Annotated in this window: 109 protein-coding genes and 1 tRNA gene (1 of these 110 cut by a window edge); 48 read left to right on the forward strand and 62 right to left on the reverse strand. The window is 67.7% G+C overall.

Features of this window, described 5'->3' with window-relative positions; translation table 11 throughout:
- Positions 1–748, forward strand: partial view of a Bug family tripartite tricarboxylate transporter substrate binding protein gene (locus AC3RCC_RS21245; RefSeq protein ID WP_291645138.1) — the 3' portion only. The gene continues 227 nt to the left of window position 1, outside the view; only the last 748 of its 975 coding nucleotides appear in the window; the start codon falls outside the window, past its left edge; its stop codon occupies positions 746–748.
- A 45-nt stretch (positions 749–793) separates the two neighbouring features.
- Here the strand turns inward: AC3RCC_RS21245 and acuI are convergent, their stop codons facing one another.
- Together acuI and AC3RCC_RS21255 are read right to left on the reverse strand one after the other, a co-directional pair.
- Complete coding sequence (gene acuI / locus AC3RCC_RS21250) at positions 794–1,780, reverse strand: acrylyl-CoA reductase (NADPH) (protein WP_492256509.1); 987 nt, start codon at positions 1,778–1,780, stop codon at positions 794–796.
- 210 nt (positions 1,781–1,990) lie between these two features.
- Positions 1,991–3,226 carry an MFS transporter gene (locus AC3RCC_RS21255; RefSeq protein WP_291638918.1) on the reverse strand — a complete coding sequence of 412 codons (1,236 nt, stop codon included), beginning with the start codon at positions 3,224–3,226 and terminating at the stop codon, positions 1,991–1,993.
- A gap of 312 nt (positions 3,227–3,538) precedes the next feature.
- Between AC3RCC_RS21255 and AC3RCC_RS21260 the strand changes: the two genes are divergently transcribed.
- Both AC3RCC_RS21260 and AC3RCC_RS21265 read left to right on the forward strand, forming a co-directional pair.
- Complete coding sequence (locus AC3RCC_RS21260) at positions 3,539–4,840, forward strand: cell wall hydrolase (RefSeq protein WP_492256510.1); 1,302 nt, start codon at positions 3,539–3,541, stop codon at positions 4,838–4,840.
- A gap of 568 nt (positions 4,841–5,408) precedes the next feature.
- Entirely contained in the window at positions 5,409–6,002 is a 594-nt protein-coding gene (locus AC3RCC_RS21265) for a hypothetical protein (protein WP_452116559.1), read from the forward strand.
- Between the two features lie 252 nt (positions 6,003–6,254).
- Here the strand turns inward: AC3RCC_RS21265 and AC3RCC_RS21270 are convergent, their stop codons facing one another.
- The 7 genes from AC3RCC_RS21270 to AC3RCC_RS21300 all read right to left on the reverse strand — a co-directional run bounded on the left by AC3RCC_RS21270 (position 6,255) and on the right by AC3RCC_RS21300 (position 13,265).
- Complete coding sequence (locus AC3RCC_RS21270) at positions 6,255–6,524, reverse strand: hypothetical protein (protein WP_291639078.1); 270 nt, start codon at positions 6,522–6,524, stop codon at positions 6,255–6,257.
- A 7-nt stretch (positions 6,525–6,531) separates the two neighbouring features.
- Positions 6,532–6,801 carry a translation initiation factor IF-1 gene (gene infA / locus AC3RCC_RS21275; RefSeq protein WP_291639077.1) on the reverse strand — a complete coding sequence of 90 codons (270 nt, stop codon included), beginning with the start codon at positions 6,799–6,801 and terminating at the stop codon, positions 6,532–6,534.
- A gap of 81 nt (positions 6,802–6,882) precedes the next feature.
- Complete coding sequence (locus tag AC3RCC_RS21280; RefSeq protein ID WP_291645128.1) at positions 6,883–8,373, reverse strand: DEAD/DEAH box helicase; 1,491 nt, start codon at positions 8,371–8,373, stop codon at positions 6,883–6,885.
- Between the two features lie 200 nt (positions 8,374–8,573).
- The gene (locus AC3RCC_RS21285) at positions 8,574–8,783 is read right to left on the reverse strand and encodes a cold-shock protein (RefSeq protein ID WP_110488019.1); all 210 of its coding nucleotides are present in this window, start codon (positions 8,781–8,783) and stop codon (positions 8,574–8,576) included.
- 297 nt (positions 8,784–9,080) lie between these two features.
- Positions 9,081–9,782, reverse strand: coding sequence for an HAD family hydrolase (locus AC3RCC_RS21290; protein ID WP_492256511.1), 702 nt, complete (start codon positions 9,780–9,782; stop codon positions 9,081–9,083).
- A 101-nt stretch (positions 9,783–9,883) separates the two neighbouring features.
- Positions 9,884–12,568 (reverse strand): pyruvate, phosphate dikinase, encoded by a 2,685-nt coding sequence (gene ppdK / locus AC3RCC_RS21295; protein WP_492256512.1) that lies wholly within the window; start codon positions 12,566–12,568, stop codon positions 9,884–9,886.
- Between the two features lie 202 nt (positions 12,569–12,770).
- The gene (locus AC3RCC_RS21300; protein WP_291639269.1) at positions 12,771–13,265 is read right to left on the reverse strand and encodes a YcgN family cysteine cluster protein; all 495 of its coding nucleotides are present in this window, start codon (positions 13,263–13,265) and stop codon (positions 12,771–12,773) included.
- Positions 13,266–13,460: 195 nt separating this feature from the next.
- Here AC3RCC_RS21300 and AC3RCC_RS21305 point away from each other — a divergent pair, with 195 nt between their 5' ends.
- From AC3RCC_RS21305 to AC3RCC_RS21335, 7 genes are all read left to right on the forward strand, one after another.
- On the forward strand, positions 13,461–14,603 hold the full coding sequence (locus AC3RCC_RS21305; RefSeq protein WP_492256513.1) for an ABC transporter substrate-binding protein: 1,143 nt from the start codon (positions 13,461–13,463) through the stop codon (positions 14,601–14,603).
- A gap of 14 nt (positions 14,604–14,617) precedes the next feature.
- Positions 14,618–15,688 (forward strand): FecCD family ABC transporter permease, encoded by a 1,071-nt coding sequence (locus tag AC3RCC_RS21310; protein ID WP_452116945.1) that lies wholly within the window; start codon positions 14,618–14,620, stop codon positions 15,686–15,688.
- Complete coding sequence (locus AC3RCC_RS21315; protein ID WP_465247151.1) at positions 15,685–16,473, forward strand: ABC transporter ATP-binding protein; 789 nt, start codon at positions 15,685–15,687, stop codon at positions 16,471–16,473. The genes AC3RCC_RS21310 and AC3RCC_RS21315 overlap by 4 nt, the downstream gene beginning before the upstream one ends.
- Positions 16,474–16,519: 46 nt before the next feature.
- Complete coding sequence (locus AC3RCC_RS21320; protein WP_492256514.1) at positions 16,520–17,302, forward strand: class I SAM-dependent methyltransferase; 783 nt, start codon at positions 16,520–16,522, stop codon at positions 17,300–17,302.
- A 208-nt stretch (positions 17,303–17,510) separates the two neighbouring features.
- Positions 17,511–19,733: a transglycosylase domain-containing protein gene (locus tag AC3RCC_RS21325; RefSeq protein ID WP_492256515.1), complete on the forward strand. Its 2,223-nt coding sequence runs from the start codon at positions 17,511–17,513 to the stop codon at positions 19,731–19,733.
- 143 nt (positions 19,734–19,876) lie between these two features.
- Complete coding sequence (locus AC3RCC_RS21330; RefSeq protein ID WP_492256516.1) at positions 19,877–20,452, forward strand: DUF1214 domain-containing protein; 576 nt, start codon at positions 19,877–19,879, stop codon at positions 20,450–20,452.
- Complete coding sequence (locus AC3RCC_RS21335; protein WP_492256517.1) at positions 20,449–21,090, forward strand: DUF1254 domain-containing protein; 642 nt, start codon at positions 20,449–20,451, stop codon at positions 21,088–21,090. Before AC3RCC_RS21330 ends, AC3RCC_RS21335 begins: the two co-directional genes overlap by 4 nt.
- 100 nt (positions 21,091–21,190) lie before the next feature.
- Here the strand turns inward: AC3RCC_RS21335 and AC3RCC_RS21340 are convergent, their stop codons facing one another.
- Positions 21,191–21,952: a hypothetical protein gene (locus AC3RCC_RS21340; RefSeq protein ID WP_492256518.1), complete on the reverse strand. Its 762-nt coding sequence runs from the start codon at positions 21,950–21,952 to the stop codon at positions 21,191–21,193.
- The gene (locus tag AC3RCC_RS21345) at positions 21,949–22,149 is read right to left on the reverse strand and encodes a hypothetical protein (RefSeq protein ID WP_291639252.1); all 201 of its coding nucleotides are present in this window, start codon (positions 22,147–22,149) and stop codon (positions 21,949–21,951) included. The genes AC3RCC_RS21340 and AC3RCC_RS21345 overlap by 4 nt, the downstream gene beginning before the upstream one ends.
- A gap of 251 nt (positions 22,150–22,400) precedes the next feature.
- Between AC3RCC_RS21345 and AC3RCC_RS21350 the strand changes: the two genes are divergently transcribed.
- Positions 22,401–23,525 carry a DUF2336 domain-containing protein gene (locus AC3RCC_RS21350; protein ID WP_492256519.1) on the forward strand — a complete coding sequence of 375 codons (1,125 nt, stop codon included), beginning with the start codon at positions 22,401–22,403 and terminating at the stop codon, positions 23,523–23,525.
- A gap of 181 nt (positions 23,526–23,706) precedes the next feature.
- Here AC3RCC_RS21350 and AC3RCC_RS21355 read toward each other — a convergent pair whose 3' ends face one another.
- The 3 genes from AC3RCC_RS21355 to AC3RCC_RS21365 are packed head-to-tail and all read right to left on the reverse strand — an operon-like array spanning position 23,707 to position 26,454.
- Positions 23,707–24,039, reverse strand: coding sequence for a DUF1491 family protein (locus AC3RCC_RS21355; protein ID WP_492256520.1), 333 nt, complete (start codon positions 24,037–24,039; stop codon positions 23,707–23,709).
- A gap of 39 nt (positions 24,040–24,078) precedes the next feature.
- The gene (locus tag AC3RCC_RS21360) at positions 24,079–24,645 is read right to left on the reverse strand and encodes a hypothetical protein (RefSeq protein WP_492256521.1); all 567 of its coding nucleotides are present in this window, start codon (positions 24,643–24,645) and stop codon (positions 24,079–24,081) included.
- A gap of 15 nt (positions 24,646–24,660) precedes the next feature.
- Positions 24,661–26,454: a PAS domain-containing sensor histidine kinase gene (locus tag AC3RCC_RS21365; RefSeq protein WP_492256522.1), complete on the reverse strand. Its 1,794-nt coding sequence runs from the start codon at positions 26,452–26,454 to the stop codon at positions 24,661–24,663.
- 347 nt (positions 26,455–26,801) lie between these two features.
- On the opposite strand from AC3RCC_RS21365, the gene AC3RCC_RS21370 reads away from it, so the two are divergent.
- Together AC3RCC_RS21370 and AC3RCC_RS21375 are read left to right on the forward strand one after the other, a co-directional pair.
- Positions 26,802–27,086: a hypothetical protein gene (locus AC3RCC_RS21370; protein WP_291639241.1), complete on the forward strand. Its 285-nt coding sequence runs from the start codon at positions 26,802–26,804 to the stop codon at positions 27,084–27,086.
- Between the two features lie 84 nt (positions 27,087–27,170).
- Positions 27,171–27,596 carry a SufE family protein gene (locus AC3RCC_RS21375; RefSeq protein ID WP_291639238.1) on the forward strand — a complete coding sequence of 142 codons (426 nt, stop codon included), beginning with the start codon at positions 27,171–27,173 and terminating at the stop codon, positions 27,594–27,596.
- A gap of 6 nt (positions 27,597–27,602) precedes the next feature.
- On the opposite strand, the gene AC3RCC_RS21380 is transcribed toward AC3RCC_RS21375, so the two are convergent.
- The 3 genes from AC3RCC_RS21380 to AC3RCC_RS21390 all read right to left on the reverse strand — a co-directional run bounded on the left by AC3RCC_RS21380 (position 27,603) and on the right by AC3RCC_RS21390 (position 29,387).
- Positions 27,603–28,388 (reverse strand): DUF6456 domain-containing protein, encoded by a 786-nt coding sequence (locus tag AC3RCC_RS21380; RefSeq protein ID WP_492256523.1) that lies wholly within the window; start codon positions 28,386–28,388, stop codon positions 27,603–27,605.
- Positions 28,385–28,744, reverse strand: a complete 360-nt coding sequence (locus AC3RCC_RS21385; RefSeq protein WP_492256524.1) for a helix-turn-helix domain-containing protein — start codon at positions 28,742–28,744, stop codon at positions 28,385–28,387. Before AC3RCC_RS21385 ends, AC3RCC_RS21380 begins: the two co-directional genes overlap by 4 nt.
- A gap of 226 nt (positions 28,745–28,970) precedes the next feature.
- Positions 28,971–29,387: a Ros/MucR family transcriptional regulator gene (locus tag AC3RCC_RS21390; protein ID WP_291639233.1), complete on the reverse strand. Its 417-nt coding sequence runs from the start codon at positions 29,385–29,387 to the stop codon at positions 28,971–28,973.
- A 397-nt stretch (positions 29,388–29,784) separates the two neighbouring features.
- Between AC3RCC_RS21390 and AC3RCC_RS21395 the strand changes: the two genes are divergently transcribed.
- Positions 29,785–31,908 carry a S9 family peptidase gene (locus AC3RCC_RS21395; RefSeq protein WP_492256525.1) on the forward strand — a complete coding sequence of 708 codons (2,124 nt, stop codon included), beginning with the start codon at positions 29,785–29,787 and terminating at the stop codon, positions 31,906–31,908.
- A gap of 39 nt (positions 31,909–31,947) precedes the next feature.
- Here the strand turns inward: AC3RCC_RS21395 and AC3RCC_RS21400 are convergent, their stop codons facing one another.
- Entirely contained in the window at positions 31,948–33,456 is a 1,509-nt protein-coding gene (locus tag AC3RCC_RS21400; RefSeq protein ID WP_492256526.1) for a hypothetical protein, read from the reverse strand.
- Positions 33,457–33,746: 290 nt separating this feature from the next.
- On the opposite strand from AC3RCC_RS21400, the gene AC3RCC_RS21405 reads away from it, so the two are divergent.
- Positions 33,747–34,346: a superoxide dismutase gene (locus tag AC3RCC_RS21405; RefSeq protein ID WP_291639227.1), complete on the forward strand. Its 600-nt coding sequence runs from the start codon at positions 33,747–33,749 to the stop codon at positions 34,344–34,346.
- Between the two features lie 61 nt (positions 34,347–34,407).
- Here AC3RCC_RS21405 and AC3RCC_RS21410 read toward each other — a convergent pair whose 3' ends face one another.
- Together AC3RCC_RS21410 and AC3RCC_RS21415 are read right to left on the reverse strand one after the other, a co-directional pair.
- Entirely contained in the window at positions 34,408–36,120 is a 1,713-nt protein-coding gene (locus AC3RCC_RS21410) for a methyl-accepting chemotaxis protein (protein ID WP_291639225.1), read from the reverse strand.
- Between the two features lie 146 nt (positions 36,121–36,266).
- Positions 36,267–37,097 carry a ChbG/HpnK family deacetylase gene (locus tag AC3RCC_RS21415; protein WP_492256527.1) on the reverse strand — a complete coding sequence of 277 codons (831 nt, stop codon included), beginning with the start codon at positions 37,095–37,097 and terminating at the stop codon, positions 36,267–36,269.
- Positions 37,098–37,219: 122 nt separating this feature from the next.
- Between AC3RCC_RS21415 and AC3RCC_RS21420 the strand changes: the two genes are divergently transcribed.
- Together AC3RCC_RS21420 and murJ are read left to right on the forward strand one after the other, a co-directional pair.
- Complete coding sequence (locus AC3RCC_RS21420; protein ID WP_492256528.1) at positions 37,220–38,254, forward strand: glycosyltransferase family 2 protein; 1,035 nt, start codon at positions 37,220–37,222, stop codon at positions 38,252–38,254.
- Between the two features lie 241 nt (positions 38,255–38,495).
- Positions 38,496–40,022 carry a murein biosynthesis integral membrane protein MurJ gene (murJ, locus tag AC3RCC_RS21425; protein ID WP_492256529.1) on the forward strand — a complete coding sequence of 509 codons (1,527 nt, stop codon included), beginning with the start codon at positions 38,496–38,498 and terminating at the stop codon, positions 40,020–40,022.
- 6 nt (positions 40,023–40,028) lie between these two features.
- On the opposite strand, the gene AC3RCC_RS21430 is transcribed toward murJ, so the two are convergent.
- The 4 genes from AC3RCC_RS21430 to AC3RCC_RS21445 form a co-directional block, all read right to left on the reverse strand.
- Positions 40,029–41,012 (reverse strand): NAD(P)H-dependent flavin oxidoreductase, encoded by a 984-nt coding sequence (locus tag AC3RCC_RS21430; RefSeq protein WP_492256530.1) that lies wholly within the window; start codon positions 41,010–41,012, stop codon positions 40,029–40,031.
- A gap of 14 nt (positions 41,013–41,026) precedes the next feature.
- Entirely contained in the window at positions 41,027–41,887 is an 861-nt protein-coding gene (locus AC3RCC_RS21435; protein WP_291639216.1) for a branched-chain amino acid aminotransferase, read from the reverse strand.
- 184 nt (positions 41,888–42,071) lie between these two features.
- Positions 42,072–42,389 (reverse strand): AzlD family protein, encoded by a 318-nt coding sequence (locus tag AC3RCC_RS21440; protein WP_291639214.1) that lies wholly within the window; start codon positions 42,387–42,389, stop codon positions 42,072–42,074.
- Positions 42,376–43,107 (reverse strand): AzlC family ABC transporter permease, encoded by a 732-nt coding sequence (locus AC3RCC_RS21445; RefSeq protein ID WP_452116582.1) that lies wholly within the window; start codon positions 43,105–43,107, stop codon positions 42,376–42,378. The genes AC3RCC_RS21440 and AC3RCC_RS21445 overlap by 14 nt, the downstream gene beginning before the upstream one ends.
- A 131-nt stretch (positions 43,108–43,238) precedes the next feature.
- Between AC3RCC_RS21445 and AC3RCC_RS21450 the strand changes: the two genes are divergently transcribed.
- Entirely contained in the window at positions 43,239–43,847 is a 609-nt protein-coding gene (locus tag AC3RCC_RS21450; RefSeq protein ID WP_492256531.1) for a 4'-phosphopantetheinyl transferase family protein, read from the forward strand.
- Positions 43,848–43,854: 7 nt separating this feature from the next.
- On the opposite strand, the gene AC3RCC_RS21455 is transcribed toward AC3RCC_RS21450, so the two are convergent.
- The 7 genes from AC3RCC_RS21455 to pheS form a co-directional block, all read right to left on the reverse strand.
- Positions 43,855–44,598, reverse strand: coding sequence for a TerC family protein (locus AC3RCC_RS21455; RefSeq protein ID WP_492256532.1), 744 nt, complete (start codon positions 44,596–44,598; stop codon positions 43,855–43,857).
- A gap of 229 nt (positions 44,599–44,827) precedes the next feature.
- Positions 44,828–45,907, reverse strand: coding sequence for a tartrate dehydrogenase (locus AC3RCC_RS21460; protein ID WP_291639206.1), 1,080 nt, complete (start codon positions 45,905–45,907; stop codon positions 44,828–44,830).
- Positions 45,904–46,806: an alpha/beta fold hydrolase gene (locus AC3RCC_RS21465; RefSeq protein WP_492256533.1), complete on the reverse strand. Its 903-nt coding sequence runs from the start codon at positions 46,804–46,806 to the stop codon at positions 45,904–45,906. Before AC3RCC_RS21465 ends, AC3RCC_RS21460 begins: the two co-directional genes overlap by 4 nt.
- A 228-nt stretch (positions 46,807–47,034) precedes the next feature.
- On the reverse strand, positions 47,035–49,458 hold the full coding sequence (pheT, locus tag AC3RCC_RS21470; RefSeq protein WP_492256534.1) for a phenylalanine--tRNA ligase subunit beta: 2,424 nt from the start codon (positions 49,456–49,458) through the stop codon (positions 47,035–47,037).
- Entirely contained in the window at positions 49,455–49,865 is a 411-nt protein-coding gene (locus tag AC3RCC_RS21475; RefSeq protein WP_492256535.1) for an ASCH domain-containing protein, read from the reverse strand. The genes pheT and AC3RCC_RS21475 overlap by 4 nt, the downstream gene beginning before the upstream one ends.
- Before the next feature lie 8 nt (positions 49,866–49,873).
- Complete coding sequence (locus tag AC3RCC_RS21480) at positions 49,874–51,061, reverse strand: glycosyltransferase (protein ID WP_492256536.1); 1,188 nt, start codon at positions 51,059–51,061, stop codon at positions 49,874–49,876.
- 29 nt (positions 51,062–51,090) lie between these two features.
- Positions 51,091–52,173 (reverse strand): phenylalanine--tRNA ligase subunit alpha, encoded by a 1,083-nt coding sequence (gene pheS / locus AC3RCC_RS21485; protein ID WP_492256537.1) that lies wholly within the window; start codon positions 52,171–52,173, stop codon positions 51,091–51,093.
- A gap of 300 nt (positions 52,174–52,473) precedes the next feature.
- Between pheS and AC3RCC_RS21490 the strand changes: the two genes are divergently transcribed.
- Complete coding sequence (locus tag AC3RCC_RS21490) at positions 52,474–53,235, forward strand: LOG family protein (protein ID WP_291639197.1); 762 nt, start codon at positions 52,474–52,476, stop codon at positions 53,233–53,235.
- A 204-nt stretch (positions 53,236–53,439) separates the two neighbouring features.
- Here AC3RCC_RS21490 and rplT read toward each other — a convergent pair whose 3' ends face one another.
- The 3 genes from rplT to AC3RCC_RS21505 form a co-directional block, all read right to left on the reverse strand.
- A complete protein-coding gene (rplT, locus tag AC3RCC_RS21495; RefSeq protein ID WP_291645067.1) occupies positions 53,440–53,814 on the reverse strand; it encodes a 50S ribosomal protein L20 in 375 nt (124 codons plus the stop codon).
- Between the two features lie 28 nt (positions 53,815–53,842).
- Positions 53,843–54,043 (reverse strand): 50S ribosomal protein L35, encoded by a 201-nt coding sequence (gene rpmI, locus AC3RCC_RS21500; RefSeq protein WP_066468280.1) that lies wholly within the window; start codon positions 54,041–54,043, stop codon positions 53,843–53,845.
- Between the two features lie 160 nt (positions 54,044–54,203).
- Positions 54,204–55,412 carry an MFS transporter gene (locus tag AC3RCC_RS21505; RefSeq protein WP_492256538.1) on the reverse strand — a complete coding sequence of 403 codons (1,209 nt, stop codon included), beginning with the start codon at positions 55,410–55,412 and terminating at the stop codon, positions 54,204–54,206.
- 118 nt (positions 55,413–55,530) lie between these two features.
- Between AC3RCC_RS21505 and AC3RCC_RS21510 the strand changes: the two genes are divergently transcribed.
- The 5 genes from AC3RCC_RS21510 (at position 55,531) to AC3RCC_RS21530 (ending at position 60,262) form a co-directional block, all read left to right on the forward strand.
- Positions 55,531–56,124: a TetR/AcrR family transcriptional regulator gene (locus tag AC3RCC_RS21510; protein ID WP_492256539.1), complete on the forward strand. Its 594-nt coding sequence runs from the start codon at positions 55,531–55,533 to the stop codon at positions 56,122–56,124.
- Between the two features lie 87 nt (positions 56,125–56,211).
- Entirely contained in the window at positions 56,212–57,105 is an 894-nt protein-coding gene (locus AC3RCC_RS21515; RefSeq protein WP_492256540.1) for a MurR/RpiR family transcriptional regulator, read from the forward strand.
- Positions 57,102–58,439, forward strand: coding sequence for an aspartate aminotransferase family protein (locus AC3RCC_RS21520; RefSeq protein WP_492256541.1), 1,338 nt, complete (start codon positions 57,102–57,104; stop codon positions 58,437–58,439). Before AC3RCC_RS21515 ends, AC3RCC_RS21520 begins: the two co-directional genes overlap by 4 nt.
- Before the next feature lie 53 nt (positions 58,440–58,492).
- Positions 58,493–59,536: an amino acid ABC transporter substrate-binding protein gene (locus AC3RCC_RS21525; RefSeq protein WP_492256542.1), complete on the forward strand. Its 1,044-nt coding sequence runs from the start codon at positions 58,493–58,495 to the stop codon at positions 59,534–59,536.
- Between the two features lie 96 nt (positions 59,537–59,632).
- Positions 59,633–60,262, forward strand: a complete 630-nt coding sequence (locus AC3RCC_RS21530) for an aspartate/glutamate racemase family protein (RefSeq protein WP_492256543.1) — start codon at positions 59,633–59,635, stop codon at positions 60,260–60,262.
- Positions 60,263–60,269: 7 nt separating this feature from the next.
- Here the strand turns inward: AC3RCC_RS21530 and AC3RCC_RS21535 are convergent, their stop codons facing one another.
- The 3 genes from AC3RCC_RS21535 to AC3RCC_RS21545 form a co-directional block, all read right to left on the reverse strand.
- Positions 60,270–61,001 carry an aldolase gene (locus AC3RCC_RS21535; RefSeq protein WP_492256544.1) on the reverse strand — a complete coding sequence of 244 codons (732 nt, stop codon included), beginning with the start codon at positions 60,999–61,001 and terminating at the stop codon, positions 60,270–60,272.
- A 151-nt stretch (positions 61,002–61,152) separates the two neighbouring features.
- Positions 61,153–61,695 (reverse strand): translation initiation factor IF-3, encoded by a 543-nt coding sequence (gene infC / locus AC3RCC_RS21540; protein WP_291640733.1) that lies wholly within the window; start codon positions 61,693–61,695, stop codon positions 61,153–61,155.
- A 165-nt stretch (positions 61,696–61,860) separates the two neighbouring features.
- Positions 61,861–63,123 (reverse strand): glycosyltransferase family 4 protein, encoded by a 1,263-nt coding sequence (locus tag AC3RCC_RS21545; RefSeq protein WP_465247537.1) that lies wholly within the window; start codon positions 63,121–63,123, stop codon positions 61,861–61,863.
- Between the two features lie 87 nt (positions 63,124–63,210).
- Here AC3RCC_RS21545 and AC3RCC_RS21550 point away from each other — a divergent pair, with 87 nt between their 5' ends.
- Entirely contained in the window at positions 63,211–63,990 is a 780-nt protein-coding gene (locus tag AC3RCC_RS21550; RefSeq protein ID WP_492258813.1) for an alpha/beta hydrolase, read from the forward strand.
- A 166-nt stretch (positions 63,991–64,156) separates the two neighbouring features.
- Here the strand turns inward: AC3RCC_RS21550 and AC3RCC_RS21555 are convergent, their stop codons facing one another.
- The 6 genes from AC3RCC_RS21555 to AC3RCC_RS21580 all read right to left on the reverse strand — a co-directional run bounded on the left by AC3RCC_RS21555 (position 64,157) and on the right by AC3RCC_RS21580 (position 67,322).
- Positions 64,157–64,411, reverse strand: coding sequence for a BQ00720 family protein (locus tag AC3RCC_RS21555; protein ID WP_066468264.1), 255 nt, complete (start codon positions 64,409–64,411; stop codon positions 64,157–64,159).
- A 96-nt stretch (positions 64,412–64,507) separates the two neighbouring features.
- Positions 64,508–64,936 (reverse strand): Hsp20 family protein, encoded by a 429-nt coding sequence (locus AC3RCC_RS21560; RefSeq protein ID WP_452116598.1) that lies wholly within the window; start codon positions 64,934–64,936, stop codon positions 64,508–64,510.
- Between the two features lie 140 nt (positions 64,937–65,076).
- A complete protein-coding gene (locus tag AC3RCC_RS21565; protein WP_291640705.1) occupies positions 65,077–65,481 on the reverse strand; it encodes a RidA family protein in 405 nt (134 codons plus the stop codon).
- 117 nt (positions 65,482–65,598) lie between these two features.
- Positions 65,599–65,675, reverse strand: a tRNA-His gene (locus AC3RCC_RS21570).
- Positions 65,676–65,831: 156 nt separating this feature from the next.
- The gene (locus AC3RCC_RS21575) at positions 65,832–66,788 is read right to left on the reverse strand and encodes a hypothetical protein (RefSeq protein WP_492256545.1); all 957 of its coding nucleotides are present in this window, start codon (positions 66,786–66,788) and stop codon (positions 65,832–65,834) included.
- A gap of 138 nt (positions 66,789–66,926) precedes the next feature.
- Positions 66,927–67,322, reverse strand: coding sequence for a phasin (locus tag AC3RCC_RS21580; RefSeq protein WP_291640701.1), 396 nt, complete (start codon positions 67,320–67,322; stop codon positions 66,927–66,929).
- Positions 67,323–67,575: 253 nt separating this feature from the next.
- Here AC3RCC_RS21580 and AC3RCC_RS21585 point away from each other — a divergent pair, with 253 nt between their 5' ends.
- Complete coding sequence (locus AC3RCC_RS21585; protein ID WP_492256546.1) at positions 67,576–70,584, forward strand: PAS domain-containing sensor histidine kinase; 3,009 nt, start codon at positions 67,576–67,578, stop codon at positions 70,582–70,584.
- A 49-nt stretch (positions 70,585–70,633) separates the two neighbouring features.
- Here AC3RCC_RS21585 and mgtE read toward each other — a convergent pair whose 3' ends face one another.
- Entirely contained in the window at positions 70,634–72,016 is a 1,383-nt protein-coding gene (gene mgtE, locus AC3RCC_RS21590) for a magnesium transporter (protein WP_291640698.1), read from the reverse strand.
- A 338-nt stretch (positions 72,017–72,354) separates the two neighbouring features.
- On the opposite strand from mgtE, the gene AC3RCC_RS21595 reads away from it, so the two are divergent.
- The 9 genes from AC3RCC_RS21595 to AC3RCC_RS21635 all read left to right on the forward strand — a co-directional run bounded on the left by AC3RCC_RS21595 (position 72,355) and on the right by AC3RCC_RS21635 (position 80,928).
- Positions 72,355–73,512, forward strand: coding sequence for an acyl-CoA dehydrogenase family protein (locus tag AC3RCC_RS21595; protein ID WP_492256547.1), 1,158 nt, complete (start codon positions 72,355–72,357; stop codon positions 73,510–73,512).
- 83 nt (positions 73,513–73,595) lie between these two features.
- Positions 73,596–74,258, forward strand: coding sequence for a glutathione S-transferase family protein (locus AC3RCC_RS21600; protein ID WP_291640693.1), 663 nt, complete (start codon positions 73,596–73,598; stop codon positions 74,256–74,258).
- A 176-nt stretch (positions 74,259–74,434) separates the two neighbouring features.
- Complete coding sequence (locus tag AC3RCC_RS21605) at positions 74,435–75,376, forward strand: DMT family transporter (RefSeq protein WP_492256548.1); 942 nt, start codon at positions 74,435–74,437, stop codon at positions 75,374–75,376.
- 228 nt (positions 75,377–75,604) lie between these two features.
- Positions 75,605–76,594, forward strand: a complete 990-nt coding sequence (locus AC3RCC_RS21610; protein WP_291640688.1) for a LysR family transcriptional regulator — start codon at positions 75,605–75,607, stop codon at positions 76,592–76,594.
- Positions 76,594–77,112, forward strand: coding sequence for a tripartite tricarboxylate transporter TctB family protein (locus AC3RCC_RS21615; RefSeq protein WP_291640686.1), 519 nt, complete (start codon positions 76,594–76,596; stop codon positions 77,110–77,112). The genes AC3RCC_RS21610 and AC3RCC_RS21615 overlap by 1 nt, the downstream gene beginning before the upstream one ends.
- Before the next feature lie 4 nt (positions 77,113–77,116).
- The gene (locus AC3RCC_RS21620; RefSeq protein ID WP_452116606.1) at positions 77,117–78,619 is read left to right on the forward strand and encodes a tripartite tricarboxylate transporter permease; all 1,503 of its coding nucleotides are present in this window, start codon (positions 77,117–77,119) and stop codon (positions 78,617–78,619) included.
- A 64-nt stretch (positions 78,620–78,683) separates the two neighbouring features.
- Positions 78,684–79,652: a tripartite tricarboxylate transporter substrate-binding protein gene (locus tag AC3RCC_RS21625; protein WP_291640682.1), complete on the forward strand. Its 969-nt coding sequence runs from the start codon at positions 78,684–78,686 to the stop codon at positions 79,650–79,652.
- A gap of 205 nt (positions 79,653–79,857) precedes the next feature.
- Entirely contained in the window at positions 79,858–80,385 is a 528-nt protein-coding gene (locus tag AC3RCC_RS21630; protein WP_492256549.1) for an ureidoglycolate lyase, read from the forward strand.
- A 123-nt stretch (positions 80,386–80,508) separates the two neighbouring features.
- Positions 80,509–80,928 carry a DUF1236 domain-containing protein gene (locus tag AC3RCC_RS21635; protein ID WP_492256550.1) on the forward strand — a complete coding sequence of 140 codons (420 nt, stop codon included), beginning with the start codon at positions 80,509–80,511 and terminating at the stop codon, positions 80,926–80,928.
- Between the two features lie 113 nt (positions 80,929–81,041).
- Here AC3RCC_RS21635 and AC3RCC_RS21640 read toward each other — a convergent pair whose 3' ends face one another.
- The 8 genes from AC3RCC_RS21640 to AC3RCC_RS21675 all read right to left on the reverse strand — a co-directional run bounded on the left by AC3RCC_RS21640 (position 81,042) and on the right by AC3RCC_RS21675 (position 89,184).
- Positions 81,042–81,488 (reverse strand): RES family NAD+ phosphorylase, encoded by a 447-nt coding sequence (locus AC3RCC_RS21640; protein ID WP_492256551.1) that lies wholly within the window; start codon positions 81,486–81,488, stop codon positions 81,042–81,044.
- Positions 81,488–81,916 carry an Xre family toxin-antitoxin system antitoxin gene (locus AC3RCC_RS21645; protein WP_291640674.1) on the reverse strand — a complete coding sequence of 143 codons (429 nt, stop codon included), beginning with the start codon at positions 81,914–81,916 and terminating at the stop codon, positions 81,488–81,490. The genes AC3RCC_RS21640 and AC3RCC_RS21645 overlap by 1 nt, the downstream gene beginning before the upstream one ends.
- Positions 81,917–81,981: 65 nt before the next feature.
- Positions 81,982–82,623: a uracil phosphoribosyltransferase gene (upp, locus tag AC3RCC_RS21650; RefSeq protein WP_291640672.1), complete on the reverse strand. Its 642-nt coding sequence runs from the start codon at positions 82,621–82,623 to the stop codon at positions 81,982–81,984.
- Positions 82,624–82,803: 180 nt separating this feature from the next.
- On the reverse strand, positions 82,804–84,021 hold the full coding sequence (locus tag AC3RCC_RS21655; RefSeq protein ID WP_492256552.1) for a URC4/urg3 family protein: 1,218 nt from the start codon (positions 84,019–84,021) through the stop codon (positions 82,804–82,806).
- Between the two features lie 5 nt (positions 84,022–84,026).
- Positions 84,027–85,289, reverse strand: coding sequence for a GTP cyclohydrolase II (locus tag AC3RCC_RS21660; RefSeq protein WP_291638296.1), 1,263 nt, complete (start codon positions 85,287–85,289; stop codon positions 84,027–84,029).
- Between the two features lie 243 nt (positions 85,290–85,532).
- On the reverse strand, positions 85,533–85,694 hold the full coding sequence (locus AC3RCC_RS21665; protein WP_291638297.1) for a Thivi_2564 family membrane protein: 162 nt from the start codon (positions 85,692–85,694) through the stop codon (positions 85,533–85,535).
- Between the two features lie 257 nt (positions 85,695–85,951).
- A complete protein-coding gene (gene glyS, locus AC3RCC_RS21670; RefSeq protein ID WP_492256553.1) occupies positions 85,952–88,276 on the reverse strand; it encodes a glycine--tRNA ligase subunit beta in 2,325 nt (774 codons plus the stop codon).
- Entirely contained in the window at positions 88,276–89,184 is a 909-nt protein-coding gene (locus tag AC3RCC_RS21675; RefSeq protein ID WP_452116949.1) for a glycine--tRNA ligase subunit alpha, read from the reverse strand. Before AC3RCC_RS21675 ends, glyS begins: the two co-directional genes overlap by 1 nt.
- A gap of 232 nt (positions 89,185–89,416) precedes the next feature.
- Between AC3RCC_RS21675 and AC3RCC_RS21680 the strand changes: the two genes are divergently transcribed.
- Positions 89,417–89,710, forward strand: coding sequence for a hypothetical protein (locus AC3RCC_RS21680; RefSeq protein ID WP_291638299.1), 294 nt, complete (start codon positions 89,417–89,419; stop codon positions 89,708–89,710).
- 133 nt (positions 89,711–89,843) lie between these two features.
- Positions 89,844–90,122 carry a hypothetical protein gene (locus AC3RCC_RS21685; RefSeq protein ID WP_492256554.1) on the forward strand — a complete coding sequence of 93 codons (279 nt, stop codon included), beginning with the start codon at positions 89,844–89,846 and terminating at the stop codon, positions 90,120–90,122.
- On the opposite strand, the gene AC3RCC_RS21690 is transcribed toward AC3RCC_RS21685, so the two are convergent.
- Positions 90,123–90,923 (reverse strand): tRNA1(Val) (adenine(37)-N6)-methyltransferase, encoded by an 801-nt coding sequence (locus AC3RCC_RS21690; RefSeq protein ID WP_492256555.1) that lies wholly within the window; start codon positions 90,921–90,923, stop codon positions 90,123–90,125.
- 6 nt (positions 90,924–90,929) lie between these two features.
- On the reverse strand, positions 90,930–91,262 hold the full coding sequence (locus AC3RCC_RS21695) for a putative signal transducing protein (protein ID WP_465247146.1): 333 nt from the start codon (positions 91,260–91,262) through the stop codon (positions 90,930–90,932).
- A 78-nt stretch (positions 91,263–91,340) separates the two neighbouring features.
- On the opposite strand from AC3RCC_RS21695, the gene AC3RCC_RS21700 reads away from it, so the two are divergent.
- Positions 91,341–92,357 carry a polyprenyl synthetase family protein gene (locus AC3RCC_RS21700; protein ID WP_291645014.1) on the forward strand — a complete coding sequence of 339 codons (1,017 nt, stop codon included), beginning with the start codon at positions 91,341–91,343 and terminating at the stop codon, positions 92,355–92,357.
- Positions 92,354–92,965 carry an ADP-ribose pyrophosphatase gene (locus AC3RCC_RS21705; protein WP_492256556.1) on the forward strand — a complete coding sequence of 204 codons (612 nt, stop codon included), beginning with the start codon at positions 92,354–92,356 and terminating at the stop codon, positions 92,963–92,965. The genes AC3RCC_RS21700 and AC3RCC_RS21705 overlap by 4 nt, the downstream gene beginning before the upstream one ends.
- 17 nt (positions 92,966–92,982) lie before the next feature.
- Here AC3RCC_RS21705 and AC3RCC_RS21710 read toward each other — a convergent pair whose 3' ends face one another.
- From AC3RCC_RS21710 to AC3RCC_RS21725, 4 genes are all read right to left on the reverse strand, one after another.
- Positions 92,983–93,867 (reverse strand): 4-(cytidine 5'-diphospho)-2-C-methyl-D-erythritol kinase, encoded by an 885-nt coding sequence (locus AC3RCC_RS21710; RefSeq protein ID WP_492256557.1) that lies wholly within the window; start codon positions 93,865–93,867, stop codon positions 92,983–92,985.
- Positions 93,868–93,870: 3 nt separating this feature from the next.
- Complete coding sequence (locus tag AC3RCC_RS21715; RefSeq protein WP_492256558.1) at positions 93,871–95,643, reverse strand: tetratricopeptide repeat protein; 1,773 nt, start codon at positions 95,641–95,643, stop codon at positions 93,871–93,873.
- A gap of 142 nt (positions 95,644–95,785) precedes the next feature.
- Positions 95,786–96,124: a hypothetical protein gene (locus AC3RCC_RS21720; RefSeq protein WP_492256559.1), complete on the reverse strand. Its 339-nt coding sequence runs from the start codon at positions 96,122–96,124 to the stop codon at positions 95,786–95,788.
- A gap of 21 nt (positions 96,125–96,145) precedes the next feature.
- Positions 96,146–97,825, reverse strand: a complete 1,680-nt coding sequence (locus AC3RCC_RS21725; protein ID WP_492256560.1) for an electron transfer flavoprotein-ubiquinone oxidoreductase — start codon at positions 97,823–97,825, stop codon at positions 96,146–96,148.
- A 269-nt stretch (positions 97,826–98,094) separates the two neighbouring features.
- On the opposite strand from AC3RCC_RS21725, the gene AC3RCC_RS21730 reads away from it, so the two are divergent.
- The 4 genes from AC3RCC_RS21730 (at position 98,095) to ypfJ (ending at position 102,456) form a co-directional block, all read left to right on the forward strand.
- Positions 98,095–98,877, forward strand: a complete 783-nt coding sequence (locus AC3RCC_RS21730; protein ID WP_492256561.1) for a uracil-DNA glycosylase — start codon at positions 98,095–98,097, stop codon at positions 98,875–98,877.
- A gap of 141 nt (positions 98,878–99,018) precedes the next feature.
- On the forward strand, positions 99,019–100,449 hold the full coding sequence (locus AC3RCC_RS21735; protein ID WP_291638308.1) for a cytochrome ubiquinol oxidase subunit I: 1,431 nt from the start codon (positions 99,019–99,021) through the stop codon (positions 100,447–100,449).
- An 11-nt stretch (positions 100,450–100,460) separates the two neighbouring features.
- Positions 100,461–101,465: a cytochrome d ubiquinol oxidase subunit II gene (gene cydB / locus AC3RCC_RS21740; protein ID WP_492256562.1), complete on the forward strand. Its 1,005-nt coding sequence runs from the start codon at positions 100,461–100,463 to the stop codon at positions 101,463–101,465.
- Between the two features lie 100 nt (positions 101,466–101,565).
- Positions 101,566–102,456: a KPN_02809 family neutral zinc metallopeptidase gene (ypfJ, locus tag AC3RCC_RS21745; RefSeq protein WP_291638310.1), complete on the forward strand. Its 891-nt coding sequence runs from the start codon at positions 101,566–101,568 to the stop codon at positions 102,454–102,456.
- Positions 102,457–102,476: 20 nt separating this feature from the next.
- Here the strand turns inward: ypfJ and AC3RCC_RS21750 are convergent, their stop codons facing one another.
- Positions 102,477–102,962 (reverse strand): glycosyltransferase family A protein, encoded by a 486-nt coding sequence (locus AC3RCC_RS21750; RefSeq protein WP_291638311.1) that lies wholly within the window; start codon positions 102,960–102,962, stop codon positions 102,477–102,479.
- A 115-nt stretch (positions 102,963–103,077) separates the two neighbouring features.
- Between AC3RCC_RS21750 and AC3RCC_RS21755 the strand changes: the two genes are divergently transcribed.
- The 3 genes from AC3RCC_RS21755 (at position 103,078) to AC3RCC_RS21765 (ending at position 106,411) form a co-directional block, all read left to right on the forward strand.
- The gene (locus tag AC3RCC_RS21755; protein ID WP_291638312.1) at positions 103,078–104,268 is read left to right on the forward strand and encodes a PA0069 family radical SAM protein; all 1,191 of its coding nucleotides are present in this window, start codon (positions 103,078–103,080) and stop codon (positions 104,266–104,268) included.
- Between the two features lie 81 nt (positions 104,269–104,349).
- Positions 104,350–104,961, forward strand: a complete 612-nt coding sequence (gene rnhB, locus AC3RCC_RS21760; RefSeq protein ID WP_492256563.1) for a ribonuclease HII — start codon at positions 104,350–104,352, stop codon at positions 104,959–104,961.
- 247 nt (positions 104,962–105,208) lie between these two features.
- Complete coding sequence (locus AC3RCC_RS21765) at positions 105,209–106,411, forward strand: site-specific DNA-methyltransferase (protein ID WP_452116624.1); 1,203 nt, start codon at positions 105,209–105,211, stop codon at positions 106,409–106,411.
- Between the two features lie 12 nt (positions 106,412–106,423).
- Here the strand turns inward: AC3RCC_RS21765 and AC3RCC_RS21770 are convergent, their stop codons facing one another.
- Both AC3RCC_RS21770 and mutY read right to left on the reverse strand, forming a co-directional pair.
- Positions 106,424–106,678 (reverse strand): GDCCVxC domain-containing (seleno)protein, encoded by a 255-nt coding sequence (locus AC3RCC_RS21770; RefSeq protein WP_492256564.1) that lies wholly within the window; start codon positions 106,676–106,678, stop codon positions 106,424–106,426.
- A gap of 117 nt (positions 106,679–106,795) precedes the next feature.
- Positions 106,796–107,863 (reverse strand): A/G-specific adenine glycosylase, encoded by a 1,068-nt coding sequence (gene mutY / locus AC3RCC_RS21775; protein WP_492256565.1) that lies wholly within the window; start codon positions 107,861–107,863, stop codon positions 106,796–106,798.
- Between the two features lie 208 nt (positions 107,864–108,071).
- On the opposite strand from mutY, the gene AC3RCC_RS21780 reads away from it, so the two are divergent.
- Both AC3RCC_RS21780 and AC3RCC_RS21785 read left to right on the forward strand, forming a co-directional pair.
- A complete protein-coding gene (locus AC3RCC_RS21780; protein ID WP_492256566.1) occupies positions 108,072–108,872 on the forward strand; it encodes a class I SAM-dependent methyltransferase in 801 nt (266 codons plus the stop codon).
- A gap of 175 nt (positions 108,873–109,047) precedes the next feature.
- Positions 109,048–110,010, forward strand: a complete 963-nt coding sequence (locus AC3RCC_RS21785) for a SphA family protein (protein ID WP_492256567.1) — start codon at positions 109,048–109,050, stop codon at positions 110,008–110,010.
- A 104-nt stretch (positions 110,011–110,114) separates the two neighbouring features.
- Here the strand turns inward: AC3RCC_RS21785 and AC3RCC_RS21790 are convergent, their stop codons facing one another.
- Positions 110,115–111,215, reverse strand: coding sequence for a linear amide C-N hydrolase (locus AC3RCC_RS21790; RefSeq protein ID WP_492256568.1), 1,101 nt, complete (start codon positions 111,213–111,215; stop codon positions 110,115–110,117).
- Positions 111,216–111,241 lie beyond the last annotated feature (26 nt).

The raw sequence follows: 111,241 nt of genomic DNA on the forward strand, positions 1-111,241 counted from the left end.
CGCCGCACTCGCCCGCGCAACGCCGGACGGCTACACGATCGGCCTGATCAACGCGAGCAGCCACGGCCTCAACAAGGCGCTCTACAAGGAACGGCTGCCCTTCGATCCCGAGCGCGATTTCGCGCCGATCTCGCAGCTTGCGATCACGCCGAACGTGCTCGTCGTCAACCCGGAGAAGGTCCCGGCCAAGACGGTGCCGGAGTTCATCGCGCTGCTGAAGCAGAATCCGAACAAGTTCAATTTCGGCTCCTCGGGCATCGGCACCTCGCTGCATGTCGGCATGGAGCTGTTCCAGCAGGAGACCGGGACGAAGCTCGCCCATGTCCCCTATCGCGGCTCCGGCCCGATGATGGTCGATCTGCTCTCGGGTCAGATCGAGGTCGCGCTCGACGGCGCCGCGGTCGCCTGGCCCTATGTCGAGGCCGGCAAGCTCAGGGCGCTCGCCATCTCGATCCCGAAGCGCGCGGATTTCGCGCCCGACCTGCCGGCGCTGAGCGAGTTCCTGCCCGGTTTCGACGTGACGGCGTGGCACGGCCTTGCCGCCCCGGCCAAGACGCCGCCGGCGATCGTCGAGAAGATCTCGCGCGACGTCCGCGAGATCCTGGCGACGCCGGAGGTGCGTGAGAAGCTCGCCGCCGCGAAGATCATCGCGCTCGGCATGACGCCGCAGGACTTCAAGGCCTTCCTCGACGGCGAACTGAAGAAATGGGCGCCGGTGATCGAGAAGGCGAATATCAAGCTGGATTGAGAGCGCAGCTGGCGGCGGGACACTCCGCCGCCGCAAGCCCAGGACTCAGCCCACCTCGACCACGACGCGGCCGCGCACCTTGCCGTCGAGGATGGCGCGGCCGGTCTCGACGACATCCTCGAGCGGGATCGTCGTCGTCATCGCCGCGAGCCTGTCGCGGTCGAGATCGCTCGCGAGGCGGGCCCACGCCTCGAGCCGGCGCGGCTTCGGGCACATCACGGAATCGACGCCGAGCAGGGCGACGCCACGCAGGATGAAGGGCGCGACCGAGGCCGGCAGGTCCATGCCCTGGGCGAGGCCGCAGGCGGCGATCGCGCCGCCATATTTCGTCATCGAGAGCAAATTGGCGAGGGTGTGCGATCCGACGGCGTCGACGCCGGCGATCCAGCGTTCCTTGCCGAGCGGACGGCCCGGACCTGAGAGCTCGTTGCGATCGATGATCTCGGCGGCGCCGAGACCCTTGAGATAATCGACCTCCTCGGCCCGGCCGGTCGAGGCGATGACGTGCCAGCCGGCCTTGGCCAGGAGCGCGATCGCGACCGAGCCGACGCCGCCGGCGGCACCGGTGACGACGACCGGCCCGTTCTCCGGCTTCAGCCCGTGCTTCTCCAGCGCCAGCACGCAGAGCATGGCGGTGTAGCCGGCAGTGCCGATCGCCATGGCCTCGCCCGGATTCATGCCCTCCGGCAGCGGCACCAGCCAATCGGCCTTGACCCGGCTCTTCTGGGCATAGGCGCCGAGATGCGTCTCGCCCGTGCCCCAGCCGTTGAGGATGACGAGATCGCCGGGCTTGAAGGCGGGATTGTCGGAGGCCTCGACCCGGCCGGCGAAGTCGATGCCGGGGATCATCGGCCAGCGCCGCACCACCGGAGCACGGCCGGTGAGCGCGAGCCCGTCCTTGTAGTTGACGGTCGAATGGGTGACGCGGACGGTCACGTCGCCTTCCATCAGGTCGGCCTCGGCGAAATCGCCGAAGGAAAGACTGGTGCCGGCTTCGCCCTTGCTGGCGATCAGGGCCTTGAAGGTGGTCATGGAAACACTCCGGAAGCTTCTGGTTCAGCCCTCATCCTGAGGAGCCGCGTAGCGGCGTCTCGAAGGATGTTCCAGCACGCTCTGGAGCATCCTTCGAGACGCGGACTAACGTCCGCTCCTCAGGATGAGGGCTGAGCATGATGCAGATCAGCGGGATGAGTTGACCGCGCCGGGCCGCTGCCTGCAAGCGGCGCGCCCGTGCGTGTTTGATCAGGCCGGCTGCGCTTGCGGGCGCGCCACCGGCTTCTCGACGATCGGCAGGTTGATCAGGGCCGAGGCGACGCCGAGCGCCACCGAGAGCCACCAGACGATGTCGTAGGAACCGAAGCGCTCATAGAGGATGCCGCCGAGCAGCACGCCGAGGAAACCGCCGACCTGATGCGAGAAGAAGGCGAAGCCGTAGAGCATCGCCATGTATTTCGTGCCGAACATCAGCATCACCAGCGACGAGGTCGGCGGCACGGTCGAGAGCCAGAACAGCCCGATGGTGATGCCGAAGATGATCGCCGTCGCCGGGCTCGCCGGGATCAGGATGAAGGCGGCGATCGCCACCGCCCGGCCGAAATAGATCCAGGCCAGCAGATGGCGCTTGGGCATGCGCGAGGAGAGCCAGCCCGAGCCGAGCGAGCCTGCGGCATTGGCGAGGCCGATGGCGGCGAGCGTCCAGCCGCCGACCCAGGCCGGCAGGCCGGCATCCTTGAGATAGGCCGGCATGTGCACGGTGATGAAGGCGAGCTGGAAGCCGCAGGTGAAGAAGCCGAGGACCAGCAGCACATAGGAGCGATGCTTGAAGGCCTCGCCCAGCGCCTGGCGGATGGTCTGGTTCGGAAGATTGGCGGCAGCAGCCTGTCCGACGGCCGCCCCGGTCTTGCGCATGGCGAGCATGGTCGCCAGCGGAATGACCGGAAGCAGGGTGAAGGCGAAGACGACCAGCGCCTGCTGCCAGCCCAGCGTCTCGATCAGGATGTTGCCGATCGGCGGGAAGAGGAACTGGCCGAAGGAGCCGGCAGCGGTGCCTGCGCCGAAGGCGAGCGGGCGCCAGCTCTCCGGCAGGAGCTTGCCGAAGGCCGCGAGGATCAGGTTGAAGGAGCAGGCCGAGAGGCCGAAGCCGATCAGCACGCCAGCGCCAAAATGCAGCTCGAGTGGCGTCGAGGCATAGGCCATCATGACGAGGCCGGCGGCATAGAGCAGCGCGCCGACGCAGAGCACCCGGACGAGGCCGAAACGGTCGGCGATGGCGCCGGCGAAGGGTGCGCCCAGCCCCCAGAGCAGGTTCTGGATCGCCAGCGCCAGGCCGAAGGTGTCGCGGCCCCAGCCGAATTGCAGCGTCATCGGAATCTGGAAGAGGCCGGCGCTGGCGCGCGGCCCGAAGCTGATCAGCGCGATCAGGCAGCCGGCGACGACAATGATCTCCGGCGCATGGCTGCGCTTGGCGGCGGAATTCATGGAAGGCTCCGGGGAATGGGATCGTGTGTCTGCACGATAGCGGCGGCGCCAGGATGTTTCCAACGCGTTTCCGTTACATCGCACATCACGGCGATGCATAGAAAATCGACGCGTTCGCCGCGACGGGCCGATCTCCGACGGTATTCGCGCCCGGTTTGGCGGCCGACGCCGCCCGCCTGCCATGCGTCGTTCGCCCTCTTCCGGCTCGGTCCATTAACCGACCCTCAACCCTGACGCCTGATTATCGCGATGTCGCGGATTTGCATCATCGCAGCTCGCGCATGCCGTTCCATTCCTCTCGGGTTGAGCGCCTTGAGTCAGTTGCGTCCGCGCCGGCGATCGAAGCGAAACCGCAGTGCCCGCCTGAGATGGGCGCTGGCGACGGTCGCGCCCTGGGCGCTGTCCGCGGGACTGCTTGTCTCCTTCACCGCCTCGGCCGGCCAGAACCACGATTCCTACGCCTCGCCCTCCTCGCTGATCGCGCGCGCCGCACCGAACCCGAATTCAAGCCTCGCCGAAGGACCGTCGATGCTGGTGGCGGTGAGCGCCTTCCGCATGCCGGAACGCGCCTTCGAGCGCGTGGTCCAGACCGCGCGACTTTCCTTCGACATGCCGGAAAACGTCTTCGTCTCCGATCCGCGCCTGCCGCGCGAGGAGATGAAACGCGCAGCGGCCGCCTTCCCGCAGGTCGACCGCAGCGCCAAGGGGGATCTTCTGGTCCCCCTGCGGCCGACGCTGACGCGCAGCGGCCAGCCCGGAGAGCTCGAGCAGATCGTCTTCGGCGAGACTCCCGGCCTGATCTCCGGCGGCTTCTCGATCGAGGCGCTCGACGGTTATGACGGGCCGCAGATCGGCTTCGAACCCCCGGCCCATGACGAGGGCGTCACCGATCCCGCCCTGTCGGATGCCTCGCCGGTCGCGATCCCCAAGGTCATCACCTCGCCACGGCATGCCGAGCTGCATCTGGAGAGCATCGACGGCTCGACGCCTTCGGTCGCCGGCAACCTGGCGCAGTCCTCCTCGACCCCGGTGACGACGCCGGATGCGAGGCTCGCCTCGGCGACACCGCCTCCCATCTCCCCGCCAGCCGGCGCATCGGCGGCGCAGAGCCGCATCGCCAAGGCGACGCCCGGCCGCGGGCCTCAGGCCGGCGAAGGCGCGAACGAGGGCAGGCAGATCTATACCGGCCTGATCGCAGCCGAGAACATGGCGAAGGAACAGCGCTGCCTCGCCGAGGCGATCTATTTCGAGGCGCGCTCGGAAAGCGAGCAAGGCCGCGCCGCGGTGGCCCAGGTCGTGCTCAACCGGGTCAAGAGCGGGCTCTATCCCGACAGCGTCTGCGGCACGGTCTACCAGAACCGCAACCGCCACCTCGCCTGCCAGTTCACCTTCGCCTGCGAAGGCAAGGCCTTGCGCATCACCGAGCCCGGCCCCTGGCGCGACGCGACCCGCATCGCCCGCGAGGTCTATGAGGGCACGACCTATCTCGCCGATGTCGGCGCCTCGACCCATTACCACGCCGACTATGTCCGGCCCTATTGGGCGCGCAAGCTGAAGAAGATGGACACGATCGGCCGGCACGTCTTCTACAAGCTCAGGCCGGGGCAGACCTGAGGTGGATTTCATCCCGGCCGGGGCGAAGCGCAGCGCCGGGATAGTGCCGCGGCTCCGCGGAACCTCGGCTCGCTCCGCCATTTCGTTGCAGCATCCGAATGGACTCGCGCGCCCCTCCCCCAAGGTAACGCCGACTTAATCCGGACGTAACGCGCCCGACGCCTTGTCTACCTTACGAACTTGCTGTTCGCCTTTCGGCCTTTCGGAATGGGCCGGGCGGCACACGGCACTCGGGAGCCGGGGCGAGCGCAGGCCAGATGCCTGCGGAGAGGGGGCGGTCCTGTGGGAGGGAGTGCCGCTCCCTCTCCATCTCTGCTTTCGCGGCGTTTCCGGCTTGGGGGTTTTCCGGCACCGCCCCGTTCGCCAGTCCTGATGATCGGTTTCCCGAACCGGTCGAATGACGGCAATTCCGGCAAGTGGATTGCAACGGAGCTGAATCTTCCAGCCGCCGCCGGGCATGGTTAATTTTACCTTGTTTTAGCGTTTACCTTGCGTTCATCAGTTCGGTCCGGCTTTTCTCTCCCCAACAACACGGCCGCAGTGCCGCGCAACGGGGCAGAGGTCAGACATGGCATCCAGGGTTCTCTCGCTTGGCGGCATCGCCGCCACCGCCCTCGTCGGGGCACTCGGCTTCGCCGCGCCGGCCGCCGCTGGTGGCGGCTGCTACGGCTCCTCCTGCTACAAGCTGGTGACGACGCCACCGGTCTACGGCACGGTCGAGGAGAGCTTTGTCACCCGCCCTGCCCGCACCTTCTCCCGGGTCGTTCCGGCCGAATACGAGACGGTCGTCGAGAAGGTGATGGTCCAGCCGGAGCGCCGTATCGCGCGCCGTATCCCGGCCCAATACCAGACCGTCTCCGAGAAGGTGCTGATCGCGCCGGCGACGCGCCGCTGGGAGGTCAGCCGCGACGCCTATGGCCAGACCACCGGCTGCTGGGTCGATGTCCCCGCGCAATACGGCTACCAGCAGCGCACCGTCGAGGTCTCTCCGGCCTCGGTCGCCTATGATGTCGTGCCGGCGGTCTACGGCCAGCGCAGCCGCCGCGTCATGGTCCGCGCCACGCAGGTGGTGCACGAGACGGTGCCGGCCGAATACGCCACCCGCCAGCGCCAGGTCCTGGTCAGCCCCGGCTCGCAGCGCTGGGCCCCGGCCCGCTACTGAGTTTCACCGAACTTTCTACGTAGTCCTGTTCATCACGGAAAATGCCACTTACGCCCCGGCTTCGGCCGGGGCTTTTTTTTGTGGCCTGGGACGGATGGGTGGGACCACCACTCCCCGCGTCATTCCGGCCGCGGCGCAGCGGAGCGCCGGAATCCATCATAGGGCTCCTGCGCTCTAGGATGGATTACGGAGCCGCGCGGCTTCGCCGCTTGTCCGGAATGACGGATAGGATGTGTCCGAGGCCGTCGCCGCTCAGGCGAGTCCGCCGGTCAGCAGCATCAGCACGCCAACGCCGAGCGCGAAGGCGAGGACGCGGGCCGGGAAGGTGAAGAGCGAGCCCGGTGGCTGGCGCAGCACCAGGCTGACCACGACCTCGACCAGGCCGAGGGCGAGCAGCACATAGACGAAGGGCGGGAAGGTTCCCCCCTTCGCGATCCAGCCGGTATTGGCGGCGAGCGAGGCCGCAGCGCCAAGCCCGACGCCTGCAGCGATGAAGAACTGCTCGGGCTTGGTGAAGCGCATCGGCGGCTCAGCGCCGGCGGAAATTCTGCGGCCGCGGCGGCATCGGGCCGGGGCTCGCGGTCTTCTGGCGGAAGTTGATGCGGCCCCGATCGAGATCGTAGGGCGACATCTCGACCACCACGCGGTCGCCGGCGATGGTGCGGATGCGGTTCTTCTTCATCTTGCCGGCCGCATAGGCCAGGATGATGTGGTCGTTGTCGAGCTTGACCCGGTAGTTCCCGTCCGGGAGCACCTCGACCACGGTGCCGTCGAATTCGAGAAGTTCTTCCTTCGCCATTCCCTGATCCTTCGTCTTCTCTTCGGCGCAGGGACCGGCGCGGCCGCGTGCCGCGATCCGATCCGTCGGGCGCTCAGCGCGTCAGTTCGCGCGCCGCCTTGCGCCATTGGTGCGTCGTTGCTCCGTTCTTTGCTGCAAGAACGCGACGCCGCCAAGCCCTTCATTGGCCGAAGCCGCTTCTTTTCGCACTGCCGGCGCATCATTGCGCTGTGCCGGGCGCTCGTTACGCGCCTGGTTCGGGCGCGGCGCATCGCTGCGCTGGCCGCCACCATTGCGGCCGGAGCCGTTATGGCTGCCGCCATTGCCGGGCTTGGCACCCTGGCGCTGGCCCTGATGCTGGCGCTGTCCCTCGCCCCGGCCATTGTCACGGCCTCCGCCGCCCTGCTGGCCACGGCTGCCACGGCCCTGGTTCTGCGGCGGCTTCTTCGGCGTGCGGCCATCCCAGTACGGCACCTCGCCGATCGGGGTGAGCGCGACCTTGGTCAGCTTCTCGATCCCGGCGAGATCACCGCGCTCTTCCGGCGTGCAGAAGGCGATGGCGACGCCCGAGGCGCCGGCGCGCGCCGTGCGGCCGATGCGGTGGACATAGGTCTCCGGCACGTTCGGCAGGTCGAAATTGACGACATGGCTGATGCCGTCGACATCGATGCCGCGCGCCGCGATGTCGGTTGCGACCAGGATGCGCAGCTCGCCGTCGCGGAAGGCGCCGAGAGCCCGCTCGCGCTGGCCCTGGCTCTTGTTGCCATGGATCGCAGCCGCCTTGATGTTGGACTGCTCGAGCTGGCGCACGACCTTGTCGGCGCCGTGCTTGGTGCGGGTGAAGACGATGGCGCGCTCCATCTCGGGAACGCTCAAGGTCTTCGCCAGCAGAGCCGGCTTCTGGCCAGCTTCCGTGAAGATGACGCGCTGGTCGATCTTCTCGGCGGTGGTCGCAACCGGCGTGACCGCGACCTCGACCGGATCGGTGAGATAGGCGGAGGCGATCTCGCGGATCGCCTTCGGCATGGTGGCCGAGAACAGCAGCGTCTGGCGCTTCTGCGGGATCAGCGTCGCGATGCGGCGGAGCGCATGGATGAAGCCGAGATCGAGCATCTGATCGGCCTCGTCGAGGACGAGGAACTCGATCTCGCGCAGCGAGACGGCGCGCTGGTCGACCAGGTCGAGCAGGCGACCGGGCGTGGCGACGAGGATGTCGACCTGCTGGGCGAGCGCCCGAATCTGCTTGCCGACGGGGACGCCGCCGAAGATCACGGTCGACTTGATGCTGGTGAACTGGGCGTAGCCGCGGATATTGGCCTCGATCTGGGCCGCGAGCTCGCGCGTCGGCGAGAGGATCAACGCGCGCACCGAGCGCGGCTGCACGCGCCGCGGCTGGCCGAGCAGCCGGTGCAGCATCGGCAGCGAGAAGGCCGCCGTCTTGCCGGTTCCGGTCTGGGCGGCGCCAAGCAGGTCACGGCCGTCGCGAATCGCAGGGATCGCCTGCGCCTGGATCGGCGTAGGCGTCTCATAACCTTCGGCCGCGAGCGCCTTGAGAAGGGGCTCGGCCAGGCCGAGGTCGGTGAATTTTGTCAAAACAGGTCTTTCCTGGACCGGCAAGCAAGGGGCGCACGTGGAGAACGGAAGCGCCGCGTCCTGCGATACTCGGTCTACGTATGAAGTTCTTTCCGCCCGGCGAACCGCTAGCCACTGCGCCGGAGGATATCGTGTCATGCGGGCCGGGCCCGCCTATGGGAGCAGGCGGGCCCCAAGGACCCGCCCGCGATATCGGTCACTCAGGCGACGGCGAGGTTGCCGGCCGAGGACTTGCCGGTCTTGCGATCGGCGATCAGCTCGTAGGAGACGACCTGGCCTTCGCGCAGCTCGCGCAGGCCGGCCCGCTCGACGGCGGAGATGTGGACGAAGATGTCCTGACCGCCGTTCTCAGGGGTGATGAAGCCGTAGCCCTTGGTGGCGTTGAACCACTTCACGGTGCCCTTGTTCATGGCATTAATCCTTACGTTTCAGATCCGCGTATCGTTGCGACCCATGGCTCGGCGCGCGGACGCCTCATCATGGTCTTGTAGCGATGTGTGGTGGATCTGAATCGTGCCCGCCGACCGGTTGACCCGCGCGGAGGATTGGCCAGAACCCGGCCGCATCTCGTCTTACATCGGAGCGTCTAGCAGAATTTGCAAGTCGGGTCCAGAGATGCCCGGTTTGCGCCGGCCCGGCCGGATTCGGGGCCAATCCGCCCCTGGGCGGCCGGCTGGACCAGGCTGCGCCAGGGGCTCGAAGCCGGATCAGCCGATCTCGCGCACGAGCCCGACCAGGCCGCCGAGATCGACGAGCTTTCGAAAGCGCACCTCGCCGACCGGCTCCTCGGCATGCTCGAATGCCCAGGTCAGTTCATGCGGGACGAAGGTCGCCCAGCCGCCGGCGACGAGCGCCGGCACGATGTCGGATTTCAGCGAATTGCCGACCATCATCGCCCGCTCGGGCCCTTCGCCATGGCGCGCGAACAGACGGCGATAGGTCGCGACCGTCTTGTCGCTGACGATCTCGACCGCATCGAAATAGTCGCCGAGCCCGGACTGGGCGAGCTTGCGCTCCTGATCGAAGAGATCGCCCTTGGTGATCAGCACCAGGCGGTAAACGCCCGCCAGCGCCGCGAGCGTCTCGGCGGCATGCGGCAGGGTCTCGACCGGGTGCGCCGCCATTTCGCGCCCGGCAGCGAGGATCTCGGCGATCACCGCCGGAGCGACCTCGCCGCGCGTGACCTCGATCGCGGTCTCGATCATCGAGAGGGTGAAGCCCTTGATGCCGAAGCCGTAGAAGGCGAGATTGCGTTTCTCGGCCTCGAGCAGCCGGCCGGAAATCTCGGCCGCCTCGCCATGCGCACCGAGCAAGCTGACGAAGCGCTCCTCGGTCAGCCGGTAGAACTGCTCGTTCTGCCAGAGCGTATCATCGGCATCGAAGCCGATGGTGGTGAGTTTCGCGGGCATGGCGGTTCCGTCATTGCGAGCAACGCGAAGCAATCCAGCGGCGCGCTCGACGGCCCCCAGATTGCTTCGTCGCCACGCTCCTCGCAATGACGAGGAGCGCGTCAGGCGTCCTTCGCCTTGATCGCGCCCAGAGCCGCCTGCGCGGCGGCGAGCCGGGCGATCGGCACACGGAAGGGCGAGCACGAGACATAGTCGAGCCCGGCGCTTTCGCAGAAGCCGATCGAGGCAGGATCGCCGCCATGCTCGCCGCAGATGCCGAGCTTGATGTCCGGCCGTGTCTTGCGTCCACGCTCGACGGCGAGACGGACCAACTCGCCAACGCCATCCTGGTCCAGCGTCACGAAGGGATCGTTCGGCAGCAGGCCCCTGGCGGTGTAGGCGCCGAGGAAGGTCGAGGCGTCGTCGCGGCTGATGCCGAGCGTGGTCTGAGTCAGGTCGTTGGTGCCGAAGGAGAAGAACTCGGCGGTCCTTGCGATCTCCTCGGCGCGTAGCGCAGCGCGCGGCAGCTCGATCATGGTGCCGACCTGGTAGGCCAGGCTCGCCCCGGTTTCGCTGCGCACCGCCGCCGCCATGGCGTCGATGCGGGCCTTGACCAGATCGAGCTCGGGCGAGCCCATGACCAGCGGCACCATCACCTCCGGCATCACCGGCTTGCCGGTCTCCTTCGCCGCCAGCACCGCCGCCTCGAAGATGGCGCGCGCCTGCATCTCGGCGATCTCGGGATAGGCGACGGCAAGGCGCACGCCCCGGAAGCCGAGCATCGGGTTGAACTCGTGCAGTTCGGCGGCGCGGCGCCGCAACCTGTCGACGCTGGTCCCCATCGCCGCCGCGACCTCGGCGATCTCCTCCTCGGTCTGCGGCAGGAACTCGTGCAGCGGCGGGTCGAGCAGGCGGATCGTCACCGGCAGCCCGTGCATGATCGAGAACAGCTCGACGAAGTCCTGGCGCTGCATCGGCAGTAGCTTGGCCAGCGCGGCGCGCCGCCCCGCCTCATCCTCGGACAGGATCATCTCACGCATGGCGAGGATGCGGTCGGCATCGAAGAACATGTGCTCGGTGCGGCAGAGGCCGATGCCCTCGGCACCGAATTCGCGGGCCGTCCTGGCGTCGCGCGGGGTCTCGGCATTGGCGCGGACCTTCAGGCGGCGGAGCCGGTCGGCCCAGCCCATCAGTGTCTTGAACTCCTCCGAGAACTCGGGCTGCTGCATCTTGACCTCGCCGAGCAGGACCTGCCCGGTCGAGCCGTCGATGGTGACGAAATCGCCCGCCTTCAGGGTGGTCGCGCCGACGCTCATCGTCGCCTTGGCATAGTCGACGCGAATCTGGCCGGCGCCGGAGACGCAGGGCTTGCCCATGCCGCGCGCGACCACCGCCGCATGCGAGGTCATGCCGCCGCGTGTGGTCAGGATGCCCTCGGCGGCATGCATGCCGTGAATGTCCTCAGGCGAGGTCTCGACGCGCACCAGAATGCACTTATGCCCCGCCTTCTTCGCCGCCTCGGCGGCTTCGGAGGTGAAGACGATCTCACCGGCGGCGGCGCCGGGCGAGGCCGGCAGGCCGGTCGTCAGGACGCGGCGCTCGGCCTTGCTGTCGATGGTCGGGTGCAGAAGCTGGTCGAGCGCGCCGGGCTCGACACGACCGACCGCCTGGTCCTCGGAGATCAACCCCTCGCGGGCGAGGTCGACTGCGATGCGCAGCGCCGCCTTTGCGGTGCGCTTGCCGGAACGGGTCTGCAGCATCCAGAGCTTGCCCTCCTGGATGGTGAACTCCATGTCCTGCATGTCGCGATAGTGCTTTTCGAGGATGCCGTAGATCCGGCAGAGCTCGGCATAGGCTTCCGGCATCGCCTTCTCCATCGAAGGCTTATCGGAGCCGGCAGCGATCCTGGCGGCCTCGGTGATGTCCTGCGGCGTGCGAATGCCGGCGACGACGTCCTCGCCCTGGGCGTTGATCAGGAACTCGCCATAGAGCTCGTTCTCGCCGGTCGAGGGATTGCGGGTGAAGGCGACGCCGGTGGCCGAGGTCTCGCCCATATTGCCGAAGACCATGGACTGGACGTTGACCGCAGTCCCCCAGGCGGCGGGAATGTCGTTGAGCTCGCGATACTTGATGGCGCGGTTGTTCATCCAGGACGAAAAGACCGCACCGACCGCGCCCCAGAGCTGCTTTTCGGGCTCCTGCGGGAATTCGGCGCCGAGTTCCTTCCTGACGATTTCCTTGTACTTGCCGACCAGTACCTTCCAGTCATCGGCCGAGAGCTCGGTGTCGAGCTGGTAGCCCTTGCGCTCCTTGTAGTCTTCGAGCGCCTCCTCGAAATGACCGTGATCGACGTCGAGCACCACGTTCGAATACATGGTGATGAAGCGGCGATAGCTGTCCCACGCGAAGCGGGCATCGCCCGAGGCCTGCGCCACCGCCTCGACGGTGACGTCGTTCAGGCCGAGATTGAGCACCGTGTCCATCATGCCCGGCATCGAGGCGCGCGCCCCCGAACGGACCGAGACGAGCAGCGGATTGGCCGGATCGCCGAAGGTCTTGCCGGTCAGCCCGGCCATGCCGGCGAGCGCCGCCTTGACCTGGCCGTCGAGCTCGGCCGGAAAGCTCCTGCCATTGTCGTAATACCAGGTGCAGACTTCGGTGGTGATGGTGAAGCCAGGCGGGACCGGCAGGGCCAGATTGCTCATCTCGGCAAGGTTCGCGCCCTTGCCGCCGAGCAGGTTCTTCATTCCTGCCTCACCCTCGGCCTTGCCGTCGCCGAAAGTGTAGACCCACTTCTGCCCTGCCATAAGCCCCGCCTCTTCCAAATTCGCCGCCGCCATCAACGCCGACGCGTCCGCATGGTTTCGCGATCGCGAGGTCTGCTTGTGCAGTGCACCCGCGCGGCGTGGTCATGCCCAAAAGCGGATGAACAATCAATGAGCGCGACCGGCAACCCGCCCCGTCCATCATCGCAGATCGCGCGCCGGCGCGCAGCCGCCCCTGCGGCCATCAGGCCCGGCGCCCGCGCGCGCCCTTCGGCCAGCGCAGCGGCCAGTTCACCAGCCGCTCGACCAGTTCCTCCTCGGCGATTTCGTCCTCGTTCGCGAAGACCTTGCCCCGAACCGAGACACCGGCCTCGACCACCGTCTGCGGATCGCCCGAGACGAGCGGGTGCCACCAGGGCAGATCCTTGCCCTCCCCGACCAGACGATAGGCGCAGGTCGGTGGCAGCCAGGAGAGGGTGCGCACCTCATCCGGCGTCAGCGTCACGCAATCCGGCACGGTCTGCGAGCGATTCTCGTAGTCGCGGCAGCGGCAGGTTCCGGCATCGAACAGACGGCAGCCGATATCGGTCGCCAGGATGCGGCCGGTATCCTCGTCCTCGAGCTTGACCAGGCAGCAGCGTCCGCAGCCGTCGCAGAGCGATTCCCACTCCGCTTCGCTCATCTCCTCGAGGGTCTTGGTCCGCCAGAAAGGCGGGCTCGCGTTCGGATCTGCAGCCATGGCCGCTTATGCCCCTTCGCGGACGCCGAGGAAAGCGGCGCAGGAGGCGCGCAAGGCCCGCCAGACACGGCAACAGCGAGATCTATATTCGATATATTCTAATCTATATTTAGAATGATTAAAATCTACAGTTATTGACCGAATACTAATGCCCTTCTATTTGACCCGAAGAATTCCTCGCACCAGAGATCCCCGATGCTGACGAAACGGACTGTCCTGCGCGCTTTCGCCGCTGCCGGCATGCTTCTGGTCGCCGCCCTGCCGGCTGCCGCCGAAAAGATCGTCGTGACCGACATCATCGGGCGCAAGGTTGAGGTCGAGGCGCCGGTGCGCAAGATCATCCTCGGCGAAGGCCGGCAGATGTATTTCGTCGCCGCGCTCGACAAGGACGAGCCGTTCAAGCGCGTCGTCGGCTGGCGCGACGATCTCGGCAAGGCCGACCCCGAGAACTACAAGGCCTATCTCGCGCGCTATCCGCAGATCGCCAAGCTGCCGACCTTCGGTGGCATGAAGGAAGGCGCCTTCGACGTCGAGCAGGCGATCGCGCTGAAGCCTGACGTGCTCTTCCTCAACATCGAGGCCAAGGTCGCCAGCGACGAGGCCAAGCTGGTCGAGAAGCTGGCTTCCGTCGGCATCCCCGTCGTCTATGTCGACTTCCGCGAAAAGCCGTTCGAGCACACCGAGCCGTCGATGCGGCTGATCGGCAAGCTCTTCGGTAAGGAGCAGGTCGCCGAGGACTTCATCAAATACCGCGCCGAGCAGATCGCGCTGGTTACCGACCGGCTCGCCAAGGCGGGCGATCTCAAGCGCCCGCTCGTCATGGTCGAGCGCGCCGGCGGCTATTCCGACGATTGCTGCATGTCCTTCGGCAACGAGAATTTCGGCAAGATGGTCGAGTTCGCCGGCGGCCGTAACCTCGCGACGCCGCTGATCCCCGGCACCTTCGGCACGATCAACCCGGAGCGCATCGTCGCCGACAATCCCGACATCGTGATCGTGACCGGCAGCAGCTGGGACGGCTACGTCCCCGGAGGCAACTGGGTCGGCCTCGGCGCCGGCGCCGACATGACCGAAGCCCGCCGCAAGCTCGCCAATCTGATGAAGCGCCCGGCCTTCGTCCAATCGGCGGCGGTGAAGAACGGCCGGGTCCACGGCATCTGGCACCAGTTCTACAACAGCCCCTATCAGTTCGTGGCGATCCAGCAGATCGCGAAATGGCTGCATCCCGAGCTGTTCAAGGACATCGACCCGGACGCGACCATGAAGGCGCTGCACGAGCGCTTCCTGCCCCTGCCCTACGAGCCCGGCCTATGGGTCTCGCTCGAGGCGGTCAAATGAGCCTGGCGCCCATCCTGGCCGAGAAGACGGCGACCGAATTGCCGGTGGCGGAAGGGCGCGAGGCCTATCGGGCCCTCGCCTTCCGCCGCAAGCTGCTGCTGGCCGGCTTTGCCGCCGCCCTGCTGCTCTGCTTCCTGGTCGACCTGATGCTGGGGCCGGCTCGCTACAGCATGGGCGAGGTCGTCGACGCGCTGCTCTCGCCGTCGACCGCTCCGGCCGCCGTCAGGGTGGTGATCTGGGACATCCGGCTGCCGGTTGCGCTGATGGCCGTGGTCACGGGCGCGGCGCTCGCCATCGCCGGCGCACAAATGCAGACCGTACTCAACAACCCGCTGGCGAGCCCGTTCACGCTCGGCATCTCCGGGGCGGCGAGCTTCGGAGCGGCGCTGGCGCTGGTATTCGGCGTCGCGATCGTGCCCTTCGCCATCGATTATGTCGTTCCGCTCAATGCCTTCATCATGGCGATGGGCGCCTCGCTGCTGATCCATATGCTGAGCCAGCGCCGCGACGTCACCACCGAGACGGTTGTGCTGCTCGGGATCGCGCTGGTCTTCACCTTCAACGCCCTGCTGGCGCTGCTGCAGTTCTTCGCCTCCGAGCAGGCGCTGGGCGCGGTGGTGTTCTGGATGATGGGCTCGCTGACCAAGGCGAGCTGGCACAAGCTCGCCATCACCTCCGCCGTTCTGCTGTTCTGCCTGCCGCTCTTCGCCCGCCGGGCCTGGGCGCTGACGACTTTGCGCCTCGGCGACGAGAAGGCCGCGAGCTTCGGCATCGACGTCAAGCGGCTGCGGCTGGAGACCATGCTGCTCGTCGCCCTGCTCGCCTCGGTGCCGGTCGCCTTCGTCGGCACGATCGGCTTCATCGGCCTGGTCGGCCCGCATATCGCAAGGATGCTGATCGGCGAGGATCAACGCTTCTTCCTGCCGGCCTCGGCACTGGCGGGCGCCGCCCTGCTCTCGGCCTCCTCGGTGGTCAGCAAGTCGCTGATCCCCGGGCTGATCTTCCCGATCAGCGTCGTCACCGCCCTGGTCGGCGTGCCGTTCTTCTTCAGCCTGATCCTGACCAGCCGGAGGCGTTCATGGTGAAGCGCCTCGCCCTCAGCGAAGTCGGTGTCGCCTATGGCAGGCGCCAGATCCTCACCGATGTGACCACGCCCGATCTGCTCGGCGGCGAGGTCGTGGCGGTGATCGGCCCGAACGCCGCCGGCAAGTCGAGCCTGTTCCGACGCATCGCCGGCATGGCTTCGGGCACCGGCACGGTCGAAATCGCCAGCCCCAGCGGCAAGGCGCCGTGCTATCTGCCGCAGGACACCGCGGTGAACGCGGTGCTGACCGTCTACGAGTCGATCCTGCTCGCCCGCAAGCAGGGCGGCTCCTGGGGCGTCGGAGATGACGAGCTCGCCGCGATCGACCAGGCGCTTCACGATCTCGACATCGCCGAGCTCGCCTTTCGCGGCCTCGGCGAGCTCTCCGGCGGCCAGCGCCAACTCGTCTCGATCGCCCAGACGCTGGTGCGCCAGCCCGAGATCATGCTGCTCGACGAGCCGACCAGCGCGCTCGACCTGCACCGCCAGTTCGAGGTGCTGAGTCTCGTCGCCCGCCTCGCCCGCGAGAAGAAGATCTGCGTACTGATCGCGATCCACGACCTCAACCAGGCGCTGCGCATCGCCGACAAGGTGATGGTGCTGGCGAAGGGGCGCCTCGTCGCGCTCGGCCCGCCGCGCGAGATCATCACCCCGGCGCTGCTGGAAGAGGTCTATGGTGTCGTCGCCCGGGTCGAGACCGGCGATGGCGAAGCGCCCTTCGTCGTGGTCCAGGGCTCGGCGCGCAAGGCAAGCCAGCGCGCCATGCCGGAACTCGCCACCCTCTGAGGCCGCTGCTCACATCTCCGCCAATCCTTCCAAGCGACGTAAGCCGATGCAAGACACCAACGCTTCCAGCCCCGGCGCCAACTACTCGCTGAAGGAGGAGATCCGCGCCTACTGGTCGAGCCGCGCCGCGAGCTTCGACCAGCAGGTCGGCCATGCGATCAAGTCCGAGGCCGAGCTCGCCGCCTTCCAGAGCCTGCTGCGCCAGGCCTTCGGTACGGAGTCGCGCGACGTGCTCGACCTCGCCTGCGGCACCGGCGAGATCACCCGCGCTTTGCTTTCGCTCGGCCACAAGGTCACGGCGATCGACTTTTCCGACGACATGCTCGCCCGTGCCCGCGCCAAGCATGGCGACAAGGCGAGGATCCTGTCCGGCGACGCCGAGCGCCTGCTCGACAACGACGAGAGCTATGACGCTCTGGTGACACGGCATCTGGTCTGGACCCTGACCGATCCCGAAGCCGCCTTCGCCGAATGGTTCCGCGTGCTGAAGCCCGGCGGCAGGCTCCTGGTGATCGACGGCGACTGGATCAACCGCTCCTGGATCCAGAACCTGATCAACCGCGGCGCTACCTGGCTGCGCGAGCGCAGCGGCGGCACCGTGCATACGACCGACAAGGAGGCCTTCGACTCGATCACCCGGCGCTTCTTCTTCCGCGACGGGCTGAGCTATGAGCGCCTCGGCGCCATGCTGCACGAGGCCGGCTTCGCCCGGATCGAGCCGGCAGACTACCGGCAGGTGGTGCGGGCGCAACAGCGCAGCGCCGCCCTGCACGACGCGCTGCGGCTGGTCTCCTCGACGCGCTTCGCCCTGGTGGCGACGAAAGCCTGAAACGCCGGCAATCGCGCGACGCGCGGGCCAATCCTGTGCCGAAACGAGACGATCGCGCTGGCCTGAAACCTGCTGGGGGCCGCGGGCCGCGCAAGGCCCTTCCGCCAGGAGCTTGCAAGGCTTATCTCGTTAGACTGGATCGGGCGTCCGCCCTCGATCCAGGGACGCGGCGGGCCTGACCCGCGGCATTCTGAAGGTGGCCCGGTCCGTGATCGAGTTCAGGAAGGCGCGCTGGACGACCCGCCTGAAGCGCTCCGCGCTCGCCGCCGACTCATGGCTCGACGATTCGCTCTACGCGGCCGGCCGGAGGGCCGGCGAGGCCTATGAGCGCATCCGCAGCTGGACCGACCGGCTCACCGTCTCCGGCCCGAAGCGCCTCGCCACCGAACTCGTCAGCGAGGGCCTCAATGTCGGCATCGCCGGCTCGATCGTCATGCTGCTGCTGGCGATCCCGGCCTTCCGCGAGGGCCGCGAGGACGCGCTGAAGAACCAGGTCTTCGCCGTCACCTTCCTCGACCGCTATGGCTCCGAGATCGGCCATCGCGGTGCAAGGCACGACGATTCGCTGAAGCTCGAGGAGCTGCCGGACCATCTGATCAAGGCGGTGCTCGCCACCGAGGACCGGCGCTTCTACGACCATTTCGGCATCGACATCTTCGGCACCTTCCGGGCGCTGACCGTCAATGCGCGCGCCTCCGGCGTCGTGCAGGGCGGCTCGTCGATCACCCAGCAGCTCGCCAAGAACCTCTTCCTCAGCAATGAGCGCTCGCTCGACCGCAAGATCAAGGAAGCCTTCCTCTCGATCTGGCTCGAATACCGCCTGACCAAGAACGAGATCCTGAAGCTCTATCTCGACCGCGCCTATATGGGCGGCGGCACCTTCGGCGTCGCGGCGGCTGCGGAGTATTATTTCGGCAAATCCGCCAAGGACGTCACGGTCGCCGAGGCCGCCATGCTCGCCGGCCTGTTCAAGGCGCCGACCAAATTCGCCCCGCATGTCAATTTGCCGGCGGCGCGCGCCCGCGCCAACGACGTGCTCGGCGCGATGGTCGATGCCGGCTTCATGACCGCCGGACAGATCGATTCCGCCCGGCGCAACCCGGCCAAGCCGATCGACCGGCGCCGCGACGCCAGCCCGGACTACTATCTCGACTGGGCCTTCGACGAGGTCCGCAAGCTCGCCGAAGACGGCAAGATCGGCCCCGAACGCGTGCTCACCGTGAAGACCCCGCACGATCCGGCGATCCAGAAGCGGGCCGACGAGGCGGTCGAGAGCATCCTGCGCCAGCACGGCCAAGCCTACCGGGCCCGGCAGGCCGCGACGGTGATCATGGACCCTGACGGCGCCGTGCGGGCGATCGTCGGCGGGCGCGACTATGGCGCAAGCCAGTTCAACCGCGCGACCTCGAGCCTGCGCCAGCCCGGCTCCTCGTTCAAACCCTATGTCTATGCGGCGGCGATGAGCGCCGGGCTCTACAAGCCGACCACCATCGTCACCGACCGGCCGGTCTGCATCGGCAATTGGTGCCCGAACAATTACGGGCGCTCCTATTCCGGCTCGATGCCGCTGACGGTGGCGCTCGCCAAGTCGATCAACACGATCCCGGTGCAGATGTCGATCGCGATCGGCCGGGCGACCGGCGAGACGCATGAGGCGCGCGCGGCACGGATCGGCCGCAACAAGATCGTCGAGACCGCCCGCGCCATGGGGCTGACGACGCCGCTGACCGACACGGTCTCGCTGCCGATCGGCGCCGCCGAGGTCACCGTGATCGACCAGGCCGCCGCCTTCTCGGTCTTCGCCAATGGCGGCAAGCGGGCCAACCCCTATGCCGCCTTCGAGATCCGCAATTCGCTCGGCGAGGAAATCTACCGCCATGATCGCGACGAGCCGGCACCGGCCCAGGTGCTGAGCGCGCAGGTGGCGCAGGAGATGAACCAGATGCTCTCGACCGTGCCGACGGCGGGAACGGGCCGGCGCGCGGCACTCGACGGCGTGATCAGCGCCGGAAAGACCGGCACGACCAATGGCTACAAGGACGCCTGGTATGTTGGCTACACCGGCAATCTCGTCGGTGCGGTCTGGTTCGGCAACGACGATTCCTCCGAGACCAACAACATGACCGGCGGCTCGCTGCCGGCGATGGTCTGGAAGGAGATCATGACCTTCGCCCATCAGGGCATCGAGATCAAGCCGATCCCGGGCGTCGCGCCGCAGGGCGCCGACAAGGCCACCGTGGCGAAGAATGCCGGCCCGACCCAACCCGGCACCGGTGCCAATGCCGGGCACATGCCGCGCAGATCTTTCGAAGTGCTGTCATCGGTCGGGGCGATGTTCAAGGCGGTCGAGGCGCCGCGTGCGGCCCGGACCTCGATCCAGGCCGGCATCGGCGAATTGCCGGCCGGGCCGAGCCTGACGCGCTTCCGCTGAGCCGTGACGGCGGGCCTCGGCAGATTGCGCTTCTTCCGCGCCGGCCGGCGCTCTCGAGCACTTCCGCGTTTCAACGAAGCGCGGAAGTGCTCTAGACTCTCCGCGTCGCCCCGGGTCGTCGAAGGGAGCCAGCCCCCCGCATCATGCGCGTCCTCGAACTCGCCTATGTGATCGCGCTCGGCGCCGGGCTGGGGCTGGCCTCGGCGCATTATGCCGTGGCCGAGCGGCCGGTCGTCGGCCGGGCGCAGATCGGCGCCTGGACGACCTGGCCGAAAAGCGGCGCGCGCGACAGCGATCCCTATATGCGGGCCTATCTGGCGCGCGGCGTCCATCTGCCGCTCGGCGCCGGCGAAGGGCTCCTGCTGATCGCGGAGCGCGACGATGCCGGGCAGCCGCTCGACGGCCGCTGCCGCTATGGCGTCAGCGGGGCCGTTCCGCCGGCTCGCGGCTGGTCTTTGACCGTCGCCGACCCGGCACGTCGCCCGCTCCAGCTCGCGGTCGCACGGGAGAGTTTCAGCCATGCCGAGATCGTTCGCGACGAGCGCGGCGGCCTGCGGATCATCGCCGCCGCGACACCCGAAGCCGGCAACTGGCTGCCGCTGCCGCCTTCCGGTCGCTTCCTGTTCCTCCTGCGGCTCTACGACACGCCGATCTCCAGCCATGCCGGCGAATTGCGGCCGGAAGCGCTGCCGCGGATCAGCCGGGTGGATTGCCGATGAGCATGCTCGATCAGGCTCCCCTGCTCGTCCCCACGGCGGAGCGGACCCGGATCCCGGCGTTCGGCTGGCGGGACCGGCTCGGCCGCAGCCTGCGGCGCATCATCCTGCTCACTCTGATGGGGCTCGTCCTCGCCGGCATCGTGCACATCCTGACGGTGCTGCTGATCCCGATCATGGCCGAGCGCGACGCCAGCTCGGTCTATGCCGCGCTCGGCAGCGGCGGACACGCCGAACTGATCACGCCTGCCCCGGACGGCCTGCCGGCACTGGCCGAGCCCGATCCGAACAGCGTCGGCGCCGTCTGCGGCTTCGATCTGACCAGCGGCCCGGTACGCATCGTCGCCCAGACCGGCGCACTGCCGCTCGGGCTGACCTTGCACCGCCATGGCGGCGGCGTCGCCTACGCGATCACCGACCGGGCGGCGATCCGCGGCGTGCTCGAATTCGTGGTGATGACGCAGGAACAGCTCGACGAGCGCCTGGCGCAGGACGAGGACGGCGAGACGGCGCGCGAGCTGCGCGTCGTCTCGCCATCGCCGCAGGGGCTGATCCTGGCACGCGTCATGCTGCGCCGCCCAGCCGACCGCGCCGATGCCGAGGCTCTCGCGACGAGCGTCGCCTGCGGCAGCGCCGACTGAGGCACACCGATCTTTCGCAATACCGCCTCGCCGTCTTGGGACGGCCCGGCGTTTCCAGATAAATGCGGCAGGCTCCGGACGAGCCATTCGGCAGGACGGTTCAGCCCTTGTAGACCACCGGGCGATCGGATGGTGCCGCGCCTTCGCCGCCGAACACGCCGATCAGCGGCAACTTGCAGACCAGATCGGTTTCCGCCTCCAATCCCATGATCGCGCGCTCGGCCCTGACCGCCTCGCGCGAGGGCATCTCGACCACGAGATTGTCGAGGGCGTAGCGATAGCTCGCCAGCCGGAAACGCAGCCGCTCGCAGACCCAGAGGACCATAGCCTCGTTCTCGATGACGCGCGCCTGAGCCGGCTCCTGGCTCTCGGCCGGCACGCGGGGCGAGGCCTCGAGCGTGCGCAGGCGGGCGCGGTCGGCATTGACGACACGGATCGCATTGGCGCGGAACGGGGCGAGCAGGGCCCGGTCGGCATTGGCGTCCTCGGCGAGGCGATTATAGCGCGAGGCCTGCGAGGCGAAGGAGCCGGAGGTCAGCGCGCGCTGGTAATCGGAGACGGAGCCCGATTGGACAGCGGTCGGCAGCATCCGGGCCGGAACCAGGCTCGCGAGCTGGGTTTCGAAGGCGCTGCGCTCATGGGCAGGCATGACGAGCCGCCATGCGCGGGCTCGCAACTGCTGCTCGTCATCAGTCAGGTGGAAATGCGAGGCCGCCTCGCCGCGCAACCGCGCCGCCCATTCGCCCATCGCCGGAACGATCTGATCGTTGAAGAGGCTCGGGCGGGGCCGGCCGAGATCGCCGGTCGTACAAGCGGCGAGGACGAGGCAGGTCAGGATCGCCGGGACAGCAAGGCGCTTCACCCCGGCCGCCTGCGCCGGGCTTCGCGTTCCCGCGCCTCCGCCGTCCGCGCGCTGCGCCGCGGCTTGGTAGCGGGAGGTTCCGGCTGACGCTCATAGCGGACACCGGTGAAGAACAGGATCTGCGCCGGCGCCGCATCGGCGGCAACCGCGGACCTGACGAAGCGCCTGCGCGGCGCGAAAGGAATGACGTCGGCCATGATGCGCCTCCCTTGTTGGCGCCTGCGTGGAAATCGCGAACCCAGTCGGTCTCTCACCAGAAAGCTCGAAGCAGTATTCATGTCAGGGCCGGCACCTGCCGGCCCGCTGCCCGTTCCCAGGCGCGCCGCGCGGTCTGCGCGAGATCGGCACGCCATCGTCACCGACATCAGGCCTGTTCATGGTTAACGCAGTGCTAACGCATCGGGGATAAATTTCCGGGAATCGAACTATTTTCGTCACGAGCCCGCCAATGCCCTCCCGAATTGCCGCCGATCTCGCGCAGCTCGCGCGCCTTGCCAGCGATGGCGGGCTGGATTTGCGGCAGGTCGCCCTGCGCGTGAAGGCCGACCTCCTGCTGTCGACCGCCAACCCGCCGGCGGAGGATATGGACGCCTTCCGCGACATGGCGGCGGCCCTGATCCCGGTCATCGACGAGCCGACCGCGCTGATCCTGGCGCGCAAGCTTGCCGGCTGGCGGCATACCCCGCCGGAGGTTCTGGCGGCACTGCGGGCGCGCGGCGGCGAGGTCCTGGCGGCGCTGGTCCGCAAGGGAACGCCGCTGACCCCGGCCGAGATCGAGGACATCGCGGCGGGGGCCGACCCCGCCGTCACGCTCGCCCTGGCGGCCCGCCGAGACCTCACGGCCGCCGCCAGCAGCCTGCTGGCCGGGCAGGCAGACCCCGCCATCGACCTCGCCCTCGCAGCCAATCCCATGGCGGCACTGCCGCGTGCGGCGCTGGTCCTGCTCGTCGCGCGGGCCACCGCCGCGCCGGCGCTCGCCCAATGCCTGCTCGCACGCAACGATCTGCCGGTCGCCGAACTCGCGCCGCTGTTCCTCCAGGCCAGCCTCGACAAGCGGCTCGCCATGATCGAAGCCGTCTCGGCGCATGAGGCGCTCGCGCCCTCGCCGCGCCGTCCATCGATCAGCGGCGAGCAGTTCTCCGGGCTGGTCGCGACGGCGCTCGTCGACCGCGAAGGCGCCTTTGCGGCGCTGGCCGACCTGTTCGGCGCCGATGCCGAGTTCGCCGCGGCCCTTGCCGCCGATCATTCGCGCCAGCTTGCCGCGCTCACGCTGGTCGGCTGCGGCGCCAGCCCCGAGGAGGCCACCCGCTTCCTGATCGGGCTCGGCGACGACACGGCCTTCTCGGTCCAGCGCATCTTCGCTCTGGCCGATCTGATGCGCCTGCTCACGCCGGCGACGGCACGCCGGCTGGTCCTGCAGATCGGGAGGCTTTCCGAACAGGGCGGTGCCCGCCCGGCCCTGCAGCCGGCGATGGATCCGAGCGGCACCCCTGCCCGCCCCGGGCTGGAACGACCGTCCAGCCGCGGCGGCATGCAGGACATGCTGCGCAGGCTCGGCGGCAAGACCGGCTGAACATCGAAAGGGAGGAGCGGCGAAGCGGGCTATGGCATCGGACCGAAAAGTGGACTCCACTTTTCGGAAAACTGCGATGCGATAACAATGGGATGGATCACCGTGACCGCGTCCGAACGGACGCGCGGCGATCGCGTGTATTTTTTCAGGCTAAGCGGTGGCCGCCTCGTCCGAAGACAGCCTACTCGACCAGCAGCAGCCGCGGATCGCCGGCGCGGTTCTCGATCTCGACGAGCCAGAGATCGCCATCGAAACGAATCTCACGCGCGACGCGGTCCTCCACTGCCAGCGGATCGGCGTCGAGCAGGCGCTGGAAACGACGCCCGCCATCGTCTTCGACCAATGCCTGCGGCGCCGGGCCATAGAGCACGGCGGTACCGTCGAGCCGGTCGAGCTTGACGAAGATGGCCCCGGCCTCGCCGGCACCGCGCCGGCGCAGCACCGCGACGAGACCGTCATGCGCCGCCTGCCGGAGATAGGCCGAAACCCAGAAATCGCTGGTCAGCCGCGCCAAGGGCTCGCTCCGCTTTGACCTGTCCCGGTCGTCACCGCCTCAGTTCACGACACGGCGCGACGCCGGCGCTCGGACCTCGGCCGGCGGGCGCAGATCGCCGCCATTGATCAGGTCGGCGATCGGATCGCGCACGGACGCCGGACGAGCCGCGGTCGCCGGCTGGGGAGCGGTGCGGGGCGCCGGTGCGACGGCGGCAGGCGGACGCGGGGCCGCCTCGCGCTGTGCCTGAGAGAGACTGCCGGGGCGGGCCGGAGGCAGGATCTCCTGCTGGGTCGGCACCGGCTGCGGCGCCGTGGGCTGAGCCTCGGACTGGACCGGCGGAAGATCGGCACGGCGCTCGACCGCTCGCGCTGGCGCCGGGCTGGCCGAGGGCGCCGACAGCATTGGCGCGGGATGGCGGACCTTCTGGAACAGCAATGCGTTGAGCGTGATCGCCGCCGCGACCGCAGTGAACAGCAGGATGACGAGGGCTCTGCCGGGGCGACGGCCAAGCCAGCGCATCAGCCGGCCCGAGGCCGAAGGCTGGCGCCGGCCGGGGCTGGCGCGGCGCGGCGGCATGGACAGCGTCGCATCGGAGCGGGCGCGGGCGGCGAGCGTTGCGGACATCTTCTCGACTCTCGGTCAGGCTGTCAGGCGATAAGGTTGCTTGGTCTCGAAGCCACGGCGCGGGGCGCGGGCATGGGTGGCGATGCGCACCGGCTCGCAGGTGGCGGCGATGCCGGCCACCGGCAGCCGCACCGCGACGCGCGTGCCGATCCCGGGCGCGCTCTCGATGCTGAGGGTGCCGCCATGCAGCCCGACCAGCCCACGTACCACCGAAAGCCCGAGCCCGGTGCCGTCATGGGCACGGTCATAGGAGGACTTGGCCTGGAAGAAGGGGTCGCCCAGCCGCGGCAGGTCGGCGGCGGCGATGCCGATGCCGGTGTCGGAGATCGAAAGGTCGATCATGCCGCCATCGCGCACCAGAGCGAGGGTGACGCGGCCGCCGGGCGGCGTGAACTTGATCGCGTTGGAAAGCAGGTTGAGCATGACCTGCTTCAGGGCCCGCCGATCGCCGACCAGCTGCGGCAGATCCTGCCCGACGACGCGCTCGAGCGCGACCTTGCCGGACTGCGCCTTGAGGGCGACGACGGCACAGCAATCCTCGGCCAGCCGGGCGATGTCGAGCGGCGCCTGCTCGATCGTCATCGCACCGCTCTCGATCTTCGAGACGTCGAGCAGCGTGTTGACGACATCGAGCAGATGATGCCCGGAATCGTGGATGATCGCGGCGTATTCCTTGCGGCGATCGGCATCGAGGCCGGCTGCGAGGTCGCCGCTGAGCATCTCCGAGAAGCCGATGATGGCGTTCAGCGGCGTGCGCAGCTCATGGCTGACGGTCGCCAGGAAATGGCCCTTGAGATCGCTCGCCTTGACCGCCGCGGCATGGTTGCGCTCGCGCTCCTCGTCACGGGCATGGCGATCGGTGACGTCGCGGGCCACGCAGACCACGGCCGCGCCATTGCGCGCGCCGGCCTGATCGATCCTCCGGGCGTTGAGCTCGAGCCAGCGCACGGTCGGAACGCCGGCCGAATCGGCCAGGAACAGCACGCGGAAGCAGGCGCTGGCATGACCGGCGCCATGGGCGGCATCGCTGAGCGCTTTCAGAAAAAGCGGGCGGTCGGCGATATGAACGCGCTCGAAGAGGCCTTTGCCATGCAGCTGCGCGGACTGCGCGCCGGTCAGCAGGCAGGCTGCCTCGTTGGCGAAGACGACGGCGCCGGAGGGATCGTGCCAGGTCACGAGATCGCCGACATGCTCGAGCATCAGGCGGGCGCGGGCATCCGAGGCCCGGTGCTCACGCAATTCGTCCTCGTGCCGGCGCAGGAAGGAGACGGCGAGCAGCATGGCGCAAAGGATCGCACTGGCGACGAGAACCGGCATCGCCGCGACGGCCCAGGCCGCGGGCTCGCCCACTGCGCCGGCACTCTGCAAGGCCACGACCGCGCCGAGGCCGACCACGGCAAGCGCGCTGCCGCGCGCCACATAGGTTCGCGAGCCGAAGAACATCGCTTCGGCCGGCACCGCCGCGAGCCAAAGCAGCAGCGGCGAGCCGGTGCCGCCGGTCATGCAGGCGAGCGCAATGATGAAGAGCGTGAGCGCGGCGCCGGAGACGCAGTGCGCGAGGTCAAGACGACCGGTGCGCGAGAGCAGAACCACGGCCAGCAGCGGCAGGCCGAGCGCGATCAGAACCAGCGTCTCGAACAGATCGAGCCGGCCGCGCCAGGCGATATAGGCCGGCACCAGGCTGAGCCCGCCCGCGCCGATCGCGAGCCGGGCCAGCATGAAGCGCTCATGCCGCATGCGTTCGAGCGAGTCCGGCAGCGCCGATGGATGGACCATCGCCGCAACCTGCGCCCTGACCGCCGTCATCATGCTGGAGAACCGCAAACGCACAACCTCTGTCGGCCTTCGGCGAAAAGCCTCGCCTTGTTGAGGCCGATCCTGGCGCGGGCCATTTAAGCGGGACTTAAGGCGACCTCGCACCGATGCTCCCGCAGCCTCTTTCGAGACCATAAAATTCTATTATTTTCAGACACTTATCCTGACAGCACCAGAAATTCCCGCGATTGCGCTTGTTGCCAGCAAGGTGAATGGAAACTGAAGAACAAAACCGGGCTTTGATTCAAATTGCGACTATCGGGGACACGCGATGTTTCAGCCTCCGCGCTAGGGTTCAGGAGCCGGGGACGGGACGCCCCGCGCTAGCGACGGGGACAAGAATGGCCTATCTATTGCGCAGCATGGCCCTGATCGGGGTGATCGCCCTGAACTCGCCGGTCCATGGCGGCAAGTCCGCGCCGGAAGCACCCGTCTTCGACGCCAAGGCCGCCATAGCGGTTCTCGGACAGATCGATCCCAAGGCGGTGATGCAGGGCGCCACCAGCCTGCGCGAAGCGGCCGAGGTTCTGGCCGGGCTGGAGCCCGAGACCCGGGCTCGCGTCCTGGCACTGGCGGCAGCTGCCGCGACGAGCCGCTCTGGCGAAGCACAAACGTCGCAGCGCTGACGCTTGACCTCGCCGGGCCGCGCGCCGAAGACAGCCTGCCAGACCGCCTCCCCCGCCGGCGGTCTGCAAGATGAGCGACGGCCGATGAGCGAAACCCTCGACGACATCATTGCCAATTTCGAGGTCCTGGATGAATGGGACGACCGCTATCGCTACCTGATCGAGCTCGGGCGCACGCTCGCGCCGCTGCCGCAGGAAGCCTATAGCGACGCCAACAAGGTCCGCGGCTGTGCCAGCCAGGTCTGGCTCGAGACCAAGCAGGAAGGCGGCCCCGGGCAAACGACACGACTGCATTTCCGCGGCGACAGCGACGCGCATATCGTGCGCGGGCTGGTAGCACTGGCGCTGGCGATCCATTCCGGCCACAGCGCCGCCGAGATTCTGGCAACCGATGCCTTCGCCATCTATGAGCGGCTCGGCCTCGCCGCCCATCTCACGCCGCAGCGCTCCAACGGCGTGCGCTCGATGATCGAGCGCATCAAGAACGACGCGCGCGCCGCCATCGCCTGAACCAGCTCAGCTCGGCGGCGCGATCGCCGGGCGGGCATCCGCCGCCTGCCAGACGCGCGGCGTCCTGTCGGGCGTGGCTCGGGCCGCCAGCCCGTAATGCTCGGCCAATGCCGCCAGCGCCAACCGCAGCACGACCTTGGCCGAACGTGCTGGCCAGCTGCGCTCGCGCTCGACCTCATCGAGCCCCTTCAGGAAGCCGCAGACATCGATGGCGAGCCCCGAGAGCTCGGGGCCGAGGCGCTTGCAGACCTGTCTGACCCGCTGGCGGGCCGCCAGGCTGGAATCGGAGGCGCTGGCTGGACCATGCGACGCGGCATGCGTGCCGGCTGCAAGCCCGGCATCCCAGTTCACGGTCACGCGCGGCAGCATCTGCGCCAGCGTCAGCTCCGCCCGAAAACGCTCACCGGCCGCGAATTCCGCCGCCGGGATCTGCGGTCTGCCATCCTTACCCGGCCGGCGATGCAGCCAGAGCAGCGGACTTTCACGCTCGTTCAGAGCAACTTTCCGCACCTCTCCCTCGACCGTCATAGCCGTCACGGCGACAAGACGGGTCTCGGTGAGCTGCAGACGACGTGCCTTGCCGCTGCCTAGCCAGACCGCGAGACCAGCCTCGACCAATGCCGACGCCTCCTCGGCTGGTGCATAGCCTGCCCCGAGGCTCGCCCCGTCCACGGTCCGATAGAGCGCGATGCGACCGCAGCCGAAGGGGGATTCGGCCGCAAACGCGCCGGCCTGCCGCAAATGCCGCAGCAGGCGCCCGGCGACAGCGCCGGCCGTCCCGGGCGCGCTCATCGCCCTGCCTCCGGCGCGAACGCCCGCAGCCTCAGCGTCAGCGCCGCCTCCAGCGCGGCGAGCGCCAGTTCAAAACCGGGCTCGCTGCGCCTGTCCTCGACCAGCGCGCAGGCATGGCGCACCGTCGTCCGGTCGCGCCCGAAGGCGAGCCCAACCTGGCTGAGGTTCAGCCCGAAGCCGACATGGGTGAGATACATCGCGACCTGTCGGCCGAAGGCGACGGGACTCACGCCGCGCCGGCCTTGCCGCAATGTGGCCGGCGGCAAGCGTAGCGCCGCGCAGACGGCCGCCTCGGCCAGCCGCGCCCTCGCGCTGCGGGACAAGGGGTCGGCGCCCTTGGCGATGTCGTTGTTCATGATATGTTCACTCCTACACTCCGATCGCACGGCGCGATTGGGGATAGCGAACATATGATTATATTCCTACTTCAAGTGTTTCAAGAGCGCGAGTACAGGCGGGGATATCCTCCTGCCACGCCCTGGCAGCACCACTCGAAACGACGAAGCCGCCGGCGGAGCCGGCGGCTCGAAACGAATCCCTCGAAGGAATTCGCTTCAGCGCGATGTTTCGCGTCGGGCTCTCTCAGCGGCGCTTGCGGCGCTGCTGGCCGAGGCCCATCTTCTTGGCGAGCTGCGAGCGCGCCTCCGCATAGTTCGGCGCGACCATCGGATAATCGGGCGGCAGGCCCCACTTCTCGCGATACTGCTCCGGGGACATATTGTACTGCGTCCGCAGATGGCGCTTCAGCGACTTGAACTTCTTGCCGTCTTCCAGGCAGATCAGGAAATCGGCGGTGATCGACTTCTTGACCGCGATGGCGGGCTTGGGCGCTTCCATCGGAACCACCGGCGCGGCGCCACCGACGACTCGGCTCAGCGCGGCATGGACATCGTTGATCAGCGCCGGCAATTCCGAGGCTGGAACCGAATTGTTCGAGACGTAGGCGGAGACGATATCTGCTGTAAGCTCGATAAAGTCCGAACCGTCGTGATCAGCCATGGCGGCGTTGCTCCGTTGTTTTTTTGGACCGGGCGTTCGGCGACTGTGCCCGCTCTGTTTACGTGGCGCGAAGGCCTGTCAGAAGCTGCACCGGCATCAGGTCGAATTCTGCCGGATATAGAATCGTACAAAACGGATCAGTCGTACAATCGTCTAATCCATGAAAGATGACTTCGCAAGCGGCAGTTATCGCTCCGAATACGTTTATCGGTGTCCAGTATTGGTGCATCTTGCGATCGGCATGGTAACCAGAATGTGCAGCGGCTCGGATGGCTACGCGCAATGGTTGTCTTGCCAGCCTTTTTCCACGCCTCTACGAGTCGCAAACCTGCAGCAATGCCACGACAACCCGCAATGCCGCGGCGAATGACCGCAACTTCGCGCCTCGAGACACGCCATGCCTGAGAAAGCCCCTTTCGCGCCGCCTCGCGCCGAAGCGCGCGCGCAGCACCGCACCGTGCACGGCGTCGCACTCAACGACGACTATGCCTGGCTGAAGGCGGAGAACTGGCGCGATGTACTGCGTGACCCAGCGGCACTGCCGGCCGATATTCGTAGCTATATCGAGGCGGAGAACGCCTGGTGCGAACGCCTGATGAAGCCGACCAGGGCGTTGCAGCGCGAGCTCGTCAAGGAGATGCGCGGTCGCATCAAGGAAGACGACAGCGAATTGCCGCAGCCCGACGGCCCTTTCCTCTATTATCAGCGCTACCGGCGCGGCGGCGAACATCCGCTGATCTGCCGCAAGCCACGCCAGGGCAAGAGCGCCGGCAAGCCCGGCCGCGAGCAGATCATGCTCGACGCCGACGCGCTCGCCGAAGGCAAGGAGTTCTTCGACCTCGGCGATGCCGCGCACAGCCCCGATCATCGCTTGCTGGCCTGGAGTGCCGACGAAGCCGGTTCGGAACTCTATCTGATCCGCGTGCGCGACCTTGCGACCGGCGAGGATCTGCCCGACGAGATCCGCGACACCAGCGGCGAGATGATCTGGACGCAGGATGCCAGCGCCTTCGTCTATGTCGGGCTCGATGCCGAGCACCGCCCTTCGCGCGTGCTGCGCCACCGTCTCGGCACGGCGCAGAGCGAGGACGCGCTGCTCTATGAGGAAAGCGATCCCGGCCTGTTCGTCGACATCGACGAGACGCAATCGCATCGTTTCCTGCTGATCGCCAGCGGCGACCACGAGACCTCGGAGGTGCGCATCGTCGACCTGTCGGCGGCCGACGGCCAGCCGCGCCTCGTCGCGGCGCGCCAGAGCGGGCGGCAATACTCGATCGAGCATCATGGCGACGAACTGCTGATCCTCACCAATGCCGACGGCGCCGAGGACTTCAAGATCGTCCGCGCGCCGCTCGACGATCCTTCACCGGCGCGCTGGACCGATCTCGTACCGCACAGGCCGGGCCGCCTGATCCTCAGCCATCTTTGCCTGCGCGGGCGGCTGCTGCGCCTGGAGCGGGAGGACGGCCTGCCGCGCCTGCTGATCCGCGAACTCGCCAGCGGGGCGGAAAGCACGATCGCCTTCGCGGAGGAGGCCTATGGGCTCGGCATGGATGGCGGCTATGAATTCGATACCGACCATATCCGCTTTCTCTACGCCTCGATGGCGCGCCCGACCGAGACCTTCGACTACGACATGCGCACTGGCGAGCGCACCTTGCTGAAGCGGCAGGAGGTGCCGTCCGGCCATGATCCGGAGGCCTATGTCGTGCGCCGGATCTTCGCGACCGCCAAGGACGGCGCCAAGGTGCCGGTCTCGCTGCTGCACAAGCGCGGCCTCGTGCTCGACGGCTCGGCCCCCTGCCTGCTCTATGGCTACGGCTCCTATGGTTCGGCGATGTCGGCCTCGTTCCGCACCCGTCCGCTCAGCCTGGTCGACCGCGGCTTCGTCTATGCCATCGCCCATATTCGCGGCGGCACCGACAAGGGCTGGCGCTGGTATCTCGACGGCAAGCGCGAAAAGAAGCCGAACAGCTTCACCGACTTCATCGCCGCCGGCGAGATGCTCGCAGCCGAGGGCTATACCGCGCGCGGCAGGATCGTGGCCCAGGGCGGCAGCGCCGGCGGCATGCTGATGGGCGCGGTCGCCAACCTCGCGCCGGAGCTGTTCGCGGGAATCATCGCCGAGGTGCCCTTCGTCGACGTGCTCAACACCATTCTGGACGAAAGCCTGCCGCTGACGCCGATGGAATGGCCGGAATGGGGCGATCCGATCCGCGATGAGGCGGCCTTCCACTGGATCCGAGCCTATTCGCCCTATGACAATGTCCGGGCCCAGGCCTATCCGCCGATCCTCGCCATGGGCGGACTGACCGACCCGCGCGTCACTTATTGGGAACCGGCGAAATGGGTGGCGCGCCTGCGCGCGACCATGACCGGCGGCGGCCCGGTGCTGCTGCACACCAATATGGAGGCCGGGCATGCCGGCTCGGCCGGCCGCTTCGACTCGCTGAAGGAAACGGCCCTGGCCTACGCCTTTGCGATCACCGCCGCGCATGGCGGCTGGGGCCGGCAGGTCTGAAACGCATCGCGGCCCTGCCACCCCTGTTCCCGGACCGGTTCAGCCCGGCCCGGCCTCGAGCCGACTCTTCTCGCTGGCGAGATAGGCCTTGAGCTCGTCCATGGAGGCGAAGACGTAATCGCCATCGGGCGTGCGCGCCTGGATCGAGCCATCGGCATAGATGGTGAAATGCGTCTCGCCGACCTGATAGGCACCGACGATGCCTTCGTCGGAAGCCGGAGGCGCGGCGGGTTCGGGCGCGACCGCTTCCACAACAGGCGCTGCCGCCGTCTCGGATGCGGCCGGCGCTTCGGGCGCGGCCGGCGCGGTCTCGGGCAGGATGTCCGTTGCGATCGGCTCTGCTGCTTCCGGCTCCGCCGCGCTCAGCGGCGAGACCGCGACCGGCGGCGGCTCCACCTCGTCCGGGACCGGCTCGGGCGGTGTGACGGCTTGGTCCTCGGGGAGCGCAGGGACCTCTTCGGCAGCGATGGGCTCTTCGAGCGCCGCCAGCGCATCGCCGCTGCGCGGCTGGGTCACCGGCGGCCAGGGGCGCGGCGCCATCCAGTCGCTGACCGCTTCGAGCGAGCGCTGTGGCGGCTCGACCTCGGGAACGTCGGCCGGCATCGCCAGCGCGTCGTTCAACTGTTCGCGCAGCGCGCTGAAATCATCGTAATCGGCCTCGGCCTTGGCGGGCTGGCTCTTTCCCTCGGCGCCGAGGTCGAGCTGCGGCCACCAGAGCTGCTCCGGCTCGCGCTTCGCCTCGGACTCGGCTTCAGGCTCGGGCTCGGGCTCGGGCTCGATCACGGCGATGTCGCGCTCGGGCTCGAGAGCGACATCGATCAGCTTCTCGCCTGCGTCCTCCATCGCCGGCGCGGGCTCGTCGAGGTCTTCCGCCGGACTTTCCGGAGCCTCCACCGCGACCTGTGGCGCCCGGGTCGGCAGCAGTGCGGCCTCGAAGAAGTCGAGCTCGGTCTTCGCTACCGGATCCAGCCCGGTCTGCGCCGTTTCCGTCGACAGTCCGGGCGGGCGCAGCCAGTCATCGTGAATGCGCGCAGGAAGCTCCGGGATGTCCGGCTCGTCGACAAGCCCGGCAGGCTCCTCGACGGAAACCGCAGCCTCGGCAACCTCCGTTGTCTCTGTGCTGTCCGCGCCAGGTTCCTCGGTCCGCGACGAAGCCGCCAATGCCCCACCGAGCGCGAGCGCGCCGGCACCCGCGAGCACTGCGGCACTGCCGGGAGCCTGCGCGGCGAGCCGCTCCTGCATCGGAGACTGCGGCTCCGGCAATGTGGCTTCCTCGCGCCGCGGCAGCGGCTGCGCTGCCGGCTCGTCATGGCGAACGGACGCCAGCGTCGCCGTAGCCATGGCGCCGGCGACCAGCGTCTTCAGGCGCTGAATCTCGCTCAGGATCGCCGCGGAGGCGAACATCAGCAAGCCCGCCGCGAAAGAGAGCGCGCCGAGGATCACCTCGGTAAAGCCCCTCTCGAGGACGCGATAGGGCCAGCCATCGACGATGGCATAGGCACCGCCGGCCAGCAGGGCGAGCCCAAGAACCAGGAATAACTTGACCAAACGCTCGCTCCTTCGAGACGGCAGAGTCCTGCGACAGCTTGCCGCCCCATGGTTAAACTATCGATACGCCCGCATCTTGCCAACAGAACGCCCATGACAAGGCGGGGGAAACTCGGGACGGCGAGTTCTCGGGACGCACAGGGCTCCCTCCGCTTGGCGGTTGCCGCTGCCGCATTCGCGGCTTAACTAACGGGGGAATGGCGGGACGTTCCGCCGGGCCGCCGGCCCATGCGTTTCATCATTGCAGCCATTCTCACGTCGCGATTTCGACAGCCCCAAGGAGAGGCCCTATGTCCTTTACCCTGCCCGATCTGCCCTATGCCCATGATGCTCTGCAGCCCTTCATGTCGAAGGAGACGCTCGAATACCATCATGACAAGCATCATCTGGCCTATGTGAACAACGGCAACAACGCCATCAAGGGCACCGAGTTCGAGGGCAAGTCGCTCGAGGAGATCGTCAAGGCCTCCTATGGCAAGAACCCGGCCGTGTTCAACAATGCCGGCCAGCACTATAACCACCTCCACTTCTGGAAGTGGATGAAGCCGAATGGCGGCGGTAAGCTGCCGGGCGCGCTCGAGAAGGCGATCGTCGACTCCTTCGGTTCGGTCGACAAATTCAAGGAAGATTTCATCGCCGCCGGCGTCGGCCAGTTCGGCTCGGGCTGGGCCTGGCTTGAGGTCAAGGGTGGCAAGCTCGCGGTCAGCAAGACGCCGAACGGCGAGAGCCCGCTGGTCCATGGCGCGACCCCGATCCTCGGCGTCGACGTCTGGGAGCACTCCTACTACATCGACTACCGCAACCGCCGTCCCGACTATCTCAAGGCTTTCCTCGAGAGCCTGGTGAACTGGGACTATGTCGCCGAGCTCTATGACGGCGCCAAGGCCTGAGCCGGCCGGCACGGATTGACAGGAACGGGGCCCATGCGGCCCCGTTTTTTTGTGCCCGCGCTCAGACGGCGACGCGCTTGAGGAACTGGTCGACGGTCGAATCGAGGCGCATCGCCTGGGTCGAGACCTCTCCTGCCGCCTGGCGCACCTGCTCGGCCGAACGCCCCGTCTCCTCGACGCTGTCGGCAAGCACGCTCAGATCGCTCGACACCGAGAGCGCCGACGAGCTCGCCATCGCGACGCCGCTGGCGATCTCGCCGGTGGCGATCGCCTGCTGCTCGATCGAGACGGCGACCGAGTTTGCGAAATTCTCGATCGCACCCATGCGATTGGCGATGTTCTGGATGGCGCCGACGACTTCACCGGTCGCGCCCTGAATGGCATTGACCTGCGCCACGATACGGTCGGTCGCATCGGCCGTCTGCGAAGCGAGATTCTTGACCTCCGCCGCGACGACGGCGAAGCCGCGGCCCGCCTCCCCTGCACGCGCCGCCTCGATCGTGGCATTGAGGGCGAGCAGATTGGTCTGAGCAGCGATGTCGCGGATGAGATTGACCACCTCGCCGATGGCGCGGGCCGTCGCATCGAGGGCGTCGACGGATTCGGCCGTGTCGCGCGAGGCGGACGCGGCCTCGACGATCTCGGTGCGGACGCGCCGCACCTGGAACTCGACCTCGCGGATCGCCGCGCCCATTTCCTCGGCGGCCTGGGCAGCGCTCTCGACATTACCGGAGGCGCCATGGGAATTATGGGCGGCGCGCGCGGCACGCTCGGAAGACTCGGCGGCGACCTGGGCAAGGCCGCTCGAAGCATCGCCCATCCGATCGGCATTGCTCTTGAAGGCTTCGAGCGCGACGCCGACCTCGCCGCGGAACATGGCGATCGCCTCGTCGATGCGCTGCTGGCGGTCGCGGCGCTCCGTCTCGCTCGCGAATTGCTGCTCCTGCAAGCTCGCACGCTCGCCGAGACGCAGCTTGAGGACGCCGAGGGCGCGAGCGATGGCGCCGATCTCGTCGCGGCGTTCGGTCGCGTCGATCGGGGTGTCGAGCTTGCCGTCGGAGATGCTGACGATCGCCTGGGTCATGCCCTTCAGCGGCTTCATCGTTCGCGACAGCGAAATCCAGAGCAATGGCCCGAGCACGAGCAGCAGCCCGAGGCCCAGCGCGATGGTCACGAAATGTTCGCGCGCCGCCCGGGCGACGAGGCGCCGCTTGTCGAAACGCAGCGCGACATAGCCGATCTGTTTCTGGTGGCCGCCGACGCGCACCACCAGGAGCTTGGTGATGTAGGCACCATCCTCGAGCTGGAGCGGACTTTCGCTGGCGAGCGCATCCCAGGGCTCGCGCCCGAGCGCCAAGGCGAGGTTGTTCGGCGTCAGCAGGAGACGCGCCTCCTCGTCGCGCCCGGCGGTGGCGAGGGCGACAACCTCGTCGGCGACGATACCGGCGGAAAAATCGGGATCCCGCTTCAACGATTCCAGGATGTAGCTCAACGTCGTCGTGTCACGCGACAGGATCAGCGCCGGCGCGGCGTTGACCACCATCGTCGTCAGCGAGTTCATCTTCTGGTCGAGATCGGCGCGCGTCTTGCCCTCATTGTAGCGGGCGACCGCGAGGACGACGAAGACGATGGCGAGCGCGACGATAGCGACAGCAGCACCGGCGATCTGGGTGCTGAGCGAGCCCGCGCGCTCCTCGGGCTGGCCTGCCGTTAGTTGTGCCTTTCCGGAAGGTGCATCCGGGGATTTCTTTGCCCGAATCTGGAACCGGGTCATCGCGCAAAAATCCTTCAAAGGCATGGATGGCGCGACCGGCCTGAGGATGCCTGCAACACCCGTAGCCAGCATGACGGGGCAGGGTAAATTTTCGCTTGCGACGTTCGCGCGGGGCTATGCACCCAACACGTGCAGGAGCCCGTGTCTCAACCGAGCTCGCGAAACCGGGCGAGGCGCAGGCCGGGCGGCGGTACGAAGGCCAGGAGCGCGGCATGCTCGACCGGCCGGGATCCGATGACCGGGTCGAGCGCGCGCAATTCGTCGTCGATGAAGCCGGGATGGCACATCACCAGATGAGCCCGCCCCGGCCGTTTCAGGAAGCGCGGCAGATCGGCGGCGAAGTCCCGTGTCGGATCGAAGGGCGACACGCCGGAGAAGCCGTGATTGAGCGGGATGCCGCGCCGTGCCGCGGCCGGGCGCAGTCCGGCGGCGAGACCGGCAATGACCAGCGCCTTGCCGACTGCCACGCCACGCGCCCGGATCGCGGACACAGAATCGGCTGGATCGCGCAGATAGACCGAGCCCAGCGGATAGCGCCGCGCCACCGCGTCGAGAACCGCGCGACGGACACCCGGAAGGACGTGGACATGCTGATGGCCATCGACGAAATCGGGCGCGCGCCCGAGCGCCTCCTCGAAGGCATCGAGCTGCCGGTCGAGCTCGGCGGCGATCTCGCGACGCGCCGCGGCCGACCCCAGCGCCAGCCGTGAAAGACCACCCAGTTTCGGCAGGCGCCCGCCAGGAGCGAGGCTCGGCATCGCCGCGAGCGGCGCGCCGCTGGTCAGATTGAAATGCAGGCCGAGATCGGCCTTGCCGGAGAAGGCGGCGAGCTCCGGTGCCAGCCCGCGCCAATGCGGCCGGTTCGTCATCGCGCCGGTGGCGGAGAGCTTGCCCTGCGCGAGCAGTTCGAGAATCGAACGGCTGACGCCCCGGGTCATGGCGAAATCATCGGCGCAGAGCACGAAACCGCGGGTCATGACGGTCTGTTGTCCCTCGTTCATCGAGCGTGCTGTAAGTAGCCGCCGGCGAAGCCGGTGCGCGTCCCGGCCCGCGCCATCACGACTCCACCCCTATCCCACGCGCTGAGGTCGTCAAAGCCTTGTCTGCCACGCAGCCCCTCGCCGCCCCGGCCAACCCCGCCGCCCAGCCAAGGCGGCCCGAGCTTTCCGTCGTCGTCCCCGTCCATGACGAGGCCGACAACCTGCCGCTCCTGGTCGAGCGGCTGAAGGGCGTGCTCGATGGCTGCGTCGCCTCCTGGGAGATCGTCTGCGTCGACGATGGCAGCCGGGACGGCACGCTTTCGGTGCTGCGCCTGCTGCACGAAGCCGACCCGCGCATCAATGCCATTTCCTTCAGCCGGAATTTCGGCAAGGAGATCGCCATCGCCGCCGGGCTCGACCATGCCAGCGGCGACGCCGTCGTGATCATGGACGCCGATCTGCAGCATCCGCCGGAGACCATTCCCGTCTTCCTGGCGAAATGGCGCGAGGGCTTCCTCAATGTCTATGGCCAGCGCACCGACCGCGAGGGCGAAGGCCGGCTGAAGCGCGGCTTCGCCAAGGCCTTCTACAAGCTCTTCGCCAGCTTCGGCGAGACCGAGCTGCCCGAGGGCGCCGGTGATTTCCGCCTGCTCGACCGCAGGGTGGTCGAGGCGCTGCGGGCCCTGCCCGAGCGGGCCCGCTTCTCCAAGGGGCTCTATGCCTGGGTCGGTTTCCCCGCCACCGGCGTGCCCTTCGAAGTCGCCGAGCGCGCCCATGGCCAGACCAAGTTCCGCTTCCGCAAACTGTTCAGCTTCGCCTTCGACGGGCTGTCCTCGTTCTCGACCGTGCCGCTCAAGATCGCGACCTGGCTCGGCGTCCTCATCGCCATCATCGCCGCCGGGTCAGCATTGTTCTTCGCGGTGCGCACCCTGCTCTTCGGCACCGACCTGCCCGGCTTCCCCTCGCTGATCGTCTCGATCATGTTCTTCTCGGGCATCCAGCTGATTTCGCTCGGCCTGATCGGCGAATATGTCGGGCGCATCTTCGCCGAGGTGAAGCGCCGGCCGCTCTATCTGGTCGGCGAGCGCATCGGCTTCGAAAAGCTCGACAGCGTCCACCCGCGCGGCGACGCCCTGCCGCCGCTGATCCGGTAAGGCCTGCTAGCCTCATCCTGAGGAGCCGCGAAGCGGCGTCTCGAAGGATGGTCCAAAAATCTTCGGGTGCAGCTGGAACATCCTTCGAGACGCAAGCTGCGCTTGCTCCTCTGGATGAGGGCCGAAGCAGCCGGACGCGATTGCCCCACATGGGGAGCGGCGGCACTGGACCGTCAGGCGCGGCGGGGTTATGCGGCTTGTCCGGTGAGGCCTGCCAATCGTGGCGGACCTGAGTGGCACGATGCTCAGAAAAATCCTGTCCGTCAGCGGCTTCACGCTGCTCTCGCGTGTCAGCGGCTTCGCCCGCGACATCGTGCTCGCCGCCGTGCTCGGTGCCGGGCCGCTGATGGATGCGTTCTCGGTGGCGCTGCGCCTGCCCAATCATTTCCGCGCCATCTTCGGCGAAGGCGCCTTCAACCAGGCCTATATCCCGGCCTTCGCCCGCATCCGGGAGAAATCGGGCGCAGCGGCGTCCCAGCAATTCTCGGACAGGGTGTTCACGCTGAACCTCGTCGTCCAGCTGGTGATCCTCGCGCTCGCCTTGCCGTTCATGCCGGAGCTGGTGCGCCTGCTCGCCCCCGGTTTCGTCGGCGATCCCCAGCGCTTCGATCTCGCAGTGGCGCTGACCCGGATCACCTTCCCCTATCTCCTCTTCATCACCCTGGTGACGCTGCTTTCGGCCAATCTCAACGCGGTCGACCGTTTCGCCGCGGCCGCCGCTGCGCCGATCCTCCTCAATATCAGCCTGATCGGCGCGCTCGCCGTCGCCTTCCTGTTCCCGAGCGCGGCTCATGCCGCCGCCTGGGGCGTCGCCGCCGCCGGCGTGCTGGAATGGCTGCTGCTCTGGGTCGCCGCCCGACGCGAAGGCGTTTCGGCTGCGCTGACGCGGCCGCGGCTCGACGCCGAGGTCAAGCGCTTCCTCAAGGCACTCGGACCGGCGGTGATCGGCTCGGCCGGCGTGCAGATCGCGATCTTCGCCGACACGATCATCGCCTCGCTGCTGCCCGCCGGCGCCTATGCGGCGCTCTACTATGCCGAGCGGCTCTACCAGCTGCCGATCGGCGTCATCGCGATAGGCGTCGGCACGGTGCTGCTGCCGACGATGAGCCGCGCCATCGCCGCCGGCGACGAGGCCCGGGCCGACAAGGCCCAGAACCGGGCGGTGGCGCTGACGATCTTCGCAGCGGCCCCCTTCGCCGCCGCCTTCCTCGCCATTCCCGAAATGATCGTCGTCGCCCTGTTCGAGCGCGGCCGTTTCGACGCCGCCGCAAGCCAGGCGGCAGGCGCCGTGCTCTTCGCCTATGCGGTCGGCCTGCCGGCGATCGTGCTGATCCGCTCGCAGGTCTCGAGCTTCCAGGCGCGCGGCGACACGACGACGCCGATGATCGTCTCGCTGTCCGCCATCGCCGCCAATGTCGGGCTGAAACTCTTGCTCTGGCGCGATCTCGGTGCACCCGGCCTCGCACTCGCGACCGCGGCCGGCGCCTGGATCAATGTCGGGGCGCTGTTCGTGCTCGCTTTGCGGCGTGGGTGGACCCGGCCGGAGCGCAAGCTGCCGGGTCTGATCCTGATCGTCGCGGCCGCCGCCGCCTGCGCCGGCATCGCCGCGCGCCTGCTGTCGCTGCCCCTTCAGACGGCGCTCGCCGGTTTCGCCTTCGAGCCGAAGCTGCTGGCGCTCGGCGCCCTCAGCCTGCTCGCGGCGGCACTCTATGCCGTGCTCGCCCTCGGCGGGCTGAAACTGGCGGGATTGCTGCGGCTGCTGCGCTGATGCTGCTCAGCCCTGGACGGCGATGCCGGCTCCGCGGCGCAACTGCTCGGCCGCTTCGGCCACCATGCGCGCGACGATCTCGCCGGCCGGTGGCACGTCCGCAATCAGCCCGGCCGCCTCGCCATAGATCACCGCCGCCTTGTCGGGATCGCCGGCCATGAAAGCCTCGCGATAGGCCGGCCCCTCGCTCTCGGCGGCCGCCAGCAATTCGGCATCGCGGCCGCGCCATTTGGCGATGAAGGCATTGTCGCCGACGCGGATGTCGAAGGGCTTCGGCCAGTCGAGCCGGCGGGCGATATCGGGCAGCGAGGAGCGCACCGTCTGATCACCGGTGGCGGCGATGGCGGCGGCCTGGTGGTTCTGATGGACGAGCGCCTCGCGGCTCGCCCAGAAGCGGGTGCCGACGAGGACGCCATCGGCTCCGAGCATCAGCGCCGCGGCTAGGCCCCGGCCATCGGCGATGCCGCCGGCCGCCAGCAGCAAAGTGTCCGGGCTCTCGCGGGCGAGGAGGTCGGCGACCTCGGGAACGAAGGGCAGCGTCGCGCGGGCATGGCCATGGCCGCCGGCCTCGGTGCCTTGCGCGACGATGACGGAGGCGCCGGCCGCCAGCGCCGCCCTGACATGGGCGATGCTCTGGCACTGGCAGATCAACGGAATGCCGGCTGCCGCGATCTCGGCGGCGAAGGGCGCGGGGTCGCCGAAGGAGAGCATCAGCGCCGCCGGGCGATGGGCCAGCACCTCGCCGAGCAGATGCGGCTGCTTGCCCAGCGACCAGGTGATGAAGCCGCAGCCGGTGCGGATGTTGCCGGCCGCGGCGTATTGCGTCCTCAGCCAGTCGCCATCGCCATAGCCGCCGCCGATCAGGCCGAGCCCCCCGGCCCGCGTCACCGCCGCCGCCAGCGCCCCGCCGGCGGCGAGTGCCATCGGTGCGGAGAGGATCGGGTGCTCGATACCGAAGCGCTCGGTCAGGCGGGTGGCGAGGCGGGCCATGCGAGAAACTCCGGTTACTTCGAGTGGGCGAAGTCCATGTAGAGCTCGCGCGCCTTGCGGAACATCGGGCCTGGCTGGATCTGCCGATCGTCGATCCGGTAGATCGGCATCACCTTGGAGTAGTTGCCGGAGGAGAAGATCTCGTCAGCCTGCTCGAAATCGGCATAACTCAGGCTGGTCTCCTCGACCGGCACGCCGGCGCCGCGCAGCAGCGAGATCACGCGCTGGCGGGTGATGCCATTGAGGAAGGTACCGTTCGGGGCCGGCGTCTTCACCACACCGTCCTTGGCGAGGAAGATGTTGGAGGTGCCGGTCTCGGCGACATTGCCGAGCATGTCGAGCACCAGCGCATTGTCGAAGCCGCGGCCCTTGGCCTCGCGCAGGATGCGGGCATTGTTGGGATAGAGGCAGCCGGCCTTGGAATCGGTCGGCATGGTTTCCATGGTTGGGCGGCGATAGGCGCCCTTGGTCACCGAGAAGCCCTTGCCCGGATCGCCCATCGCCGCCTCGAACAGGCAGAGGCAGAACCTGGTCGAATCCGGGTCGCCCATGATGGTCGAGAGGCCGTCGGCCTCGGCCCAGTACATCGGCTTGACGTAGATCGCGGTGCCGGGAGCGAACTTCTTCACGCCCTCGGCGGTGCGCGCGATGATCTCCTCGGGCGAGACCGTCGCCTTCAGGCCGAGCGTCTCGGCCGAACGGTTCACGCGGGCGGCGTGCTTGTCCATGTCGGGGGTGACGCCGTCGAAATGGCGGGCGCCGTCGAAGACGGTCGAAGACAGCCAGCTCGCATGGGAGCGCGGCCCCATGATTCCGGGGTTGCCTTCGTGCCACTCTCCTTCGAACCAGCTCCAGGTTTGCGAATACCAGGCCATAAGGCGCTCCGATCTGTCAGTCTTGTCGACCCGCACCGTCTGCCCCTGCCCCCGCCCCGTCAACACGCGGCCCGGGGAGCGGCAAACGAATGATGTGATGGCTCCGATCGTAACCGGTGATGGGTCGCGATGTGAGGTGAAAATCCGCGCAGCCCGCTCGGCACGATCTCCGACGGGCCGCCATTCAGAGCCCGAAAGCGCGCGCCAGCGAGACCGTGGCCATGCCGACGAGGAGCGCCAGCAGCTCGCTGCGCCGCAGCACCATGCTGAGGATCGCGGCGACCAGGGCGAGCCCCGCGGCCAGGCCAAGGCGCTCGACCAGCGGCAGCACGGTGGCGAAGACGATCGATCCTGGAAGTGCCGCGAGCCCGCGCCGGACGCGCGGCGTCAGCGGCACGAAGCCCATCAGCACCACGCCGGAGATGCGGCAAAGATAGGTCGCCAGTGCCATCGCCAGGATGGCGAGATAGGGCCCCCAGGCGCCGGGATCAGGCAGCGTCATCGAGCAAGGCCCCGGCAAGGGCGCCCGAAAGCGCACCGATGATGATGAAGGCGTAGCCGTCGATCAGCTTGGAAGCGACGAGCGCAACCACGCCGGCGATCACCCAGGGCAAGGCCGCCCGGCGGCCACGCCAGAGCGGCACGATCATCGCCGCGAAGAAGATCGGCATGACGAGGTCGATGCCGTATTGGCGGGGATCGGCGACGAGCGAGCCGAGCAGATAGCCCGGAATGGTGGCGAGAACCCAGACGGCCCACAGACAGAGGCCGGCGCCAAGCACCACGCCGAGATCGGTCCCACCCTCGGCGCGGTAGCGCGTGCCGATCAGCCAGTTCGCATCGGTGAAGACGAAGAGCTGGAAGGCGTTGACCCGGCGCGGATAGCGGGCGAACCAGGGTTGCAGCGACGCCCCCTGCAGGATCGAGCGGGCATTGACCGTCGCCGTGACGAAGGCGAGTCCGGCGATCGCCCCCCAGCTCCATTCGGGGCGCCAGATCTCCATGGCCACAAGCTGAGCGACGCCGGCATAGACCAGCGCACTCATCAGGATCGCCTCGAACAGGCTCAGCCCCTTTGCCGCGGCTGCTGCGCCGAAAGCAACCGCGAAGACGACGATGCCGGGCAGCAGCACGGAAACCCGGCGCAGGCCGAGCGCCAGGCCGGCGAGCGTCAGCTGTGCCGGGCCGGCGGAAGTGGAGGAGGTTTCCGGATGGGACATGGGCTTCTCGAAGCGGGTCGGCGAGCCGCCGTCAATGGTGGCGACGCGGCCGGCGCATGAATGCAGCGCAAGGCGGGCCGCAAACGGCGCTGCCGCCACGACAGGACGGCGGATCGCGTCTAGAACGGCGCATGTTCTGGCTCTCCTCCCCCGACCAACGCGCCACGGCCCTGCCGGCCGTCTGGCTGGTCGCGACCGATAACCGCCCCGCTACGCTGACGGAACGCTCGGCGCTGCGGCGCGGCCTGGCGCGCACCATCCTCGCCAAGCAGCTCGGCCTGGAGCCCGAGGGCGTCAGGATCGACCACGAGCCCGGCGGACGGCCGCTGATCGCGGCGCCCGACGGCGACGGCTTGCATATCTCGCTGGCGACGCGTGCCGGCCTGGTGGCACTGGCCCTCGGCCACGCCCGGGTCGGCGTCGATGTCGAGCAGGTCGAGCCTGACCGGCAACCACCCTTCGCGGCACTGCATCCCTGCGAGCAGGCCATGCTTCGGGCCCTGCCGCCACCGGACCGGCCGCTCGCCTTCGCGCGATTGTGGAGCGCCAAGGAAGCCTATGTGAAAGCCCTTGGCACAGGCTTCCTGCGGCCGCCCGAGAGTTTCCTGGTGCGGATCGAGGAGCCGGATGGCTTTACGGTCGAGGATCCGCAGCGGCCGGGGAGCGCCTGCGGCTTCAGCCGAACCATAAGAAACGGCGGCCATGAAACCATGGCCGCCGCCTTCATTCAGCTCATTTGAGCCTGTTTCAGCCGGGCTGGTCGACCGGCTTCTTCTTCAGGAGATAGCCGACCGCGACGACGAAGGCCGCACCGACGACCGCCGCCGAATAGAAGGGCAGCTTGGCGGGGGCGAGGCCGACCGGATTGGTCTCGGAGACCGGCACGCTCATCACCCAGCTCGGAATGCTGGTCTGCAGCCATTGCAGCACGGCGATGTCGGAGAGCAGCATCTCGCCGGCGATCCAGCCGAGCAGGGCCGCACCCAGCCAGATCAGGATCGGATAGCGCTCGAGGATCGTCGAAAGCATCCGCGCGCCGAAGATGATCAGCGGAATGGTGAGCAGCAGGCCGAAGATGAAGAGCTCGAAATGGCCGCGCGCCGCCGCGGCGATCGCGAGCACGTTGTCGAGGCTCATCACCGCGTCGGCGATGGCGATCGTCCGCACCGCCTTCCAGAGGTTGTCGCTGGCGGCGATGTCGCCATGTTCCTCATCCTCGCCCTTGGCGAGCTTGATCGCGATCCAGAACAGCAGCAGCGCGCCGACCACCTTCAGGAAGGGGATGTTGAGGAGGTAGGAGACGACGATCGCGAAAAGAATGCGCAGGCCGACGGCAGCGCCGGCGCCGAGCAGAATGCCGAGCTTGCGCTGCTTCTCGGGAAGCGAGCGGACCGCAAGCGCGATGACGACCGCGTTATCGCCGGAGAGCAGCAGGTCGATCCAGATGATCTGGAGCAGCGAGGCCCAGAAGGTCGAGGATAGGAGGTCCATTATTCTGTCAGTCCCGTGCTAGTGGGCCGGATCGGCATTGGTCGAAAGAAACGCGGCGAGACATGCGGAATGCTCCCGCCGCGCCGAAAACATCAGGAGCCAGCGGCCCGGCGCTGCCCGGGCCTGACTCGGCCGGACAGCAAGAAAGTCGACGGATCGGGCATTTTCACTCCCTCTCTGGTCTTGTTCCTGCCGGAACCGAGCTTGTGGGCACGCTGGCGCGTCGCCGTCAACCCAGCGCCTGCTCGATCGCCTTGCCGGCGGCCTCGGTACCGAGCTTGCCGCCGAGGTCGCGGGTGCGGGTGCGCTCGTCGCCGAGCGCCCGCTCGATCGCGGCCTCGATGCCCTTGGCGGCCTCGGTCTCACCGAGATGGTCGAGCATCATCGCGCCCGACCAGATCATGCCGACCGGGTTGGCGATGCCCTGGCCATAAATGTCCGGCGCCGAGCCGTGGACCGGCTCGAACAGCGAGGGGTGGTCGCCGGTCGGGTTGATGTTGCCCGACGGGGCGATGCCGATCGTGCCGGTGCAGGCCGGGCCGAGATCGGAGAGAATGTCGCCGAACAGGTTGGAGGCGACGACCACGTCGAAACGGTCCGGATTGAGCACGAAATGCGCGGTCAGGATGTCGATATGGTACTGCTCGACGGCAACGCCCGGATAGCTCTTCGCCATCTCCTTCACCCGCTCGTCCCAGTAGGGCATGGTGATCGAGATGCCGTTCGACTTGGTCGCCGAGGTCAGCTTCTTGCGCGGCCGGCGCTGCGCCAGCTCGAAGGCATATTTCAGCACGCGGTCGACGCCGACACGGCTCATCACCGTCTCCTGCATGACGATCTCACGCTCGGTGCCGGCGAACATGCGCCCGCCGACCGAGGAGTATTCGCCCTCGGTGTTCTCGCGGACGACGAAGAAATCGATATCGCCCGGCTTGCGACCGACGAGCGGGCCGGGCACGCCCGGCATCAGGCGAACGGGGCGCAGATTGACGTATTGGTCGAATTCGCGCCGAAAGAGCAGCAGCGAGCCCCAGAGCGAGACATGGTCCGGCACCTGAGCCGGCATGCCGACGGCGCCGAAATAGATCGCGTCATGGCCGCCGATCTTCTCCTTCCAGTCGTCCGGCAGCATCTTGCCATGCTTGGCGTAGTAGTCGCAGGAGGAGAAATCGAACTCGTCGAGCCGCAGTTCGAAGCCGTATTTCTTCGAGGCCGCCTCGAGCACGCGCAGCCCTTCGGGCATCACCTCCTTGCCGATGCCGTCTCCGGCGATCACGGCGATGCGATAGACGCGATTGGTCCGGCTCATGCGACTTCTCCAAAAAAGGCAGCAAATTCTGCGGCGACGAGATCGGGGATCTCTTCGGCCAGATAGTGCCCGCCCGGCAATGCCTTCCCACGCACATCCACAGCCCGCTCACGCCAGAGCCCGAGCACGTCGAAGCATTTTCCGACGGCTCCCCGCTCGCCCCACAGGGCCAGCATGGGGCACTCGACCTTCCGGCCGCCATCGGCGTCGTCATGGGCGATGTCGATCGTCGCCGCGGCGCGGTAATCCTCGCAACTGGCATGGATCATCGCAGGGTCGTGAAAGCAGCGGAGATATTCGGCGAGCGCTTCAGGCTCGAACAGCCGCATGTCGGAGGCGCGGCGGCTCGACCAGTAGAACTCCGGATCGGCGCCGATCATCTTCTCCGGCATCGGAGCCGGCTGGATCAGGAAGAACCAGTGCCAATAGGCGCGCGCGAAAGCGTCGCTCGTATCGCGATACATCTCGCGCGTCGGCGCGATGTCGAGGGTCGCGAGCTTCAGCACCCGTCCGGCATGGTCCAGCGCCAGCCGGTGCCCGACGCGAGCGCCGCGATCATGCGAGCCGACGCAGAAGCGCTCGTGACCGAGCGCGCTCATCACCTCGGCCATGTCCTGGGCCATGGCGCGCTTCGCATAGGGAGAATGATCGGCGGCGGTCGCCGGCTTCTGCGAATCGCCGTAGCCGCGCAGATCCGGGCAGACGAGCGTGAAGCGCCGCGCCAGCGCCAGGGCGATACGCCGCCACATGATATGGGTCTGCGGATAACCGTGGAGCAGGAGCAGCGGCGGCCCCTCCCCGCCGATCCGGACGCGAATGCGCGCGCCGGAGGTCGCGACGTCGAGCAGCCTGAAGCCGGGGAAGAAGCGATCTTCGACGGGGAGTTCGATGAGCGACATTCAGCCTCTCTGATTGCAACAATCGGAGCCGATACCCGCATTTTCAAACGATTGCGTGCGTCGATTATTTCATAATTATGATCAATAACGAGATGGCGGCGACGCTTGGCCGGTGATCACTCACAAACGAAGCGAAGCCCAGGACTCGGCTCCCCGCAACAAAAAAGGCGCCCGAAGGCGCCTTTTCTGTCCTGAGATGATCGGCTCCAAGCCGATCATGACGCATTGTCAGCCGCGCAGCGCCGCCTTGTAGCGCTTGGCCATCTCGGCGACGATCTTGGCGGCGACGGCCTCGATCTCGGCCTCGGTCAGGGTCTTCTCGACCGGCTGCAGCGTCACCGCCAGCGCGACCGACTTCTTGCCGGGCTCGACGCCGGCGCCTTCATAGATGTCGAAGACGCTGGTCTCGGCGATCAGGTTGCGGTCGGCGTTCTGGGCGGTCTTCGCCATGTCGCCGGCCGCCACCGTCTTGTCGACGATGAAAGCGAAATCGCGGGTCAGCGGCTGGAAATCGGAGAGCGCCAGCTTCGGCTTGACCTTGGTCGGCTTGTACTTCGGCAGCGGCAGCGCATCGAGATGGATCTCGAAGGCGACCAGAGGGCCCTTGACGTCGAGCGCCTTGAGCACGCGCGGATGCAGCTCGCCGAAGGCGCCGACCACGCCCTTGGGACCGAACTGGAGCGTGCCGGACCGGCCGGGATGCGCCCAGGACGGACCGCCCGCGACGATCTGCAGGCCGCCTACAGGCACGCCGAGCCCGGCGAGCAGCGCCATGACGTCGGCCTTGGCGTCGAAGGCATCGACCGGCTTCGCCGCGCCGTCCCAATGGCGGCCGGCGCCTTCCAGCCTGGCGGTGCCGCGGCGCAGGCCGGCCGCGGCGATCAGCTGGCCTTCGGGCTCGTCGCTCTGGAAGACCTGACCGACCTCGAACAGGGCGACGTCGCCGAAGCCGCGATCGGCATTGGCCTGGGCCGAGCGGATGAGGCCGGGCAGCAGCGAAGGCCGCATGTCGGAGAGATCGGCGGCGATCGGATTGGCGAGGACGAGCTTGCGCGAGCCGCCGCCGAAGAGCTTGGCGGCGTCGTGCGAGATGAAGGACCAGGTCACGGCCTCGACCAGGCCGCGGCTGGCGAGCAGGCGCTTGGACTGACGCGTGCGCTTCTGCAGCACGGTCAGCACCGGCTTGACGACCTCGCCCTTGATCCGCGGCAGCGGCGCCGGCTCGACGCGGTCGAGCCCGGCGATGCGCAGGATCTCCTCGACCAGATCGGCCTTGCCCTCGACATCGCCGCGCCAGGAGGGAGCGGCGACCTTGACCCGTTCGCCGGCGCCCGAAACATGGAAGCCGAGCGAGGTCAGAGCCAGCTTCATCTCGACCTGAGGCAGATCGAGGCCGGTCAGGCGCTTGACTTCCGACCAGGGGAAATCGATGGCGCCGCCGCTTTCCGGCAATTCGCCGGCGAAGACCATCTCGGAGGCTTCGCCGCCGCAGAGCTCGATGATCATCTGCGTCGCGAGATCGAGACCGGGACGGGTGAAGTCCGGGTCGACGCCGCGCTCGAAACGGTAGCGCGCATCGGAGGTGATGCCCAGCGCACGGCCGGAGCGGGCGACGTTGAGCGGGTCCCAGAGCGCGCTCTCGACCAGAACGTCGACGGTGTTCTCGTCGCAGCCCGAAGCCTCGCCGCCCATGATGCCGGCGAGCGACTCGACGCCCTCCGTATCGGCGATCACGACCTGCTCATCGGTCAGCGTGTAGGTCTTGCCGTCGAGCGCCAGGATCTGCTCGCCGGCCCTGGCGCGGCGCACCGTCAGGTCGCCATGGACCTTGGCGGCGTCGAAGACGTGCAGCGGCCGGCTGCGGTCATAGGTCATGAAATTGGTGATATCGACCAGCGCATTGATCGGCCGCAGGCCGATGGCGCGCAGGCGCGCCTGCAGCCATTCCGGCGACGGGCCGTTCTTGACGCCGCGCACCAGGCGCAGGGCGAAGGCAGGGCAGAGCTTCTCGTCGCCGGCGGCGAAGTCGAGCTTCACGTCGACCGGGCATGGGAAGCTGCCGCGCACGGCTGCGACCGAGGGCGTCTTCAGCGTGCCGAGACCGGCGGCGGCAAGGTCGCGGGCGACGCCGGAGACACCGAGCGCATCGGCCCGGTTCGGCGTCACCGCGATCTCGATCATCGCGTCGTCGAAGCCGGCATAGGCGGCGTAGGACTGGCCGACCGGCGCATCCGCCGGCAGATCGATGATGCCGTCATGATCCTCGGAGAGCTGCAGCTCGGCGGCGGAGCAGAGCATCCCGTTCGACTCGACGCCGCGGATGACGCCCTTGCCGAGGGTGATGTCCTTGCCGGGAATGTAGGTACCGGGCGGCGAGAACACGCTCTTCATGCCGGTGCGGGCATTGGGCGCGCCGCAGACGACCTGCACCGGCTCGCCGGAGCCGGTGTCGACCATGCAGACGCGCAGGCGGTCGGCGTTCGGATGCTGCTTGGCCTCGATGACATAGGCGATGGTGAAGGCCGAGAGCGCCTTGGCCTTGTCCTCGACCGCCTCGACCTCGAGCCCGACGCGGGTCAGGGTCTCGGAGATGGTGTCGAGCGTCTCGGTGGTGTCGAGATGGTCTTTGAGCCAGGAGAGCGTGAATTTCATGCGTTTACGTCCATCGGAGCGAAGGCTTCCACCAGGCGGAAGCGCTCGCAAAGCAGGGTCATGTCGGGGCTGAAGACGCCGAGGCGCCGGAAATAAGCTTCATGGGCCTCGCGCCAGAAGAAGAGGCTGCGGTCGCCCTCGCCCTCCTCGAAGGCGAATTGCGCATCGACCTCGTCGAAGCGCCGGGGCGTGAGTTCGAGCGTCTCGATCACGCAGATGGGACGCTTCTCGCCGTCGAGCACGATCCAGAGCTCGCCAAGCTTCGGGCAGTCGGGTGCGTCCGGCGTGTTCACCGTCGCGGTCTTGCGGCCGCTGACGACCAGTGCCGCCAGCTCCGTCGCGAGCTCGGGACTATCGCCGAAGGAGAAGCTCGGGCAGTCGCGATAGCGTTCGGGGATGGTTTGCATGTCCAAGGTCACGCCGCCCCGTCCCGCCGTGCGGCCACGGACGACAGTTCTGGCGCATTGTCGTTCAGCCGGTCGTCGCCATCCGTCCTGATCTTCATGGCGTTGCCGCGCCAGCTGACCTCGCCGGCAAGGAAGGCATAGGCCCAGATGCCGGGGAAGACGAGATCGCGGGTGAGATAGGCCAAAGGCGTGCGCCAGTTGACGAACCAGCCGACGCCCTTCGCCAGCGCCATCTCGGCGCCATACCAGATCGCCAGCACCAGCAGCGGAGCCTGCCAGCTCGCAAGGCCATAGGCCGGGGCGGCGAAGGCGGCGAGCACCGCCGGCACCAGCGGACCGACCAGAATCTCCGGCGCGAAGAAGGGCAGGAAGGTGACGCGGCGCAGCCGCGCCCAGCGGAACTGGCGCTGCACGACATGGCGCAGATGCCGGCGGCCGAGCGGCTGTTCGAAGGGCTGGTCGACGAGGTGGACATGCTTGCCGGCGGCCCGCACCAGCTTTGTCGCCGCCGCATCCTCGGCGATCTCGGCGGCGAGCGCCGCGATGCCGCCGCGGGCATCGAGGAAGGGCTTGTTCCAGAGCATCGACTTGCCCTGGGCGAAGCCGAAGCCGAGCGCCTCGCCGGCATATTGCCAGCGCGCCTGGAAGGTATTGAGGAAGGCGCACTCCACCTCGGCGCCGAAGCAGAGCGGGCGCGAGCCGGCCGGCGTCGAGCAGACGAGGCCGCTGTCGTCGCGCCAGGCCGACATCATCCGCTGGATGTAGTCCTTCGGCATCAGCACGTTGGAATCGGCGAGCACGACCCAGTCGTGCCGCGCCGCTTCCCAGCCCCTGACGCAGTTGTTGAGCTTGGGATTGGCGCTGACCGCGACATCGCCGACGATCAGCCGCACGCGCTCCGGCCCATGGCTGGCGATCAGCTCCTCGACCAGCGGCACGATCGGGTCCTGCCCGTCGGCGACGCAGAAGATCGTCTCATAGTCAGGATAGTCGAGGACGAGACCGGAGGTCAGGGTCTCCCGGCTGAAGCTCTCCAAGCCGCAGACCGGCCGCACGATCGTCACCGGCGGGCGCTGGCGCAGCAGGCTGGATTCGACCGGCTTGCGCCGCAGGCGCACGAAGGCGATGGCCAGGCACAGGAGATTGGCCGCCACCAGCAGTGCCGCGATCAGGCCGGCCCAATGCGCCGCGCTCATCCGCCCTTTCCTCTCCTAGCCCGCCCTGGTCACGACGACAGGCCGCCGGTCAGGGTCGGCAGGTCGAGCGGGCGGAAGCCGTAATGCGAGAGCCAGCGGACATCGGCCTCGAAGAAGGGCCGCAGATCCGTCATGCCGTATTTGAGCATGGCGATGCGGTCGATGCCCATGCCCCAGGCGAAGCCCTGATAGACATCAGGGTCCAGCCCGCAATTCCTGAGCACGTTGGGATGGACCATGCCGCAGCCGAGGATTTCGAGCCAGTCGTCGCCCTCGCCGAAGCGGATTTCGCCTCCCTTTCGCGAGCACTGGATGTCGACCTCGGCGGACGGCTCGGTGAACGGGAAGAAGGAGGGGCGGAAGCGCATCTTGACGCTCTCGACCTCGAAGAACGACTTGCAGAACTCCTCCAACACCCATTTCATGTGGCCGAAATGGGTCTTCTTGTCGATGACGAGACCCTCGACCTGATGGAACATCGGGGTGTGGGTCTGGTCGGAATCCATGCGGTAGGTCCGGCCCGGGCAGATCACGCGGATCGGCGGCTCCTGGGCCAGCATGGTGCGGACCTGGACCGGCGAGGTGTGGGTGCGCAGGAGCTTGCGCTCGCCATTGGCGTCGGGCGCAAAGAAGAAAGTGTCGTGCATCTCGCGGGCGGGATGGCCGACCGGGAAATTCAGCTTGGTGAAGTTGAGGTCGTCGGTCTCGACATCCGGCCCTTCGGCGACGGCAAAGCCCATATCGCCGAAGATCGCGGTGATCTCGTCGATGACCTGACTGATCGGATGGATGCGCCCGCGCGCCTCCGGCCCCTCGCGCACCGGCAGCGAGATGTCGAGCCGCTCGGCGGCGAGCCGCGCTTCCAGCGCCGCCTCGCCCAGCGCCTCCTTGCGGGCGGCGAGCGCCTGCTGGACGCCGTCGCGCAGGCCGTTGATCAGCGGCCCCTTCTCCTTGCGCTCGTCCGGCGTCATCGCGCCGAGCGTCTTCAGCAAGGCGGAGACCGAGCCGGACTTGCCGAGCGCCGCGATGCGCAACTGCTCCAGCGCCGCCTCGTCCTGCGCCGCGGCGATCTCACCGACAAGGGAATCGCGAAGGGTATCGATCTCGTTCATGCCTGATCTGTTCCGCTAGCGCGCACGCCGCCCGGCCGGAACCACCGGCCGAAGGGAGTTCGCACCACCATAAGAATGCCGGAGCGCATGCCGGCGTGGCATCTTCTATGGCTTCGGCCATGCGGATGCCAGCCCGAATTGCGCTGGCAAAGCGTGTCGATCGCGATGTTTTCGCGCATTCGTCCCTGCTCGCCGGCCCTTCATGACAAGACCGTCGCAGTCAGCCCACGCATGCGGCTGGCAGGGGCGACAGCCGCCCCCCTGCCCGGCTATGCAGGAGGACAGTATGGAGATGCCGACATGACCGAGAACCGCGCCCAGAAGAACTCGCCTTCCTATCGCCTCGCCGCCCTCGACCAGGACTTCATCCTCGGCGATTCCACCCGCGGCGCGCGCTTCATGCTCGAATACCAGAAGGCGGAGGATCATCTCAGGGCGCGCGGCATTCTCTCGACCATCGTCGTCTTCGGCTCGGCCCGGGTGCGCGAGGGCGAGCCCTGGTACGAGGCGGCTCGCGCCTTTGCCCGGATCGCCTCGGAGCGCGGCGGCGCGCTCGACGAGGGCCCCGGCGGCCGCCATCACGTCATCGCCACAGGCGGCGGCCCCGGGATCATGGAAGCCGCCAATCGCGGCGCCGGCGACGCGGGCGCGGTCTCGATCGGCTTCAACATCACCCTGCCGCACGAGCAGGACCCGAACGCCTTCTCGACGCCCGACCTGACCTTCCGCTTCCACTATTTCGCGATGCGCAAGATGCACCTCGCCATGCGGGCTGCGGCGCTCGTCGCCTTCCCCGGCGGCTTCGGTACGCTCGACGAATTGTTCGAGATCCTGACCTTGACCCAGACCGGCAAGATGTCGCCCGTTCCGGTCATTCTCTATGACAGCAGCTTCTGGAAGGGCCTGTTCAATCTCGAGCGGCTGGCCGAAGCCGGGCTGATCCGCAAGGAAGACCTCGCACTGTTCTGCTACGCCGACTCGCCGGAGGAGGCCTATGCAAGGATCGTCGAGGGCGCCGGCGACGACTGGATCCCGGCCGCAGCCGACAATGTGCAGACCTAGCGGCCGCCTGTTCTCACAGCCCTCATCCTGAGGCGCTGCAAAGCAGCGCCTCAGGATGGTCCAGATAGTTCGCGAGCCTCATCGATCATCCTTCGAGACGCGGACTTCGTCCGCTCCTCAGGATGAGGGCCGAGCTTGCGAACCACGCAAAGAAAAAGGCCGGCGTTTCCGCCGGCCTTTCGCAATCCAATCAGGTCAGACCGCTCAGGCGGCCTGGGCCTCGGCGCCGAGCGCGCCCTTGACCGTCTCGACGACCGCGGCGAAGGCAGCGGCATCGTCGATCGCGAGGGCCGACAGGGTCTTGCGGTCGAGCTCGAGGCCGGCCTTGGTCAGGCCGCCGATGAAGACCGAATAGGTCAGGCCGTGCTCACGCACCGCAGCGTTCAGGCGCTGGATCCAGAGGGCGCGGAAGGTGCGCTTCCGGTTCTTGCGGTCCCGATAGGCATACTGCATCGACCGATCGACGGCCGCCTTGGCGGCGCGGATCGTATTCTTGCGGCGGCCATAAAAGCCCTTGGCGGCCTTCAGTGTCTTCTTGTGCTTGGCATGGGACGTAACGCCCCGTTTCACGCGAGCCATGTTTGATCTCCGGAAAGGTTGTCAGGCGTCAGCCGTTGGGGAGGAAGAACTTCTTCACGTTGGCAGCATCGCCCTCGAACAGGGTCGTCGTGCCACGCTGGTTGCGGATCTGCTTGTTGGTCCGCTTGATCATCCCGTGACGCTTGCCGGCCTGGGCTGCGAGCACCTTGCCGGTTCCGGTGATCTTGAACCGCTTCTTGGCGGCCGCTTTGGTCTTCATCTTGGGCATTTCAGCTCCTCATAGGTCGCGAGCGCGCGAATGGCGCCGCCTGAATTTTGCTTCGGGAAGCAAATAACGATCGCCACGGCAGCCCTTATCAGCCGGGCGATCGAAGGCTGGGCATATGACAGAAAGGCCGCCTTGTTGCAAGCGCGGCCGTTCCGCCCGCTCAGACCAGTGCTGGACGCGCCCTGTCCGAGGCGTCGCCCGACAGCCTGCGCAGGCCGAGCAGCAGGATGGCGAGCGCGGAGAAGCCGCCGGCGACCGACACCCTGAAACCGGCTGCTGCGCCGTAATTGTCGATCAGCCAGCCCGACGCCGCCGAACCCAGGGCCAGTCCGACGCCGACACCGGTCATGACCCAGGTGATCCCCTCCGTCAGCTTGGCGGGCGGCACATGGCGCTCGACCAGCGCCATGGCGACAATGACGGTCGGCGAGATCGAGGCCCCGGCGACGAACAGCACCGCGGCCAGCGACCAGAGCGAGCCGATGGCGAGCAGCGGCAGGGTCGTCGCCGCCGAAAAGGCGATGGCGAGGACGAATTGCCGCGCCAGCGAGAGGCGCAGATGCAGGGCGCCGAAGATGAGGCCGGCGATCAGCGAGCCGGCGGCATAGGCGGCGAGCACCAGGCTGGCGGCCGCCTTGTCGCCCTGTGCCTCGGCAAAGGCGACGGTCGTGACCTCGGACGTGCCGAAGATCGCTCCGACGGCGACCATCACCAGGGCGATGACGCGCACGGCTCCGAGTCGGATCGCCGAGCCCTCGGCGCTGGCCGCCTGGGGATGCACGGGTGGCTCGGTCGCGCGCTGACAGACGAAAAGCGCCATGCCGACGGCGAGCAGGATGGTGGCGGCGAGCGGGCCGGCTTCCGGGAACCAGGCGACGCTGAGGCCGATCGCCAGCACCGGGCCGATCATGAAGACCATCTCGTCGACCACCGATTCGAAGGCGAAGGCAGTGCGCAAATGCCGCGTGCCGCGATAGATCTCGGTCCAGCGCGCTCGCACCATGGCCGCCATGCTCGGCTCCAGACCGGCAAGCGCGGCGAACAGGAAGAGCACCCAGCTGGGCGCCTCGAAGCGCGTCGCCAGCATCAGCCCTGCGAGCGCGACCAGGGTCGCGAGCGTCGCCGGGATCAGCACGCGGCTCTGGCCATGTCGGTCGACCAGGCGCGAGATCTGCGGCGCGATCAGGGCATTGGCGAGCGCGAAGGTCGCGGCGACGCTACCGGCCAGCCAGTACTCGCCGCGCGCCTGCGAAAGCATGGTGACGATGCCGATCGTCACCATCGACAAGGGCAGACGGGCGACGAAGCCGGCAGCCGAGAAGCCGATCGCGCCGGGCGCCCGGAAGATCTCGCGGTAAGGATTAGGCATTGACTGAGATTCTCCGTCGCGACGCAGCGATATTCTCATACGGCGCGTATGTGAACGCCTAATTGCATACGCCTCGTATGTCAATTAACATACGAGGCGTATGCGAAAGGAGGCGTGAATGGGCCGCAAGCCGCGCCAGCTGATGATCGCCGAGACCCGCACTAAGCTGATCGAGGCGGCGCGCGCCGCCTTCGGCACGGTGGGCTATGCCGAGACCTCGATGGACGATCTCACGGCCTCGGCAGGGCTGACGCGCGGCGCGCTCTACCATCATTTCGGCGACAAGAAGGGACTGCTCGCCGCGGTGATCGCCGAGATCGACGCCGAGATGAACGAGCGGCTGAACGCCGTCTCCGCGCGCGCCGCTGACCCCTGGACCGGTTTCCGCGACGAATGCGCCGCCTATGTCGAGATGGCGCTCGAGCCCGAGATCCAGCGCATCGTCCTGCGCGACGGACCGGCAGTGCTCGGCGACCCCTGGACCTGGCCGACGCAGAGCGCCTGCATCAGCTCGATGACCGACAGCCTCGGCAAGCTGCGCGATGCCGGCGTCATCCTTCCCATCGACCCCGAAGCGGCCGCCCGGCTGATCGCGGGCGCGACGCTGCATGCGGCACAGTGGATCGCCCATGCAGCCGATGGCCGCGCCGCGTCCGAGAAGGCGATCGCAGCCTTCGACGCCCTGCTCGAAGGATTGCTGGTCCGGCCCTGACGCCTCGTGGAGACGAAACAAACGCGTGCATTTACAGCTTCTGAATTGGATGTTTCATATCAAGATCCGACCTGCTAGCGTCGGCGCGTGGACCAGTCGCATCTGACCGCCGCCCTCTCCGAAGGTTTCGCGCAATTGCCGCAGCAATTGCAGGCGGCGGCGCGCTGGGTGCTCGATCATCCCGCCGATGTGGCGCTGCTGACGACGCGCGAGCAGGCGAAGCGGGCGAGCCTTTCGCCGGCGACCCTGACGCGTCTCGCTCAGCGCTTCGGCCTTTCCGGCTATGACGAGTTGCGGGCGATCCATGCCGCCGCCCTGCGGCAGCGCCCGGAAGGCTTTGCCGGCCGCGCCGGCGAACTGATGCAGCGCCATGGCGACGAGGGCGCCGGCGCGATCGCACAGGACATGTTCGCAGCGCTCGCCGAGCATCTCAGGGCCTTGCGCGAACCGGACGCACAGGCTCGGCTCGAACGGGCCGCCATCCTGCTGGCCGAGGCCCGGACGGTGTTCTGCTTCGGGCTGCGCTCGGCCTTCCCGGCCGCCTATATGCTCGACTATATTCGCGACCTGATCGGCGCCGGCTCGGTGCTTGCGGACGGCGCGGGCGGACGCGGCATCGATGCGCTGCGGCGGATCGGCCCCGACGACGTCTTCTTCGCCGTCTCGGTCTCGCCCTACACACGCCTGACCCTGCAAGCCGCCGAACTGGCCAAAGCCAAAGGCGCGAAGCTCGTCGCGCTGACCGACAGCCCGCTCTCGCCGCTCGCCGCGCTCGCCGATGCGACGGTGCTGGTGCGGACCGAGACGCCGTCCTTCTTCCACACGATGACGCCGGCCTTCGCCGCGGTCGAATGCCTGGCGGCGCTGATGACAGCGCATAAGGGTACGGCCGCGCTCGCCGCCATCGCCCGCCACGAGGCGGAGCTTCACGCCGCCGGCACCTTCCACCAACCCAGAGCCGCCAAGCGAGGCCGCAAATGAGCCATGTCCTGCACCGGGTCCTCGGCAAGACCTATCCCGTCGCCGCCTCCGGCACCGGCGCCCTGCTGCGCGACCGCGACGGCCGCGAGCATATCGACGCCTCGGGGGGCGCCGCGGTCTCCTGCATCGGCCATGGCCATCCCGATGTGCTCGCCGCGATGCATGCGCAGATCGACAAGCTCGCCTATGCCCATACCAGCTTCTTCACCAGCGACGCCGCCGAGGAACTCGCCGACCACCTGATCGCGCGGGCGCCCGCCGGCATGGGCTCGGTCTATTTCTGCAGCTCGGGCTCGGAGGCGATCGAGGCCTGCCTGAAGCTGGCGCGGCACTACTTCATCGAGACGGGCGAGCTGAAACGCGTCAACTTCATCTCGCGGCGGCAGAGCTATCACGGCATCACGCTGGGCGCGCTCGGGGTCGGCGGCCGAATGAAGGACCGCGCCGCCTTCGCCGACATGCTGATGCCGGGCCATCACATCTCGCCCTGCTTCGAGTATCGCGGCCGCCGCCCCGATGAGACCGCCGAGCAATACGGCTTGCGCGTCGCGGACGAACTCGAGGCGAAAATCCTGGAGCTCGGCCCTGAGACCGTCTGCGCCTTCGTCGCCGAGACCGTGGTCGGCGCGACCCTGGGCGCGGCGACCGCGGCACCCGGCTACTTCAAGCGCATCCGCGAGATCTGCGACCGCCATGGCGTGCTCCTGATCCTGGACGAGGTGATGTGCGGCATGGGCCGCACCGGCACGCTGCACGCCTGCGAGCAAGAGGGCATCGCGCCGGACCTGATGGCGATCGCCAAGGGGCTGGGCGGCGGCTATGCGCCGATCGGCGCCATGCTGGTCTCGAAGCGGATCGCGGAAGCCGTCCGGCAGGGCTCGGGCATCTTCCCGCACAGCCAGACCTATGTCGGCCATCCGCTCGCCTGCGCCACAGCGCTCGCCGTGCAGAGGGTGATCGAGCGCGACGACCTCCTCGCCAATGTCCGGCGCCAGGGCGCCCGGCTGGAACAGCGCCTGCGCGAGCGCTTCGGCAATCATCACCATGTCGGCGACATTCGCGGGCGTGGCCATTTCTGGGGCGTCGAGATCGTCGCCGACCGCGCGAGCAAGACGCCGTTCGACCCCGCACTCAAGCTGAATGCCCGGATCAAGGAAGCGGCGATGGAGCGCGGCCTGATGATCTATCCGATGGGCGGCACTGTCGACGGCACGGCGGGCGACCATGTCCTGCTCGCCCCGCCCTTCATTATCGATGCCGCGACCGTCGACACCATCGTCGAGCGGCTGGGCGACGCGGTCGACGCGGCGCTAGGGGCGGTGCAGCCGGCCTGAGAAGACCACCAGGCGGGCCGCCAAAGAGCCCGCCTCAACCAAGGGGAACTGCCATGAAACAACTGAGCGTGAAACGACTGAAACAGGCGGGCCTCGCCGCAATCGGCCTCGCAGCCATCGGGCTTTCGACGCCGGCCGCGGCGCAGTCGGGAACGCTCGACCGCGTCAAGGCGCGCGGCGAGCTGATCTGCGGCAACCATATCGCCCTGCCCGGCTTCGGCCTGCAGGGTCCGGACGGACGCTGGGATGGGCTCGACATCGACCTTTGCCGGGCCGTCTCCTCGGCGATCTTCAACGACCCGAACAAGATCAAGTTCATTCCGACGACGCCGCAAATGCGCTTCCTGGTGGTGCAATCGGGCGAGGTCGACATGCTCGCCCGCAACGCCACCTACACCATGTCGCGCGACACCTCGGCCGGCATGTCCTGGCCGATCATCAATTATTTCGACGGCCAGGGCTTCATGGTGCGCAAGGCGCTCGGCGTCAGCGAGGCAAAGGGGCTGAGCGGCGCCTCGATCTGTGTGACGCAGGGCACCACGACCGAGCTGAACCTCGCCGACTTCTTCCGCGCCAATAATCTGAAATACGAGATCATCGGCTTCGCCACCAATGAGGAAGGGGTCAAGGCGCTGGAGGCGGGACGCTGCGACGCCTTCACCACGGATTCCTCCGGGCTTGCCGCCGAGCGGCTGAAATTCGCCAAGCCCGACGACTTCATGATCCTGCCGACCCTGATCTCGCGCGAGCCGCTCGGCCCGGCGGTGAAGCGCGGCGACGAAAGCTGGTTCAACCTGGTCAAGTGGACGCATTACGCCATGCTCAACGCCGAGGAACTCGGCGTGACCAAGGCCAATGTCGACGAGATGCTGAAATCGACCAATCCCGAGATCAAGCGCCTGCTCGGCGTCGAGGGCAAGTTCGGCGAAGGGCTCGGCCTGACCAATGACTGGGCCTACCGGATCATCAAGCATGTCGGCAACTACGGCGAGAGCTTCGAGCGCAATGTCGGCATGGGCTCGAAGCTGCAATTGAAACGCGGGCTGAACGACCTCGCCTCGCGTGGCGGGTTGCAATACCCCCACCCGATCCGCTGATCCGGCGGCTCCCCTGCAACACACCGCGCCGGCCGCCAGCGCCGGCGCGGTTTACGCCATTTTTCACCGGCCGAGCCGAAGGACCACCTTCCGACCATGCGAATCGCACTGATCCATGCGCTGCGCCATTCACCGCCCCCGATCGAGGCGGCGTTCGCGCGGCTTTGGCCTGAAGCCAGGCTGATGAACCTGCTCGACGACAGCCTCTCGGCCGATCTCGCCCGCGATGGCAGGATCACCGAGGCGATGACCGGACGGTTCCTCGCGCTCGCGCGCTATGCGAAGGCGACGGGCGCCGACGGCATCCTGTTCACCTGCTCGGCCTTCGGCCCCTGCATCGAGGCGGTGCAGCGCGAGCTTTCACCGATGCCGGTGCTGAAGCCGAACGAGGCGATGATCGAGGAAGCGGAGGCGATCGGTGGCCGGATCGGCCTGCTCGCCAGCTTCGCGCCGACGCTCCAGTCGATGCCGCCCGAATTCCCGACCGCGCTGACCGTCATGCCCAAGCTGGCCGAGGGCGCGCTGGCGGCGCTCGACCGCGGCGACGGGCCGGAGCATGACCGACTGGCCGCACAGGCGGCCGGTGCGCTGGCGGATTGCGACGTGATCGCGCTCGCCCAGTTCAGCCTGGCACGGGCTGCGCCTGCGGTCGCGACCGCGACCGAAAAGCCGGTGCTGACGACGCCGGAGAGCGCGGTCAGGAAGCTGAGGCGGCTGCTGGGCTGAGCGCCGCTCAGAGTCCTTCCATCCGGCGCAGCGCCTCGAAATGCTTGGTCGCCTGATAGACCAGCACCTGACGCCATTCGCGAGCCGTCGCTTCGATCTCCGCGTCCGGGATCAGCTTCAGCGGGCGGCCGGTCGACATGGCCAGCACCTGCTGACGACAGGCGCGCTCGAGGAAATAGAGGTCGTCGAAGGCGACCGCGACCGAAGGCCCGCCGATGGTGACCCCGTGATGGGCGAGGAAGGTGATGTCGACATGGCCCTGCTCGCGATTGGCCGCGACGATCGCCTCGCCCTCGCCCTCATCGAGCGCGAGCCCACCGAAATGGTCCTGGTGGAGGGTGCGACCATGGAAGCGGCAGGCGGTCTGGTGCGCCATTTCCAGCCGGCCGCCCTCGACCATGGTCAACGCCGTGGCATAGGGCATGTGGACATGCAGCACGGCGACATGGCGCGGATTGGCCTTATGTGCGGCGACATGGATGTTGCGGGCGGTGGCCTCGACCTCGCCCTCGCCTTCCAGCACCTGGCCGCGCTCGTCGATCAGCAGCAGGTCGGAGGGGCGCATCTCCGACCAGTGCACACCATAGGGGTTGATCAGATAGCGCGGGCGCCCGTCCGGGCCATCCGGCAGCGCCACGGAAAAATGATTGCAGATACCCTCATTGAGCTCGAATCTGGCGGCGAGGCGCAAGGCGGCGGCAAGATCGCGGCGCTGTTCGGTCACGGTCGGCTGGGGCATCGGGTCGGTCCGCGTCATGGTCGGGCTTGACCCGACCATCTCTCGACAATGAGACCCTCGGATCAAGTCCGAGGGTGACGACCTCGACCAGACATGACAAGGCCCGGCGCGTGGGCCGGGCCTGTCGGGATTCGCATGACGGAGCGGCAGCTCACTTCGGCGCCAGCACCATCACCATCTGGCGGCCTTCGAGCTGCCAGTCGCTCTCGACCTTGGCGATATCGACCAGATCGGCCTTGACGCGCTCGAGCACCTTCACACCCAGATCCTGGTGAGCCATCTCGCGACCGCGGAAGCGCAGGGTCACCTTGACCTTGTCGCCTTCCTCGAAGAAGCCGTGCATCGCCTTCATCTTGACGTCGTAGTCATGCTTGTCGATGCCGGGGCGCAGCTTGATCTCCTTGATCTCGATGGTGCGCTGCTTCTTGCGCGCCTCCGAAGCCTTCTTCTGCTCGAGGAAGCGGAAGCGGCCATAATCGAGGATCTTGCAGACGGGCGGCTCCGAGTTCGGGGCGATCTCGACCAGATCGAGACCGGCATCCTCGGCGATCTTCAACGCCTCGAAAAACGAGACGACGCCGCGATTGACGCCCACATCATCGATGAGCTGAACATCGCGCACGCCACGAATGTCGCGGTTGGAACGGGGACCGTCCTTGGTCGGGGTGGGTGCTGCACGGAACGGACGACGAATGGCTGTATTCTCCTGTGACTGGCGCCTCGGGCGCCGTTGAACAGACACATTGCACAACGCGTAGCGTTGTCAATGGACGGCAAAGTCAAATGGTGAGCGAAAACGAAGGATTCCAGGCTCCACCGCCGGCGCCGAGCGGCAAAGCCGGATCATCCGTTCAGCGCCTCAACGCCCGAGCAGGGCGCAATAGACATCGAGCGTCTCGTTGACCATCGAGGCCAGCGAGAAATGGCGTTCGACATGCAGGCGCGCCCGTCGCGCCAGCGCGTCCCTCGCGGATGGCCGCAGCGCCAGCGCCTCCTGCAGCGCAGCCGCCAATGCGGGCGCGTCGCCGGGCGGAATGCGCCAGCCGGTGCGTTCGGAAGGCGCGACCTGCGGCGGCGCCAGCACCGTCTCCGGCACCGCACCGAGATCGGAGACGACGACCGGGACGCCCATCGCCTGCGCCTCGACGGCGACGCGGCCGAAGGCCTCCGGCTCGGTCGAGGGCACGGCGACGATCGCGGCCGCGAGCATCGCGGCGGGCATGTCGGTGCAATGGCCGACCCGGCGCACGCGCTTCTCCAGCCCCGCCCTGGCGATCTGCTCATCGAGCTCGCGGACATAGCCGTCGCGGCCCTGGGCATCGCCGGCGAGGATGAAGGCGGTATCCTCGTCACCGGCATCGCGCATCAGCCGGGCCGCCTCGATCATCACCTTCTGCCCCTTCCAGCCGGTGAGCCTTCCAGGCAGGAGGACGATGCGCTGATGCGGCTCGACGCCCCAGGCGCGGCGCAATGCACTGACCCGCTCGGGGCCGACGGCCGCCGGCGCGAAGGCCGAGAAATCGGTACCGCGGTTGACGATGCGGATACGATCGCGCGCGAAGCCGTGCCGCGCCAGGATGAGATCGGCCGTATAGGCGGAGTTGGCGATCACGACGTCGCCGCGCGCCATCACCGAATTATAGTGGTTCTTCACCACCGAGCGGCTGTTGTAGGAGCCGTGATAGGTGGTGACGAAGGGCAGTCTCAAGGCCCGCGTCGCCGCCAGCGCGACCCAGGCCGGGGCGCGCGAACGGGCATGGACGAGGTCCACCCGCTCCTGCCGGCAGAGCCTTGCAAGCTTGCGCACGTTCAGCGCCATGGCGAGCGGGTTCTTGGAAGCCGCTGGGAAAGGCAGCCAGATCCCGCCCTTGGCCTGCAATTCGGCGACGAGTCGTCCGCCCTCGGTCGCGACCAAGGCGCGGGCGCCGACCTCGGTCAGCCCCTCCGCGATGTCGACGGCGGTGCGCTCGGCCCCGCCCGCTTCAAGCTCGGGGATGATCTGCAGCACCGTGCGCCCACTCAGCGGGTGGGTTTCGGTGGAGGGTAGCGAAAGTGGCGCGCCGGAGCGCAGACTGGTCGTCACCGTTCGAAAGGGCCTTCTTGCAGACGGCGGGTTTGCCATCTGCGCCATGATGGGCATAGCGCTTGCGCGAAGCACAGCGGCCCGGCGCAGATTCCCGCGGCTCGTCACAGGAGAGATAGGGTGAATATGGCTCAACCGCAATTTCTGAGCGTCGGCGAGGGCGCGCGCAGCCGGAGGATCGCCGTCCTGACCCAACCCGGCAAGGGTCCGGCCGTGGTCTGGCTCGGCGGTTTCCGGTCCGACATGCGCGCGACCAAGGCCGAGGCGCTCGCCGGCTGGGCACAGGCGAAGGGGCGTCATTTCATCCGCTTCGACTATGCCGGCCACGGCGAATCAGGCGGCGATTTCGCAGAATGGACCTTGTCGGACTGGCTCGACGACGTGCTCGCCATGCTCGTTGCCCGCGTCGACGGGCCGGCCGTGCTCGTCGGCTCGTCGATGGGCGGCTGGCTCGCATTGCTGGCGACGCGGCGGCTGCGCGAGATCGCCCCCGAACGCGCACCGGCCGGGCTGGTGCTGATCGCGCCGGCGGTCGATTTCTCGGAAGAGCTGATGTGGGCACAGATGCCCGAGGCGATTCGCCGAACGATCCTCGATGACGGCGTCTGGCTGCGCCCGTCTGACTATTCTCCCGAGCCGACCCCGATCACGCGGGCGCTGATCGAGGACGGGCGCAATCACCTGATGTTCGGTCAGCCGATCGAGACCGGCTGCCCGGTGCATATCCTGCAAGGGATGAAGGATCCCGACGTGCCCTATGGCCAGGCGCTCAAGCTGGTCGAGCATCTGCCGCACGATCCGGTGGTGCTGACCCTGGTCAAGGATGGCGACCACCGCCTGTCGACGCCGGAGGACATCGGGCGCCTCGTCGCGGCCGTCGAGGGCATCGCCCCGGCAGCCGTCTGAGGCCCTGCCCGGCGCCCTCTTCCGCCCGGCCGAAAGGCCGAGCGGCGTGGGCGCCTAGAGCATGCTGCGAAAAAGTGGCCCCGGTTTTTCGCGCCAAGCATGCTCTAATTCATAAAATCGATCACGTTATCTGCATTTGGATGTTTCCGTCCAAATGCAGCGTGATCTAGTGCAGGCTGACCATCTTCAGGTCGTGCTCCCAGGCATTGGCCGTCGCGGCTTCGCGCGAATCGGTCACCAGGATCGGCGCGCCATCGGCCGAGAGCAGCGCGAAGAGCTGCAAGCCGGGCTCGATATGCGGCGCCTGCGGGAAGATCCGCGCCAGCTCGTCCGAGGTCATCGGCTTGAGATAGGCGACCTGGCCGGCGCCGAGGGCGGCGAATTCCGCGGTGGTCAGGGGGGTGTTTCTGGTCTCAGTCATCGCGCCCTCCTTCAGAGCAGTGCGAGGCGGTTTGATTGTGCACTCGTGATCATGAACGGAAGGCAAACCGCATGCCTTTCACCGAACCGACCTCCTTCAGTCGCGGCTCATGATATCGATACGCCGGACGAGCCGTTCCGGTTCCGGACGGGCGAGGTCGATCGCCAGCAGCCCGTTCGAGAGATCGGCGCCGAGCACCTGCATGCCGTCGGCGAGCAGGAAGGACCGCTGAAACTGCCGCGCGGCGATGCCGCGATGCAGGAACTGGCGCGTCTTGTCGTCGATCTGGCGGCCGCGGATGGTTAGCTGGTTCTCTTCCAGCGTGATCTCGAGCTGTTCGCGCGAGAAACCCGCCACCGCGAGCGTGATCCTGAGCTTGTCGGGCTCATCCTCCGTGCGCGGCAGGCGCTCGATATTGTAGGGCGGATACCCCTCACCGGCGCCTTTGGCGACACGGTCGAGCGCTCGCTCGATATCATCGAAGCCGAGCAGGAAAGGATGCGACAGGCTAGGCGGACGCGTCATCACGAAGCCCTTTGAAAGGCGCCTCTGGGAGATCGCAGGGCCCGCTGGCGCAGCACCCTGCCGGCAGCGGGCGAACCCCACTGCGTGCTGTCGATATGGCGAGCGGCCGCCCCAGCTTCAAGCCCGCAACCGGGCCCGGATCAATCGAGGGCCGCGATCAGCTCGATCTCGAGCAGCAGGCGCGGATCGACCAGCGCGGTGACGCCGACCATGGTGCTGGCCGGATAAGGCCCCTCGCCGAGATATTTCACCCGTACCTTGTGGATCGCCGCCGCCTTCTCCGGCGTCAGGCCGACGACATAGCTGACCGTCTTGAAAACCTTCGAGAAATCGGCGCCGGCTGCGGCGAGCCCGGCGGCGAGATTGGCGAAGACCTGTTCGGCCTGGGCCGAAAGATCGCCCTCGCCGACCACCTGCCCCATCGCGTCGAGCGCGATCTGGCCGGAAATGTGGACCTGTCTGCCGGCGGTGACGACCGCGACATGGCAGTAGCGCCCCGGCGGCGCGAGCGCGGCTGGATTGATGCGGTCGATCTTCATCGGCATGGACAGACCCCGAGATTCGAAGCGCAGCGCATGCCCGTGGGCTACGGAGCGCTACGGCAGCCTAAGCCGCCGGAGCGGCGCGCTGCAATCGAAGGATGTCTGCCTCGGTGGAGGGGATGGTACAGCCACCCCGGCTTGAACGGGGGACCTCTAGATCCACAATCTAGCGCTCTAACCAACTGAGCTATGGCTGCACGGCTTCGCGAAACTCGCGATGCATATCCTGCCGGCATGGCCGGCGGGCGCCGGCTCGATCCCGATCCAGCGACGGCGCGGAACCTAGTGCCGTGCCGCGCCGAATGCAACGGGGAAATTGCGGCCGGCGCACAGAAGCTGTGCCGGCCGCAGAATCAGGGGTGCGGAAGCTCCTTGCGGGCGGTCGCGGCGAGATCGCCGAGATGGCTCGACAGCGATTCGTAGCCGCGGCGGAAGGCCTTGGCCTGGAGAGCGACCGCATCGGCTGCGCTGCGGGTGTGCGCCAGCGTCTCGATCTCGCCCAGCGTCGCCTTCAGTTCGGCGCAGGCATGGTCGAGCACCTTGGCCTGGATCGCGCCGAAGGCGCGGGTCAGCGCCAGGGTCTGGCTCAGCCAGGGGGCAACCGGCTCGGCCACGACCTCGATCGCGGCGATGAAGGGCTTCGGCGGCGTGGCCGGGCGTGGCGGAACGGCGGCCTCGACGGGCTTCACCACAGCGGCGGGCTGCGCAACAGGCGTGAAAGCAGCAGGGCTTGTCGGGGCTGGCTTGGCCAGAGCCAGCTTGGCCGGCTTCGGCGCGTCGACTTTGCTGCGCGGGGCCGCGATCTTACGGTCCGGCGCGGCCTTTGTGCGCGGCGACTTCGCAGCGGCCTTGCGGGGGGAGCCCGCGGCGGTCTTCTCGGCAACGATCTTGCCGGCGCTCTCGGCCACGACCTTCGGCGCAGGCACGATGGCCGGCGGCGCTTCGGCGCGTGTTGTCGGCGCAACGGGAACGGGGGGCCGGGCAACAACGGCGGCGACGGCATCGGCAATGGCCGGCCTCGCAGCGACCGGGGCCGGGCTGGCCGGCACGGTCTTCGCCACGACAGGACCGGCCACGACGCTGGCGGTGGCCGCAGGCGCCGGCTTGAGCGGAACGGTCGCGGCGGGGTTCTCGGCGGGCTTGGGAGCGACCGGAGCCGGCTCGACCTTGGCGGGAGCCTGAGCGACCGGCGCGGGAGCCGGCGGGCTCGCCCGTGCAACCATGTTGGCCGGAATGGGCTGCGATTCGCTCATCGCCTTGACCGGAGCGAGGCTGATCGGAGGTTTGCCAGGCATAGTCTGCTTCGCCATCACCGTTCTCCTTCATGTTTCGGGCAAGGCGGACCTGCTCAAATGGCGGCCGGACCAATGCCCGGCTACGCCCCGCGAGATCCATGCCGCCCTGGCAGCAGGCGGTATCAGTCGGCCGGCTTCACTTGCCAGCCGGCCTCACTTGGCCTTCGTGGCCTTGGCCGCCGTCTCGGCCGTCTTGGCAGCGGCTTCCTGGACCACCGAGCCCAGTTCCTTGAGCTGCGTCTGGAAAGAAGCCATCTGCGACTTCAGAAACTCGGACTGGTGCTGCAGCACCTCGTTGACGTCGCGCGAACGCACCAGCTTCTGGGCGAGTTCGAAAGCGGCCGCGACATTGGCCTCGGCATAGCCGATCGCCTTGCGGGTGGCGTCCTGGGCGCTGACGCGGGCCGATTCGGCGGAGCCATGGGCGCTGTCGACGGCCTTGTGAGCGGCATTGATGAAGCCGTCGAAAGCCTTGCGCGCCTGGTCGACGCTCTTCTCGGCGAATTCGCGCATCTCGGTAGGCACCTCGTAAGGGGTCTTGCCGTCCATGATCGATCCTCCTGCTGGGTTGTGGCCGGGCCTGCCGCACAGACCGGCAAGTCCTATTGTGCACTGCAATATCATTTTTGCACTGCGATGACAACGCCGCACGGACCGGGCGGCAGCCGGCACATTAACGCTGTTTGGAAACGTCAGGGGAGAGCGCGGGTTCCCGCATGGCTTCACAAGGATTTGGTCGCTATTAAAGTTTTGTTAGGCATAATCACGCCGGATTGCAGAGTCGCCGGAAGAACGGGACGGAATGAGCGGATCCGAACAGGATTGGACGACCTTGGGCAGCGCGCTGGCGCTGGACGGCGCGCTTGCGCCGTTCGCAGCGGGGGGCGCTTTGCTGCTCTGGTCCGTCGATGGCCAGAAACTGCTGCACGCCAATCCGGCGGGCAAGGCCTTGCTCGCCCAAGGCCCTGCCATGTTGCCGGCTGGCTTGCAAGACCGGCTGCGCCTGCTCGGCAGCGGCCTCGCCGCACGCCAGGCCGTGCGGCTCGAACGCCTGCGCTTCGGCACGGGACTTTCCGGCCTCGTCACCTGCGCCTGCCTGCTGGTCGAGGGGGCGCCCGGAAAGACGCTGGCACTCGGTATCGCCGGTTCGGAATTGCGCCGCCTCGGCATCGACATCGCGGTGCTGAATGCCGCGCCGGATACCTTCCGGCCCGCGGAACAGGCGGATATCGCGGGCGAAGCTGCAGCAGCGGAGCCGACCAGCCCGGCCACAGGCCAGCGCCGCGCCAATCTGCGCTTCCTCTGGGCAAGCGATGCGCAAGGCCGCTTCGCCAGCGCCTCACCTGAGTTTGCCGAACTCGTCGGGCCGGATGCGGCAGCCGCCCTGCCCGGCCGTCGCTGGAGCGAACTTCTCGACCGGGACATCCTCGATCTCGACGGCGACCTTGCGCAGCGCCTGGCAAGCGCCGCCACCTGGAGCGGACACGCCGTCCTCTGGCGCGTCGCTACGGGCGAAGGGGCGCGGGTCGAATTGTCCGGCTTCCCGCTCTTCGACCAGGCGCGCGCCCCGGCCGGTTTCCGCGGCTTCGGCCTGGTCCGGCACGCTGAAAACGAAGACTTCCCCGAGCGCGAGGCCGAGACGACAGCGGCCGCGCCGGCCGCCGAGGAAGCCGAGCCGGCAAGCGGCGCCGAGAGCGCCACGGACGAAGCCTCGATTGTTGCAACCGGCGAGGACCGGCCTGCCAGCGAGGCCGATGTCGCGAGCGCTGACAGCAGCATCACGGACGTTGCCGAAGCTGTGGACAACGTCGAAGCCGGCGGCGCGGCGACGGCCGATTCGCCGGTGACCGAACAACCCGCCGCCGTCGACGAGACGCCGGAGGCAGAGGCCGTTGACGCCGAGGCCGCCGAGGCCGAGCCTTCCGAACCGGCCGGCGAGGCCGCTGCCGGCTCCGAGGATTCGGATGCCGAGCCGGCGCCCGGCAATGTCGTGCCATTGCGCAATGGCCAGCTCGCCGCGGTTCGTCCGGTGCTCGAACCGTCGAAAGCCCATTTGTCGTCGGCCGAGCGCAACGCCTTCCGCGAGATCGCCAAGGCTCTCGGCGCCCGGATCGCCGGCGATGACGAAGGCGAACCACGCCTGCCGGCGGCGACGCCTCTCAAGGTCGCCCGGGACGAAAGATCGGCGGCATCCGAGACGGCTGCGCCGACGCAGCGCGCGGCTGCTGTCAGCGATGCCGTGCCTGCCGTCTCCGAAGGCCGGCCGCGCCTCGCCAATGCCCATGCCGAGATCCTCGACCGGTTGCCGATCGCTGTGCTGGTCAACCGCGACGAAACGGCGCTCTACGCCAATCGCACCCTGCTCGACCTGCTCGACTATGCCGATCTCGACGATCTGGCGGCGGCGGGCGGCGTCAGCCAGCTGATCAAGGGCGCCAACCGCAGCGCCGGCGGCGCCATGATCCTGATCGACCGCAAGGGCGGGCTGGTCAGCGTCGACGGCAGGCTTTCCAGCATCGGCTGGCAGGGCGAGCCGGCGACCTTGATGGCTTTCCGCAACAGCGTGCCGGGCGGTGACCTCAGACTGCTGACCGAGGAAGAGGCGGAGCAGCAGGAGCTCGCGGCCGAATTCGAGGCCGAAGAGGACGAGGTCGCGGCGCGCGTCGCCTCGCTGAAGCTCGAAGGCTCGGCCAATGAATCGCGCGTCGCCGAGCTCAGTGCCGTGCTCGACACGGCGACCGACGGCGTCGTCACGGTCGACGGGCGCGGCCGCATCCTCTCGCTCAACAAGAGCGCCGAGGCACTGTTCGGCTATGATCAGCGCGAAGTCGCGGGGGAGCTCTTCACCCTGCTCTTCGCCCCGGAAAGCCATTCGCCGGCGCTCGACTATCTCGACGGGCTGATCGGCGGCGGCGTCGCCTCGCTGATGAACGACGGCCGCGAGGTCGTCGGCCGCGTCCGCCAGGGCGGCCGCATCCCGCTGTTCATGACCATGGGACGGATCGCCGAGGGCCCGGACAGCAAGTTCTGCGCCGTACTGCGCGATATCACCGCCTGGAAGAAGACCGAGGGCGAGCTGGTCGAGGCCCGCAAGGCCGCCGAAAAGGCCAGCGCCCAGAAATCGGACGTGCTCGCCAAGATCAGCCACGAGATCCGCACGCCGCTCAACGCCATCATCGGCTTCGCCGAGGTGATGGCAGAGGAGCGCTTCGGGCCGATCGAGAACGAGCGCTACAAGGAGTATCTGCGCGACATCCACCAGTCGGGCGGCTATGTCATCAGCCTGGTCAACGACCTGCTCGACCTCGCCAAGATCGAGGCCGGCAAGCTCGATCTCGACTTCGTCAGCGTCAGCCTGAACGACATCGCCCTGTCGGCGGTGAACCTGCTCCAGCCGGAAGCCCAGCGCGGACGCGTCGTGCTGCGCTCAGGGCTGGCGCCGAAGCTGCCGCCCGTCGTCGCCGACGAGCGCTCGCTGCGCCAGATCGTGCTCAACCTGCTCTCCAATGCGGTGAAGTTCACCGATGCCGGCGGCCAGGTGATCGTCTCGACCGCGCTCGGCGATCAGGGCGAGGCGATCCTGCGGGTGCGCGACACCGGCATCGGCATGGACGACGAGGAGATCGCGCTGGCGCTCGAACCCTTCCGCCGCGTGCAGACGACGCGCAAGGCCGGCGGCACCGGACTCGGCCTGCCGCTGACCAAGGCGCTGGTCGAAGCGAACCGGGCGGCGCTGACCATCACCAGCGTCAAGAAGGAAGGCACGCTGGTCGAGGTCACCTTCCCGCCGCAACGGGTCCTGGCCGGCTGAGCCGGCGGGAACCTCGCATTCGGGCCAGGCTCCGCAACGGTGGAATGATCTAAAGCAACGTCCCGCTCAGGATCAGCGAGGCGATGCTGAAATAGATCGCCAGCCCGGAGACATCGACCAGGGTCGCGACGAAGGGCGCCGAGGCACTGGCCGGATCGAAGCCGAGCCGCGTCATCACGAAGGGCAGCATCGAGCCGGTCAGCGAGCCGAAGGTGACGATGCCGAGCAGGGCCGCCCCCACCGTCGCCGCCACCAGCAGCCAGTGTTCGCCATAGTCGTAGAAGCCGAGCTTCTGCCAGAGCACGACGCGGACGAAGCCGATCGCTCCGAGGATGGCGCCGAGGGTGACCCCGGTCGGCAGTTCGCGCAGCGCGACGCGCCACCAGTCGCCCGGCGCAAGCTCGCGCAAGGCCAGCGCCCGGATGATCAGCGAGGTCGCCTGCGAGCCGGAGTTGCCGCCCGAGCTCATGATCAGCGGAATGAACAGGGTCAGCACGATCGCCTTCTCGAGCGCGCCCTCATAGTGCTGCAGCACCGAGGCCGTCAGCATCTCGCCGAGCAGCAGCACGCTGAGCCAGCCGGCGCGCTTGTGGATCATGCTGAAGAAGCCGATCTCGCGATAGGGCAGGCCGAGCGCCTCCATGCCACCGAGCTTGTGCACGTCCTCGGTGGTCTCGGCGATCATCGCGTCGATGACGTCGTCGACTGTGACGATGCCGAGCACGCATTGCTTTTCGTCGACCACCGGCACGGCGAGCAGGTTGTATTTGGCGATGAGCCGCGCCACCTCCTCGCGATCGGTCAAGGGAGAGACCGAGACGGGCTCGCGCCGGGCCGCGGCGGAGCCGACCGGAGCGCCGGGCTCGGCAGCGATCAATCGGCGCAGCGAAACCGCCTGCCGAAGCGTGCCGATCTCGGGGTCGACGACATAGATCGCATAGACCGTCTCGCGGCTGCGTTCGACGGTGCGGACATGCTCGAGCGTGCGCGCGACCGTCCAATCGTCGGGCACGCTGACGAATTCGGTGGTCATGATCGCGCCGGCGCTATGCTCTGGATAGGCGAGCAGGCAGACCAGCTCGGCCTTGGTCGCGGCATCGAGCTTCGCCACGAAGCGATGGCGCTCCGGCTCGGAGAGATCATAGCGGAACAGGTCGGCGGCGCGGTCGGCCGACATCTCCTCGATCAGCCCGACGGCGCGATCGAGCGGCATCGCCTTGAGGATCGCCGCCATCCGGGAGAGCTCCGGCTGGTCGAGGACGTCGGCCGCGAGCGCCCTCGGCAGTTCGAGCAGCACGGCGGCGACGAAGGCCGCCTCGTATTCGTTCAGGCTGACGACGATGTCGGCGACATGGCGCCGGGCTAGATCCGCGGCCAGCACCGGAGCAGAGACGGCTTCGGCGGGCAGGATTTCGGTGATTGCGGCGTTCATGGCTCGCTTCCCTTCGTTCGGCCGTCAAGCGGCCGAACGCGGGCGAGCCTCCCTCATGGGTCAGGCGCCCGGGCGGGCCGGAGACGGCAAGGACTGTCGACTGGGACTGTCGCTTGGCATGGGGTTCAAAGGTTCCTGTGGAGCCGCCGGCCAGCATCGGGATGCAGGCTGGCGGGTGCAGCCGACATGGGCCGGTTGGCAGCCGGCGTCAAGCCCCCTCCCGGCCGGACCGGCGAGCGGGAGAAACTGCAAGGCGGCCGGGCGCCGCCACGCGTTGGCGCGGGCGGCCCGGCGTTCTAAGCTCAGCGCGACCTGTCACGGCGAGCGAGCGAACGCGCATGCATTTTGCCTTCAGCGAAGAGGAAGAGCTGATCCGCGACAGCGCCCGCAAGCTCGCGGCCGACCGGCTCGCGCCGCTCGCCGAGACGCTCGACCGCGGCGAAGGCCGGGCCGAATTCCTCGGCAATCTGAAGCTGCTCGCCGAGAACGGCTTCATGGCCCTCAACATCCAGGCCGGCTTCGGCGGCTCGGAGGCCGGCACCGTCGCCTTCGCGCTGGCGCTGGAGGAGCTGGCGGCCGCCTGCGCCTCGACGGCGGTAACGACCTCGGTGACCAACATGGTCGGCGAGGTGATCCAGGCCGTCGGCAGCTCGCGGCAGCAGGCCGAGCATCTGCCGAAGCTCGCCGACGGCACCTATCCGGCCGGCGCCTTCTGCCTGACCGAGGCCGGCGCCGGCTCCGACCCGGCCGGGATGAAGCTGCGCGCGCGGCGCGAGGGCGACGCCTATATCCTCGACGGCGAGAAGATCTTCATCACCTCGGGCGAATATGCCGGGCTCTTCGTCGTCTGGGGGGTGACCGATCCGGACGCGCCGAAGGGCAAGGGCATCTCGGTCTTCCTCGTGCCCGCCGATACGCCCGGCGTCAGCGTCGGCAAGGCCGAGAAGAAGATGGGCCAGACCGGTTCGGCCACCAACACGATCAGATTCGAAGGCGCCCGCATCCCCGCCGACGCGCTGATGGGCAAGGAGAATGACGGCTTCCGCGTCGCGGTCGGCGAACTCGCCGGCGGGCGCATCGGCGTCGCCTCGGTCTCGCTCGGCATCGCCCGGGCGGCGATGGACGCCGCCAAATCCTATGCCCGCGAGCGCAAGCAGTTCGGCCAGGCGCTGACCGAATTCCAGGGACTGCAATGGCTGATCGCCGATCGCGAGCTCGACCTGCACGCCTCGCGCCTGCTGATCCTCGACGCTGCCGCGAAGAAGGACCGCGGCGAACCGTTCTCCAAGGAAGCCTCGATGGCCAAGCTCTTCGCCTCGGAGGCTGCGCATCGCTGCACCGATGCGGCGATCCAGATCCATGGCGGCGCCGGCTATTGCCGCGACTTCCCGGTCGAGCGCTATGCGCGCGACGCCCGGATCACCCGAATCTATGAAGGAACCTCCGAGATCCAGCGCCTGATCATCGCCCGCGAGACCTTGCGCCAGCTCGGCTGAAACCCGCCTTCGTCGTTCCCGGCAAGCAAAGCGCAGGTCCGGAACGACCGAGAATAGTCAGCCTCAACCAAATGGAAACGCCCATGACCCTGACCATCTATGGCTGCCATCGCTCGCGCGCGACGCGCAATGTCTGGCTCGCCAACGAGCTCGGCATCGCGTTCAAGCAGGTGCCGGTGATCCAGGCCTATCGCCTCGCCGATCCAGACGCCCCCGGCGCGCCGCTCCACACCCGCAGCCCCGAATTCCTGAAGGTCAATCCGAACGGACATATTCCGTCGATCGAGGATGACGGCTTCGTCCTGCACGAATCGCTGGCGATCAACCTCTATCTCGCCCGCAAGCATGGCGGGCCGCTGGCGCCCAAGGACGTGCAGGAGGAAGGGCTCGCAGCGATGTGGTCGCTCTGGGCCGCGACCGAATGCGAGACGCATGCGCTCAACCTGACCTATCACCTCGCCGCCTACCCGCCGGAGAAGCGCGATCCAGCCATCGTCGCCGCCGCGCTCGCCGCCCTGCCGGCCCCCTTCGCCGTCCTCGACAAGGCTCTGGCGGAAGGCGGCGGCTACGTCATGGGCGGGCGCTTCACCGTCGCCGACATCAACGTCGCCGAGGTCATCCGCTACGCCAAGCCGGCGACGCAGCTCTTCGACGCAGCCCCGAACGTCAAGGCCTGGCTCGATGCCTGCCATGCCCGCCCGGCCTTCAAGGCGATGTGGGCGGCGCGCGACGCAGAAGCGGCGTAGGCGACGGACATTCCACCGTCATTCCGAGGCGCTCCGCCCCGGAATGACGGGGAGGCTCGACCGCTCCCAGGCGCAGCTCTCGACACCGCCTGAAACTCTTCAGAATACGGGTGGCCGGGCCCAGCCCGACTGCCTACTGACGCAGACTGACCCGCCCTGCGAAGACAGACTGCGCCATGACAACACCGCCCTCCACCAGCTCCCTGCGCATGGGCCCGATCGAGTGGCTCCTGCTTGCGATCCTCTCGGTGCTCTGGGGCGGGTCCTTCTTCTTCAACAAGCTCGCCCTGGCCGAATGGCCGCCCCTCGCCGTGCTGCTGACCCGGGTCGGTCTGGCGGCGCTCGCTTTGCAACTGGCCGTGCGGTTGTCCGGGCTTTCCATGGCCGTCGGCCGGCCGATCTGGCTCGCCTTCTTCGGCATGGGCATCCTCAACAATCTGATCCCGTTCAGCCTGTTCCTCTGGGGGCAGCAGCAGATCGCCAGCGGCCTCGCCTCGATCCTGAACGCGATGACGCCGATCTTCAGCGTGATCGTGATGCAGATTTTCGGGAATGAACGGGCGACCGGACCGAAAATCGCCGGCGTGCTGGCAGGCCTTGCGGGTGTCGCCGTCCTGATGGGCCCGGACGCGCTCGGTGGCCTCGGGCTCAACCTCATCGCGCAACTGGCCTGTGTCGCCGCGACGGTCTCCTACGCCTTCTCGGGCCTGTATGGCCGCCGCTTCCGCGAATTGCCGCCGCTGGTCACCGCCGCCGGCCAGCTCAGCGCCTCGACGCTGATGACGCTTCCGATCGTCCTCCTCGCCAACCCGCCCTGGACCCTGCCGCTGCCCTCCCTGCAGGTCGTCCTGGCGCTGGCCGGCCTGGCGCTGGTGTCGACCGCGCTCGCCTATGTCATCTTCTTCCGGATCATGCGCACCGCCGGGCCGAGCAACGTCATGCTCGTGACCTTCCTGATCCCGGTCAGCGCCATCCTGCTCGGCTCCGGCCTGCTCGGCGAAGAGCTCTTGCCGCGCCATTTCGCCGGGATGGCCGCGATCTTCCTCGGGCTCGCGCTGATCGACGGCCGCCTCGCCACCTCGTGGAGAGCCGGACGAGCGGGTGCCCCGACCGCTTGACCAGCCTCGGCCGAGCACGGCCCTTCCAAGAGCAAGCCATAACCGCATCACCCGGCCGGGGGGCGATGTTCACGCTGTGGATGCCGCCTGCGTGGCAGTGAGCTTTATTGCCAATAAATTATGAATTGCTCTAGGGTTACATCATGACTGATTGAGGCTAAAGGGCATCACGGAATTAGCTGAACGATATCACAAAAAGCGATACGTCAGCGGGGAGCGGCAACGACCATGGATCTGAGGCAACTGCGATGTTTCATCGCGGTGGCGGAGGAGTTGCATTTCGGCCGAGCGGCCGAGCGGCTCGGTCTCGCGCCACCGGCATTGTCGCGCCAGATCAGCGCGCTCGAGGACGGACTCGGCGTCACCCTGCTGACGCGGACCACCCGCCAGGTCGCCCTCACCCGCGCCGGCCTGATCATGCTCGAGGAAGCCAAGGCGATCCTGGTCAGGATGGAGCGCGCCTCGCGCTCTGTGCGCGAAGCCTCGCTGGCCTCGAGCAAGGTCCTGCGCGTCGGCGCGATCGATGCCGCCTCGTCGAGTTTCGTGCCGGAAGCGCTGGTCACGTTCCGCGCCCGCCATCCCGGCATCGAGATCAAGTTCGTCGAGGCGATGACGGTGCCGCTGGTGCAGATGCTGGAGGCGGGCAAGCTCGACCTCGCGCTGCTGCGTCCGCCGCGCAAGCCGACCGAGTGCGCCTTCGAGGTGCTGCGGGTCGAACGCCCGATCGTCGTTCTGAACGAAGCGCACCCGCTCGCCGCGCGTGACGACCTGACGATGCAGGATCTGGTCGGCGAGCCCTTCGTGGTGCCATCCAAGCGGATACGGCCCTTCGCCTACGACCTCGTCATGGCCTATTTCGAGAGCGTCGGCGCCGTCCCCAACGTCATCATCGAGGCGACCGAGAAGCCGGCGATGATGTCGGCGGTCGCCGCCGGGCTCGGCATGTCGCTGGCGCCGGACTGGGTTTCGCGGCTGAGCTTTCCCGGCGTCACCATGCGCCGCCTGCGCGGCGCGCTGCTCGACCCGCCGCCGCCCGGTGCGCTCGTCGGCGTCGCCTGGCGGCCGCAGCAGAAGCTGTCCGCGCGCGACGATTTTCTCGCCATCCTGCGAGAGAGCGTCACGCTGATCGACGAGCGTATCACGCTACCCTTCACCGTGCCGGTGCACGCCCGAAAGCCCGCGATGCGCGCCGTCGCGACCCAAGCCGGAGGTTATTGATGAGTTTGAACAAGATCGAGTCGGCGCAGGGATTGCGTATCCGCTCGACCCAGGATTTCGCGGCGGGATTGTTCATGATCGTCCTGGCCGGGCTCGCGCTGTTCCTTTCACGCGATCTGGCGACCGGCACGCTGCGCCAGCTCGGCCCGGGCATGCTGCCGAAATCCTTCGCGGTGATCTGCGCCGCCCTCGGCCTGCTGCTGAGCATCAACTCGCTGCGTTACAAGGGCGAGAAGCTGGCAGGCTGGTCCTGGCGCGGCGTGCTGTTCGTGCTCGGCGCCGCCTGCCTGTTCGGCCTGACGATCCGCGGCTTCGAGATCGGCCCGCTCAAGGTTCCCGCGCTCGGCATGCTGGTTTCCGGACCGATCGTGGTCTTCGTCTCCGGACTCGCCGCCGAGGACGTCAAGCTCAAGGAGCTGACGATCTTCGCGATCGCGATGACGATCGCCTGTGCCCTCCTGTTCAAATATGCGCTGAGCCTGCCGATCCCGCTGGCGCCCTGGCTCTTCGGGATCTGACACGATGCATGACATGATCGCCAATCTCGGGCTCGGCTTCTCGGTCGCGCTCGGCCTGCAGAACATCGCCCTCGCCTTCGTCGGCTGCCTCGTCGGCACGCTGATCGGCGTGCTGCCGGGCGTCGGCCCGGTCGCCACCATCGCCATGCTCCTGCCGATCACCTTCGGACTCGATCCGGTCGGCGCCCTGATCATGCTCGCCGGCATCTATTACGGCGCGCAGTATGGCGGCTCGACCACCGCCATCCTGGTCAACATCCCCGGTGAGGCGACCGCCGTCGTCACCACGCTCGACGGCCACCAGATGGCCAAGCAGGGCCGCGCCGGCGTGGCGCTCGGCACGGCGGCGATCGGCTCCTTCGTCGCCGGCTGCTTCGCGACGCTGATCATCGCCGCGCTCGGCGCGCCGCTGACCAAGCTCGCCTTGCTGTTCGGCCCGGCAGAGTATTTCTCGCTGATGGTGATGGGCCTGTGCTTCGCGGTCGTGCTGGCGCGCGGCTCGATCCTCAAGGCCTTCTGCATGATCATGCTCGGCCTGCTGCTCTCGACCGTCGGCACCGACCTCGAGACCGGCCAGGAGCGCATGACCTTCGGCTTCCCGCCGCTCGCCGACGGCATCGACTTCGCCGTGCTGGCGATGGGCGTGTTCGGCTTCGCCGAAGTGCTGCGCAACCTCGAAAACCCCGAGGCGCGCGACGTCGTCAAGGCCAAGATCGGCCGGCTTCTGCCGAGCTGGGAAGACATCAAGCAGTCGACGGCGCCATGCCTGCGCGGCACCTTCATCGGCGGCGTGCTCGGCATCCTGCCCGGCAATGGCGCCGTGCTCGGCCCCTTCGCCAGCTATACGCTGGAGAAGAAGATCGCCAAGGATCCCTCGCGCTTCGGCAAGGGCGCGATCGAGGGCGTCGCCGGTCCGGAATCGGCCAACAACGCCGGAGCCCAGACCGCCTTCATCCCGCTACTCACCCTCGGCATCCCGCCGAATGCGGTGATGGCGCTGATGGTCGGCGCGATGACCATCCACGGCATCATCCCCGGCCCGCAGGTGATGACCAAGAACCCGGAGCTGTTCTGGGGCATGATCGCCTCGATGTGGATCGGCAATCTGATGCTGCTGATCATCAACCTGCCGCTGGTCGGCGTCTGGGTGAAGCTGCTGCAGGTGCCCTACCGTCTGATGTTCCCGGCGATCCTGATCTTCTGCTCGATCGGCATCTATTCGGTGAACAACCAGCCGGTCGACGTCGCCTTCACCGCGCTGTTCGGCCTGTTCGGCTACCTCTTGATCAAGCTCGGCTTCGAGCCGGCGCCGATGCTGCTCGGCTTCGTGCTCGGCAAGCTGATGGAAGAGAAGCTGCGCCAGGCGCTGATCATCTCGCGCGGCTCGTTCATGACCTTCATCGAGCGGCCGATCTCGGCCGGGCTGCTGCTGGTGGCCGTCGTGATCCTGGTCATCGCACTGCTGCCCTCGATGGCGAAGAAGCGCGACGAGGTCTTCACCGAATGACGGGGTTGCCTCGGCGGCCCTGCGCCGCAAATCTCTGGACAACCGTTCAATGGGAGGAATACGCATGAAGAAGCTCGCCCTCGGCGTCGTCGCCGCACTGGCGCTCGCCGCCCCGGCCCAGGCGCAGACCAAATATCCGGAGCGGCCGATCACCATGATCGTGCCTTTCGCGGCCGGCGGCCCGACCGACATCATCGCCCGCATCGTCGGCGAGAGCATGTCGAAGACGCTCGGCCAGCAGGTCGTGGTCGAAAACGTGGCCGGGGCCGGTGGCACCACCGGCATCACCCGCGCGCTGACCGCGGCACCGGACGGCTACACCATCGCCATGGGCCATCTCGGTACCTTCTCGGCAGCGCCTGCGACCTATCCCGGGCTGAAATACGACCCGATCAACGGCATGCAGGCGATCGGCCTCGCCGGCGGCACGCCGATCCTGATCGTCGCCAAGAAGGATCTCGCGCCGAAGGACCTGAAGGAGTTCGTCGCGCTCGTGAAGGCGAGCCCGGACAAGCTCAACGAAGCGCATGCCGGCGTCGGCTCGGTCTCCTGGACGACCTGCACCCTGCTCAAGGGCCAGCTCGGCGTGCCGAAGCTCAACTCCGTCGCCTATCGCGGCACCGGCCCGGCACTGAACGACCTGGTCTCGGGCCAGATCGACTTCATGTGCGACCAAATCGTCAGCGTCTCCGAGCAGGTCAAGGCCGGCACGATCAAGGCCTATGCCATCGCCTCGGCCGAGCGCTCGCCGGCCCTGCCGAACATCCCGACCACCAAGGAAGCCGGACTTCCCGAGTACCAGATCGAGGCCTGGAACGGCCTCGCTGCCCCGAAGGGCACGCCGAAGGAGGTCGTCGACAAGCTCGTCGACGCGCTCGACAAGGCGCTGAACGACGAGAACGTCAAGAAGCGCCTGCTCGATCTCGGCACGGTGATCCCGACCAAGGAAGAGCGCACCCCCGCCGGCTTTGCCGCGCTGATCAAGCGCGACGCCGACAAGCTCGCGCCGGTGCTCTCCGCCGCGTCGAAGTAAGCTCCGGGCGCCGAACCGGCACAGCACCGTCACGGCGGGCCGCAAGGTCCGCCGTTTGCTTTCGGGCTCCTCAGGATCGGACCGAAAAGTGGACTCCACTTTTCGGAATGCTCCGATGCGATAACAATGAGATAGATCACCGTGACCGCGTCCGAACGGACGCGCGGCGATCTAGCGGGGCTCATGCGCTTCCGGAGGAGACATGATGAACCGGACGATCCGCATTCCCGTCGCGCCGCTGACGCCGGAGGCCTTCGCGCCCTATGGCCGGTTGCTGCGGCCGGACGGCCCGCGCCATGCCGGCCGCGACGGCTACGACATCTGGCTCCAGCCCTTCGCAGCCGAAACCCGGCCGCGCCTGCAGATCGTGCGCTATCATGCCCGGCCATTCATCGTCGGCGTGATCGAACGCCATCTGCACGTCACCGAGGCGCGCCTGCCGCTCGGCGGCCCCCCGGCGATCATCGTGGTCGCAGAGCCTTCCGAGACGCCGCCTGCGCCCGAGGCGCTACGCGCCTTCCGCCTCGACCGCACCGGTGTGATGTTCCATCGCGGCACCTGGCACGCCATCGACGCCTATCCGGAGGTCGGGGCCTATGCCGATTTCCTGTTCCTCTCCGAGGAGGCCACCGTCGACGAGCTCTTCGCCAATGCCGGCAAACCGCCGCAACGGACTCAGGTCCATGATCTCGCGGCGGCGGGCATCGACGTCGTGATCGACACAAACCTCTGACAAGACGAGAAAAACCTCAGGCGCGTTCACGAATCGTCACAGCTCGTGAACGCGTATGGGCGGAACCCCGCGCTCGCCTTTGCCGTTCTTGCTGCCGAGGTTTCCCTCAAAAGGAGAACGGACATGATCAAGAAGCTTGCGCTCGTTGCCGCCCTCGCCATCGCCCCGGCCGCGTCCTTCGCCCAGCAGAATCCGCAGGGCGCCCAGGGCGGCGCTCTGGGCGGTGCCACGGCCGGTGCCGTCGGCGGCGCGGTGGTGGGCGGCCCGGTCGGAGCCGTCGTCGGCGGCGTCGGCGGTGCCGTGGTCGGCGCGATCATCGGCGACAACACCCCACGCTTCAAGACCTATGTGGTCGAGCAGCGCGTCCCGTCCTATACTTATGCCGAGCCGGTGGTCGTCGGCGCGACGCTGCCGCGCGAGGGCGTCCGCTACTATGAGGTGCCGCGCGAGTTCGGCGAGACCAATTACCGCTACACCGTCGTCAATGATCGCACGGTCCTGGTCGATCCGCAGTCCCGTCGCATCGTCCAGGTCATCGAATAAGCGGCCGGTTACGGAGCTCCGGCTGAGCTCGCGCCATCGCGGCCTGAGTGAAAGCCGGCAGCGGGGGCCCGCCCAGAAATGGGCGGGCCTTTCGCATGACAGGCGCGCCGCACTTACAAGATCGCGCCGGACAGCGGCAGCCAGAGGCGACGGTCGAAGCTGAACTTCTGTTGCCCGATCAGCGCGACGGAACTCCGGCCGGCATGAGCAGGGTTGATCAGAAAGTTGGCGCTGCGCGGCACGGCGAAAGAGGGAACCTTCAGCACCGGCGTGCGGCCCTCCGCCAGCCAGGCGTCGCCAACCCGCTTCGGATCCTCGGGCAAGGCCGCCAGCTCCTCGCAAGCGGCCCCGGCGAGGTCGATCTCGATCAGGACGTAATCGTCGGGGATCAGGTCCGGCTCGAGATCGAGATGGACGCGGACCTCCAATATGGCCAGGGCCGGGTTCTCGGCGGTGTAGACGACCGGCCGCCCCGGTGAGTTCCAGCGCCCGCCATGGAGCCTCGCGCCCTCCCCACCGAGATCGGCGAAGGCGGCGCGGCAGACGCGCCAGACCCGCATCAGGCGGCGATGCCGTGCGCGATCCGGCCGAGCAGCGTCTCGACCTCGGCCGCGCCCGCGCTGGTGTCGAGCAGCGCGATCGGCTTTTCGCCGCCCAGTGCCTCGGTCGGCCGGCGCAGCCATCTGCCGGCCTTTTCCTGCGAGCCGAAGGTCTCCTCCGCTTCTGCGATGACCCTGGCGGCCCGGACCAGCCGGTCGGACTGCTCGCTGGTCAAGGTGCCGATCTTGCGGCGGTGGCTGAGCGTCTTGCGCGGCAGCACGACCTCGTCGATCTCGGCCAGCGTCATGCGGCCGCTGGCGATGACATGTTCCACCGCCGCCACCGGAAAGCCGCGCCGGACCGCCGCGATGATCGCGCGCGCACTGTCGAGCGGAGCACCGATCACCTCCGGGCCACCCACCACGTCCACTGCACGGATCGTCGTCACCATCGCCTCCCTGGCAATATGCCTACAAAATAGGGGCATATCGCCAGAACGACAAGGACAGGCGCTCAGCGCGTCCCGAACATGCGGTCGCCGGCATCGCCGAGGCCGGGGACGATATAGCCGTGATCGTTGAGGCGCTCGTCGATCGCCGCCGTCCAGATCCGGACATCGGGATGGGCGTCGCGCATGCGGGCGATGCCCTCGGGCGCTGCGAGCAGGCAGACGAAGCGCAGATCATGGGCGCCGCGCTCCTTCAGCCGATCGACGGCGGCGACGGCCGAGTTGGCCGTCGCCAGCATCGGATCCATCACCACGATCATGCGGTCGGCGATGTCGGAGGGCGCCTTGAAATAGTATTCCACCGCCTGCAGCGTCTCGGGATCGCGGTAGAGGCCGATATGGGCGACGCGGGCGGCCGGCACCAGTTCGAGCATGCCGTCGAGGAAGCCGACGCCGGCGCGCAGGATCGGCGCGAAGACCAGCTTCTTGCCCGAGATCACCGGCTGCATCGTCTTCTGCAGCGGCGTCTCGACCTCGATCATCTCGGTCGGCAGGTCGCGCGTCACCTCGTAGCAGAGCAGCATGCCGATCTCATTCAGTAACTGACGAAAGCTCTTGGTCGAGCGCTCCTTTTCGCGCATCAGCGTCAGCTTGTGCTGCACCAGCGGATGGTCGACGACGATGACGCCATCGGAATGCGTGGTCATTCGTTATGCCCCCTTGTAGCGGCGATGGGATAGGTTCCCTGAAGCAAAGCTGCCGTGCCGGCCGCAGCGAAGCGGAGCGCCGGGATCCATCATAGAGTTCTCCGCCCTTCGATGGCTCCCGGAGCGGCCTGCGGCCGTCCGGGATGACGGCAGATTTCCGAGCCTTTACCTCATCGAGGTTTAGAATACCGTGCCGTCGCTGACGATGGTCAAGGGCGGCCCGCCGCCTTCGCGTTTCTCGGCGGCGATACGGCGCCCGGCCGACCAGGTACCGCCTTCGAGCACCTTGGCGAGCGGCAATTGCTCGTGGGTCAGACCAAGACGCTCGCGCACCAGCGCTCCGATCCGGTCGAGCAGGGCGACGGTCAGCGCCCGCCATTCGACGACGAGCTCGGAGCCGACCGCATGGGCGCCGGAGCGATCCTCCTCCTGCTTCAGCGCGATCACGCCGAGGTCGAGGAACAGGCCGCCATTGCGATATTCGGGCAGGCCCGTGAGCTCGTCGATGTCGACGACCTCGATGCCGGCCCATTGCAGCGGCTCGATCAGCGAATAGCTCAGCCATTGCGAAAGCTTGTGGAAGGGCATGATGCCGGCGGTGACGCTGCCCTGCGCGATCAGCGGGTGCTTCCAGCTGTCGCCGAGCGGGATGCCGGCATAGCTCAGGCGCGAGGGCCAGATGCCGCCGAGCACCTCCAGCACCTGCGACAGGATATAGCTGGCGCGGAGCGTGCCACCCTCGGCTGCCGCGAACAGCCGGTCGAACAGGCCGCCGGGCCGGTCGAGCCCATGCTTTTCGAGCTCCTCTCCGAGCCGGTTGAGCAGGGCGGCGCGGCCTTCGAGGCTGACCAGCGGATTGGCCTCGCCGGCCTGGAAGCCTTCGGCCAAACTCGCCGCATCGAGCCGCTTCAACACGGCACTGTCGACGCGTAGCGGGTCGGCGGGATCGCCGGAGAACAAGCCGGCGGCGAACATGTCGAGCGAAGCCAGCGCCAGCCCTTCCGAACGGCCGATGAGCATGCCGGTCAGCCCGTCGCGATAGCGCCAGGCCGGGCCGGCGCCGGCATCGAGCAGCACGCTGACGATGGCGAGGTCATAGGCGGCGCGGCCGCGCGCACCGGCATCGGCGAACCCGGCGGCCTCGTCGAGGCTGCGCCAACGGTCGACGCCGGCGACGACAAAATGCCGCCAGCGCGCATGGAAGGGAATGTCGAGCGTCGGATAGTTCCGGCGGATCGTCGCCAGGACATAATCCGTGCAGGCATCGAGCCGTTCGGGGTGCACGCTGAAATGCGAGAGCCGGCCGTCGAGGCCGAGCTGCAGCATCTCCTGCGCCCGCTCGCGGATGACGGCTGGCTTCAGCAACTGGCGGACGGCTTCGGGATTGGAGTCAGGCATGGCACTCAGAACTTCTCGAGGTCGCGGCCGACCGTGGATTTCAGCGCGTTGTCGCCGGGCGCGCCGTCCGGCGAATAATAGCCCGCCGCCTTCTTGGCCTCGATCTCGACGGAGGCGTCGGGAGGGATCAGCTCGGGCGGGATCGCAACGCGCTCGCCGATCTCGATGCCGCTCTCGACCATGGCGTCATACTTCATGTTGGACATCGACATCAGCCGGTCGATCTTCCTGACGCCAAGCCAGTGCAGCACATCCGGCATCAATTGCTGGAAGCGGGCATCCTGCACGCCGGCGACGCATTCGGTGCGCTCGAAATAAGTCGCGGCGGAATCGCCGCCCTCCTGACGCTTGCGGGCGTTGTAGACGAGAAACTTGGTGACCTCGCCGAGCGCCCTGCCCTCCTTGCGGTTGTAGACGATCAGGCCGACGCCGCCGCCCTGCGCCTCCTTCACCGCCTCCTCGATGCCATGCACGAGATAAGGCCGGCAGGTGCAGATGTCGGAGCCGAAGACATCGGAGCCGTTGCACTCGTCATGGACGCGGCAGGCGAGCTTGCGCCGGGGATCGGCGATCGCCGCGACTTCGCCGATGACATAGGCGGTGATCGAGCCGATCGGCGGCAGAAAGACCTTGAGGTCGGGCCGCGTCACCAGTTCCGGATACATGCCACCGGTCTGCTCGAACAGGGTGCGGCGCAGCAGGTTCTCGCTGGTGCCGAAGCGCTCGGCGATGCCCGGCAGATGCCAGACCGGGTCGACAGCGATCTTGGTGACGCTGATGTCGCCGGAGCCGTGCAGGATATGGCCGTCGGCGGCGAGCCGGTGCCCGGCCATGGCGGCGAGGATCTCCGGCAGGTTGAGCCTCGCCTTGGTGACGGCGATGGTCGGGCGGATGTCGACGCCCTCGCCGATCCATTGGCCGAAATCCTGGGCGACGCGATGGCCGAACGGGTCGAGCGAGACGATTTTCCCGGGCTCGAACCATTGCGGCTGCGGCAGGATCTCGGCGGTCGGGTGGGTGTTGGTCAGGTCCGGCCGCTGTGCCGGATTCATGGCGCGGGCCGAGATCGCGAGCGCCCGATAAACCGAATAGGAGCCGCCATGGGCGCCGATGACATTGCGGTCGGCCGGGTTGGTGGTCGAGGCGATGACCGGGCCGCGCTCCTGCGGCGTCGCCGCGCCCCAATGGATCGGGAAACGGGCCGCGGCACCGCCGGGCTCGGGATGGGAGGTCAGTCGGATATGGCTCGTGCGGTTCTGCGACGTCATCGGCAGCTTCGCTTCTCGAATGGACAAGGGCCCCGTGACGCGCAGCGCCCGGGGCCCTTTTGGACCATTCGAAAGAGTGGATCAGCGCGATGCAACCGTCAATCGGCGGGTTCCGGCAGACTCCTGCGCCGCTCGCCGTCACGGCCGGCATTCTTCGGCCATCCACGCCGCGCCACGTTGTTGTCTGATCGACGCCTGTTCGTGGACACCCACCGCGAAGGCGGGAGTGACGGCGGCCCCCTACTAGAACACCGCGAGATAGCGCAGCAGCGAGATGATGCCGATGATGATGACGATGATCTGGAGGATGTTCTTGATGTTGCCGTCGAGCGGCAGCATCCGCACGAGATAAAGCACCAGGCCGATGACCAGCACGGTGATGAAAAGCGAAATCAAAAGACCCATGGCTCAAATCCTCTTATCGCGGCCGAAAGCCGGCCCCCCGAGGCACTGCTTGCCAGCCAATCGCAAGCATAGCACTCGGTAAGACAACGTGGAGCCTAGGGAAAAGGTTCCGAGAGGATCGCTGGCTTGGGCTTTAGACAAAGCACTTGATGCCGTCATGGTCGGGCTTGTCCCGACCATCCACGTCTTCGCTTCGCTGGTCCAAGACAGTGTCCAAGACGTGGATGCTCGCCACAAGGGCGAGCATGACGAGCGGCTTAACCCGCAATCCGCCCGAAATCTGCCACGGCGCGTGTCGCCTCGCGGAGCTGGTTCAGCAGCTTGAGGCGGTTGGCACGCAGCGCGGGATCGGGATCGTTGACCGTGACCTTGTCGAAGAAGGCGTCGACCGCCGGGCGCAGCTCGGCGAGCGCCGCCATGGCGCCCTCATAATCCTCGGCTGCGATGGCGGCTTCTGCCTTCGGCGTCGCCTGGGCGAGCGCGACGGCGAGCGCCTTCTCCTCGATCAGACCGGCAGCGGCGATCAGCTGGAGATCGGCGGCAGCAGCGAAAGCGCCCTCGCCATCCTTCTTCTCCTCGGCCTTGAGGATGTTGGCGGCGCGCTTGTAGCCGGCGAGCAGACTCTTGCCGTCCTCCGTTTCGAGGAAGCGACCGAGCGCAGCGACGCGGCGGGTGATCAGCAGGAGGTCGTCATTGCCCGACGCGCCCTCGCCCAGCACCGCATCGACCAGATCATGCCGCGCCCCCTGGTCGCGCAGCATCACTTTCAGGCGGTCGTGGAAGAAGGAGAGGAGGTCTAGCCCTTGACGCCGCAGATTAAGCCAAACGTCGTCATCCAGAGGCGGCAGCGGAACATGAGTGTGCTCTGACAGCCAATCGTCAAGCGTCTGCCCAGTTTCGTCGAGAGTTTTTCCAAGATCCGCCCAAAACTTAAACCTTGCAGCGACAGTATAGGCGAACGGCCCCAGAACCACCGCGTGCAGTAGTTCAGAAATATGCCGCGCCAGCGGCAGCCGCACCCCATTCTCCACCACCAGCCGGATCACGCCCAGAGCCGCGCGGCGCAGCGCATAGGGGTCCTTGCTGCCGGTCGGCTTCTCGTCGATCGCCCAGAAGCCAGTGAGCGTGTCGAGCTTGTCTGCGAGCGCCACGGCGACCGAGACCGGGTCGGAGGGGACGCGGTCGGAGGGGCCGAGCGGCTTGTAGTGTTCCTCGATCGCGGCGGCGACGCTAGCGTTCTCGCCCTGCAGTTCCGCGTATTTGCGGCCCATCAGCCCCTGCAATTCCGGGAACTCGCCGACCATCTCGGTCGGCAGATCGGCCTTGGCGAGTTTTGCCGCACGCTCGGCCTGCGCCGGATCGGCGCCGACGATCGGCGCCAGTTCCTTGGCCAGCGCGGCGATGCGCCGGACGCGCTGCCCTTGCGTGCCGAGCTTGGCGTGGAAGACGACGCCGAGCTTGTCGAGCTTGGCCATGCGCTGGTCGAGCGGCTTCGACAAATCGAGCCCGAGCGTCTCGGCGCTCTCCTTCAGCGTGTCGAGATCGGGCAGCGGGCCGCGATCGGTCGCCCAGAAATAGGCTGCGTCCGAGAGCCGGGCGCGCACGACGCGGCCATTGCCGGCGGTGATCGCCTGGCCGCCATCGCTGGCGACGAGGTTCGAGACCGGGATGAAGCGGTTCGCCAGCTGGCTCGTCGCGGGATCCCGCAGCACGAAACATTTCTGGTTGGCGCGGATGGTGGCGCGGATCGCCTCGCCGGGAATGTCGAGGAAGCGCTCCTCGAAGGAACCCATCAGCACGACCGGCCATTCGACCAGCCCGGCGACCTCCTCCAGCAGCCCCTCATCCTCGACCAGTTCGAGCCCGGCCGCGAAGGCGAGGTTCCGGGCGTCGGTGGCGATGATCTCCTTGCGGCGGTCGGCGTCGAGCACGACCTTCGCCCGCTCCAGGCTCGCGACATAGTCGTCGAAGCGGCGAACCGTGATCGGGCCGGGCGCGTGGAAGCGGTGGCCATAGGTGGTGTTGCCGGACGTGATGCCGTCGACCTCGAAGGCGACGATCTCCGGATCCTCGGTCTCTGCGCCGAAGGTGCAGAGGATCGAGTGCAGCGGACGGACCCAGCGCAGGCTGGCTCCGGCGGCCGAGGCCTTGCCCCAGCGCATCGATTTCGGCCAGGGGAAGGCGCGGATCACCGCCGGCACGATCTCGGCGATGGCCGCAATTGTCTCCTGCCCGGGCTTCTCGATGATCGCGACGTAAGAATCGCCCTTCTTCGGATCGCTGACGATGGTCGCTTCGTCGAGCGAGGCGAGGCCGGCAGCCTTGAGGAAGCCCTGCACCGCGGCGTCCGGCGCGCCGACGCGCGGCCCCTTGCGCTCCTCGCGGACATCGCGCCCGCGCACGGGGAGGCCAGCGACGGTGAGCGCCAGCCGGCGCGGCGTGGCGAAGGCTTTCGCGCCCTCATAGACCAGGCCGCGCTCGACCAGCGCATCGGTGACAAGCTTCTTCAGATCCTCCGCCGCCTTGCGCTGCATGCGGGCGGGGATCTCTTCCGAAAAGAGTTCGAGCAGGAGATCAGGCATCAGTTCGCTCCCCCGCCGGCGGTTTTCAGCCAGGCGGCGCCGCAGGCCTTGGCGAGCTCGCGCACGCGCAGGATATAGCTCTGGCGCTCGGTGACCGAGATCACGCCGCGCGCATCGAGCAGGTTGAAGACATGGCTCGCCTTGATGCACTGGTCATAGGCGGGCAGAGCGAGCTGGTGCCTGGCGCCGCCATCGGCCTCGCCGGCAGCGAGCAGCGCCTTGCACTCGGCTTCAGCGTCAGCGAAGTGGCGAAAGAGCATCTCGGTGTTGGCATGCTCGAAATTATGCCGCGAGAACTCCTGCTCGGCCTGCAGGAAGACGTCGCCATAGCTGACGCGATCCTCACCCTCGAGGCCGTTGAAGTTGAGATCGTAGACGTTCTCGACGCCCTGGACATACATCGCCAGGCGCTCGAGGCCATAGGTCAATTCACCGGCGACCGGCGCGCATTCGACGCCCGCCACCTGCTGGAAATAGGTGAACTGGCTGACTTCCATGCCGTCGCACCAGCACTCCCAGCCGAGCCCCCAGGCACCGAGCGTCGGGCTCTCCCAGTCGTCCTCGACGAAGCGGACATCGTGCAGGGCAAGGTCGACACCGATCGCCTTGAGCGAGTCGAGATAGAGCTGCTGCAGATCCGGCGGCGACGGCTTCAGGATGACCTGGAACTGGTAGTAATGCTGCAGCCGGTTGGGGTTCTCGCCATAGCGCCCGTCCTTCGGGCGGCGCGAAGGCTGGACATAGGCCGCGTTCCACGGCTTGGGACCCAGCGCGCGCAAGGTCGTCGCCGGATGGAAGGTGCCGGCCCCGACTTCCATGTCGTAGGGCTGGAGGATGACGCAGCCGCGTTCGGCCCAGAAGCGCTGCAAGGTCAGCAGCAGCCCCTGGAAGGAGCGGGTCGGGTTCATCGAAGCGGAGGGCGACGCGGCCAAGGGCTCAAGCCTTCGAAATTTCAGGAAACAGGCGGTGTGCTTAGGGTCTGGCGGCGCGGCTGGTCAAGCGCGGACGCATGAACCCCAGCTGAACCTCTACGAAAGGTCTGCGTTCATTAAGGCGTACCTAATATGCGAGTCATCGCGGTCCGCGGCGTTCGGGGCGAACGCTTGAGCCGGACCAGCGTCCAGCAGCAGGAGATTTGCGATGCTGTCCAACCGTCTTGCCGCCGCCATGCTCGGCGCCGGCGCCCTCCTTTCCGCGGCGCTGATCGCCGCTCCCGCCTCGGCAGCGCCGGTCGGCGCAGGTAGTGCGCCCGCCGCCAGCGCCAGCGCCGATGGCGGGTTGCTCCAGCAGGTCTGGCATTACGGCCGGCCGCATTACCGCCCGAGGCCGGGCTATTATGGCCGCCCGGTCTATCGGCCGCGCTGCTTCTATACCGATCGGCGCGTCTGGAACGGCTATCGCTGGGTGATCCGGCCGGTGCGCGTCTGCCGATAACCCGTCCGGAAAATGAAGGCCGGCTGAACGGCTCGCTCCGCCGCCGTTCAGCCGCCAGGCCGCAGATTGCCTCCCACAGCAACACGCGATTGCTCAGGCAGACGCCATCGACATCGCGAAGGAGGACCAGAACGTGCTGCGCAAACTGCTTCTCGGCGTTTCGGCCGCGGCTGCCCTCGGCGTCGCCGCCCTCGCCTCGACCATGCCGACCCCCGCCATGGCCCAGCCCTTCAGCGACGGCTACTATGCGGGGCCACGCTGGGGCGGCGGCTATGACCGGCCCTATTACGGCTATGGCCGTCCCGGCTACGGCTATGGCCGCCCCTATTACGGGCCGCGCTGCTTCTACCGCCCGGTGCGCTATTGGGATGGCTGGGGCTGGGTCGTGCGCGAGCGGCGCATCTGCCGCTGATCAGGCGAGATAGGCCTCGCCGCGATGGAGCGCCTCGCTCTGCGGGGTGAAACGGCCATCGGGCCCATTCAGAATCAAAGCCGGCAGTAAGACTGCCGGCTTTCTGCTGCCGAGCCGGGCCGAGACGATGACGCGGATCGCCGGGCGCTCGGCCAGCGCCTGCACCGGCCGAATCGCGACCTCGCCGAACCCCGTCGCCAGCGCGGCCAGGATCTCGCCCAGCGCTTCGGCGCGGTGGATGATCGTCACCCCGCCTCGCGGTCGTAGAGCCCGCCTTGCCGCCTTCAACCAGAGGGGCAGCGGCGTGTCGGCGACATGGGCGGCGCGCCGGTTCGGCACCGGTGAGGCCCGGGTCGCACCCGCTTCGAAGAACGGCGGATTCATCGCGACCCAGGCGGCCGAGCCGTCCGGCAGCCCTGCCAGCAAGGCGCCGTCCCCGCGCTCGCCGATCGCCGCGAGGACGACCCGGACGCGCTGATCGAGGCCGTTCAGGCCGGCATTGCGCGCCGCAAGCGCCGCGAGCTCCGGATCGCGTTCGACCAGCACGACCGAGAGTGCAGGCTGGCGTGTCGCGGCGGCGAGGCCGGCCGTGCCGACCCCGGCACCGAAATCGACAAGCGGCCCTTCCGCCAGCGCCGGCAGCGCGGCGGCCAGCAGAATCGCATCCGAACCGGCGCGGTGCCCCTTTTTCGGTTGCAGCAAGCGAAGCTGGCCGCCCAGCAGGCGATCTTCGCCGATCGCGCCGAGGCCGGGCAATATCTCAGCGGTCATACTCTCATAGGTCATGCTCTCACCGGTCATGGCATGTCATTCCGGTCGCAATTCGCCGCCAAAGCCGGCCTCGACCAGCAGGGCCCGGGCGCGCTTGCGATCGGCCTCGCGCACCAGCAGCCGGCGCGGAAAGGCGCCGATCATGCCTTCGAGCGCGCTGATGTGCTGATCGGCGATCAGGCAGTCCAGATTGGCCGAGGCCAGCAGCGCCTCGATGGCGCCGAGCAGGACGAGATCATTGGAGCGGACCAGTTCGTGCATGGCGCCATGGAGCCCGTGGCCGATAAGCCGCGCAAGCGCAAAATCGCCGCGCTGCGACACCAACGCACCAGATAGTGCGGCGCGACGGTGATTGCCGGGGCTGGTCACGCATGCGACGCTCGTGGCAAAGGGCATTGCAGCAAAGACAGGGCGCATCACCCGCGCCGGAAAAGTCGGAGTTTGAGCGTGGGCGTCGTCGTAGCCTTCGAGGACAAGGAAGCCGGCAAGGCCGGGATCGAGGCCCTGGTCGGCCTGACCCGCGCCGATATGGAACGCGTCAACGCGATGATCCTGTCGCGGACGGGCTCCCAGGTGACGATGATCCCGGAGGTCGCCAACCATCTGATCTCCTCGGGCGGCAAGCGTCTGCGCCCGATGCTGACGCTCGCGACGGCCGCGCTCTGCGGCTATGCCGGCGAGGGGCACGTCAAGCTCGCGGCCTCGGTCGAGTTCATGCACACCGCGACGCTGCTGCACGACGACGTCGTCGACGAGAGCGACATGCGCCGCGGCAAGGCCGCCGCCCGCATGCTCTGGGGCAATGAGGCGAGCGTGCTGGTCGGTGACTTCCTGCTCGGCCAGGCCTTCAAGATGATGGTCGAGGTCGGCTCGCTGCGCGCGCTCGACATCCTCTCGACCGCCGCGGCCGTCATCGCCGAGGGCGAGGTGATGCAGCTCGCCGCCGCCAAGAATACCGAGACGACCGAGGACGAATATCTCGCCGTGATCCGCGGCAAGACCGCCGAGCTCTTTGCCGCCGCCTGCGAGGTCGGGCCGGTGATCGCCGGCTCGCCCAAGGCCGATGCCGCGGCCTGCCGCAGCTACGGGCTCAATCTCGGCATCGCCTTCCAGCTGATCGACGACGCCCTCGATTATGGCGGCTCGTCCGGCGCGCTCGGCAAGAACACCGGCGACGATTTCCGCGAGGGCAAGATCACCTTGCCGGTGGTGCTCTCCTTCCGGCGCGGCGATGAGAGCGAGCGCGGCTTCTGGCGCCGCACTCTGCAGGAAGGCCAGATCGGCGAAGGCGATCTGGCAGAAGCGCAGGCGCTGATGCGCAAGCACCGGGCGATCGAGGACACGGTCGAGCGCGCCCGCCACTACGCCAAGATGGCCAAGGACGCGCTCGGCCTGTTCCCGCAATCGCCGATGAAGCAGGCGCTCAACGACGCCGTCGATTTCTGCGTGGCGCGGGCCCATTGAACGACGCTCCCGGAACGCCTTCCGGCAAGATGCAGGAACAGCCGGCCGAGATCGCCACGCTGTCATCCCGCCTCGTCTACGAGAATCGTTGGATGCGCGTGCGGGAGGACGAGATCCTCCGGCAGGACGGCTCCAGAGGAATCTACGGGGTCGTCGAGAAGACGGATTTCGTCGCCATCGTCGCCATCGAAGCGAATGGCGACCTGCATCTCGTCGAGCAGTATCGCTATCCGGTCGGAGGCCGTTTCTGGGAAATCCCACAGGGCTCCTGGGAGAACCTGCCGGAGGCCGACCCGCTCACCGTCGCCCGCGGCGAGTTGCGCGAGGAATGTGGGCTCGAGGCCGGCGAGATGATCCAGGCCGGCTATCTCTACGAATGCTATGGCTACTCGAACCAGGGCTGCCGCATCTTCCTGGCGCGGCAGCTCGCTGGGGTGCCGCGCCAGCTGGACCATGAGGAACAGGGCCTGGTCACGCGGCGCTTCTCCGCTGCCGAGGTGGCAGCGATGATCGAGAACGGCGCCATCAGAGACGCGACCACGGTCGCCGCAATCGGGCTTTTGACGCTCAAGGGCCTGCTGCCGGGCTTCGGGGCGACCGGCCGCTAGATCGCCGATGCGGACCGCTACCCAAGCACCGTCGGCCTGATCCACCAACCCGGCTGCCGGCGCGCGAGTGCCCTGGCCGCTGCCGCACTCGCCCGGCAATCATCGAACAGGGCAAAGCAGGTCGCGCCCGAGCCCGACATGCGTGCCAACCGGCATCCGGGCAAGGCGGCGAGCAGCGCCAGGACTTCGCCGATGACCGGCGCGACCGCCCTGGCTGGCGCCTCCAGATCATTGCCCGACACAGCCAGCGCGGTGGCGAAGGCCTCCTGCGAGGCCGCATGTTGGCCATTCAGCGCGAAGGCGCTCGCCCCTGCCGCATGCTCCTGCCCCCGCAGGAGACCGAGATCGCGGAACACCGCAGCTGTTTCCACCGCGACGCCCGGATTGACCAGCAGCGCGAACAGGCGCGGCAGTCGCAGCGGCGGGCCGAGCCGCTCGCCGATGCCCTGCATGATGCGCGTCTTCGCCGCGAGGCAGATCGGGACATCGGCGCCGATGCGCGCCGCGGCGGCATAGAGCACGGGCGCCTCCGCTGGCAGCCCATTCAGCCGCGCGAGCAGGCGCAACGCGGCGGCGGCATCGGCCGAGCCGCCGCCGATGCCGGATGCGACCGGCAGGCGCTTCACGAGCAGGAAACGGCCGGACCGCAGCCCCGGCACCTGATCGCGCAGGGCGTTTTCCGCCTTCAGCACCAGATTGTCGGCTGCCACCGAAAGCCCGGCAGCGAAGGGGCCGGAGATCGCGATCCCGCTCTCCGCGCCCGGCAGCAGCGTCAGCGCGTCGCCGACACCGGCGAAGGCGACGAGGCTGTCGAGTTCGTGGTAGCCGTCGGCACGCCGGCCGAGGATGCGCAGGCTGAGGTTGACCTTGGCCGGGGCGCGGGTGGTGAGACGAGCCTGCAAGGCTCAGCCGCCATCCTTCTTCGGCTCGGCGGCGCTCGCCGAGGGCGGCGCCTCGTCGAGCCCCTTCTCGATCTTGCGCAGGATCTTCTCCAGATCCTCCGGTTCCGGGCCGAGATCGCGGGCATGGTTCCACTGGAACCTCGCCTCGAGCGGGCGGCCGGTGCGCCAGTAGACGTCGCCGAGGTGGTCGTTGATCACCGGATCGGAGGGGCGCAACTCCATGGCGCGCTCAAGCTCGACCACGGCCTCGTCATAGCGGCCGAGCCGGTAATGCGCCCAGCCCAGCGAATCGATGATGTAGCCGTCGCGGGGCCGCAAATCGACGGCGCGGCGCAGCATGCCGAGCGCCTCGTCGAGCTTGAGGTTCCGGTCTACCAGCGAATAGCCGAGATAGTTGAGGACCAGCGCCCGCTCGCGGCCGAGGGCCTCCGGCATCAGCTCCAGCGCCTTGCGCAGATCGGCTTCCGCCTCCGGCCAGCGCTTGGTGCGCTCATAAGAGATGCCGCGCGAATAGAAGAGATCCCAATTCGAGCGGCCCGGAGAGGCCAGCTTGCCGATCGCCTTGTTGTAGGTGTCGGCCGCCTCCTCGAAGCGCTTGCGCGAGCGGTAGATGTTGCCGAGGGCGGAAATCGCCTCGACATCGTCCGGACGCGCCGCAATCAGCGCCTCCATATGCTTCACCGCCTCCTCGGTCTTGCCCTGCGTCTCGAGGCCGAGTCCGATCTGGATGTCGGCCACCGGACGCAAGGCGGAATTCTCCGGCATGCGCCGGTAGACATCGACCGCGTCCTCGCTCTGCTTGGCACGTTCGAGGATGTCGCCGAGCGTCAGCACGGCGAGATCATGGCTGGGGTCGAGATAGACCGCGAGCCTGAGGTAGAGCAGGGCCGTGGCTTCGTCACCCTGCAGGATTCCGGCGCTGGCCAGGCCATAGAGCACCTCGGCCGCGCCCTGCTGGGTGCTGGCGACGATGCGCGGCAGCGGCTCCTTGGCACCGACCTTGGCAAGCGCATCGCGCACCACGGGATGGTTGGGACGGACGCGCTGCTCGAATTCGTTGAGCGTCGCCAGCGCGGCCTCGCGATCGCCCGCCCGCGCCTGATGGCGCGCCCAGATATCGACCAGGCGCAGATTGGTCCGTTCGGCCTCATAGGCCGCCTTGAGCCGGCGGGTCGATTCGCTCTTGCGCCCGGCAATGTCGAGAATCAGCCCGGCATGAAAGTCGCGGAAGCGGTCGAAGGTCGATTCGCCGCGCAGCCGCTCCAGGGTATCCAGCGCACGCTTGGTGTCGCCCGAGCCGGAATAGGCCCAGGCCGCCAGCAATGTCGCGGTGATGTCGGCCGAGCGGCCGCGCCCGCCGCGCTGCAGCTGATTACGGGCAGTCGCGTAGGATTTCTGCTTCAGAGCCCGCACGCCGAGCGCCAGCTGCGCCAGGCCGTTCGAGGGATCGCGCTGCACCAATTTTTCGGCAGCGCGGAAGGTGTCGCCCATGGCTCCGTCGGCGAGGAAAGCCACGAAGCCCCGCTCGAGCAGATCGCTGTTCTGCGGATCATCCTTGATCGCCTCGCGCAGATAAGCGGATGCGGCGGCAAGGTCGCGCCCCGCACCTGCGACCACCGCCGCGAGATAATTGCCTTCGAGGCTTTCCGCCGCTTCGAACTTCTCGACGGGGCGCGCCTGAGCCTGCGCCGAAAATGGCACGCCGCTCTGCAGAAGCGCCAGGAAAGCCAGCGCCAACACGGCGCTGCGGCCGCGGCCGTCGCACTTGAACGTCACGTTTACCATTCTCCCTCGGTCCGCCCCTCGCCCGCCGCCGGGAGCATGTCCGTGGACTGGACCGTGACCTGATCGGTTAAGCGCGCAACATGGCTGTTTCCGGGCGGCCCGACAAGCCTGCCGCTGCATTGCAGAAGACGCGTCACGCTGACGTGAAAGGGCCGGCCGCGAGAAACCATCGGCATTCCCGACAGATTTCATGAAGAAATCGGGCGTAGTCTTTCGAGCTGTCGCGGCCTTTCGCGACGATTCGCTTGGGACAGTTCGAATGAAGAAGGTCTCGCTTGCGCTCGCGGCCGTCCTCGCTCTCGCCAGCCTCGCTGGCGGCTGCGCGACGCCTGCGCCCGAAAAAACCGCTCCGGTCATTCGCAAGGGCTGATTCGCGGGCCCGCCGCTGCTTCAAGGCCGCGCCGGTCCAGCCGGCGCGGCTTTTCTTGTGCTGGATGGAAAACTGCAGGATTCCATCCGCCGGAAGCGTCAAGCGCCCCGGAAATCGCGCGCTCTACATGTTGGAATAGTTCGGGCCGCCCGCCCCTTCCGGCACCGTCCAGGTGATGTTCTGGGCGGGGTCCTTGATGTCGCAGGTCTTGCAGTGCACGCAGTTCTGCGCGTTGATCACGAAGCGCGGCTCGGTCTTGGCCTCGGGATCGGCATAGACGACCTCGTAGACGCCGGCCGGGCAGTAGAGCCGCGCCGGCTCGCCATAGAGCGGCAGGTTCTGCAGCACCGGCACATTGGGATCGGTCAGCTTCAGATGGGCCGGCTGGTCCTCCTCGTGATTCGTCGCCGAGAGGAAGACCGAGGAGAGCTTGTCGAAGGAGATCTTGCCGTCGGGCTTCGGGTAGACGATCGGTGTGACCTCGCTGATCGGCTTCAGCGTAGCGTAGTCGGGCTTGCCATGCGCCATCGTGCCGAAGGGCGACCAGCCGAAGAGCTGGTTCAGCCACATGTCGATGCCGCCGAGCGCGACGCCGCCGAAGGTGCCGAGCTTCGACCAGAGCGGCTTGACGTTGCGCACCGGCTTGAGATCGCGCCCGATCTCGGAACCGCGCCAGCTCGCCTCGATCTCCGCGACCTCGTCATGGGCGCGGCCGGCAGCCAGCGCCGGCACGAGATGCTCCGCCGCCAGCATGCCGGACAGAATGGCGTTGTGGCTGCCCTTGATGCGCGGCACGTTGACGAAACCGGCGGCGCAGCCGAGCAGCGCCCCGCCCGGGAAGGTCAGCTTCGGCACGGACTGGAACCCGCCCTCGGTGATCGCGCGCGAGCCGTAGGAGAGCCGCTTGGCGCCCTCGAAGACGTCGCGGATCATCGGATGCGTCTTGAAGCGCTGGAACTCGTCGAAGGGCGAGAGCGTCGGGTTGGTATAGTTGAGATGGACGACGAAGCCGACCGAGACCAGATTGTCGTCGAAATGATAGAGGAAGGAGCCGCCGCCGGTCGACATGTCGAGCGGCCAGCCGAAGGAGTGCTGCACCAGCCCCTTCCTGAACTTCTCCGGCTTGACCTGCCAGATCTCCTTGAGGCCGATGCCGAATTTCTGCGGCTCGCGGCCCTCGTCGAGGGCGAAGCGCTTGATCGCGATCTTGGAGAGCGAGCCGCGGGCACCCTCGCCGAGCAGCGTATAGCGGCCGCGCAACTCCATGCCACGGGTGAAGCGGTCCGAGACGCTGCCGTCCTTGGCGATGCCCATGTCACCGGTGGCGATGCCGGCGACCGAACCATCCTCGTTGAACAGGAGCTCGGCGGCGGCGAAGCCCGGATAGATCTCGACCCCGAGCGCCTCGGCACGGGCGGCGAGATAGCGCGCGACCAGGCCGAGCGAACCGACGAAATTGCCGTGATTGTTCATCAGCTTCGGCATGGCGAAATTCGGCAGGCGAGCGCCGCCGGCCGGGCCGAGGAAATAGAAGACGTCCTCGCTGACCTGGGTGTGCAGCGGGCGGGCCTCATCCTCACGCCAGTCGGGCAGGAGCTTGTCGAGGCCGAGCGGATCGATCACCGCGCCGGAGAGGATATGGGCGCCTACCTCGGACCCCTTCTCGACCACGACGACCGAAACATTCTCGTCGAGCTGCTTCAGGCGGATAGCCGCAGCAAGCCCCGCGGGGCCGGCGCCGACGATGACGACGTCGTATTCCATGCTTTCGCGCGGGGTGCTCTGCGCTTCCTCGAGTGTCATTCTGCCCTCCGCCAACGGCCCGACCTGTCCCGATCCGCAGGATAGTTTATATGTGAACGATCATGAACGCCCGCGCAAGATCGGGCGGTATCGAGATTGGAAACCTTCTATCCGGGCGTAAGAGGCAATTTGCAACTGCGAAAGGCATGACGACGAGGTGGCCGTGAGACGCGCAGCCTGCCTGATCCGCCGGCCCCCGGCAGCATCGATGCGAGCAAGGGCGGCGGACGGGTCGCCTCGCCGCTACGATCCGTGCTAGCCACGACGCCATGTCGCCAGCCACGCCGCATCCCGCCGAAATCATCGCCTGGTATGCCGAAATGGGCGTATCCGAGGCGCTCGACGAGACGCCGCACAACCATTTCGCGGCGCCCCGGCCAGCGCCCCGCCCGGCTCTCGCACCGGTACCGGCGCCGCCGCTGCGCCATGCTGCCGCGGCGACCGCACCGGACGAGGCGGCTGTTTCGGCGCGGACTCTGGCGCGCGAGGCGCGGACGCTCGACGAACTCAAGGCCGCCATGGCCGGTTTCGAAGGCTGCGCGCTGAAGGCCACGGCCAAGAACCTGGTCTTCGCCGATGGCAATCCGGCGGCCCGGGTGATGCTGGTCGGCGAAGCGCCCGGCGCCGACGAGGACCGCGCCGGCCTGCCCTTCGTCGGCCGCTCCGGGCAATTGCTGGACCGGATGCTGGCAGCGATCGGGCTGACGCGGGCCGAGCAGGTCTACATCGCCAATCTCCTGCCCTGGCGGCCGCCGGGGAACCGCACGCCGACCCCGCAGGAGGTGGCGATCTGCCTGCCCTTCATCCAGCGCCAGATCGAGCTCGTCGATCCGGCCATCCTGGTCTGTGTCGGACGGCCCTCCTCGATGGCGCTGCTCGACGTCAAGAGCATCATGGCCGCGCGCGGGCGCTGGCTGGAATACGACAATGGTACGCGCACCATCCCTGCCCTGCCGATCCTGCACCCGGCCTATCTCTTGCGCAGCCCGCTCGACAAGCGCCTGGCCTGGCGCGATCTGCGGACCCTGAAGGTGGCGATCGACGCATTGTGACGCATCGCGACATCGCGACGCTGCGGCATCGTCGGGCGCTGCCCGCGCGTCTCGCCTTGATTAATCAGGTTTCTAAGTAGACCCTGTGGCCCGCAGGGTCTCGCGGCCTGATGTATCTGGCCGGATTACCGGAGCGACGCGATGGAAATCGACGCCTTACTGCTGTCCCGCATACAATTCGCCTTCACGATCTCATTCCACATCGTCTTCCCGGCCTTCACCATCGGCCTCTCCGCCTATATCGCGACGCTGCTCGGCCTCTGGCTGAAGACCGGCGACCAGAAATTCCACCTGCTCGCCCGGTTCTGGACCAAGATCTTCGCCGTCTCCTTCGCCATGGGCGTGGTTTCCGGCATCGTGCTCTCCTATCAGTTCGGCACGAACTGGAGCCGGTTCTCGGCCGTCACCGGCAATGTGCTGGGCCCGCTGATCGGCTACGAGGTGCTGAGCGCCTTCTTCCTGGAAGCCTCCTTCCTCGGCGTGCTGCTCTTCGGCTGGAAGCGGGTGCCGCCCTGGCTGCATTTCCTCTCGGCGGTGATCGTCGCCGGCGGCACGGCGCTGTCGGGCTTCTGGATCCTCTCGGCCAATAGCTGGATGCAGTATCCGGTCGGCCACGAGGTCCGCGACGGCATCGCCTATCCCGTCGACTGGATGAAGATCGTCTTCAGCCCTACCTTCCCGCTGCGCTACGCCCACATGATGACGGCGGCCTATCTCACCACCGCCTTCGTGGTGCTGGCGACCGGGGCGCGCCATCTGCTCGCCGGCCACCGCACCGAAGCGGCCAAGACCATGGTGCGGATGGCGATCCTGATGATCGCGCTGACGGCGCCACTGCAGGCCCTGATCGGCGACTTCCACGGCAAGCAGACCGCGATCTACCAGCCCGCCAAGCTCGCCGCGATCGAAGCGCACTGGGATTCCTCGAAGCCCGGCGCGCTCGTGCTCTTCGCCTGGCCCGACGAGAAGGCCGAGCTGAACCGCTTCGAGATCTCGATCCCCGGCGTCGCCAGCCTGCTCACCCATGGCAGCATGGACGCGCTGTTCCCGAGCCTGAAGGACTTCAAGGTCGAGGACAGGCCGCCGGTGCTGATCCCCTTCTTCGGCTTCCGACTGATGGTCGGGCTCGGCACGCTGATGATCCTGTTCGGCTGGGTCGGCGCCTGGCTCTGGTCGCGCGGCCGCATCTTCGAATCGCGACGCTGGCTCTGGATCGCCCAGTACACTTGGCCAGCCGGCTTCGTCGCCATCCTCGCCGGCTGGTTCGTCACCGAGGTCGGGCGCCAGCCCTGGGTCGCCACCGGCATCCTGCGCACCAAGGATGCGGTCTCGCCGATCACCACCGCCGAGGTCGCGATCTCGCTGGCGCTGTTCGTCTTCGTCTACTGCGTGGTGTTCACCGCCGGCATCCTCCTGATCAACCGCCTGATCGCCAAGGGACCCGACGAGATCAGCCCCGAGGATCCGCCCGAGCAGCCCTCGAAGCGGACATTGAAGGCGGCCCAGGGGCCTGCCTCCCATTTGTTCGGCGACGGCAAGCCCGGCGACGACAAGATCCAGCCGGCGCTCTGAGGAGAACCCAGATGGAATGGTATCTCCCCGTGATCTGGGCCGGGCTGATCGGCACCGCCGTGATGCTCTATGTGGTGCTGGACGGTTTCGACCTCGGCATCGCCATCCTGTTCCCGACGACCGGGGACGAAGGCGAGCGCGACCAGATGATGAACTCGGTCGCACCGTTCTGGGACGGCAACGAGACCTGGCTGGTGCTCGGCGGCGCCGGACTCTGGGTGGCTTTTCCGCTGGCCTATGCGGTGATCATGCCGGCCCTCTATCTGCCGGTGACGCTGATGCTGCTCTCGCTGATCTTCCGCGGCGTCGCCTTCGAGTTCCGCTGGGTGGCGAAGCCGAAGCACAGGATCTGGGATCTCGCCTTCTGGCTCGGCTCGACCAGCGCCGCCTTCGCCCAAGGCGTCATCCTCGGCGGGCTGATCCAGGGCATCAAGGTCGTCGACAACCAGTTCGCCGGCGGCCCCTTCGACTGGCTGACGCCCTTCACGCTGATGTGCGGGGCGGGCGTCGTCGTCGGCTATGCCCTGCTCGGCGCGACCTGGCTCGTCTTCAAGACCGAAGGTCCGGTCGCCGACCGGGCCCGTCGGCAGGCCAAGGTCCTGCTGCTCGGCCTGCTCGCCTTCGCGGCGCTGGTCTCGCTGTGGACGCCCTATGCCCATCCGCGGATCGCCGAGCGCTGGTTCACGCCCTCGAACCTCATACTGCTCTGGCCCTTCCCGGTGCTGACCGCCTTCTGCGGCTACATGGTCTGGAAGCGGCTGCGCGGGAACCACGAGTTCACGCCCTTCGCCTTCACGATCGCGATCTTCGTGCTCTGCTTCCTCGGCTTGGCGATCTCGAACTTCCCATATCTGGTGCCGCCCGGCCTGACGATCTGGGACACGGCGGCAGCGCCGAGTTCGCACATCTTCGTGCTGATCGGGGTCAGCTTCCTCCTGCCGATGATCCTGTTCTACACCGCCTTCGTCTACTGGACCTTCCGCGGCAAGGTGAAAGCCGATAGCGGCTATCACTGAGCGCCTCGACGCATCGGCCCAAGCAGGGCGAAGCCGAATGAAGGCTTGAGTTCCGGCCGCGCCTGCCGGAGATTGGCACGGCTTCAGCAAGGGCCTCACGATGCGTTGGGAAGATTACCGCCAGTCCGAAAACCTCGAGGACAGGCGTGGCGGCGGCGGCGAATTCGCCGGCCTGCCGGGCGGCCGCGGCGGCATCGGCATCGGCACCATGGTGGTGCTCGGCCTGGTCGGTTGGGCGCTGGGCATCGATCCGCGCATCCTGATCGGCGGCGCCGAGATGATCGGCGGCATCGGCGGGCGCAGCGCACCGACGCAGGAGCAGCGCAAATCCGCCGGCCCGCCGAAGGACGAGATGGGCCGCTTCATCTCGGCGGTGCTGGCGCAGAACGAGGACATCTGGTCGAAGGTTCTGCCGCAGCAGGCCAACCGGAAATACCAGCCGCCGCGCCTCGTCGTCTTCGACGGCGTGACGCGCTCGGGCTGCGGCACCGCCCAATCGGCGATGGGGCCGTTCTATTGCCCGAACGACCAGCGCGTTTATCTCGACACCTCCTTCTTCCAGGAGATGCAGCGCAAGCTCGGTGGTGGCGGCGACTTCGCCTATGCCTATGTGATCGGCCACGAAGTCGGCCACCACATCCAGAATCTGCTCGGTATCCTGCCCAAGGTGAACCAGATGCGCGAGCGGCTCTCCGAGCGCGAGTCGAACCAGCTTTCGGTGCGCGTCGAATTGCAGGCCGACTGCTTCGCCGGCGTCTGGGCCTACAATATCAAGGCGATGGACCGTATCGAGCCCGGCGATGTCGAGGAGGCGATGCGCACCGCCGCCGCGATCGGCGACGACAAGCTGCAGCAGCAGGCCGGGCGCGGCGCCGTAGTGCCGGATTCCTTCACCCACGGCTCGTCGGCGCAGCGCATGCGCTGGTTCAACGCCGGCTTCAATTCAGGCTCGATGCAGGCCTGCAACACCTTCCAGACCGACCGGCTCTGACGAAACCGGGCTCGCGGGTCTTACGCCTGCGCCCGGCCGCGGCGCACGGCGAGCCGGCGCGGCGAGGCCGGCAGGCGGCCGGAGAGAAGCTGCTTCTTCGACGCGATCAGCCCGGCGCGGACACCGCGCGAGCGCAGCGAAACCGCCCCCCATTCGCGTAGCGCGGCGATGCCGCGCAATGGCATCAGGGCCGGCATGGCCGCAGCCGTCATCAGATGCCGCTCCACGGCTTCGGTCCAATTTGGCTCGGGCAGGTCGCCAGCCTCGAGCAGGAGCACCCAGTCGCCCCGCGCCCGCTCGACCCCGGGCGCCCAGCCGGCGCCGTTGCGGGCTGCGACATAGCTCGCCCCCGTCACATCGGCGAGCCGCTCGGTTTCATTGTCGTCGCCCGTGCCGATCACCACGGCATGGCCGATCGTGCCGCCCGCCACCGCTGGAATCAGGACCGACAGGGTCGCGGCCAGCGCTTCGGTACGGCCATTGGCGCGAATGACAGCTGAGAGCATGGGCCCGAGCCTATGCCGCAGCGCAACATGTCGCAATCCCGCCACTTGCCATATGTTCTCTTTTTGTTCACATTCATTCACCGTGAGGCCGGCGATTCCGGCGAGGAGAGATCCCATGGCCCAAGCTCGCCCCTCCGCGAGACCGCCGACGACGCAGGCGCTGAAGCGCCGCGATGCCGAGCCGGCCTCGATCTCCGCCCGGGTCGCGCCGGTCGATGCGCTGGCCTTTGCCGGCCACCGCATCGATCCGGAGCGGCGGCGCGGGCGCGGCGCGACGCTCAATCCGGGCGGTCGCTACGAGGCCGAGCAGCGCTTCGACGAGGATGATGGCTGGGGCTCGCTCGGCGAATTGCCGCCGTTCAAGACCGAGATCTCGCTCGAGAAGCCGCGGACCATCATCACACGCAACGACTCCCCGGATATTTCGTTCGACCGCTCGATTAATCCCTATCGGGGCTGCGAGCATGGCTGCGTCTACTGCTTCGCCCGGCCGAGCCATGCCTATCTCGGCCTGTCTCCGGGCCTCGACTTCGAGACCAAGCTGACGGCCAAGCCGGATGCGGCGGCGCTGCTCGAAAGGGAGCTGTCCTCACCGAGCTACCAGCCGCGCACGATCGCGATCGGTACCAATACCGATCCCTATCAGCCGATCGAGAAGAAGCTGCGGATCATGCGCCAGATCCTGGAGGTCCTAGCCAAGTTCAACCACCCGGTCGGGATCGTCACCAAATCGGCGTTGGTGCAGCGCGATATCGATATCCTCGCGCCGATGGCCGAGAAGGGTCTGGTCAAGGTCGCGCTCTCGGTGACGACACTCGACGCCAAGCTCTCGCGCGGCATGGAGCCGCGGGCGGCAGCGCCGTCGAAGCGGCTGGAAACGATCCGCAAGCTGTCCGAGGCCGGCATTCCGGTGAGCGTGCTGGTGGCGCCGATCATTCCGGCGGTGAACGAGCACGAGATCGAGCGCATCCTCGACGCCGCCAGGGCGGCGGGGGCACGCGAGGCCGGCTATGTGCTTCTGCGCCTGCCGCTCGAGGTCAAGGACCTGGTGCAGGACTGGCTCGTCACCCACCATCCCGACAAGATGCGCCATGTCGTCTCGCTGATCCGCTCGACGCGCGGCGGCAAGGATTACGACGCGGCCTGGGGCCAACGCCAGGTTGGCTCCGGCCCCTATGCCTGGATGATCGGCCGGCGCTTCGAGATGGCGGCCGAACGCCTCGGCTTCAACACGGCGCGGCTGCGGCTGCGCAGCGACCTCTTCGTCAAGCCCGAGAAGGAGAAGGCGCAGCTCAGCCTGTTCTGACGAAGCCGGCCGGTGCTGCACTGTGGAAGCCGGCCTCGTCAGGGCAGACCGCAGCGGCGCGATCTGGCATAGACTGCCGCCATGTTCGCCGATTTCAGCCATGAGGCGCGCGCCATCGCGCAGGGATGCCAGCTCGTCGCCGGCGTCGACGAGGTCGGCCGCGGTCCGCTCGCCGGCCCGGTCGTGGCGGCGGCGGTCATTCTCGATCCGCAGGCGATTCCGGACGGGCTCGCCGATTCGAAGCTGCTCAGCGCCCCGCGGCGCGAGGCGCTGTTCGACACCATCCTCCAGCAGGCGCTCGCCGTCGGCATCGGCAGTGCCTCGGCAAGCGAGATCGATCGGCTGAACATCCGGCAGGCGACGCTGCTGGCGATGGGACGCTCGGTTGCGGCCCTACCGCTCGCGCCCGGCCTCGTCCTCGTCGACGGCAATGACCCGCCGGCACTGCCCTTCCCCTGCGAAGCGATCATCGGCGGCGATGCCCTGGTCTGCTCGATCGCCGCCGCCTCGATCATCGCCAAGGTGACGCGCGACCGCATGATGGCACGGCTCGGCCAGCACTATCCGGCTTACGGCTTCGCCGGTCATGCCGGCTACGGCACCGCAAAGCACCGCGCCGCGATCAAGGAGCACGGCCCCTGCCCGGCGCATCGCTACTCCTTCGCGCCGGTGAAGGGCGTCTGGACGCGTTGAGGCCTGCGTCCAGGCGAAATCCGATCTCTCGATCGGCACGCGAAGCGGCTTTCCAAACTGCCGCAACGGCAGGCAGGCACCGCTTACCCTTCCTTAACTTCCGTTACTAATTAATCAACATATTCAACGGACTAGGCAAATCTTGCAGCCCCAGAATGGGACGCATTTTTTTCAAGCCGGAAACCCGGCCTTTACCCTGACCGGCCCAAGATCGGGACCGTTGAAGTTGCGTAACGGTCTGGGCGTCATGAGTATCTCGCGTACCGGGACCGCCAATGCCGCCGTCCGGATTCAAGTCTCGCGTACCGGACGGCCCGCATTGGGGGCCCGGATGAAGGCCAAGAGCCTTCCATCCAAAACGGGCCTTTTTCCGGCACTGCCTCTCGACCAGGTCATCGTCGGCGACTGCGTCGCGGCGATCGACTCGCTGCCTGCGGCCAGCGTCGACATGGTCTTTGCCGACCCGCCTTATAATCTCCAGCTTGGTGGCGATCTGCGCCGGCCCGACGACAGCCTCGTCGACGCCGTCGACGACGACTGGGACAAGTTTTCGTCCTTCGCCGAATATGACGCGTTCACGCGGGCCTGGCTCACCGCCTGCCGCCGGGTGCTCAAGCCCGATGGCGCGCTCTGGGTGATCGGCTCCTATCACAACATCTTCCGCGTCGGCTCGATCCTGCAGGATCTCGGCTTTTGGATGCTGAACGACATCGTCTGGCGCAAGGCCAACCCGATGCCGAACTTCCGTGGCCGGCGCTTCACCAACGCGCATGAGACGCTGATCTGGGCGGCGCGCGGCGAGCAGTCGAAATACACCTTCCATTACGAGGCGCTGAAGGGTGGCAATGACGACCTGCAGATGCGCTCGGACTGGTACCTGCCGCTGTGTACCGGGGATGAGCGCCTCAAGGACAAGGACGGTGCCAAGGTCCACCCGACGCAGAAGCCCGAGGCCCTGCTCGCCCGGGTGATGCTCTCGGCCAGCAATCCCGGCGATGTCGTGCTCGACCCGTTCTTCGGCACCGGGACGACCGGGGCCGTCGCCAAGGCGCTCGGCCGGCATTTCATCGGCATCGAGCGCGAGCAGGCCTATGCCCGTGCGGCGCGTGCCCGCATCGACGCGGTCGAGCCGCTGCCGCCGGCCGCCTTCGCCACGGCGCCGTCGAAGCGCAGCGAGCCGCGCGTGCCGTTCCTCAGCCTGGTCGAGGCCGGGCTGGTCAAGGCAGGCGAGCGGGTGTTCGACGTGAAGCGGCGTCACGAGGCGCTGATCCGCGCCGACGGCACGCTGCTGCTCGATCCGGTCGTCGGCTCGATCCACAAGGTCGGCGCGCTGGCGCAGGGACTGCCGGCCTGCAATGGCTGGACCTTCTGGCATGTCGAGCGCGAGGGCGAACCCGTGCTGCTCGACGCGCTGCGCGGCGAGATCCGGGCACAGATGGCCGCGGCCTGACGAACTGAATTATCATCCGGCGCAGCAACCGCCTGCGTCGGATGACCGCCCATCGCGCTGGACCGGCGGACAGGGCACCGAGCCGTAAGAGCAGAACACGCAGCAATCGCCCGGTTTCGGCCGCAGCACGCTGCCGCACCCCTCGCATTCATAGAAGAACTGGCAGGCGTCTTCTGGCATCGCCTCGCGTTTGCGGTGTCCGCACTCCGGGCAGGTGATCTCGCTGTGAAGCTCGGGCCCGGCGATCGGCTGGTCGGCTTCGGTCATCGCGGCCTCCGGCAATTCGCGCGGCCAGCCAGATGGCGCGCTTCGTCCTGCGGCAGCAATGCCGACACCGGGATTAGAACATGTGGTGATGGGACAGGCCACCGGCCTTCCATGCCGTCAACGTCGCTGCAGCGCCTCCAGCCCGGCTTCGAGCGCCTTGAGGAAGACGCTCGGAAAGGCTTCCTCCCTTAGCCGCGCGAAGGGGGTGAAGCGCATGCCCTCGGGCGCCTGCGCGTCCAATGGCAGCGCGGCGACGAAGATCGTCAGCTCCAGCGGGAAATGCGTGAAGACGTGCCGTACCGGCACCATCAGCCGGCGCCATTGCGCGGCCAGGGGCGCATCGCGCAATGCCTCGCCGAGCGGATAGTCGTCCCGCCACTCGCCCCCGGGAACCTCGACCATGCCGCCGAGCAGGCCCTTGGCCGGGCGGGTGCGCACCAGCACGGCGCCATCCTCACGCTGCGCGACGAAGGCCGGGCCATAGCGGGTCTTGCCGGTCTTCTTCGCCGCCTTGCGCGGGTAGGTCTCCTGTGTGCCGGCGATGCGGGCCCGGCAGGGCTCGCGCCAGGGGCAGAGCCCGCAGGCTGGTGAGCGCGGCGTGCAGATCGTCGCGCCGAGATCCATCAGGGCTTGCGCGAAATCGCCGGGGCGGGACGGCATCAGCGCCAGCACGCGCTCGCGAACCAGCGGCTTGGCGCCGGGCATCTCCTCCTCGATCGCGAAGAGCCGGGTCATCACCCGCTCGACATTGCCGTCGACGGCCGCTGCCGGCCGGTCGAAGGCGATCGCGGCCACGGCACCGGCCGTGTAGGCGCCGATGCCGGGCAATTCGCGCAGGCCTTCCTCGGTATCGGGGAAACGGCCGCCATGTTGGCTGGCCACGACCTTGGCGCAGGCATGGAGATTGCGGGCGCGCGAATAGTAGCCGAGGCCCGCCCAGGCCTGCATCACGCTGTCCGACGGCGCCTGCGCGAGTGCCTCGACGGTCGGAAAACGCGCCATGAAGCGCTCGAAATAGGGCTTCACCGCCGTGATGGTGGTCTGCTGCAGCATGATCTCGGAGGCCCAGACCCGGTAGGGATCGGCCTGCTCGCCCGGCAAGGCGCGCCAGGGCAGCACCCGGCGATGCCGGTCATACCAGGCGAGAAGGTCGGCGGCGTCGGGCTGGCGAACGATGGCGTCCATGGCCCCGGTTTAACGCGCGGCGGGCGGGCTGCAAGAGCGCGCACCGATCCGCCTCAGCCTGAATTGCCAGCGAAGACGCATTGCGCCGGCGCCCGGACTGGTAAAATCTCCCGCTCCGGTTCCGAAGGGCGCGCCGACGCCCGCCGCCGGCTGCGCGCCGCGGCACGGAACCGGCAGCGGGGCTTCCGGGCGAGCAGGGAGCAGCACGATGTCGTCGAGCTTCAATGTCCGCAGCGCCGCCGGCTATGAACGCCTCATGGGCCGCTGGAGTCGCTTGCTTGCAGAGCCCTTCATCCGTTTCGCCGGTATCGAGGATGGCGAGCGAGTCCTCGATGTCGGCTGCGGCACCGGCAGCCTGACCTTCGCGCTGCCGCAGGCGGCCGCGATCGGCGAGATCGCGGCGATCGACTTCTCGCCGGTCTTCGTCGAGGAGGCGCAGCGGCGCAATGCCGACCCGCGCATCTCGATCAGGCAAGGCGATGCCACAGCGATTCCGTTCGAGGATGGGCGCTTCGACCGGGCGCTCTCGCTGCTCGTGCTGCATTTCGTGCCGGAGGCCGACAAGGCGGTGGCGGAGATGCGCCGGGTCGTACGCTCCGGCGGCGTCGTCGCCGCAGCGGTCTGGGACCATCTCGGCGGCATGTCCGTCATGCGCATGCTCTGGGACACGGCGGCAGCGCTCGACGGAGAGGCGCAAGGACCGCGCAGCGACTACTGCTTCCGGCCTATGACCGGGCCGGGCGAAATGCGCCGGAGCTTCCTCGCCCAGGGCCTGCGCGACGTCACGGAAAGCTCACTGACGATCCGGATGGATTACGAGAATTTCACCGATTACTGGGAGCCGATCTCGGCCGGCGAGGGACCAATCGGCAAATATGTCGCCGGGCTCGACGAGGCACGCCTGGCGACCCTCAACCGGGCCGTCAGGGCCGCCTATGAAGCCGGAAAGCCGGACGGCCCGCGCTCCTTCGCGGCCACCGCCTGGGCCTGTCGCGGCATCGCGCCGTGAGGCAGCGGCCGACCTTGCGGAAACACGTGCGCGACGCCTGGCGAGCGCTGGTTTCTCCAAGTTTCAGCCAGTAGCGTCGCGACAACGATTCGCCGAGGCAACGGCGACGTCGCGTTCAGGGGCTACGGGGATGATTCGGCGAAGAGAAGCCCGGCGGCAACCGCCCGGGTTGCGGATGGCGCAGGCGCTTGCCGTGCTGGGTGTCGCCGCTTGTGGTGCGCTGGCCCCCGATGCGGCGCGGGCGGCCGAGAACGGCACCGGCTTCTACCTGCTCGGCGGCCGCGGGCCGATGGCGGGATATCTGCCGCCTCCCGGCTTCTACTTCGAAAGCGACACCTATTCCTACGACGCCAAGCTCGACGCCAGGAAAGCGCTTCCGGCGGGAGGCCGATTCGTTGCGAACGTACGAAGCCAGGCACGCGCCGACTTCCTGAACGGGACCTGGGTGACGCCCTGGGAGATCTTTGGCGGCAATTTCGCGGTCGGCGCTGTCCTGCCCGTCGGGCGCGTCGCGGTCTCGGCCGGCGTCGAGATCGATTCGCCGCGCACCAACGCCATCATCGGGAGCTCGCTACGCGACACGGCGACCATGGTCGGCGATCCCGTCCTGTCCGCCACTCTGGGCTGGCATTCCGGCAAGTTCCATTGGAGCACGACCGCGCTGGTCAATGCCCCGGCCGGCGATTATCGCGACGGACAGCTCGCCAACCTCGCCTTCCACCGCTGGGCGAGTGATCTTTCCGGCGCCCTGACCTGGTTCGATCCCGAGACGGGCATCGATCTTTCCACGGCCGTCGGCGTGACCTTCAACGGCACGAACCGCGCGACAGACTACCGGACAGGAACCGAGTTCCATGTCGAATGGGCGGCCTCGAAGGCCCTCACCAGCGCGCTTTCGGCAGGCGTTATTGGCTATCACTACCAGCAGGTCACGGGCGACAGCGGCGCCGGTGCGCAGCTCGGCCCCTATAAGGGGCGCACGACCGCCCTGGGCGGAACGCTCGCCTACAATTTCCAGCTCGGCAAGACGCCGATCTCCACCCGCATCAAGGTGCTGCGCGAATTCAGCGTCGAGAACCGGGCGCGCGGAACGGTTGGCCTGCTCACCGTCTCGCTCCCCCTGTCGGTATCGCAATAGCGATTGACGAACGGCCGCGCTGGCAGAACCGGCGCGGCCGTTCAGAACTTCAGTTTTGCTCCGGGCCCTTGGGTAAAGCGCGCGCCCGACATCGACAGGCCAGGTCAGGGCTTAGCGAATTCCAGCGGCGGCGGCGTCAGATTGACCTTGAACGGCGCGACGCGCAGCCCCTTGGCATCGAGATCGAAGCTGCTGAGATCGACCATCCGCAGCACCTGATCCCTGTAGCCCTTGATGTAGTACTTCCTGGCGCGCAGGTCGGCGACCGAAGTCCACTGCGTGTATTCGAGCTCGCCACCCTTCGCGGCCGAATCGATGAAGCCGATCGGGATGTCGAAATTGTTCATGATGTGCTCGACGAGACGCACGGTCTGCGGGCCGTCGGGCTGCTGCTTGGCCGAGGCGGCATAGCCGAGCGCGCGAATGAAGCGCGACGGCGGGGTCGGGTCGCCGGGGATGCCGAGCAGGCCCGAGCCCTGGCCGAACGGCTCGAAGGTCTTTCCGCCGATCTTCAACGGATCGGCCGCGACCGGCGACATTTTCACGTAGTTGCGGATGTTGTTGAGGTGCCAGTCGAAGGGCGGGGAATTGGTCAGGACACCCATTGGGTTGTCGTAGACTTTCAGCTTCCCGTCGATCGGCTCGATCACGATCGAGGCGCCGGTCGCGTCATGGATCGGGAAATGGAAGGGCAGCGTGAAGTTCACCATCGGCGCCGGCAGATCGACGATCACCGCCTTGTCGAGCGCGGCCTTGACCTCGGCGACGGTCGCGAAATTCGACAGGACCCAGCTCAGGAACTCCCATGGCGCGAGCGCAGTATTCGGGTCGGCCTTGGCCGGCGGAGTATAGCTGGCGAAATCGGGGAAATAGAGGGCGCCGCCGGCGAGCCCCTTCTCGTTCATGCCGTCAGAGACGAAAGGCTGGCCGAAGCTCATGACGCCGACGAAAGCGTAGCGCGAGGTCCATTTGGCGCCCGGCCCATTGTTCGGGCGCGTGCCGACGAACTGGTGGTTGCGCGGCACGACGACGACGTCGGACTGGGTTTCGAGCGCGTATTCCAGCGTACGGCCGTAGACCGGCGTTCCGTCAGCCGCCATCAGCAAGATATTGGTGCAGGCCTGAGCCGGCATGACGCCAGCCGCCCAGCCTGCCAGGACCACCGCGGTGGCCCGCTTGGCGAGGCCTCGAACCCAAGGGCGCATACGATTTTTCTCCGTGTTTGATGCAC

The sequence above is a fragment of the Allobosea sp. GW823-FHT01F03 genome (genome assembly GCF_058798075.1).

Excerpts from the sequence above, each read along its gene's own strand:
- AC3RCC_RS21490 (WP_291639197.1), top strand. The coding sequence starts at position 52,474 with ATGACCGAGAACCGCGCCCAGAAGAACTCGCCTTCCTATCGCCTCGCC.
- murJ (WP_492256529.1), top strand. The coding sequence starts at position 38,496 with ATGCTCAGAAAAATCCTGTCCGTCAGCGGCTTCACGCTGCTCTCGCGT.
- AC3RCC_RS21360 (WP_492256521.1), bottom strand. The coding sequence starts at position 24,645 with ATGTCCGCAACGCTCGCCGCCCGCGCCCGCTCCGATGCGACGCTGTCC.
- AC3RCC_RS21255 (WP_291638918.1), bottom strand. The coding sequence starts at position 3,226 with ATGAATTCCGCCGCCAAGCGCAGCCATGCGCCGGAGATCATTGTCGTC.
- AC3RCC_RS21290 (WP_492256511.1), bottom strand. The coding sequence starts at position 9,782 with ATGCCCGCGAAACTCACCACCATCGGCTTCGATGCCGATGATACGCTC.
- AC3RCC_RS21525 (WP_492256542.1), top strand. The coding sequence starts at position 58,493 with ATGAAACAACTGAGCGTGAAACGACTGAAACAGGCGGGCCTCGCCGCA.
- AC3RCC_RS21395 (WP_492256525.1), top strand. The coding sequence starts at position 29,785 with ATGCCTGAGAAAGCCCCTTTCGCGCCGCCTCGCGCCGAAGCGCGCGCG.
- AC3RCC_RS21415 (WP_492256527.1), bottom strand. The coding sequence starts at position 37,097 with ATGACCCGCGGTTTCGTGCTCTGCGCCGATGATTTCGCCATGACCCGG.
- acuI (WP_492256509.1), bottom strand. The coding sequence starts at position 1,780 with ATGACCACCTTCAAGGCCCTGATCGCCAGCAAGGGCGAAGCCGGCACC.
- AC3RCC_RS21730 (WP_492256561.1), top strand. The coding sequence starts at position 98,095 with ATGTCGCCAGCCACGCCGCATCCCGCCGAAATCATCGCCTGGTATGCC.
- AC3RCC_RS21370 (WP_291639241.1), top strand. The coding sequence starts at position 26,802 with ATGGCCTATCTATTGCGCAGCATGGCCCTGATCGGGGTGATCGCCCTG.
- AC3RCC_RS21790 (WP_492256568.1), bottom strand. The coding sequence starts at position 111,215 with ATGCGCCCTTGGGTTCGAGGCCTCGCCAAGCGGGCCACCGCGGTGGTC.
- AC3RCC_RS21585 (WP_492256546.1), top strand. The coding sequence starts at position 67,576 with ATGAGCGGATCCGAACAGGATTGGACGACCTTGGGCAGCGCGCTGGCG.
- ypfJ (WP_291638310.1), top strand. The coding sequence starts at position 101,566 with ATGCGTTGGGAAGATTACCGCCAGTCCGAAAACCTCGAGGACAGGCGT.
- AC3RCC_RS21365 (WP_492256522.1), bottom strand. The coding sequence starts at position 26,454 with ATGATGACGGCGGTCAGGGCGCAGGTTGCGGCGATGGTCCATCCATCG.
- AC3RCC_RS21660 (WP_291638296.1), bottom strand. The coding sequence starts at position 85,289 with ATGACGTCGCAGAACCGCACGAGCCATATCCGACTGACCTCCCATCCC.
- AC3RCC_RS21625 (WP_291640682.1), top strand. The coding sequence starts at position 78,684 with ATGAAGAAGCTCGCCCTCGGCGTCGTCGCCGCACTGGCGCTCGCCGCC.
- AC3RCC_RS21770 (WP_492256564.1), bottom strand. The coding sequence starts at position 106,678 with ATGACCGAAGCCGACCAGCCGATCGCCGGGCCCGAGCTTCACAGCGAG.
- AC3RCC_RS21605 (WP_492256548.1), top strand. The coding sequence starts at position 74,435 with ATGACAACACCGCCCTCCACCAGCTCCCTGCGCATGGGCCCGATCGAG.
- AC3RCC_RS21545 (WP_465247537.1), bottom strand. The coding sequence starts at position 63,123 with ATGGCAAACCCGCCGTCTGCAAGAAGGCCCTTTCGAACGGTGACGACC.
- AC3RCC_RS21265 (WP_452116559.1), top strand. The coding sequence starts at position 5,409 with ATGGCATCCAGGGTTCTCTCGCTTGGCGGCATCGCCGCCACCGCCCTC.
- AC3RCC_RS21445 (WP_452116582.1), bottom strand. The coding sequence starts at position 43,107 with ATGTCCCATCCGGAAACCTCCTCCACTTCCGCCGGCCCGGCACAGCTG.
- rplT (WP_291645067.1), bottom strand. The coding sequence starts at position 53,814 with ATGGCTCGCGTGAAACGGGGCGTTACGTCCCATGCCAAGCACAAGAAG.
- AC3RCC_RS21520 (WP_492256541.1), top strand. The coding sequence starts at position 57,102 with ATGAGCCATGTCCTGCACCGGGTCCTCGGCAAGACCTATCCCGTCGCC.
- AC3RCC_RS21300 (WP_291639269.1), bottom strand. The coding sequence starts at position 13,265 with ATGGCTGCAGATCCGAACGCGAGCCCGCCTTTCTGGCGGACCAAGACC.
- AC3RCC_RS21600 (WP_291640693.1), top strand. The coding sequence starts at position 73,596 with ATGACCCTGACCATCTATGGCTGCCATCGCTCGCGCGCGACGCGCAAT.
- AC3RCC_RS21680 (WP_291638299.1), top strand. The coding sequence starts at position 89,417 with ATGCTGTCCAACCGTCTTGCCGCCGCCATGCTCGGCGCCGGCGCCCTC.
- AC3RCC_RS21725 (WP_492256560.1), bottom strand. The coding sequence starts at position 97,825 with ATGACACTCGAGGAAGCGCAGAGCACCCCGCGCGAAAGCATGGAATAC.
- AC3RCC_RS21655 (WP_492256552.1), bottom strand. The coding sequence starts at position 84,021 with ATGCCTGACTCCAATCCCGAAGCCGTCCGCCAGTTGCTGAAGCCAGCC.
- AC3RCC_RS21765 (WP_452116624.1), top strand. The coding sequence starts at position 105,209 with ATGAGTATCTCGCGTACCGGGACCGCCAATGCCGCCGTCCGGATTCAA.
- upp (WP_291640672.1), bottom strand. The coding sequence starts at position 82,623 with ATGACCACGCATTCCGATGGCGTCATCGTCGTCGACCATCCGCTGGTG.
- AC3RCC_RS21690 (WP_492256555.1), bottom strand. The coding sequence starts at position 90,923 with ATGACCGGTGAGAGCATGACCTATGAGAGTATGACCGCTGAGATATTG.
- AC3RCC_RS21675 (WP_452116949.1), bottom strand. The coding sequence starts at position 89,184 with ATGAACCCGACCCGCTCCTTCCAGGGGCTGCTGCTGACCTTGCAGCGC.
- AC3RCC_RS21630 (WP_492256549.1), top strand. The coding sequence starts at position 79,858 with ATGAACCGGACGATCCGCATTCCCGTCGCGCCGCTGACGCCGGAGGCC.
- AC3RCC_RS21405 (WP_291639227.1), top strand. The coding sequence starts at position 33,747 with ATGTCCTTTACCCTGCCCGATCTGCCCTATGCCCATGATGCTCTGCAG.
- AC3RCC_RS21390 (WP_291639233.1), bottom strand. The coding sequence starts at position 29,387 with ATGGCTGATCACGACGGTTCGGACTTTATCGAGCTTACAGCAGATATC.
- AC3RCC_RS21320 (WP_492256514.1), top strand. The coding sequence starts at position 16,520 with ATGCAAGACACCAACGCTTCCAGCCCCGGCGCCAACTACTCGCTGAAG.
- AC3RCC_RS21480 (WP_492256536.1), bottom strand. The coding sequence starts at position 51,061 with ATGAGCGCGGCGCATTGGGCCGGCCTGATCGCGGCACTGCTGGTGGCG.
- AC3RCC_RS21785 (WP_492256567.1), top strand. The coding sequence starts at position 109,048 with ATGGCGCAGGCGCTTGCCGTGCTGGGTGTCGCCGCTTGTGGTGCGCTG.
- AC3RCC_RS21565 (WP_291640705.1), bottom strand. The coding sequence starts at position 65,481 with ATGCCGATGAAGATCGACCGCATCAATCCAGCCGCGCTCGCGCCGCCG.
- AC3RCC_RS21410 (WP_291639225.1), bottom strand. The coding sequence starts at position 36,120 with ATGACCCGGTTCCAGATTCGGGCAAAGAAATCCCCGGATGCACCTTCC.
- AC3RCC_RS21550 (WP_492258813.1), top strand. The coding sequence starts at position 63,211 with ATGGCTCAACCGCAATTTCTGAGCGTCGGCGAGGGCGCGCGCAGCCGG.
- AC3RCC_RS21635 (WP_492256550.1), top strand. The coding sequence starts at position 80,509 with ATGATCAAGAAGCTTGCGCTCGTTGCCGCCCTCGCCATCGCCCCGGCC.
- mutY (WP_492256565.1), bottom strand. The coding sequence starts at position 107,863 with ATGGACGCCATCGTTCGCCAGCCCGACGCCGCCGACCTTCTCGCCTGG.
- AC3RCC_RS21555 (WP_066468264.1), bottom strand. The coding sequence starts at position 64,411 with ATGACTGAGACCAGAAACACCCCCCTGACCACCGCGGAATTCGCCGCC.
- AC3RCC_RS21755 (WP_291638312.1), top strand. The coding sequence starts at position 103,078 with ATGGCCCAAGCTCGCCCCTCCGCGAGACCGCCGACGACGCAGGCGCTG.
- AC3RCC_RS21455 (WP_492256532.1), bottom strand. The coding sequence starts at position 44,598 with ATGGACCTCCTATCCTCGACCTTCTGGGCCTCGCTGCTCCAGATCATC.
- pheT (WP_492256534.1), bottom strand. The coding sequence starts at position 49,458 with ATGAAATTCACGCTCTCCTGGCTCAAAGACCATCTCGACACCACCGAG.
- infA (WP_291639077.1), bottom strand. The coding sequence starts at position 6,801 with ATGGCGAAGGAAGAACTTCTCGAATTCGACGGCACCGTGGTCGAGGTG.
- AC3RCC_RS21640 (WP_492256551.1), bottom strand. The coding sequence starts at position 81,488 with ATGCGGGTCTGGCGCGTCTGCCGCGCCGCCTTCGCCGATCTCGGTGGG.
- AC3RCC_RS21375 (WP_291639238.1), top strand. The coding sequence starts at position 27,171 with ATGAGCGAAACCCTCGACGACATCATTGCCAATTTCGAGGTCCTGGAT.
- AC3RCC_RS21475 (WP_492256535.1), bottom strand. The coding sequence starts at position 49,865 with ATGCAAACCATCCCCGAACGCTATCGCGACTGCCCGAGCTTCTCCTTC.
- rpmI (WP_066468280.1), bottom strand. The coding sequence starts at position 54,043 with ATGCCCAAGATGAAGACCAAAGCGGCCGCCAAGAAGCGGTTCAAGATC.
- AC3RCC_RS21560 (WP_452116598.1), bottom strand. The coding sequence starts at position 64,936 with ATGACGCGTCCGCCTAGCCTGTCGCATCCTTTCCTGCTCGGCTTCGAT.
- AC3RCC_RS21440 (WP_291639214.1), bottom strand. The coding sequence starts at position 42,389 with ATGACGCTGCCTGATCCCGGCGCCTGGGGGCCCTATCTCGCCATCCTG.
- AC3RCC_RS21435 (WP_291639216.1), bottom strand. The coding sequence starts at position 41,887 with ATGGCCTGGTATTCGCAAACCTGGAGCTGGTTCGAAGGAGAGTGGCAC.
- cydB (WP_492256562.1), top strand. The coding sequence starts at position 100,461 with ATGGAATGGTATCTCCCCGTGATCTGGGCCGGGCTGATCGGCACCGCC.
- AC3RCC_RS21595 (WP_492256547.1), top strand. The coding sequence starts at position 72,355 with ATGCATTTTGCCTTCAGCGAAGAGGAAGAGCTGATCCGCGACAGCGCC.
- AC3RCC_RS21380 (WP_492256523.1), bottom strand. The coding sequence starts at position 28,388 with ATGAGCGCGCCCGGGACGGCCGGCGCTGTCGCCGGGCGCCTGCTGCGG.
- AC3RCC_RS21780 (WP_492256566.1), top strand. The coding sequence starts at position 108,072 with ATGTCGTCGAGCTTCAATGTCCGCAGCGCCGCCGGCTATGAACGCCTC.
- AC3RCC_RS21535 (WP_492256544.1), bottom strand. The coding sequence starts at position 61,001 with ATGCCCCAGCCGACCGTGACCGAACAGCGCCGCGATCTTGCCGCCGCC.
- AC3RCC_RS21530 (WP_492256543.1), top strand. The coding sequence starts at position 59,633 with ATGCGAATCGCACTGATCCATGCGCTGCGCCATTCACCGCCCCCGATC.
- AC3RCC_RS21580 (WP_291640701.1), bottom strand. The coding sequence starts at position 67,322 with ATGGACGGCAAGACCCCTTACGAGGTGCCTACCGAGATGCGCGAATTC.
- AC3RCC_RS21575 (WP_492256545.1), bottom strand. The coding sequence starts at position 66,788 with ATGGCGAAGCAGACTATGCCTGGCAAACCTCCGATCAGCCTCGCTCCG.
- glyS (WP_492256553.1), bottom strand. The coding sequence starts at position 88,276 with ATGCCTGATCTCCTGCTCGAACTCTTTTCGGAAGAGATCCCCGCCCGC.
- pheS (WP_492256537.1), bottom strand. The coding sequence starts at position 52,173 with ATGAACGAGATCGATACCCTTCGCGATTCCCTTGTCGGTGAGATCGCC.
- mgtE (WP_291640698.1), bottom strand. The coding sequence starts at position 72,016 with ATGAACGCCGCAATCACCGAAATCCTGCCCGCCGAAGCCGTCTCTGCT.
- AC3RCC_RS21620 (WP_452116606.1), top strand. The coding sequence starts at position 77,117 with ATGCATGACATGATCGCCAATCTCGGGCTCGGCTTCTCGGTCGCGCTC.
- AC3RCC_RS21430 (WP_492256530.1), bottom strand. The coding sequence starts at position 41,012 with ATGGCCCGCCTCGCCACCCGCCTGACCGAGCGCTTCGGTATCGAGCAC.
- AC3RCC_RS21385 (WP_492256524.1), bottom strand. The coding sequence starts at position 28,744 with ATGAACAACGACATCGCCAAGGGCGCCGACCCCTTGTCCCGCAGCGCG.
- AC3RCC_RS21505 (WP_492256538.1), bottom strand. The coding sequence starts at position 55,412 with ATGCCTAATCCTTACCGCGAGATCTTCCGGGCGCCCGGCGCGATCGGC.
- AC3RCC_RS21735 (WP_291638308.1), top strand. The coding sequence starts at position 99,019 with ATGGAAATCGACGCCTTACTGCTGTCCCGCATACAATTCGCCTTCACG.
- AC3RCC_RS21615 (WP_291640686.1), top strand. The coding sequence starts at position 76,594 with ATGAGTTTGAACAAGATCGAGTCGGCGCAGGGATTGCGTATCCGCTCG.
- AC3RCC_RS21345 (WP_291639252.1), bottom strand. The coding sequence starts at position 22,149 with ATGGCCGACGTCATTCCTTTCGCGCCGCGCAGGCGCTTCGTCAGGTCC.
- AC3RCC_RS21450 (WP_492256531.1), top strand. The coding sequence starts at position 43,239 with ATGTTCTGGCTCTCCTCCCCCGACCAACGCGCCACGGCCCTGCCGGCC.
- AC3RCC_RS21750 (WP_291638311.1), bottom strand. The coding sequence starts at position 102,962 with ATGCTCTCAGCTGTCATTCGCGCCAATGGCCGTACCGAAGCGCTGGCC.
- AC3RCC_RS21350 (WP_492256519.1), top strand. The coding sequence starts at position 22,401 with ATGCCCTCCCGAATTGCCGCCGATCTCGCGCAGCTCGCGCGCCTTGCC.
- AC3RCC_RS21270 (WP_291639078.1), bottom strand. The coding sequence starts at position 6,524 with ATGCGCTTCACCAAGCCCGAGCAGTTCTTCATCGCTGCAGGCGTCGGG.
- AC3RCC_RS21510 (WP_492256539.1), top strand. The coding sequence starts at position 55,531 with ATGGGCCGCAAGCCGCGCCAGCTGATGATCGCCGAGACCCGCACTAAG.
- ppdK (WP_492256512.1), bottom strand. The coding sequence starts at position 12,568 with ATGGCAGGGCAGAAGTGGGTCTACACTTTCGGCGACGGCAAGGCCGAG.
- rnhB (WP_492256563.1), top strand. The coding sequence starts at position 104,350 with ATGTTCGCCGATTTCAGCCATGAGGCGCGCGCCATCGCGCAGGGATGC.
- AC3RCC_RS21330 (WP_492256516.1), top strand. The coding sequence starts at position 19,877 with ATGCGCGTCCTCGAACTCGCCTATGTGATCGCGCTCGGCGCCGGGCTG.
- AC3RCC_RS21460 (WP_291639206.1), bottom strand. The coding sequence starts at position 45,907 with ATGAGCCGGACCAATCGCGTCTATCGCATCGCCGTGATCGCCGGAGAC.
- AC3RCC_RS21465 (WP_492256533.1), bottom strand. The coding sequence starts at position 46,806 with ATGTCGCTCATCGAACTCCCCGTCGAAGATCGCTTCTTCCCCGGCTTC.
- AC3RCC_RS21665 (WP_291638297.1), bottom strand. The coding sequence starts at position 85,694 with ATGGGTCTTTTGATTTCGCTTTTCATCACCGTGCTGGTCATCGGCCTG.
- AC3RCC_RS21610 (WP_291640688.1), top strand. The coding sequence starts at position 75,605 with ATGGATCTGAGGCAACTGCGATGTTTCATCGCGGTGGCGGAGGAGTTG.
- AC3RCC_RS21285 (WP_110488019.1), bottom strand. The coding sequence starts at position 8,783 with ATGAACAAGGGCACCGTGAAGTGGTTCAACGCCACCAAGGGCTACGGC.
- AC3RCC_RS21305 (WP_492256513.1), top strand. The coding sequence starts at position 13,461 with ATGCTGACGAAACGGACTGTCCTGCGCGCTTTCGCCGCTGCCGGCATG.
- AC3RCC_RS21335 (WP_492256517.1), top strand. The coding sequence starts at position 20,449 with ATGAGCATGCTCGATCAGGCTCCCCTGCTCGTCCCCACGGCGGAGCGG.